Source organism: Planobispora longispora, assembly GCF_016863135.1.
Taxonomy (GTDB): Bacteria; Actinomycetota; Actinomycetes; order Streptosporangiales; family Streptosporangiaceae; genus Planobispora; species Planobispora longispora.
In genome coordinates, this window is the sequence record NZ_BOOH01000058.1 from 1 (window position 1) to 111,626 (window position 111,626).

A 111,626-nucleotide genomic window follows, 5' to 3' on the forward strand; every position below is an offset into this window, starting at 1 on the left:
TGACCTCCTCGGCGAAGGCGGACAGCTGGTCGACCATGGTGTTCACGGTGTTCTTCAGCTCGAACATCTCGCCGACCGCGTCGACGGTGACCTTGCGGCTCAGGTCGCCCTTCGCGACCGCGGTGGTGACCAGCGCGATGTCGCGGACCTGAGCCGAGACGCGGCTCGACATGGTGTTCACGGCCTCGGTGAGGTCGCGCCAGCTGCCGGACATGCCCCGTGTGTTCGCCCGGCCGCCGAGCCGTCCCTCGGTGCCGACCTCGCGGGCCACCCGGGTCACCTCGGAGGTGAACAGGGAGAGCTGGTCCACCATGCCGTTGACGGCCTTGCCCAGGCGGCGGACCTCGCCGCGGGAGCTCCGGTCGAGGTCGATGCGGCGGGAGAGGTCGCCCTTGGCCACGGCGTCGATCACGTCCGCCGCCCCGCTGACCGGTCCGACCAGCGCGTCGATCAGGGAGTTGACCGAATCGACGCTCTCGGCCCAGGAGCCCACGCCGGGGCCGGGGGTGAGGCGCTCGCCGAAGCGGCCCTCCCTGACGACCTCGCGGCGGACCCGGTGGAGCTCGTTGGCCAGATGCTCGCGACGGTCGGCGACCTCGTTGAGGAGCAGGCGGATCTCACTCAGGATGCCAGGAGGCGCGTGGGGAACCCGACGCCGGAAATCGCCGTCCCTCCAGGTGATCAAGGTCTGGAGGAGAGGCTGCAGATCGGACTCGGTGTAACGACGTTCCTCGATATCGGCGGGCATCGCGTCGGCCGTGGTCATTAGACCTCCTTGACTCCCGAGGGGGGCATCCGCGGGCTATACCAGTCTGTCACGGTGCGCGACCCACAGACCCTGCCATTGGTTTACCCCACGTCAGTAGGAAGTGTGGTAATCACGGAACAGTGACCAGTGTTCCCCGCGCCGTCCTGGCGGCGACCTTCGCGCCAGGAGACACCGCCGTCCCCGCCGCCAGGCGGTTCACCAGGGAGGTGATGACCGCCTGGGCCGCCGCGTCCGTGCGCGCCGACGCCGAGAGACTGGCCGGCGAACTCGCCGCGCAGGTGGTCGACGGGGCCTTCGAGGTCGTCTGGAACCACATGGGCGACGGCGTGCAGGTGGAGGTGCGGCAGAAGGGCGCCGCGGAGACGGGCCCCGTCGGCCCCGACACGCCGGTGGAGGAATGGGGCGTCAGCTTCTCGGGCCAGCACCGCACGCACTGGGCCCGCCTGCCGCTGCCCGGCGCCGCCGGGCAGGTGACCACCGAGTGGACCGAGGAGGAGCCGGGCCGGGGACCGATCGGCTGGCTCCGGTTCCTGGCCGACGCCAGCGACCTGCTCGCCGGGACGCTCAACCCGGACATGGTGCCCGCGATCATCGCGCAGATCGCGGTGCCCCGGCTGGCGGGCTGGTGCGCGGTCTACACCTGGACGGACGGCGGCGGGCCGCAGCGCCTGCCGTACCTGTGGCACACCGACGAGTCCCGCATCGACGGGCTGCGCGAGGAGCTCGCCACGATCCGCATCCCGGAGACGGGCGGCTCGATGCAGCTGGGCGACTCCCACGTGCTCGTCGTCCCGCTGCTGGCGCGCGGGCGCGGGCTCGGCGCGATGTGCCTGGGCCGCTCCGACCGCTTCGCCGAGGACGTGATCCAGTACGCCGGGGACATCGGCCGCCGGGCCGCGCTCGCCCTGGACAACGCCCTGCTCTACGCCCAGCAGGCGGAGGCCAACCGGGCGCTGCAGCGCAGCCTGCTCCCGCCCGACGAGCCCGGTGAGATCCCGGGGCTCGACTCCGCCGTGGTCTACGAGCCGGCGGGCGAGAACAACGAGGTCGGCGGCGACTTCTACGACCTGTTCGCGGCCGGGGACGGCAGCTGGCGGTTCGCGGTCGGAGACGTCTGCGGGACCGGCCCGGTCGCCGCGGCGGTCACCGGCCTGGCCCGCCACACGCTGCGCCTGCTCGCCCGGGAGGGGTACGGCGTGGCCGCGGTGCTGGGCCGCCTCAACCAGGCGATCCTGGAGGAGGGCGAACGGGCCCGGTTCCTCACCCTGCTCCACGGGGAGATCACACCCGTGCCCACGGGCCTGGAGCTGCGGCTGGTCTCGGCCGGGCACCCGGAGGCGCTGCGGCTGAAGCCCAACGGCCTGGTGGAGCCGGTGGTGACCTCCCAGTCGCTGCTGGGCGTCTTCCCCGAGGCGGCCTTCGAGGCGGATCTGGTCCACCTCGACCACGGCGACGTGCTCCTGGCGGTGACCGACGGGGTGACCGAGCGGCGCCGGGGCGGCAGGCTCCTCGACGACGACGGGGGGCTGGCGAAGCTGCTGGCCGAGTGCGTGGGCCTGTCGGCGGGGGCGGTCGCCGCGCGGATCCGCCGCGCCGTACAGGACTTCGCCCCCGAGCCGAGCGCGGACGACATGGCGATCGTGGTCCTGCGCGCCCGCTGACGCCGTCCGGGGAAGGCGGGCGGAGCGCACCGGCCGTCCGGGGAGGGCCGGTGCGGCACCGGCCGTCCCGGGAAGGCGGGAGCGGCTCCGGGCGTCCGCGGAAGGTCAGTCGAGCGGCTTCAGGTGCTTGCGGACGAAGTCCAGCTGGGCCGCCATCTGGGAGATGCGCTCGGAGACGACCAGCGAGCCGTGGCCCGCGTCGTAGCGGTAGATCTCGTACGTGTGCCCCCGCTCGGCGAGCCGGGACACGTAGACCTCGACCTGCCGCATCGGGCAGCGCGGGTCGTTCTCCCCGGCCATGATCAGCACCGGCGCCTCGACCCGGTCCACGTAGGAGATCGGCGAGCAGGCCGCGTAGCGCTCCGGATGATCGGCGGGCGAGCCGCCGAGCAGGGCGCGGTGGTAGGCGCGCAGCGACTCCGGCTCGTCCTCGTAGGTCGCCACGTGGTCGGCGATGGGGACCGTCGCCAGCCCCGCGGCCCACACCTCGGGCTGCGTGCCCAGGCCCAGCAGCGTGAGGTAGCCGCCCCAGGAGGCGCCGGCCAGGACCAGCCGGTCCGGGTCGGCCAGACCGCGCGCGACCATCGCCTCGCGGACGGCGGTCACGTCGGCCAGCTCGATGTGGCCGACCTCGCCGGCCAGGGCGTCCCGCCAGGCGGAGCCGTACCCGGTCGAGCCCCGGTAGTTGACCCGCACGACCGCGAAGCCGTAGTCCACCCAGGCGGCCACCTGCGGCACGAAGGAGTCGTCGTCCTGCGAGGCCGGTCCGCCGTGCAGGAGGAAGATCGTCGGGTACGGCCCGGCGCCGCGCTCGGGCCGCGAGACCAGGGCGTGGATGCGTCCGCCCGGCCCGTCGACGTCCACGTCCTCGACCGGGACGGAGGGCGGCGCGGACGGCCCGGCGTGGTTCACCACGACCTGGCCGCTGGTCGACCGGACGACCGGCGGATGGGCGCCGCTGGACCAGGAGTACTCCACGGAGCCGTCGGGGCGGGGCGCGGCGGCCTCGATCACGCCGTGCTTGGTCTCGATCGGGGTGAGCACGCCTCCGGCCAGGTCGTAGCGGTGGAGGTAGGTGCGTCCCCGGTGGGCGCGGACGATGAGCAGGGAGCGGCCGTCGTCGTACCAGTCCGCGGTGATCTCGCCGGGGTCGGGCAGCCAGATCTCCCGCTGGTCGCCGGTGACCGGGTCCCAGACCAGGGGCTCGCGGCGGCCCCGGCGCTCGTGCAGGGCGAGCAGCCTCCGGTCTCCCGGGGCGGGGGAGAAGCGCAGGCCGGCGATGCCCTTGCCGGGGCCGTCGTGCAGCTCGCCGACCGTCTCGCCGCACTGCCGCACCACCTTCAGGGAGGGGTGCCGGGCGTCGCCGTGCTCGCTGTGGTTGACGGCGATCAGCGAGCCGTCGGGGGAGACGGCGGCCACGGAGGCGGCCTCCATGTGCTCGTAGAGCACTTTCGCGGGCGCGCCGGGCCGTACGAGGTGGACGGTGAAGCCCTTGCCGGGCCGGGTCGTGCCGATCACCGCGTCGCCCGTCTCGGCCAGGGCGATCCCGACGGGGTGGCCGGGTTCGAGGTCGACGGGCTCGTCCGGGCCGCCGGTGAAGGGCTGGCGCATCCAGGTGCCCCACTCGTCGCCGTCGGTGTCGGCGAACCACCAGACCCACTGGCCGGTGGGGTCGATCGTGCCGTGCGAGGTGCCCTTGGGACGCGCGGTCACCTGGCGGGCGACGCCTTCCGAACGGTCCCAGGCGTACACCTCCCAGGCTCCGGAGGCGTTGCTGCGGTACACCGCACGAGCGGGGGCCTTCCGCGCCCAGACGGGCAGCGTCACGCGTGGCGCCCGGAACCTGGCCTGCCAGCGTTCCTCCGCCTTCATTCAGCGCGTCCCTCCGTCAAGGCCATCAGGGCGTTGGATGCGCACATGTGGGCGCTTCCTGCCAGATCGCCGTCCAGTATGTCGCTTCCCTCACCTGTTCGCTGTGGAATAACGGAATTTCGGCCTAAATACCACTTCAGTAACATGCGTCCCGAAGTTGCGTGTCAAGTCACCCTCTTGCTCGTTGGTTCGGTTTAAAGGTAGACATGCGAAAAGAAGCCAGCACTTCGCCTATTTCAGGGAGTTCGGCGATTCTTCGTCGCAGGGCCTCGGGATCGACATGCCAGGCGCTCGGCCCCATGCCCACCACGGCCTCGACCGCGGCGTGATCCAGGCTCATCGGGAACTCGAGCGCGCTCCACCCGGCTTCGGTGAAGTGACCGCTCAGGCTCTCGGCCACCCGGCGCTCCTTCGACTCGTCCACCGACAGCAGGCTCAGCCGTTCCACCAGTGGCTCCAGGTGCCGCGACGTCGGCGTCACGACGATGAGCGTGCCGTCGCGCCGCAGCACGCGCGCGAACTCTGCCCCGTTGCGCGGGGCGAAAACATTCAGCAGGACATCGGCCGAGCCGCCGCGCACCGGCAGCGGCCGCCACACGTCGGCCACCACCGCCCCCAGCCGGACGTGCGCCCGCGCGGCCCGCCGGATCGCGTGCTTGGAGACGTCCAGGGCGATCCCGGCGGCGTACGGCAGGCCGTCGAGCACCCGGGCCAGGTAGTGGCCGGTCCCGGCCCCGGCGTCCAGGATCACCTCCCCCGCCCGGATACCGGCCCCGTTCTCCGCCCTGGCCTCGGTCTCGCGCCCGCTTTCCGTCCGGGTCCCGCTTCCGTCTTCCGGTCGCAGGGCCGTACGGCAGGCGTCGGCCACCGCGTCCGCGAGCGGGCCGAAGTGCCCCGCCCCGAGGAAGGCGTCCCGGGCGGCCACCATGGCCGTGCTGTCGGCCGTCCCCGGCACCTGCGAGCCGGTCAGGAGGCTGACGTAACCCTGCTTGGCGATGTCGAACGCGTGCCCCCGGGGACAGCGGAGCGCCCGCTCGCCGAGGGCCAGGCCGTCTCCGCAGACCGGGCAGATGAGGTGTTCGACGACGTCAGCCAGCATGCTCCCATCATCCCGCCTCGCGGCGGCGTGACCGGACTGTCGCCCGGCGCCCCTACGATGCTCGCCGTACAACGAGTCGATCATGGTCTGTCCCGGAGAGAAGGAGCCCGCCATGCCCGGAGATTCCCCGGAGAGTCCCGCGGGGAAGGCGGCGCGGGACCGGTCCCGGGAGCGGTTCCGGCCCCGGAGGGCGGCGTGGTTCCACTGGGCCGCGGCCTTCGTCCTGGCGCTGGCCCCGCTCCTCTACTGGTGGTTCATCGGCCCGGACTCCTACAGCTACGGCTACGTCCTCTTCGGCGACCCGGAGAGGTGCGTGGGGAACGAGTTCATGGAGGACCACGGTTACGAGATCCTCGAAGTCGTCTCCGCCATCCCCCTCTTCTGGTTCGGGAGCCTGCCGTTCGTGCTGGTCTCCTTCGCGGCGTGGTTGATCGGGAACCTGCGAGGCCGGCCACGGATCGGTCGGATCGTCACGTGGACCGCCGTCGCCGTGGTCGGGCTGGTCACCTTCCCTCCACTCCTGCCGACCCTGGTGGACGCCGTGCTGGACGCCGCACGGAGCACCAACTGCCTGGAGATGTGGGGCGGTCCCGCCATCCTGTCCAGCACCTTCGGACAAGCTCTGGCCGTCTTCGCCTGCCTGATGCTCATGCTGTGCGCCGTACGGCGGCCGCGTGCCCGCCGCTCCGCCGTGGCCCGGGTGGCGCTGAGCCTCCTCATGGTGCCGTCGCTGCTCTTCCTTCCCGTCTCGGACACCGTCCCGGGCCTGATCTCCGGTTTTGAGATCTGCCACGACGCCGACGGCTCCCCGATCGAGGACCTGAAGGGAGAGGCGAGGTTCCTCTGCGAGATCAGGGGTGGTCCCATGGGGGAGTACGGCGGGCTCTCCGAGTTCGCGGACATGCCGGACGAGCAGGTGCTCGCCTACGGCCGTCACCTCTGCGCCGCGGTGGCGCGGGCCGGTCGGGACGCGTACGACTCCTCGGCGTACGAGGAGGCAGGACTGGAGTACAGCGTGAACCTGGCCCAGTCGCTGGAGGCGATCTGCCCGGAGGCGGTCGCGATCAGGGAGGTCAGGGAGGGGAAGGAGCGGCTGGCCGAGGAGCGGGAACGGGCGGCGCTGGAGGACATCTGCGCGGCCTATCCTCGGCACCGTCCGCTGATCAGGCCGGTGCGGCGGGCGACGGGCACCGTGGAGACCGACTACAACGCGCTCGTCGCCCTTGAGGAGGACGAGTTCGAACTGATCGAGTCCCCTCCGCTGTGGGTGGAGAGCCTTGTCGGAGCCGAACCGGGAGTCCTGCAGGTGACGGTCGCCGAGGAGTTCGCGACCGTGTGCGTCACGGCCGAGGTCTACGACCGCAGGCCTCCGCTGGAACGGCGAGGCTGGGACGAGGTGAAGGAGATCTCCTACCGGAGCACCCGCGGGCGCCTGACGTTCGTCGACTTCTACGGGGGCAGGCGGCTGATCGACCTCACCGTCGCGGGCAGGGGCGACTACCGGGTCCGCGTCCACTCGCGCGGCGGCGAGGATCTGCGGGAGGGCGGGCTGGAGCAGTTCCTTGTCATGATTTATCCATCTAAGAGGCGATAAGCGGGACGCAAGTCGCTTTCAAGTGGCTACCGGTACAAATGGTTTCCATGAGGAAGAGAACTGTCATCGGTGGTGGGTTGCTGGCGCTCGTGCTCGCCGGAGGGCTGACCGGGACGGCGCAGGCCGCCGCCGGAGACCGCGTGCACCACTGGGGCCCGGTCCAGTCCAAGAGCGGCCACGGGGGCTACGCCAAGGCCGACGTCTGGCTGAGCGACTTCAAGTCCGAGCGGTTCGTCGTCTCCGGCAAGCTGTACGACCGCGACCGCCACTCCGGCCACTGCGCCTACATCCGGGCGCGGTTCCACTACAAGAGCGGCGGCACCGGCTGGTCGCAGGTCCGCTACACCTGCTCCTCCAAGAACTTCAAGCTGTCGTCGGACGGCGAGGTCAGCCGGGTGGACGTCAGGGTCTGCCTGGTCAGCTACAAGACCAACGGGATCTTCAGCTGCTACACCGACCCCATCAAGGCCTCCACCGTCGCCAACTGGCCCCGGTGACCCGCCACCGCCTTCACCGGGCGGTGAGCGGCAGACGGGTCGATGACGGAGAGTAATGGTGCGTTTACCATAAGGTAAACGTCGGTGTACTGTGCTCTCCGTGACTGCACAATGTACGTACGCTGAGCCTGTGACCAAGGATGAGCGCATCAATTTGCGGGTGGACGCCAAGACGAAGCGGTTGCTTGAGGCCGCGAGCGAAGAGGCGGGCATGTCCGTGTCGGCGTTCATCCTTGACACCGCGACCCTCGCGGCCCGTCACACGCTGGCCGACCGTACGGTCTTCCGGCTGAACGCGGAGCAGTGGGCGGCCTTCGACACCATGGTGAACGAGCCGGCTCGGGATGTCCCCGGGCTCCGTGAGCTGCTCAACACGCCGACCATCCTCGATGAGCTCGAATGAAGCTCGCGGCCGTCGAGCGCCTCGACCGGGATCATCGGCTGGAGGAGTTCGACTGCGGTTCGCAGGCGCAGAATGACTGGTTGCGGCGCCAGGCGTTGCAGTCCCAGTTTGCGGAAACGGCGCGGGTCTATGCGGTCCGCGACGTGGACGCCGATGAGGTGATGGGCTACTACGCGCTGACGGCGGGGCAGGTCAGGCCGGATGAGGTCCCGGTGAGGTGGCTGAAGGGTGTCGGGCTGTACGCCCAGCCCGTGGTGCTCCTGGCCCGGCTGGGTGTCGATCTCCGTGCTCAGGGCAGAGGCCTCGGGCGGGCGCTGGTCACGGATGCGATGCGCCGAGTGATGTCGGTAGCGGATCGGATCGGCGTTCGTGCTCTGCTGATCCACTGTGAGGACGAGTCGGCCCGGGACTTCTGCCTGCGTCTGGCCCGGTTCGAGAATAGCCCGGCCGATCCCCTCCAGCTGATTCTCAGGATCAAGGATCTTCGGCGGGCCGTTGCGGCAAGTGTTGAGCCGGGTCAGGGCCCCGTCGGGACGTGATCGGATCGTCGTCCCACGTCCCTGGAGTTGCCCGCCGTGACGCGACGATCTCGATGGCTCTGGGCCGCCGCCGTGCTCTGGTCGGCGGCTCCTGCCGTCTTCCTGCGGATCCCGGATCTGCTGGTCTGGATCCAGGAACTGCTGGCACCGCCGGAGGAGTACGGCGATCCGGGTGACATCTACGGGATGGCCCAGCTCTTTTCCGGCGGCCGCAGGATGAAGATCACCGTGTGGTTGGACGAGTACATCCACGGCGCCCCGGCCTTCGCCCTCGGCGCCGCGCCGCACGTCCTGCTCGGCCTCGGGGCGTGCCTGCTGGCCGCCCGGCGGGGCAGGCCGGAGACGGGCCGGATGGTCGTCAGGCTTCTCGCCGTCGTCCTCGTCCCGGTGTACGGCGTCCGCCCCCTGCTCTTCCTGGCGGACGCCATAGAGGGGTCCACGGGTATGTGGGGGTCACGTGGATCATCGCTCTTGGTCGGAGACCTCTGCCAGCTCGTCGCGGTGCTCCTGATGATGCTCGCGCTCCGATCTGTCGGGGCGGGCAAGGAGACGGTCGTTCACCGGATGGACTGAGGGCGCCGGATCAGGTGGTCTGGCGGACCTGCTGGAGGAAGGCGGCGTTGGAGGGGGTCTCGCGGAGGCGTTCGGTGAGGAGTTCCAGGGCCTGCTGCCTGTCCAGGCCGCCGAGGGTGCGGCGGAGCCGCCAGGTGAGCAGCCGCTCGTCGGGGTCGAGGAGGATCTCCTCGCGGCGGGTGCCGGAGGCGTCCAGGTCCACGGCGGGGTAGAGACGCTTGTCGGCGAGGTCGCGGCGCAGGCGCAGCTCCATGTTGCCGGTGCCCTTGAACTCCTCGAAGAGGTTGTCGTCCATCCGGGATCCGGTCTCGACGAGGGCGGTGGCGAGGATGGTCAGCGAGCCGCCGTCGCGGAGGTTGCGGGCGGCTCCGAAGAACCGGCGCGGAGGCAGGAGCGCGGCGGCGTCCAGGCCTCCGGCGAGCGTACGGCCGCCGCCCGGGGCGAGATTGTTGTAGGCGCGGGCCAGGCGGGTCAGCGAGTCGAGCAGGACGACCACGTCCCGGCCGGACTCCGCCAGGCGCTTGGCGCGCTCGATCGCCAGCTCGGCGACCGCCGTGTGGTCGCGGTCGGCGCGGTCGAAGGTGGAGGCGGCGACCTCCCCGCTGATCGACTCGCGCATCTCGGTGACCTCCTCGGGCCGCTCGCCGACGAGCACGACCATGAGGTGGGCCTCCGGGTGGTTGCGGGAGACCGCGGCGGCCAGGTCCCGCAGGACGAGGGTCTTGCCCGCCTTGGGCGGGGCGACGATCAGGCCGCGCTGGCCCTTGCCGACCGGGGCGAACAGATCGACGACCCGGCCGGTCACCGACTCGGTCTCCAGGCGGAGCCGTTCGCTGGGGTGGACCGGCGTCATGTCCGCGAAGTGCGGGCGGGGGCCGCCGGGCGCGGCGCCGTTGACGGCGCGCACCTCGACCAGCCTGTCGTAGGGCCTGCGCGCGGCGGCGACGACGTGGTCGCCGGGGCGCAGGCCGTACTGCCTGACCTGGGCGAGCGGGACCTTCACATCGGCGCGGCCGGGGAGATATCCGTCGGTTCTGAGGTGCGCGACCTTGTCGCGCACGTCGAGGAGGCCCGAGACGATCTCGATGGGGACGGGATCGGGGGCCGGTCCGGGGGCGGGGACGCCGGCGACGACGGGGGCGGGGGACGGGGGCGAGGCATCGCTCCTGCGGCGACGCGGGGGCTTCTTGACGATGGTTTCCACGGTCATATGGGCGACCTTTCATGGGAACGGACACGGACGGCGTCCTGGGAATCCCGCGAGGGATACGCGGGGGAGAACGGGTGCCGCGCGGGATGCGCGGCAGCAGAAGCGCGTGCGGCGCAGGGCACGATGACGCATGCCGCGCGAGGCACGGAATGAGAGAGAAGGGCGGATCGGTCGCACGCGGCTCAGCCTGCGGTGCGTCACACCCGATATCACAGTAACATGCCCGATCACCGTCACAAGGAGATCGCATGTCCTATGAGCCCATAACGGTCGCCGGTGTCGAGGTGTTCCCGCTGCGCGACGCCGTGGGACCGATGGGGGGCACCATCCGGCGGCCGCTGCCGGAGATGTTCCCGGGCGGCTGCCACCACGACGGCGAGTGGATCCTGCATTTCCGCTGCTACCTGCTGCGTGACGCGGCGGGCCGGACCGTGCTGGTGGACACCGGGATCGGCGCGACGGACTCTCCGGCGGCGAGATGGGCCCCCGTTCCCGGGTCGCTGGCGGCCGAGCTGGCGCGGGTGGGGAGCGCGCCGGAGGACGTGGAGGCGGTGGTCATCACCCACTTGCACAGCGACCACGCGGGCGGGGCCGTGACGGGCGGCGTGCCCGCCTTCCCCAACGCCGAGTACGTCCTGCAGCGGACCGAGATCGACGCGGCCTCCGAGGCGATCCTCGGTCACATCGTCCGCCCGCTGGGCGAGCGGGTCCGGGTGGTCGACGGGGACGCGGGCCTGTTCTCCGGCATCCGGGTGATCCACGCCCCCGGTCACACCCCGGGTCACCAGATCGTCCGGGTGGGCGAGCTGGCGCTCACCGGCGACCTGCTGCTGCACCCCTCCCAGCTGGCCGATCCGGGGGTGCCCTACCTCTACGACGACGATTCGGAGCTGGCGGCCAGGACCCGCGCCGAGGTGCTGGAGCGGGTCAGGGCGGAGGGCGGCCTGATCGGCACCGCCCACCTGGACGAGCCGTTCATCAGGCTCGGCTGACCCCGCCGCCTCCTCGGCCCGGTCGGCGCGCCGGTCAGTCCAGCCGGACGGCCTCCTTGAGGAAGACGACGCCGTCGATCATGCCGAGCTGGGCCGGGTCCAGTGGGAAATAGGCGAAATCGTGGGAGACGCGCGGCGCTGACTCCGTGACGGCCTCGGCCAGGCGGCGGGTGTCGATGAGCGCGTGGTCCCACGGGAGTGCGGAGAGGACGCCCTCGACGGTGTCCGGGGGCGGGGTGTCGTCGCCGACCGTGCCGAAGGCGGAGAACAGGAAGGCGTACCGGTCGCCCAGGTGCGCTCCGGTGATCGCCCCCGCGCTCCACCACTCCACCGGCAGGTCGCCGAGCCGCATGGAGCTCCTGACCCGCTGCAGGTGGAGGTTGTGGCAGAAGACCAGGGCCGGCCCCCGCTCGGCGACGGCGCGCAGGTTGGCGGCCATCATCGCGTCCCGCAGGCCCGTCAGCCGCGCCATCCGCGCCGGGGACGCGTCGGCCAGCCAGTGGTGGTAGCGGAGCAGGCCGACGGCGGTGCGCCCGTACAGCGCCGCCCGCTCCCGGTCCTCCGCGCTCAGCCGCGGCAGCTGGGTGTCGAGCAGCGCCACCAGGTCGTCGGCGAGCAGCCGCAGCCGCCGGGCGTCGGCGGACTGGCCGATCGACTGGGACGGGTCCATGACCGTGGCCTCGTTCGTCCACCGGTCGTCCGGGCCGAGCAGCTCGTCGAGGGTCTCCATGGTGCAGGGGAGCGGGTCGTCGAGGAGGGCGTGGAGAGCGGTGAGCGCCTGGCGCGGGCTCTCCGCCCAATACTCCAGCGGGCCGTCGAAGCCGAAGAACCGGAGCTTCTCGTCGTGCTCCTCGTTGTAGGCGCGCATCCAGCGCACGAGCTCGCGGTTGGCCGGGATCGTGCCGAAGCGGTGGCTGAAGCCGCGCTCCATGACGTCGTCGAGCGTGCCCGCGCCCGTCGCGATGTAGTCGTCCACCACGAGGCCCCGGAGGCAGTCGCTCTCGATGGCGAACGACCGGTAGCCCTCGTGCTCGACCAGGTGCCGGAAGATCTCGTTGCGCAGCTCGCCCAGCTCCGCCACGAAGTGCCGGGCCTCGCCCAGGCCGAGCAGCAGGGGCTCGGCGGGAAGCGACCGGAGGAACGCAGAGACGCCCGCGCCGTCGAGCGGCCGGGCCGTGTCCTTGATGTCCATGCCTTCAACGGTATCGTTGAACAAACGGTGTAAACTTGTCCTGGAAGAAGCCCGCTTTCAGTGCGAGAAACCTTCAATCGGTGGTGCATCCATGAGGCCGGTGGACCTGGCGCGCGAGCACGGCCTGTCCACCCAGGCGATCAGGAATTACGAGGAGGCCGGAATCCTGCCCGCCGCCGGACGCACCGCCCACGGCTATCGCACCTACACGCCGCTGCACGCGCGAGCCCTGCGCGCGTTCCTCGCCCTCGTGCCCGGGCACGGTCACCAGACGGCCGCGTCGATCATGCAGGCGGTCAACCGGGACGCCGTCGAGGACGCGCTGCGGATCATCGATGAGAGCCACGGCCAGCTCCTCGACGACCGCCGCACCCTCCAGGCCGTCGAGGTCGCGCTCCGCGATCTGGCGCCCGTGCCGCAGGAGCGCCGCGGCACATCCGGCGGCGGCGCGTCCGGTGACGGCACGTCCGGCGGTGACACGTTCATCGGACCCCTGGCCAGGAGGCTCGGCATCCGTCCCGCCACCTTGCGCAAGTGGGAGAGCGCCGGGCTGGTCCGGCCGCGCCGCGATCCGCAGACGGGCTACCGGGTCTACAGCGCGGCCGATGTGCGGGACGCCCGGCTGGTGCATCAGCTCAGGCGGGGCGGCTACCTGCTGGAGCAGATCGCCCCGCTGATCGCCCAGGTCCGCTCCGCCGGGGGCGTCGCCCCACTGGAGTCGGCTCTGCGCGACTGGCACGCCCGGCTGTCGGCCCGGGGCCGCGCCATGCTCGCGGGCGCCGCCGACCTGGACGCCTACCTCCGCGCCCGGTGACGGCCGCGCTGACGGTGAGCCGATGACGGCCGCGCTGACGCGGGCCGGTTCCGCTGACGGCTGACGGCTGGCGGTTGGCGGCCGTACACGATCCGCCTGGTCGTACGGACGGTCCCGTCATGGAAATTTCATGGTCCATTGACAGTGGGAAAACGCTTTCCTTATGGTTTGCCTGCGCGCCGAACAAGCGTGCGTTCGCTCGTGTGAACAGCTCGTGTGAACAGTGAGTGCTCGCTGGGGGGAATCCAGACGCGGGTCCCAGGACCCGCTGGACCAGCAAGGAGCTCGGCTTGAAGAGCAGATTCGACAGAAGGGCGGCAGCGGCGGCCACCATCGCCGTCATCGGCGCGCTCGCCGCCTCCGGGTGGACGGCCGCCTCGGCCGCCGCGGCCCCGGCACCCGGCGCGTACACCCTCGTCAACGCGGGCAGCGGCCTGTGCCTGGAGGTTCCGGGCGCCGGCGCCTCCGACGGGGTGCAGCTCGCGCAGTCCGCCTGCGACGGGGACTCCTCCCAGACCTGGAACCTGACCGCCGTCGGCGGCGGCTTCCAGCTCAAGGCGGCCCACAGCGGCAGGTGCGCGGGCGTCAGGGACGCCAGCACCTCCGCGGGCAAGGCCGTGCAGCAGGAGGCCTGCTCGGGGGCCTCGTCCCAGACGTGGCAGCCGACCGCCGCCGGGGCGGACTACCGGGTCGTCAACGCCAACGGCGGCAAGTGCCTCAACATCAAGGACAACTCGACCGCCTCCGGCGCCCTGGTCCAGCAGAACTCCTGCGACTCGGCCACGAGCAAGCAGTGGAGGTTCGTCCCGGCGGGCTCCGCGACGCCGACGGCCACACCGACGGTCACCCCCACGGCGACGCCGACCGTGACACCTACGGCCACGCCCACGGTCACCCCCACGGTGACGCCGACCGGCTCCCCGGGCAACGCCGACGGCCTGGTCGGCTTCGCCACCCTGACCGGGTACGGCCGCACCGGAACGAGCGGCGGCGCCGGCGGCGAGACGGTGACCGTCAGCACCTACGCGCAGCTGGCGGCGGCCGTCGCCGACGACACGCCCCGCGTCGTCCGCGTGTCGGGCACGATCACCGGCACCGGCACCGGCGCCAAGATGCTGGACGTCGGCTCGAACAAGACCGTCATCGGCGTCGGGACGAACGCGACGATCAGCGGGTTCGGGTTCGACGTCAACGGCTGGGGCCCGGACGAGGTCGCCTGGGGCGGCGATCTCTGCAGCCCCGCCAACAGGGACAAGTTCACGCACACGCGGAATGTGATCATCCGGAACCTGACGTTCCGGAACTCCGCCGACGACTCGGTCAACGTGCAGTGCTACTCGCACCACGTGTGGGTCGACCACAACACCTTCCACACGTCCGCCGACGGCTCGGTGGACGTCAAGCGCGGGTCCGACCTGGTGACGGTCTCCTATAACCGGTTCATCGCCACGGACAAGTCGATGCTGCTGGGCCACAGCGACGGCAACGGCGCGCAGGACGAGGGCTACCTGCGCGTCACCTACCACCACAACTGGTTCGACGGGTCGAACACCCGCCACCCGAGGGTGCGCTTCGGCTACGCCCACGTGTTCGCCAACTACGTGGACGTCGAGGACTACTTCATCGGACTGGGCGTGGGCGGCCAGGTCTACGCCGAGAGCAACTACGTCAAGGGCGCGAAGACCATCACCGAGGACTTCGGCGACACCAAGCTGACCTGGACCGGCAGCAACTTCTACGACCCGGCCACGATCACCCGGGCGCAGGACAGCGGCAAGGTCCAGAGTGACTGGCTGCGCGCCGACGGAGGCGTCGCGGCGCCGCCGTACTCCTACTCGGCCGGCCCCGCCTCCCCGGCCCCGCCGGCCGCGGGCGCGGGCGTCACCGGAGCGGACCGGATCCCGTAGCGTTCCCCGTTCCCCGTTCCCCGTTCCCGGCACGGCTGCTCCCCCGCGCATCCTGACCGTTCGCGGGAGAGCGCCCGCCACGGGCCTCTCTCCCTCACCCTGACCGTGAGGGAGAGAGGCCCTGCTCATGAGCGCCCCGGGCCGCTTCCGCCGTGCGGGCCGAGGACGACGCCCGTCAGGGCGGTCACCGGCGTGGGGGGCGCGAGGTCACCGGCGTCGATGATGCCAGTCGCCGCGCCCTCCCTGAAACTTTCATCGCGGGGGAGATCGGCGGGCAGCGTCGTGATCACGGCGGTGAGCAGGGAAAACGCTGGCCGTCACGGGGATTTTCGGCGGGCGGGCGGTGACCGTAATCCCGGCTTTTTCGCGGCCTATACCTCACAAACTGGTAAAAATCGCTCCGGACCTCGCGGTGCGCGGGCGGAAGCGGCCCCGACCTCACCGGTCCGTGAAGTACAGAGCGCCCGAAGAGCCGTCCGCGGTCTCCCGCGACGGCTCACCTCGAACGCGAAAGGCCACTGTTGTGAAATCCCCTCTGCGCCCGCGCCGAGCCCGCGGTCTCCTGGCGATCGGCGCCACCACCGGGCTCGTCCTCGGGGCGCTGACGGCCATGCCGGCCGCCGGCGCCGCGACCGCCGCCGGCTGCGCGGTCACCTACACCACCAACAGCTGGCAGGGCGGATTCACCGCCAACATCAGCATCAAGAACCTCGGTGACCCCATCAAGGGCTGGACGCTCGGTTTCGCCTTCCCGAACTCCGGCCAGAAGGTCGGGTACGGATGGTCGGCGACCTACAGCCAGACCGGCGCCGCCGTCACCGCCAAGAATCTCGATTACAACGGGTCGCTGGCCACCGGGGCGTCGACGAACATCGGATTCAACGGCAGCTGGAACGGGAGCAACCCGGCGCCGACGTCGTTCACCCTCAACGGCGTCACGTGCACCGGCTCGGCCACCCCCAAGCCGACCGTGACGCCCACGGTCACCCCCAAGCCGACGGCGACCCCCACCGCGACTCCGAAGCCGACGGCGACCCCCACCGCGACTCCGAAGCCGACGGCGACCCCCACGGTCACCCCCAAGCCGACGGCGACCCCCACCGCGGCTCCGGGCACCGGCACCCCGCTCGCGATCAACGGTCCGCTGCACGTGTGCGGTGTCGACCTGTGCAACCAGTACAACCGCCCGATCCAGCTCCGCGGCATGAGCACCCACGGCATCCAGTGGTTCTCCAGGTGCTACAACGACAGCTCGCTGAACGCCCTCGCGAGCGACTGGAAGGCCGACCTGTTCCGGGTCTCGATGTACGTGCAGGAGCAGGGGTACGAGACCAACCCGGCCGCCTTCACCGACCTGGTGAACAAGTACGTCGACATGGCCGAGGCCCGCGGGCTGTACTCGATCATCGACTTCCACACGCTGACGCCGGGTGACCCCAACTACAACCTGGCCCGCGCCAAGACCTTCTTCGCCTCGGTCGCCGCGCGCAACGCCGGCAAGAAGGGCGTCATCTACGAGATCGCCAACGAGCCCAACGGGGTGAGCTGGGCGTCGATCAAGAGCTACGCCGAGCAGGTCATCCCGGTGATCCGGGCGGCGGACCCGGACGCCGTGATCATCGTCGGCACCCGCGGGTGGTCCTCGCTGGGCGTCTCGGACGGCTCCAACGAGTCCGAGATCGTCAACAACCCGGTCAACGCCAAGAACATCATGTACGCCTTCCACTTCTACGCCGCCTCGCACAAGGACAACTACCGGTCCACGCTGAGCCAGGCGGCCGCGAAGCTCCCGGTGTTCGTCAGCGAGTTCGGCACGGTGAGCGCCAGCGGGGACGGCGCGGTCGACGTCGCCAGCACCACCGCGTGGCTCGACCTGATGGACAGGCTGAAGATCAGCTACGCCAACTGGACGTACTCGGACGCGGGCGAGGGCAGCGCCGCCTTCAAGGCCGGCACCTGCTCGGGCGGCGTCTACACCGGCACCGGCGTGCTCACCCAGTCGGGCGCTCTCATCCGCGACCGCATCCGCACCGCGGACAACTTCCCCACCAGCTGATCCGGCCGCTTCCCCTCCCGGCCGATCCAGCCGACGGGCTCCTCCCGTAGCCCGTCCCCGGGTCCTCTCCGACCCGGCTTCCCCAAAAAGAAGAGGCCCGCCCCGCGATCCGGGGCGGGCCTCTTCGCCGTCTCGGCCGGAACCCGCCCGGGCCGCCGGGATTCAGGAGTTCTGGGCGGCGGGTTGCAGGCGGCGGACGACCGTCCGGTAGCGCAGGACCTGGACCGCCCCGAGCAGCCAGACCGGATACTGTACGGCGAACGCCCAGCGGAAGGACTCCAGGCCGGTCCCGCCGTTCAGGTCGAGGACGACGCCGATCAGGGCGATCACCGACATGGAGGCCACGAAGCCGCCGCCGTTGACGATGCCGGTCGCCGCGCCGATCCGGGCGGCGGGGTTGAAGGTCCTCGCGTAGTCGAAGCCGATCATCGAGCCGGGGCCGTTGGCCGCCAGGATGACCACGAGCACCGCGAGCAGCCAGAGCGGGGCCCGTCCCGGCCAGGCGAGCACGGCGGTCCACGCTGCGGCGGTGGTGCCGATCACGATGAGCACCAGCCGGGAGCGGTGGAACGGGAAGCGCCCGGCGAGGTAGCCGAGCAGCGGCCCGCAGACCATGCCGCACAGGGTCAGCGCGGACAGCAGCACACCCGCCGTGGACGGGGACAGCCCCTGCCCCTGGACCAGGAACGGATACCCCCACAGCAGGAGGAAGGCGGCGGCCGAGCACTGGGTTGCCGCGTGGGTCCACATGCCCAGGCGCGTGCCGGGCTCGGCCCAGGCGGCCTTCAGCCCGGGAGGGGCGTCGGCCGCGTGTTCCGGCCGGGAGTCGCGCAGGACCGTCAGGAGCAGGACCACGGCCACCGCGCCGAGGACGGCGGCGCCCAGGAAGGTGGGCGTCCAGCCGTACGAGCGCAGGGAGTGGATCAGCGGGACCGCCGAGGCGATCGCGCCGAGCTGTCCGATGATGCCGGTGAGCTGGACCAGCACCGGATTGCGGTGCGCGGGGAAGTGGAGGTTCACCAGCCGGATCACGCTGATGAACGTCATGGCGTCGCCGCACCCGATCAGCGCCCGGCCGGCGACTCCGCCCGCCAGCCCGCCCGCGAAGGCGAAGACCAGTTCGCCGCAGGCCATCACCGCGGCCCCGGTGACCAGCATGCGCTTGGAGCCGAACCGGTCGACCAGCACGCCGACGGGCACCTGCATGCCCGCGTAGACCAGGAGCTGGAGCATGGCCAGCAGGGAGAGTCCGGCCGCTCCCACGCCGAGCCGGGCGGCGGCCTCGATGCTCGCGACGCCGAGGGACTGGCGGTGGAAGACGGCGATGACGTAGGCCAGGACACCGGTGGTCCAGAAGATCATGGCTTTGGACCGTGGTGTCATGGGCTGAATATTACGTTTGCGAACTTCGTGCTCCTGTCGCGGGGTCGCTCGTGCCCCGGCGTGGAACCGGCTCGTGCTCGGACGTAGGACCGGCTCGTGCTCCGGCGCAGGACCGTTCGCGTTCCGGTCAAAGAACCGTTCGCGCTTCGATCGGGGGTCGAAAGTGTCGGCGCCGGAAGGTAGCTTTGAATCAGGCGTGGTTCCCGCGCCCGACCTCCTTCACCGGCGCTCACGCCACCGGCTCGCGGAGGTAAAGGGGGCCCTGGAGTTCTCGGGACGCCGGTTGCACATGCCCTTGATCCGGCCGGGCGGCGGGAGCGTGAGTCCCGGCGCGACGCCGTGTCCAGGAGCATGAGATGACCAGCAACAAGTCCTTCAAGAGCCGCGTCCGCGCCCGCATGGCCAAGACCGGCGAGAGCTACTCCGCCGCCCGCCGCCACCTCGTGCCCGAGGTCCCCGGCGACGAGCCCGCCGGACGGCTCGCGGACCCCTCCGCCCCCGAAGAGCAGACGGCCGCCGCCCTTGCCGGGGAGCCGGCCGCCGCCTCCGCCGGGGAGCCGGTCTCCGCCCCCGCCGCGGATCAGCCGGACGCCGTCCGTGACGCGACGGTCTCCGATGACGCGATGGTCGCGCGGACCGGCCGCTCCCACGACGAGTGGTTCGCGCTCCTCGACGCCTGGGGCGCCGCCGCCCGCCCGCACGGGGAGATCGCCCGCTGGCTGGTCGAGGAGCACGGCGTCCCGGGCTGGTGGGCACAGAGCGTCACCGTCGCCTACGAGCGGGCACGCGGTCTGCGCGCTCCCGGCCAGTCGCGCGCCGGCGACTTCTCGATCAGCGCGAGCAAGACCATCGACGTCCCGGCCGAACGGATCATCGAGGCGTTCACCGACGACGACCTGCGCGCCCGGTGGCTGCCGGACGCCCCCTTCGAGGTCCGTACCTCACGCCCCGGCAAGTCCGTCACCGCCAACTGGGAGGGCCGGGCCGCCATCACGGTCGGCGTGGTCGCCAAGGGCGAGGAGAAGACCCAGCTCGGCCTCCAGCACGGCAAGCTCTCCGACGCCGCGTCGGCCGCCGAGATGAAGACGTACTGGCGCGAGCGTGTCACCGCCCTGAAGAAGCTCCTGGAGGGCTGATCCCCGGAGACGGGGCGGCGGACCGCCACGACGAGGATGAGGATCCCCTCTCAGAGAGGTCCTCGTCCTCGTACGGCGCTCCGTGCAGTCCCTCGTGCGGTCGGAGATCCGGAGTCTGCCGGGCCGGCTCGCCCGGAGTCTCCCGGCGCTCGCTCCGCTTCCGGGGGTAGCGGATCAGGAGGCTGGCGTGGACGTCGTGCTCGCCGAGGGCGGCGTAGGTGTGCGGGACGTCGGAGCGCCAGGTGACGTACTCGCCGGGCCCGGCCGTCAGCGGGGCGTCGGCCGGGCCCGCGCGCAGGGTCCCGGCGAAGACGGTGAGGTGCTCGGTGACGCCCTCCGGGTGGGCGGGGGAGGTCTGGGCGGAGCCTGCGGGGAAGAACAGGCGGTAGAGCTCGTAGGCGGCGCCCTCCTCCTCGAAGGCGTGGAGCAGCACGCCCTGTACGGCGGTGCCGTGCACGACGGGACCGGTGTCGACCACGGCGGCCAGGCCCACGCCGAGCTGGGCGGTCACCGTCCAGAGGGTCTCCAGCGTCGGGTTGCGGGTGCCGTTCTCCAGACCGGAGAGCGTGGCCTTGCCGACGCCCGCCCGCCGGGCGAGCTCCGAGAGGGAGATGCCGCGCTCCTCCCTCAACCTGCGGATTCGCCGACCGATGTCTGAGGTGTCGGCGTCCGAGGTCGGACGAGGATTTTGTGGTCCGGGCTTCATAGGGCTATCGTGCAACACGACGGCCGTTCCGTTTACGGAACGATCGGTACGAGGGGGCGAATCGCCCCGACCCGCCGGAGGAGGACGACGATGAACCGCCTGCTGCAGCCGGCGCTGGCCGGGGTGGTGACCGCGCTGGTCGGGTTCGCCAGCTCCTTCACCGTCGTGCTGGCCGGGCTCCGGGCGGTGGGCGCCGACCAGGTCCAGGCCGCCTCCGGCCTGCTCGCGCTCTGCGTGGCCGTGGGCGGGACGGCGATCTGGCTGAGCGTGCGGCTGCGCACGCCGATCGCCGTCGCCTGGTCCACCCCCGGTGCGGCGCTGCTGGTCTCCACCGGGGCCGTCGAGGGGGGCTTCCCCGCCGCGGTCGGCGCGTTCGCCGTCTGCGGCCTGCTCATCGTCGTGGCCGGGCTCTTCCCCGTCCTGGGTCGCTGGATCGCGGCCATCCCGGCGCCGATCGCCGGGGCGATGCTCGCCGGAGTCCTGCTCGACCTGTGCGTCGCGCCGGTCAGGGCGCTGGTCGAGGTGCCGGAACTGGCCGTCCCGGTCGTGCTGGTCTGGGCGGCGCTCAGCCGGGTGGCCCGCACGTGGGCGGTGCCGGGCGCGCTGCTGGTCGCGGTCGCGGCGATCGCGCTCACCGGGCCGGGGCTGGACGCGGTGGACGTGCGGCCGGTGGTCGAGCTGACCGCGCCGTCCTGGAGCACCCCGGCGATGATCAGCATCGCGGTCCCGCTCTTCCTGGTCACGATGGCCGCGCAGAACGTGCCGGGCATGGCGGTCCTGGCCGGGTACGGCTACCGCCCGCCGCTGCGCGGCCTGCTCGTCGGCACGGGCCTGGCCAGTGCCGCCGCGGCCCCCCTGGGCGGGCACGCGGTGAACCTGGCCGCGATCACCGCCGCCCTGGCCGCCGGGCCGGACGCCGACCCCGATCCGGGGCGGAGGTGGATCGCCTCCACCACCGCGGGGATCTCGATGATCCTCCTGGGGGTCGGGGCCGGGCTCGCGACGGCCCTGGTCCTGCTCTCCCCTCCGGTGCTCATCGAGGCCGTCGCCGGACTCGCCCTCCTGGGCGCGCTCGCCTCGGCGGTCACCGCGGCCGTCGCCGACCCCGAGGGCCGGGAGGCCGCGGTGGTCACCTTCGCGGTCACCGCGTCGGGGGTGACCGTGCTCGGCGTGGGCGCGGCCTTCTGGGGGCTCGTCGCGGGCGGGCTGATGACGCTCCTGCACCGGGGGAGGAGGGCGCCGCAGGCCGTACCGGCCTCCGGTTCCGATTCGGCCCCTGACCCGGGTCCGGCCTCCGTCCCTGACCCGGCCTCCGTCCCCGGCCCGGCTCCCATCCCCGGTCCGGTTCCCGGCCGGAATTCCGGCTCCGGCCGTGATCCGGACCCCGGCCCCGATCCGAATCCCGAGCGGGACCGGGCGCGGGCCTGAACTCGGCCCCGGAGCGGGGCCATGGACCGGAGACCGGGGACCGGGCGGTGTCTGCCTCGCTTCCGCCGCAAACTGCCTATTCTGGGATGTGATCGACCCGGCCGGCCGCCCCCGCCACCCGCATCGATCCCGAGACCACGAGACGCCGGGAGGCAGACGTGTCGGAACCGTATCCCCTGCGGCCGGACGAACCATCCCGGATCGGGGGGTACCGCCTGCTCGGGCGGGTGGGGACGGGCGGGCAGGGGGTGGTGTACCTCGGCGAGTCCCCGGCGGGCGCGCGGGTCGCCGTCAAGGTCCTGCACAGTCACGTCGCCGGTGATCCGAGGAACCACAAGCGCTTCCTCCGCGAGGTGGAGGCGGCCCGCCGGGTGCCCCAGTTCTGCACGGCGCCCATCCTGGACGCCGGTACGGAGGAAGACCGGCCGTACGTGGTGAGCGAGTTCATCGAGGGGGAGTCGCTGGAGCAGCGGGTCGGCTCGCGCGGACCGCTCGGCGCACGCGACCTGGAACGGCTCGCGATCGGCACGGCCACCGCCCTGGCGGCGATCCACGGCGCCGGAATCGTCCACCGCGACTTCAAGCCCGCCAACGTGCTGCTCGGCCCGGACGGGCCCCGGGTGGTCGACTTCGGCATCGCGCGCAGCATGACCATGACCACCACCTCCGCCAGCGTGGTCGGCACCCCGCCGTACATGTCGCCCGAGCAGCTCTCCGGGGAGGAGGTGGGCCCGCCCTCCGACCTGTTCAGCTGGGCCGGGACCATCCTGTTCGCCGGGACGGGCAGGACCCCGTTCGGCCGCGACATCGCCATCGCGGCCCTGGTGTACCGGATCCTCCACCAGGAGAGCGACCTCACCGGCCTCCCGGACGGCCTGCGGGAGATCGTCGGCCGGTGCCTGGCCAAGGCGCCGGGGAACCGGCCCGCGGCCGAGCAGGTGCTGCTGGGCCTCATCACCGGCCACGGGACGGGCCGTTCCGACCTGCCGGTCTCCACCGGTGACCTGCTGGTCACGGCCATGGGCCGGATGGGGAGTCCCGCCGCGCCCCCCGCTCCTCGCGGGCCCTCCGCACCGGATCCGCTCCCGCGCCCGGTGCCCCCGGGGTCCCCGGCTCCGGATCCGGCCTCCTTCCCGGCGCCCTTCCCGGCGCCCTTCCCGGCGGGGCCGCATCCCACCGGTTCGTCGCCGGTGCCGCCGTACTCCACCGGTCCGTCGCCGGTGGGAGCGCATTCCACCGGTCCGTCCGGGTGGGGACCACCCCCCGCCGGTCCTTCTCCGATGGCGTCGTACTCCACCGACCCGTCCTCCATGGGGGCGCGTTCCACGGGCCCGTCCGGGTGGGGACCACCCCCCGGGAGCCCGCCCCAGGAGCGGCCCCCCGGCGGGCTCACCCGGCGGAACCTCCTGATCGGCGGGGGAGCGGCGCTGGCCACCGGCGCGGTGGCGGGAGCCGCGATCCTGCTCCCCCGCTACCTGCGGGAGGGCGACGGCACGATCGGGTCCCGGCCCGGAGGCGGCACGGGGGCGGCGAGCACCCCCGCGCCCCCGGCCACCCCGGGGACCTCGCCCACCGGCGGGTCGTCGGCTTCTCCCTCGCCCTCCCCGTCCGCCACCCCGAGCCCGTCCGGGCTGATTCAGCCGGGCGGCCAGCCTCTGGTGCTCCGCAACGGCCAGTCGGTGCAGGGCCTCGCGATCTCCGCCGACGGCCGCATGGTGGCCGCCGGATGCTGGGACGGCCGGATCCGGCTGTGGGAGGTGCCCTCGGGCGATTCGCTCGGGGAGCTCCGCGACCGCGAGTTCTACGTCGAGGGTGTGGCGCTGAGCCCGGACGGCCGCACGCTGATCAGCGTCGGCGGGGTGCGTGACACCGAGACGCACGTATGGGACGTCGCCTCCAGGCGCAGGAAGCGTGTGCCGAAGTCCGTGATCGGCTCCGTCTTCGCGGGGTTCAGCCCCGACGGCGCGCGGTTCGTCACCGGCAGCGGGTACGAATGGGTCCGGGTCTGGAAGACCTCCGGTTACTCGCAGGTCGGCGCGTCCATGCGGCACAAGGAGCTGGTCAAGAACGCGGCCTTCAGCCCGGACGGACGCCTGCTGGCCTCCGCGGGATGGGACAACACGGTACGGCTCTGGCGTGTCTCCGACGGCAGCGCGGTGGGCGGCCCGCTGACCGGGCACAAGGACCTGGTCAACGCGGTGGTGTTCCTCGACGGCGGGAAGACGCTGGCGAGCGCGGGATACGACAAGGTCGTGCGGGTCTGGGACGTGGCCTCCCGCAAACCCGCGGGGGAGACGTTCAAGGGGGCCGGGACGACGGTCAACACCATGGCCGCCAGCCCCGACGGGACCCTCCTCGCCGCCGGGACCAACGAGAACGGCGTCTTGTTGTGGGACGTCGCCACCCGGCGCCGGTTCCGCCAGCCACTGTCCGACGGCCAGATCCATGCCGTGGCCTTCAGCCGCGACGGGGCCGTCCTGGCCGTGGCCGCCGGCAACGACGTGTTCGTGTACGACGTCGGCAGCCTGCGCACCGCCTGACGGCACAAGAGCGTCCCGAGCCCCTGATACGCGGACGACTACCGGCGCCGAGGGACGGACGAGGCTCCGGGAGGCGATGCCGCCGCCTCCCGGAGCCTCGTCCGTTCTCGCGCCGGCGGGTCAGCCGGCAGTGATTCGTGCCGGTGGGTCAGCCGACGGCGACCGGCACCCGCTCGCCGGGGACGGCGTCCGGCTCGTCCGGGCCCTCGTCGTCATCGTCGCCGGCGCCGTGCTCCAGGACCGGCAGCCAGCCGAGCCAGCGGGGCAGGTACCAGTTGGCCTCGCCGAGCAGCTTCATCGTCGCGGGCAGCAGGACCGCCCGGACGATCGTGGCGTCGATCAGGATGGCCGCCGCCAGGCCGATGCCCATCTCCTTGAAGGAGAGCATCGACATCGTGCCGAAGATCGCGAACACGCCGACCATGATGAACGCCGCGCTGCTCACCACCCCGGCGGTCGTCCTGATGCCGTGGGTCACCGCCTGCTCGGTGGGCATGCCCCGGTCGTAGGCCTCGCGGATCCGGCTCAGGATGAACACGTGGTAGTCCATCGAGAGCCCGAAGAGGATCACGAACAGGAACAGCGGCAGCCAGCTCACGATCGAGCCGGTCGACTCGAAGTTCAGCAGGTTCTCGCCCCAGCCGTACTGGAAGACCATGACCAGCACGCCGTACGCCGCGGCCACCGAGAGCAGGTTCAGCACGATCGCCGTCACCGCCACCACCAGCGATCGGAACGACGCCAGCAGCAGCACGAAGGCCAGCAGCAGGACGAAGGTGAAGACCAGCGGCACGGACCTGCCGAGCTGGGCGTTGAAGTCCATCACCCCGGCCACGCTGCCGTAGACGTAGGTCTCGGCGACCAGCCCGACGGTCGGCGGGACCACCCGCTCCCGCAGGGTGCGCACGGCGTGCTCGGAGACCTCGTCGGAGGGGCCCGCGCCCTTCAGGCCGAGGCGGATGATCCCCACGGTCCTGTCCGGGTTCGCGCTGACGCCGAAGAAGGCGGGATCGACCTCGCCGGTGCCGATCGCCAGCTCCCGAAGGCGCCGGACCTCCTTGAGGACGTACGGCGCGGTCACGTCGTCGGCCTTCAGCACGATGGTGGCCGGGGCCTTGTTGCCGGGGAAGGCGTTCTTGATCCGGCGGGAGGTCTCCACGACCGGGTGGTCGCCCTGCACGTCGGAGGTGCCGGGCTCGCCGGTGCGCAGGTCGAAGGCGGGGATCGCCAGGCCGATCAGCAGGCCCGCGGCCAGCAGGACCGAGACGACCGGGCGGCGCAGCACCGCGGTGAGGACGGCGTTCCACGCGCGCCCGCCGCCTTCGCGCCCGCCGAGGATCCGTCGCCAGGTGCGCCCGGTGAGCCTGCGGACGGTGCCGTGCACGACCCGGGCGTCGATCTTGTCGCCGATCAGGGACAGGATCGCGGGCAGCACGGTCATCGAGCCGATCATCGCGACCAGCACCACCAGGATGGTGCCCTGGGCGAAGCCCATGAAGATGCCGTTGCCGGTCAGGAACATGCCCGCCATGGCGACGATCACGGTGACGCCGGAGATCAGCACCGCCCGGCCGGAGGTCGCCGCCGCGATCTCCAGGGCCCGCTCCCTGCCGCGGCCGCTGGCCCGCTCCTCGCGCTCACGGCGGATGTAGAACAGGGAGTAGTCGACGCCGACGGCCAGGCCGATCAGCAGCATGAGGTTGGTGGTGGCCGAGTCGACGTGCAGCAGGTGGCTGGTCAGCGCGAGCAGGCCGATCGAGCCGAGATAGGCGGTGAACGCCACCACCAGCGGGACCACGGCGGCCAGCAGCGCGCCGAAGGCGGCCAGCAGGATGCCGAACGTCAACGGGATGGACAACAACTCGGCCCGGATCAGGTCGTCGTCGAGCACCTCGCCGACCATCAGGCCGCTGCTCGCCCTGCCCGCCTGGCCGACCCACAGGGAGGGATGCGCCCGCTGGACGCCGGCCACGGCGTCGATCACGGGCTGGACCCGCTCCTTGGCGGTCTTCCCCTCGCCCTTCATGTCGAAGGTCACCAGGGCCGAACGCCTGTCCCGGCTGATCGGGGAGGGCTCCTGCGCGTCGTACGGCGTGCGCACCTTCTCCACCAGGCCGGTCGCGAGCACCGCCTCCTTGACGTCCTCCGTGACCGCCCGGAAATCGGCGGGAGCGGTGGGGCCCCCGGCCTGGACCAGCACCGTCTCCCCGGCGACGTCGGGGAACCCGGCCGCGTCCAGGACCATCGCGGCCTTGCGCGACTGCCCGTTGTCGTCCTCCCAGGGCTCCATCCCCCTGGTACCGACCGCGTTGCCCGCCAGGGTCGCCACCACGACGAACCCCACCCAGATCAGCAGCGCGGACCAGCGATGGCGCGCGCTCCAGCCGCCCACCGCGGCGGCGATATTCCTCCGGCGTGCCATTCCCTGCTCCCTGCTCATTTTTTACTCATGAAGGTAGAAGGCGAAAGGGCGGAGGACATCGTCCCCGGTGACCGGTCGCGGCTCCCTCCGTGAGGGTAGGGAAGGTCATCCTTGAGACGTAGGGGTTTTCCGGGGGGTGGACCGGACCCGGCGGTGGTGGACGGTCAGCGCCACGGCGGCGACCACGCACAGCACGGCCACCGCGACCATCACGGAGGTGTACCCGGCGGCCTGCTCCAGCCCCGCCCCGCCCAGCGGGCCGAGCGCGGTCATCAGCGCGATCGGCAGGGTGGCGGCGCCCGCGATCGCGCCGTAGCCGGCGGTGCCGAAGTGCTCGGCGAACAGCACCGGGCGGGCGATCGTGCCCACGCCGTACCCGATGCCGAAGAGCAGGACGCAGGCGATCGCGCCGGCCGCCGTACCGCCGAGGAAGGGGAGCAGGGCCGCGCCCGCGGCCTGCACGGTGAACATGACGGCCGCGACCGTCGCGGCCGGCCAGCGCCGCTGCAGGCCGGTGGTGGCCAGGCGGCCGGTCACGGAGAGCACGCCGACCAGGCCGGTCACCAGGGAGGCGAAGGGACCGGGATGACCGAGTGAGGTCAGGTAGGAGACCAGGTGCATGGCGAGGGTGTAGACCCCGCCGCTCTGCGCGACGAACGCCCCGGTCAGCAGCCAGAACGAGGGGTCGCGCAGGGCGTCGCCGACCACCCCGGCCTTCGGCGGGTGCGCGTTGTCCGGGCCGCGCCTGACGACGATCAGATGCAGCGGCACGGTGACCACCCCGAGGACGACGGCCAGCACGACCAGGGCCTGGCGCCAGCCGTACCAGGCGTCGAGCAGCCCGGACAGCGGCGAGAAGATCGTCGTGGCGAACCCGGCCACCAGGGTCACCGCGAGCAGCGCCGTGGCCCGGCTCCTGCCGTCGAACCAGCTCACCACCACGGCGAACGCCGGCTCATAGAGGGTCAGCGCCATCGCCACCCCCATGCACGCGAACACGGCGTACAGGGCGGGCAGGCTCTCCACCCGCGACCAGGCCAGGACGGTGAGGGTGGCGACCACCGATCCGGCCGTCATCAGCCAGCGTCCGCCGTACCGGTCGAGCAGCCTGCCGACGAGCGGCGCGGCGGCGGCGTTGACCACGATGGCCAGCGCGAGCGCGGCGGTGATCTGCGCGGAGCCCGCACGCAGGTCGCGGGCCATCGGGCCGAGGAAGACGGCGAAGGAGTAGAACAGCACGCCGTAGCCGACCGTCGAGGTGACGGCGAGGGCCGCGACGATCCCCCAGGGGTGAGATCCGGTACGGCGGAGCACGGCTATCGGCCGTTCGAATGGATCATGTCTCTGGAGTGTATAGAAGATGATTTTTAGGACTATTAGAGGGTCTGGCGAGTTTTAGGGAGATCATTACTCTCGCGGGAGAAAAACCTCCGCCGGTACGGATGAGATCCGTACCGGCGGAGGGCGAGGGGGTTTCGTCCGAGGACGGTTACCGGGTGTCGGCCGTGCGCTGGTGCCGTCCGGCCACCAGGCGGTCGTTGGACTGCCGGGGGACGTCGATCCGCGGGTGCGGGCCGGTGTCCTCATCCCGGTCGTCGACGCCGTCGCGATCGCGGTCCACCGCCGGAGCGGGGGCCGTGGGGGCGGCGTCGAGCTTGCGCTCCAGTTCGCGCTTCTCCTCCTCCAGGCGGGCGACGCGGTCACGCGCCTCCAGCCGTGAGTCGCGGACCTGCCTGCGGCGGACGAGGGAACGGCGCATGCCCGACATCAGCATCGCCAGGCCGAGCAGGAAGACCGCGCCGGTGGCGACACCGGCGAAGAAGAACTCCAGCTGGGTGAACTGGAAGGTGCGGTCGAAGACCGTGAACGATGCGGTGGCGGTGGATGCGGCGGTCTCGTCCCAGGAGACCGCGATCACGGCCGCGCCCGCGAGCACGATCAGGAGAAGCCCCAGCACAATCATCGTTACTCACCTCGGGTGTGTATGTCGTGAAACCTCCGCTGCCCCGAGGGAACCGGAATATTCATACGCGCCGGGAAACGATCGGCATGCGAACCGTTTCGAGACGGGATGGCGGGCATTTAGTCTGTCGTGATGGACCGCACCCGTCTTTACCGCAACGGCGTCCTGGTCAAGGAGAGTTTCCCGATCGACGACGTGTCGGAGTGCGTCGGCGAACCCGGGACGGTCGTGTGGTTCGACATCTGCGCGCCCACCGAGCAGGACCTGACGAAGATCGGTGAGGAACTCGGCCTGCACGAGCTGGCCGTCGAGGACGCCCTGCACGATCGCCAGCGCCCCAAGCTGGACAGCTACGACAGCCACCTGTTCATCACCGCCTACGCCGCCGAGCTCGTGGAACAGAAGATCGACCTCATCGAGCTCTCGATCTTCGTGACGAAGAACGCGCTGGTCACGGTGAGGGAGAACGCGGACTTCGACATCGACGCGGTGGTCCGGCGCTGGGACGCGAGCCCGGAGATGGCCAGGTACGGCGTGCCGTACCTGCTGCACGGCCTGCTCGACCACATCGTGGACGGCTACTTCGAGGTGCTGCAGCCGCTGGACGACCAGATCGAGGCCCTGGAGGACGAGCTCTTCAACGGCCTCCCGGACGACCTGCGTCCCCGCCACCGCCAGACCTTCGAGCTGCGCAAGAACCTGGTCCGGTTCCGGCGGCTGGCGATGCCGATGCGCGAGGTCGTCGGGAGCCTGCTCCGCCGGGGCGGAGAGGTGCTCGACCCGGCGATGATCCCGTACTACCAGGACGTCCACGACCACACCCTGCGCGCCGCCGAGTGGACCGACTCGCTGCGGGAACTGCTGGGCAACATCCGCGAGGCCCACGAGAACCAGCAGGGGTTCAAGCTCAACCAGATCATGAAGAAGGTCACCAGCTGGGCGGCGATCATCGCGCTCCCCACGCTGATCACCGGCTTCTACGGGCAGAACGTGCCCTACCCCGGCTCCGGCGAGCCGATCGGCTTCTGGTCCTCGACGGTGTTGATCGTCGCCGGGAGCCTCATGCTGTACCACATGTTCAAGAAGCGTGACTGGCTATAGCGCCTGCCCGGGGTCGGCCCGGTGGCCGATCACGGGAGGCCGGACCGGTGTCAACCAAGCGAAAGCCGGGAATCAGTCATGTCGAGGTCCGCGGACCTCTGTCCGGGTCTGTGGACCGCCTGTGGAGGCATAGGTGAGCGCACGCGGGGTGGGCGCTGCCCTGCTCGGAGCTCTGGTGCTGTTCTCCCTGGTGACCCGGGAGAGCACCGGCGCGGCGGTCCGGGGGGAGACCGGCAGGACCTCGGCGAGGGCGGCCCCCCTCGACAACCCCTCGGGGGTGCGGCCCGGACTGGCCCCCGTCACCTCCGCCGGGGACAGGGCCGAGGCGGTCAGACTGATCCGCAGGCTGAGGGTCGCCGCGATGGGGCCGAAGTCCGGCTACTCGCGGGCCCGGTTCGGCAGGAACTGGGCGGACACCGCCGGGGGCGTGCCGTACGCCCGCAACGGCTGCCGCACCCGCGACGACCTGCTCGCCAGGGACGGCGAGAGGGTGAGATACCGCAAAGGGTCGGACTGCGTCGTGGTCGCGATGGAGCTGCGGGACCCCTACACCGGGAAGACCATCCGCTGGAGCAAGAAGCGCGCCGACGAGGTGCAGGTCGACCACGTCATCCCGCTCTCCTACGAGTGGCGGATGGGCGCCCGGCACTGGACGGCGGCCAAGCGGGCGCGGATCGCCAACGACCCGCTCAACCTGATGCCGGTGGAGGGCGACGTCAACGAGGCCAAGGGCGGCCTGGGCCCGGCCCGGTGGCTCCCGCCGCGCAGGAAGATCCGCTGTGCCTACGCCGTACGGTTCGCGCAGGTCGCCCTGAAGTACAACCTTCCGGTGACCCGCGCCGACAAGGCCGTCATGACCGCTCAGTGTCGCTGACGTCCGCGCCCGGCCCCGCCGCCGTGCGCCCGGACCGGTGTCCGTCAGCCCGGGCGGGTCTTCTATCCTTCCAAGTCAACCCATGATCCGGCAGGCGAAGGAACTCCCGTGACCTCTTCGGACCCGTCCATCTCCCCGACCCTCGGCGCCGCCGAGCTGACCGCCCTGCGTGACCGCGCGCGAAGCGACTACGCCGAACTGGTCGAGCGCGGCCTCTCCCTCGACCTCACGCGCGGCAAGCCCTCGCCGGACCAGCTCGACCTCGCCGCCGGGATGCTGACGCTGCCCGCCGGGGGCCACCGCGCGGCCGACGGGACCGACACCCGCAACTACGGCGGCCTGCACGGGCTCACCGAGCTCCGCGAGATCTTCAGCGGCCTGCTCCAGGTCCCCACGGCGCAGCTGATCGCGGGCGGGAACTCCAGCCTCACGCTGATGCACGACTCCGTCGTCCACGCGATGCTCAGCCCCCTGCCGGGCGCCGGGCGCCGCTGGGCCGACGAGGAGCGGATCGCCTTCCTGTGCCCGGTCCCCGGCTACGACCGGCACTTCGCCCTGTGCGAGCGGTTCGGGATCGAGCTCATCCCGGTGCCGATGACCGCCGAGGGGCCCGACATGGACGTCGTGGAGCGCCTGGTCGCCGAGGACGCCCAGATCAAGGGCATCTGGTGCGTTCCGAAGTACAGCAACCCGGACGGCGTCTGCTACAGCGACGAGACCGTGCGCCGCCTGGCGGGCATGCGGACCGCCGCCCCGGACTTCCGGGTCTTCTGGGACAACGCGTACGCCGTCCACCACCTGACCGACACCCCGGTGGAGATCGCCGATCTGCTGGCGCTGTGCGCCGAGAGCGGCAACCCCGACCGGCCCTTCATCTACGGCTCCACCTCGAAGATCACCTTCGCCGGCGCCGGGGTCTCCTTCTTCGGCTCGTCCCCGGCCAACGTGTCCTGGCTCCTCGGCCACCTGGCCAAGAGCACGATCGGCCCCGACAAGATCAACCACCTCCGCCACGTGGAGTTCCTCCGCGACGAGGCCGGGGTCCTGGAGCACATGCGCCGCCACCGGGAGCTGCTCCGGCCGAAGTTCGACGCGGTGGAGACGATCCTCGCCAAGGAGCTGGGCGGCACCGGCCTGGCCTCCTGGTCCACCCCGCAGGGCGGCTACTTCGTCAGCCTCGACGTGCTGGAGGGGTGCGCCCGCGAGGTGGTGCGCCGGGCGGCCGAGGCCGGCATCGCGCTGACCCCCGCAGGGGCCACCCACCCCTACGGCGACGACCCCCGGGACAGCACCATCCGCATCGCGCCGAGCTACCCCGGCCTGGAGGAGCTCGAGGCGGCCATCACCGGCCTCACCGTCTGCGTGCGCCTGGTCGCCACCGAGAAGCTGCTGGAGGGCGCCGCGTAAGGGCGTCCCGGGAGGACGGTGGAGATCTCGGAAAAACCCGCGTCTCCATGTCACACGACGGGAGGCTGTCTCGTCCTTGTGACGTGAACGCCCATAGCGTGAGTGACGAGGAGCTGGCAGCGGAGTTCGCCGCGATCCGGCCCCGGCTGGTGGGGGTGGCCTACGGGCTGCTCGGCACCGTGGACGAGGCCGACGACGTGGTGCAGGACGCGTGGCTGCGTCTGATCCGGGCCGACCGGTCCCAGATCGACGACGTCACCGGGTGGCTGGTGGTCACGGTCTCCAGGCTGGCCCTGGACGTGCTCCGCTCGGCGCGCGTGCGCCGGGAGAAGTACGTGGGACCGTGGCTGCCCGAGCCCGTCGTGACGGACGGGGACCCGGCCGACCGGGTGACGCTGGCGGAGTCCATGAGCATGGCCATGCTGGTCGTGCTGGAGTCGCTCAGCCCGGCCGAGCGCACCGCGTTCGTCCTGCACGACGTGTTCGGCCTCCCGTTCGCCGAGGTGGGCCGGGCGGTGGGACGCACCGCCGCGGCCTGCCGCCAGCTCGCCGCCCGGGCCAGGAGGCACGTCTCGGCGCGCGCCCCCCGGTTCGACGTGGACACGGCCGAGCACCGCAGGGTCGTGGCCGCCTTCGCGGAGGCGTCGGAGGGGCGGAACCTGGAGGCCCTGCTGGAGCTGCTCGACCCCGACGTGGTGCTGCGCGGCGACGGCGGCGGCGTGGTGAGCTCCGCCCGGCGGCCGATCCTCGGCGCGGACAGGGTGGCCCGGTTCCTGCTCGGAGTGGCCGAGCGGTTCGGCGCGGCCGACGACCTGCGACGGTCGACGGTCAACGGCCGGCCGGGGCTGCTGCGCTTCCAGAGGGGCGAGCTGGTGGGCGTGATGGGGCTCACCGTGGCCGGTGGACGGATCACAGAGATCGGCATCGTGATGAACCCCGAGAAGCTGAGGAGAATCAGGTGAAGCAGCGGATCGACGTCGCGGCACTGGCCCCGAAGGCGTACGAGGCCATGCTGGGCCTGGAGCGGTTCCTGCGCGCGAGCGGGTTGCCGCACAGCACCGTGGAACTGGTGAAGCTGCGCGCCAGCCAGATCAACGGCTGCGGTTACTGCGTGGACATGCACTCCCACGACCTGAAGAAGTCCGGGGAGAGCGATGAGCGGATCTTCTCGGTCGCGGCCTGGCGGGAGGCGCCGTATTTCACCGACGCGGAGCGGGCCGCGCTCGCCCTGACCGAGGAGGCCACCCGCCTGGCCGACCGGGGCGGGGCCGTGCCCGACCCGGTGTGGGAGGAGGCGGCCCGGCACTACGACGAGGAGACGCTGGCGGCGCTGGTGGTGGCGATCGCCACGATCAACGCGTGGAACCGGATCGGCGTGACCACCCGCATGGTCGCGGGCTCGCACCGCCAGGCCTGACCCTTCCCGCGAGTCCTACCGGGGCTCTCGCAGGTGTTCGGCGATCCGGCCGCGGCCGCCGACGGCATCGGCCGTGACCTTCTTGTCCCGCTCCCCGACGTCGATGTCCTCACCCTCGTCGGGGTGCGGGATCGACCGCAGGATCTCGTCGAGGTTGTCGTAGGTGCCGAGCGGCAGGGCGGACAACACCCGCATGACCGCCGCCTCCGCGCCGGCGTTGGTCGCCTGCTGGATCACTTCCTGCTTGTCGGCCGGGTAGTCCAGGCTCATCAGTGCCTGCCGGACGAGACCGGGATCAGTGGCCCGCGTCATGTCACGCTCCTTCCTGTCCGCCCTGGGACGGCCGTTCGGACTTGGGGCCCTCGGCACGGGGACCGGCCTTCCTCGGGCGCTTGTCCGGATCGGACTGCATGCTCTTGTTGACGCGTTCCTTGAGCTCCTGTTCGCTCAGCCCTTGTTTCTCCAGCCGTTGGCGGAGCCTGGCGCGTTCCTTGTCATAAGAGTGACTACCGGGACGAGGCATGAAACCTCACTCCTTTCCCCCGTCCCTCCGTGCGCTACCCGCACCACCGGCGGCCACACCCTCACCGGGGTCAACAGAGCGCCAGCCTTACCCGGTCCGACCTGCGATCACGGCCGGGATCGCGGCGCCCGGCGCCGCCGCCGGGCGGTTCTAGGGGGAGATCTCCGGGCGGTGCCAGGGCAGGACGACCGGCTCGTCCGGCGGACCGGCGGCAAGCAACCGGCGGAGCAGGCCGGCGAGGCCGGGCGGGATGACGCGCTCGTCGAGGGCGTCGAGTTCGGCGGCCGTCCACCAGCGGAAGGTGTCGAGCAGGGACCGTTCGAGCGCCTCCATGCCGGAGACGTCCACGGTCAGCGCGGGCACCCGGAGCAGGAAGTAGGAGTCCTCGGCGCGGAACAGCGTGTCGTCGGCGGCGCGCCAGTAGCCGGAGCTGCGGGCCACGACGGGGCCGAAGGCGTCGGGGGAGACGTCGTGCCCGGTCTCCTCCCGCAGCTCGCGGGCGGCCGCCACGGGCAGGGACTCGCCCGGGTGGACGCCGCCGCCCGGGGTGAACCAGGCGTATTCGGGGTTCTTCGTCGGGCCCATGCCCCGGTACAGCATGACCCGTTCGGAGTCGTCGACGAGGAGGATCCTGGCGGTGGGACGGAAGATCGATTCAGGCACGACGGCGAGCATATGCGCGGGCGCGACGGTGCGGCGATCGCTTATCGGCGGCGGCCCGCCGCGATCGGCCGGCGCATAGGGTTCGGGCAGGAAACCCGCCTTCTGGTTTGGAGCCGCCGATGAGCGAGGGCGTGCGATCGCGCCGATCCCCGCAGACCTGGCGTGAGGTGCGCCGTCACCTCAACGGTCACCGGCACGACCTCGCGCGGGCCGCCGACCGGCTCTACCCGGACCTGCCCAGGGTCGGGTCGACGCACCTGCTCACCAGACCGGACTGGACGCCGGCCGAGCCCCTCGATCTCCGCCGGATCGCCCTGCGCTGGACCGGCCGATCTCCCGCGCCGGCGGTCACCGGCCGCGAGGAGGAGGCCGCATCCGCGCTCCCGCCGGGCGCCGGGTCCTACGCCGAGGCGATGGGGGCGCTCGACCGGCCGGGGATGTTCGAGAACCGCACGTGCTACCGGCTGCTCGACGTGGCGTGGCCGGAGCTGGGCTTCACCCGCGGTCACTACTTCGACGGGGTCGACGTCGGCGAGGCCGCCGCCCACGAGTTCGCGGCGGCCCGGCTGCTCGGTGAGGTCACCGGGGAGAGGCGGGGAGAGACCGCCGGAGAGGGCCGGGGGGCGGCGCTCGGGGAGTCTCCCGGGAAGGCGGAGCTCCCCTTCCGGAGTCTCGTCGCCGATCCCACCGACCTCCGCCTCCGTACGGTGCTCCCCGCGGTCTCCATGCTGACGCTGCGGCGCGACAGCCGTACCGGCGCGATGACCTTCGTGCTCCACTGGCGCGACCCCGCACGGGTCGCGCACGGCGGAGGGCTCTACCAGGTCATGCCGGTGGGGGTGTTCCAGCCCGCCGAGGAGACGCCCCACGCGGAGGCCGCCGACTTCGACCTGTGGAAGTGCGCGGTGCGCGAGTACGCCGAGGAGTTCCTCGGGCGGCCGGAGGCGTACGGCGACGCCTTCGACTACGAGACCTGGCCCCTCTACCGGGAGTTGACGGACGCCCGGGAGAGCGGCCGGCTGCGCTCCTTCGTCCTGGGGATGGGGGTGGACCCCCTCACCTTCGCCACGGACATCCTCGCGGTGACCGTGATCGAGGCGGACGCCTTCGACGCGGTCTTCGGCGACATCACCGCCACGAACGAGGAGGGGCGGGTCGTCGGCGCCCGGGGCATCCCGTTCGACGACGACTCCGTGAGCCGGTACGTCCACCACGAGCCCATGCAGGCGGCCGGCGCGGCGGTCCTCGAACTGGCCTGGAAGCACCGCCACGCCCTGTCGCCGGAATGATCGCAGAAGGAGACCGGCGGCTCGGCGTTCACGCCCGGCTCGTTCTCCTCCTCCACGCTCGACCCGGCGTGCGCTTCCCGCCTGTCGGCCGTTTCGACGCCCACGCGCCGGGGCCGTCCGTCCGGCAGGATGATCGAATGAATCGCAGCGAGGTGGAGACGTACTTCGACGGGCGGGCCGCCGGGTACGCGGACCTGGACTGGCACGTCACCCACGCCGAGCGGCTGGTGGAGCTGGCCGGGCTCGCCCCGGGCGGCCGGGTGCTGGACGTGGCGACGGGCACCGGGCTGGTGGCGCTGGCCGCGGCCCGGGCGGTCGGCCCGGCGGGCCGGGTGGTCGGCGCGGACGTCTCGGCCGGGATGTTGCGGGAGGCCGAGCGGCTCCTGGGCGAGGACGGACCGGACAACGTGACCTACACCAGGGCCGACGCGACCCGGCTGGACGGCTTCGAGCCCGGGTCGTTCGACGCCGTCCTGTGCTGCGCGGGGATCTTCTACATGCGGGCGGCTCCGGCGCTGGCGGCCTGGCACCGGGTGCTGGAGCCGGGCGGCCTGCTGGGCTTCTCGGCCATACGGGCCGGCTCTCCTCCCGCCGCCCGGCTGTTCCGCGAGTGCGCCGCGGAGTCCGGGCTGGCCCTCACCGACCCGATGGCCGAGATGGGCGGGGAGGAGCAGAGCCGCCGGGCGCTCGGGGCGGCGGGGTTCGTCCTCGACCGCGTGGTGTCCGACACGATCCGCCGTCCGGCCAAGAGCGCGGCGGAGTTCTGGCGCATGCACGCGGCGAGCCCGCACTATCCGGAGGTCGCCTCGCTCGACGCGGACGAGCGCGCCGCGTTCGAGGCGAGGTACATCCGCCGGGCCGAGGACCGCCTCACCGGGCCGGACGCCTTCGATCTGTCGGTCATCTACGTCTTCGCCCGCAAATCCTGATCCGGCCGCCGACATCCCCGGGTACCGTTTCCCCATGGGCCGCCGGGGCTGGTTCGTCACGCTGAGCGTCGTGCTCGCCCTGGCCGCGGGACTCCTCACGCCTCGGCTCCTCGCCGGGCCCGACAGCTTCCAGCCCCGCCGGATCGGCCCGCTCCCGGAGGCCGGGCTCGCCCCGCGCAGCCACCACTCGGCCGTCTGGACCGGGACCCAGATGATCATCTGGGGTGGCGACGACGGCCGTCGCACCTTCGGCGACGGCGCCGCCTACGACCCGGCCCGCAAAACCTGGACGCGCCTGCCCGCCGCCCCGCTTCAGCCGCGCAGCCACCACTCGGCCGTCTGGACCGGCCAGGAGATGATCATCTGGGGCGGTACGGCCACGCCTACCCGAATCCGCACCGCCCCCCGCTTCGACGGCGCCGCCTACAACCCCGCCACCGGCGTCTGGCGCGCCATCTCCCGGCCGCCGCACCGGCCCTCCTGGCTCGACGCCCGGGCGGCGGCCGTCCCCGGATATGTCGCGATCGCCTCCGGCGCCGCGGTCCTCCTCTACGACCTGGCCGCCGACCGGTGGCGCGCCGTCCCCACGAACGGGAACGTCTACGACGTGATCGCGGCGGACGAGAACATCGTCGCCACCAGTCTGGTAGGCGATCACTACGTCGAAGCCGCGATCATCTATCGCGACGAGGAGGGCGAGGTCGTCGACGGGATCCTGGACGAGGTCCGGACGCGCGGCCGGCTCGTCGGCCTGGGCGCGACCTTCGACGGCGCCGTCGTATGGACCCTGACGGAGGACCGGGACGGCAGCGCCTTCTCCAGGATCAACGTGGATTACCACCACCATCCCCAACTGGCCGAGGAGAGTCACGTGTGGAAGACCGTCCCGCCCGTCGACGGCATGTCCGGCCCGATCCGCCCCGCTGCGCCCGGACAGAACAGTGATCACTCGCTGTTCTGGACACCCGACGGACCGCTCGCGCTGACCTCGTCCGGCATCCACCGCTACGTGCTCGCGACCGAGACGGTGGAGGTGGGCCGGAACGACGTCGACCCCCGCTGCGGTACGGCGCCCGCCGTCTGGACGGGGACGTCCCTTCTCATCTGGGGCGGCACCCCCTGCGGCGGTCCCGCCCTCGGCTGGCAGGTCACCCCCTAGGAATCGGCCGGCGGGTCACCGAGGTGCCGCGGGTTCCGAGTCCGGCGGAGGGCTCACCTCACTGCGGGGTCAGCTCGAGGCGGTCCTTGCCGGTGGGGCGACCGAGGTCGGCGGTGGGGACGCGGTGGGTCTCCCGGGCGGTGGCGACGGCGACGGCGCTGATCGCGCACAGGATGGCGGTGAAGATCGCGACGCCGACCCAGCCCTGCAGGCCCAGCCAGCCCTGCGGGGTGACGATCCCGGCGGCGGTGGCCACCGCGAAGCCGGCGATGGCGAAGCCGATCTGGGTGCCGATCGCCATGCCGGACAGCCGGACCCGGGTGCTGAACATCTCGCCGTACAGCGACGGCCAGATGCCGTTGGAGGCGCTGTAGACGACGCCGAGGGTGAGGATCCCGACCAGGAAGATCAGGAGGTAGTTCTCGGAGTTGATGGCCGCCAGGTAGAAGAAGATCATGATCGGGCTGCCGACGGCGCCGATGAGGAAGACGGGTTTGCGGCCGATGCGGTCCGACAGGGTCGCCCAGAGCGGCAGCGCCAGGAGGGCGACGGCGTTGGCGGCGGTGCTGACCCAGAGCATGGTGGCCTTGTCCAGGCCGACGGCGTCGCCGGTGGCGTAGTTGAGCGCCCAGACGGTGAAGATGGTGCTGACCGTGGCGATCAGGGCGGCGCACACCACCCGGAGCACGCTGCGCCAGTGGTCGCGGAAGAGGTCGGCCAGCGGGAGCTTCGGTACGGTGCCCTGGGCGACCTCCTGCTCGAAGGCGGGGGTCTCGTCGAGCTTGCGCCGGATGACCCAGCCCGCCACGGCGACGGCGACGCTGAGCCAGAACGGCACCCGCCAGCCCCAGCTCAGCAGCTGCTCCTCGGGGAGGGCGGCGACGGGGATGAAGACCAGGGTGGCCAGGATCTGGCCGAACTGCGTGCCGTTGAGGGTGAAGCTGGTGTAGTAGCCGCGGCGGTTCTCCGGGGCGTGCTCCAGGGTCATGGAGTTGGCGCTGGCCTGCTCGCCGGCGGCCGACAGGCCCTGCATGACGCGCAGGATCACCAGCAGCACCGGGGCGAGGCCGCCGACCTGCTCGCGGGTGGGCAGGCAGCCGATGAGGAAGGTGGACACTCCCATCAGGATCAACGTGAACACCATGATCTTCTTGCGGCCGAACCGGTCGCCGACGTGGCCGAGGAAGAAGGCGCCGACCGGCCGGGCCGCGTAGGCGACCCCGAAGGTGGCCAGGGACTGGAGGGTCGCGGTGGCCGGGTCGGAGGCGTCGAAGAAGACCTTGGAGAAGATCAGGGCGGCGGCGCTTCCGTAGATGAAGAAGTCGTAGTACTCCAGCGCGCTGCCGATCCAGGCGGCGACGGCCGCCTTGCGCGGTGTGCCCCGGTGGGGGGCCTGTGGAGAGTCGGACACGATCGCTCCTTAGGTCTGTGGCCGCGTCGATGACCGGCAACCCCCCGGCCGGATTCATGTTACGAACTAGATAGTTAATTAACGTGGCTGCAATGGTGCGGTGGCCTGGGACGCCTGTCAAGAGCTCTTCACGCGCCGGACGGCATGGCCTATAACTAACTCACTGGTTCGTACATTAGGAGGGTGATGTCCCCCGCCCCGGTCCCCGACGGACCCCGTCCCGAGCCCCGTCCGGCTCACCCGCTGGAGGAGAACCGATGAAACCGGCGACGTCATACCTGATCGGGCTGATCGGTTCCGGCATAGCGACGTCACTCAGCCCGGCGCTGCACGAGAACGAGGCCGTCCACCACGGGCTGCCCTACGTGTACCGGCTGCTCGACACCGACGTGCTGGGCGAGGACATGGGCGAACTGGTCCGTACGGCACGCCGCATGGGCTACGACGGGCTGAACGTCACCCACCCGTGCAAGCAGACCGTCATCCCCCACCTGGACGAGCTCTCGGCCGACGCGGCCACGCTCGGCGCGGTCAACACCGTGGTCTTCGACGGCGACCGGGCCGTCGGCCACAACACCGACTGGACCGGCTTCGCGGAATCCTTCGCGCGCGGCCTGCCGGACGCGCCGACGCGCCGGGTCGTCCAGCTCGGCGCGGGAGGCGCGGGCGCGGCCGTGGCCCACGCGCTCCTCACCCTGGGGGCCGACCGGCTCACCGTGGTCGACGCCGACCCGGAGCGCGCGGCCCGGCTCGCGACCGGGCTGGGAGACCGGTTCGGGACCGGACGGGCCCGCCGCGCGGCCCGGGACGATCTGCCCCGGTTGCTCGCGGACGCCGACGGCCTGGTCCACGCCACACCCGTCGGGATGGAGCACCACCCGGGCCTGCCGTTCCCGGCCGGGCTGCTCCACCACCGCCTCTGGGTGGCCGACATCGTCTACCGGCCGCTGGAGACCGAGCTGCTCAGGCAGGCCCGCGCGCTCGGCTGCCGGACGCTGGACGGCGGCGGCATGGCCGTCTTCCAGGCCGCGCACGCCTTCCGCCTGTTCACCGGCCGCACGCCGGACGCGGAGCGGATGCTCGATCACCTGGTCGACCTGGTCGCCGCCTGAGCCGCTTGAGCTGCTTGAGCCCGTGAGCCGCTTGAGCCCGTGAGCCGCCCGGATTCCCAGCTCCCCAGAAGGAGGGTCCATGCGCAAGTCCATCGCCACCGTGTCGGTGAGCGGCACGCTGACCGAGAAGCTGGAGGCGATCGCCGCCGCCGGGTTCGACGGTGTGGAGATCTTCGAGAACGACCTGCTGACCTGTCCCCTGCCGCCGGAGGAGATACGGCTGCGCGCCGCGGACCTCGGCCTGTCCGTCGAGATGTACCAGCCGTTCCGCGACTTCGAGGCCATGCCGGAGCTGGACCTGCGCCGGGCGGAGCGCAAGTTCCAGATCATGGAGCGGCTCGGCGCCGGCCTGCTGCTGGTCTGCTCCAACGTCTCACCGCGGGCCGTCGACGACGACGATCTCGCCGCGGAGCAGCTGCGGCTGCTGGCCGAGCGGGCGGCCGGGCACGGCATCCGCATCGCCTACGAGGCGCTGGCCTGGGGCCGGCACGTGAACGAGTACCTGCACTCCTGGCGGATCGTGCGGATGGCCGACCACCCGGACCTCGGGGTCTGCCTGGACAGCTTCCACATCCTCTCGCGCGGCTCCGACCCGATCGGCATCGAGGCGATCCCGGGCGAGAAGATCTTCTTCCTCCAGCTGGCCGACGCGCCGCTGCTGGCCATGGACGTGCTGCAGTGGAGCCGCCACTACCGCTGCTTCCCGGGCCAGGGGAGCTTCGACGTGGCCGGGCTCCTCTCCCACGTGCGGAACGCCGGGTACGCCGGGCCGCTGTCGCTGGAGGTGTTCAACGACCACTTCCGGCAGGCCGACGCGTACCGGACCGCCATGGACGCGATGCGGTCGCTGGTCGCCCTGGAGGGCTCGGCCCACCCCGCCGAGGCGACCACCGGCTTCGCCTTCGCCGAGCTGGCCACCGAGAAGGACCCGGCCGGGCTGCGCGACCTGCTCGCCGCCCTGGGGTTCACCCGCTCCGGGACCCACGGCAGCAAACCCGTGGAGCTGTGGGAGCAGGGCCGGGCCCGGCTGCTCCTGAACCGCACGGGCGAGGAATCCGCACCGGCCGCTCCACCCGCACCGGCCGCTCCACCCGCACCGGCCGCTCCACCCGCACCGGCCGCGCCGGCCGCTTCGACCGCGCCGGCTACCCGGGTCGCGCCGACTGCTCCGGTCGCTCGGGTCGCGCCGGTCACTTCGACCGCTCTGACCGCGATCGGGCTGGAGAGCCCCAACCCCGCCGACGCCGTCAAGCGCGCCGAGTCGTTGCTCGCGCCGGTGCTGCCGCGTGAACGCGCGCCGCGGGAGGCGCCGCTGGACGCGATCGCCGCCCCCGACGGCACGCAGATCTTCTTCTGCCGTACGGCGCAGCCGTACAACTGGCGCGAGGACTTCTCCCCGGGCGAGCCGGCGGCGGGAGAGATCACCCACCTCGACCACATCGCGCTCGCCCAGCCCTGGCACTACTTCGACGAGGCCGAGCTGTTCTACCGCAGCGTCCTGGGCCTCACCCCGCAGGAGAGCCTCGAATTCGCCGACCCGTACGGCCTGCTGCGCAGCAAGGCGATGACCGGACCCGGCGGCGACCCGCGGATGGTGCTCAACGTCGCCCAGGTGGGCGCCGGGCAGATCCCCTCCCAGCACATCGCCCTGGCCTGCGACGACATCCTGGCGGTCGCCCGCAGGCTCCGCGCCGCGCGCCCGGACCTGCTGCTGCCGATCCCCGGCAACTACTACGACGACCTGGAGGCCCGCCACGGCGTCGATCCGGCCCTCCGCGAGCTCCGCGAGCTCCGCGAGCTGGGCGTGCTGTACGACAGGGACGAGGACGGCGAGTTCCTGCACCTCTACACGATCACCGTGGGGCGCGTCTTCTTCGAGATCGTCCAGCGGGTGGGCGGCTACCACGGCTACGGCGCCGTCAACGCCCCCGTCCGGCTCGCCGTCCAGCATGCACATGCTCACTAAGATGGACGAATGACCTCTCAGCCCGCCGCCGCGGAACGGCAGCGTGACGCCGACCGCACCCGGGCGGAGATCCTCGAGGTCGCCCAGCGGGAGTTCGCGCGGCGCGGGTACGCCGGGGCGCGCGTGGACGAGATCGCCGAGCTCATGCGCACCACCAAGCGCATGATCTACTACTACTTCGGCAGCAAGGAACAGCTCTACATCGCGGTCCTGGAGAAGGCCTACACCGAGGTCCGGAAGGCCGAGCGGCTGGTCGACGTGGAGCACCTGGCCCCGGTCGAGGCCATCCGCACGCTGGCCGAGCTCACCTTCGACCACCACGACGCGCACCGTGAGTTCATCAAGCTCGTCGCGATCGAGAACATCCACCGGGCCGAGCACATCCGCAAGTCCGAGGTGCTGGCCAACCTCGGCACGCCGGTGCTGGACCTCATCGGGCGCATCCTGGACGCCGGTACGGCGAGCGGCGACTTCGTCACGGAGGCCGACGCGATCGACGTGCACATGATGATCAGCTCGTTCTGCTTCTTCCGCGTGGCCAACCAGCACACCTTCGGCGCCCTGTTCGGCCGCGACATGACCGCGCCGGAGCACCGCGCCCGGCTGCGCCGGACGGTGGGCGAGATGGTGGTGGCCTACCTGCGCGGAGCGGGTTCTCCGGACCGGGACGCGCGGTAAGCCCGTAAACCAAGACATTCAGGGGCTTGTCGCGCCCATCGCATATACGTAGCCTTATACGTATACGTGATAAGGATGGCGATGCCCAATAAAACGATCTACGTCTCCGACGAGGACCTGCCGCTGTTCAACCGGGCGCAGGAGCTCGCCGGGGGCAAGTTGTCGGCGGCGATCAGCATGGCGCTGCGGCGCTACGTCGAGATGGAGGAGGGCCGTCAGGAGGGCTACGACGAGATCGTCGTGAAGGTCGGCCAGGGCGCCGCGGTCCGCAAGCAGCGCTTCCAGGGGGTGCTGCTCGGCGAGTGGGGACGCACGGTGGGCAGCCGGGTCGAGATGTTCCGGGTGTACCGCTCCCGCAAAGGCAAGTACGTCCTGCATGTGGACCGCTCGCCCGACTGGCCGGACAGCGTGACCGCGGGGCCGGGCAACTGGCTGGAGAACCTCTTCTCCCGCGACGCGCTGCGGACCTATCTCGGCCTGGCCGACTCCAGCTGGGGTTTCGTCCAGGGTGAGGCCGCGCTCGAGGTCGTGGAGACCTTCGAGGAGCTGCGCGGCAGGATCCCGGACGAGCTCTACGACCTGATCGCCCACCTCGCCGAGCGTCCCGCCGTGGAAGACCTCGACATCTAACTCCATCAGCTGAACACGCCCGGACGGTCGGCAGGCGACCGCCCGCCATCCCGTCATGCCCGAAAACATCCCATCACCCTCTGAAACCAACCGGGAGAAGGCTGCATGTCCCCCGCCATCACAGCCGAGGGGCTGGTCAAGAAGTACGGCGACGTGGTCGCCCTCGACGGGGTGGATCTCTCCGTCCCCGAGGGCACCGTGCTCGGCCTGCTCGGCCCCAACGGCGCAGGGAAGACCACGACCGTACGGATCCTGACCACCCTCCTGAAGCCGGACGCCGGCCGGGCCACGGTCGCCGGGTTCGACGTCGTCGCCGACGCGCCCCGGCTCCGCGCCCGCATCGGCGCCTCCGGCCAGTACGCCGCCGTCGACGACCATCTCACCGGCGCCGAGAACCTGGAGATGGTCGGCCGCCTCTACCACCTCGGCACCGGACGCAGCAGGCAGCGCGCCCGTGAACTGCTGGAGCGCTTCGACCTGACCGAGGCGGCCGACCGTCCCGTGCGGGGCTACTCCGGCGGCATGCGCCGCCGCCTCGACCTGGCCGGGGCGCTGGTCGCCGAGCCGCCGGTGCTCTTCCTCGACGAGCCCACCACCGGCCTCGACCCGCGAGCCCGCGCAGGCATGTGGGAGGTCGTCTCCGAGCTCGTCGCCGGCGGCACCACCGTGCTGCTCACCACCCAGTACCTGGAGGAGGCCGACCGCCTCGCCGACGCCGTCGCCGTCATCGACCACGGCCGCGTGATCGCGCTCGGCACCGCCGACGAGCTCAAGGACCGGATCGGCGGCGACTGCATCGAGCTGGCCGTGAACGGCGCCGCGGACCTGGACGCCGCACGACGCGCGCTGGCTCCCCTGGCGACGGGGGAGATGAAGGCCGACGGCGCCGCGCTGCGGCTGACGATCCCGGTCGGCGACGGCACGGCCGCGCTCGTCACGGCCCTGGGCCGCCTGGCCGCCGAGCGCGTCGCCGTACGCGACGCGGGACTGCGCCGGCCGACGCTGGACGAGGTGTTCCTGACCCTCACCGGACACCGGGCCGACGAGCTCGTCACCACCGAGGAGGACGGCCGGTGAACGCCCTGCGGATGACCCTCGCCGACGGAATGACGATCACCAGGCGCAACGTGCTCAAGATCAAGCGGGCGCCGGACCTGCTGGGCGGCGTGATCACGCTCCCGGTCGTGGTCGTGCTGCTGTTCGCCTACGTCTTCGGCAGCATGATCGAGCTGCCGGGCATGTCGTACGGGGAGTACCTGATCCCGGGGATCTTCGTCCAGGTGATCGTGATGAGCGGGCAGATCACCGGCTACACCCTCACCCAGGACCTGCAGAAGGGCATCTTCGACCGGTTCCGCACGCTGCCCATGGCCCCCTCGGCGGTGCTGGTCGGCCAGACCGCCGGCGACATCCTCATGAACGTGACCAGCATCGTCGCGATGAGCCTGGTCGGGCTGGTCGTCGGCTGGCGCGTCCACACGGCGCCGCAGGAGGCCGTGCTGGGCTTCCTCCTGCTGCTGCTGTTCGCCTACGCGTTCTCGTGGGTGACCGCGACGGTCGCGCTGGCTCTGCGCAGGCCCGAGGTCTTCAACAACCTCGCCACCACCCTGTCCATGCCGCTGATCTTCCTGTCCAACGCCTTCGTCGACACCACCCGCCTGCCGGCGCCGCTGCGGGCCGTCGCCGAATGGAACCCGGTCTCCGTGGTCGTCCAGGCCGCCCGCGAGCTCTTCGGCAACACCTCGGCGGCCATGCCCGCACCCGGAACCTGGCCCCTCCGGCACGCGGTCCCGGCGGCGCTGCTCTGGTCGGCACTACTCCTGATCGTCTTCGTGCCCCTGGCCATCCGCCTGTACAAGAGAGCCGTCAGCCGGTGACGGCGTGCGTCGGACCCCGGGCGCGTCCTCAGCCGGAGACCTGAGCCTGTCCGGCCCGTAGACCTCCTGGAACCACGCGGTGTGGATCACTTGGCCGACGACCTCCCTCCAGTGCGTGCGGATGACGGCGCGTACGGCGTCGTCGTGGTACAGGCGCTGGCACGCCTGGCAGTGATGGGCGTAGAGATCCTGCCAGGTGATGGCGGGGTCGTGGGAGGCCGCCCAGGCCAGCACCCGGAGCGGGCCCTCGTAGTGGATCCACAGTTTCAGGAAGTCCTGCTCGGACTCCTCGATCGCGTGCCGCAGCGGCGACGCCTCGCGGGCATGGCCGACGTTCAGCTCGGTGATGGTGCGCAGGCCGATCCCGCAGCACGCGCCGATCCGGCCGTCGGCCTGCACGGTGTACGTCTGCAGGACGCTGGTGCATCCGCCGTGTGTCGAGAGGTTTCCCTCGTTGGCGGTCACCCCCGCGTCGTAGTCGTGGAACCGGTACGGGCTCAGGGGCATCCACGGGCTGGTCTTCACCGACAGGGCCGCACGCTGCCGATCGGTGAGCCCGTCCAGCACCTCGTGCCGGAGCAGCCGGTCGCGGGTGACGGTGCTGCCCCGTTTCAGCTCGACCATGACGTGCACGGGGAGCTCCCGTTCGCAGGCGGCGACGACCGCGTACGCGACGCGTTCGATCGGGACGAAGCGCGTGTGCTCGTCTCCGGTGCTGTAATTGATCTCCGACAGCCCGGCGTCCATCAGGGCCGCGATCTTCCTCCGCGCGGCCTCGGGGGTTCTCGCCCAATGGGCGTTGGTGACCAGCCGCACCGGGAAGCCGAGCCGCCGCGCGTGGGAGATCCCGGCGAGCAGGTCCGGCCAGCGCAGCGTGGCTTCGCCGCCCGTGAACACGACGTTGACGAAGCCCAGCTCCTTCGCCTCGTCGATGGCCGCGATGATCTGCGCGCGTTCCAGGCTGGTGCGCTCCTGGGGGCTTGAGAACGTTCCACAGTCCGAGCAGGCGGCCGGGCACGTGAACGTCGGCATGATGGAGAGGGTGCGTTTGCCGCGATATATCCGGTTCTTCGCGGCCGTGGCGCTCATCCGGGGTCCTGTTCGGACGTTTCGAGCAGCCTGGACCTGCGGAGGAGGTGGGCCTGGCGGACCAGCCCGTCGATCGTGCCCCTGACCCACTCGGGCGAGACCACCGGCCGGTCCGCGGAGTCGGGGTCGCCGGGCCTGAGGACCTCCTGGGGCAGGGTCTCGAAGTTCTGGGTCGACAGGTGCGTGTGCAGGACCTGGGCGTCCTGCACCTGGTCCTGCGTCTGATGATGCTCCACTTTGTGGTCGGTGGTCACCGCGATCCCCGGCAGGAAGAACTCGCTGTGGTGGATGAACGGCGCCGACGCGAGCGCGGCCTGGAGCGTGTCGCCGTGGCGGACCGCCTCGCGGATCACATCCAGAGCCGGACTGCTGCCGCCCAGTTCGAGGATCGCGTCGCCGAAGTCCCGGGTGAATTCCTCCCGGGTCATCTCGGTGTCCCGCTTCTCCTCCGCGTACTCCATGAGCCAGTTCAGCAGGTCGGCGTTGGTCAAGACGGCGAAGATCATCCTGTTCGTCTCGCTGAGCGTCTGCGGGGGAAGGTCCGCGGTGCCGGCGTACTCGGCGATGACCCCGGAAGGGTCGGCGATGAACCGTTCCTGGAGCCGCGGGTCGTGACGCATCACTTCGAAAAGCGCCGGCACGTCGCGGGCCACTTGATCGACAGGCAGGATGAGGGGCTCACGCCTTTCGCTGCCACCGGTCTGTTTACTCATACATCCGCCCGGAACCGTAGGTGAACGAATTCGACGCGTGTGCCGCCCCGCCGGCCTCCCGCTAAGCGTCCGCCGTCCGGAACCGGTCGTCAACAAGCCCGGCGGACGCCTGCGCGCGGAGGCGGGCGCCCGGTGCCGACCAGCCCCGGCGGCGGGTGCGGCGGGCTACCGGCGCCGCCATCCTCCGAATGGAGGATGGCCGCCGTCGTCCGTCCGCGGATGACATCCGCCCTGTCGCGTGATTCGGCGACCGGGCCCCTCCTCGCACACTCGGTGGGAATCCATCGAACCGAGGAGGAAAGATGGTCACCACCCTGGGACTGCGGCCGGTCCGGCAAAGTGAACGGCAGCTCGCCCCCGACCTGGCCAGAGGGATCATGCTGGCGCTGATCGCCGTGGCCAACTCCGCGATCTATCTGTACGGACGCCCGTACGGCATCCGGCAGCACGTCATCGAGCACGACCTGCTGAACCGGGTGACGGCGACGCTGAGCATGACGCTCGTGGACGGACGGGCCTACCCGATGTTCGCCGCGCTGTTCGGATACGGCATGGTGCAGATCTGGAACCGGCGGCGGGACGACGCCGAGGGACGGCGGGTCCTGAGGCGGCGCAGCCGGTGGCTGCTCGCGTTCGGGGCGGTCCACGCCGTGCTGCTGTTCTCCGGGGACGTGCTCGGGGTCTACGGACTGCTCGGGCTCGCGATAGTCCGGCTGATGCGCGTGCGCGACCGGACCCTGCTGATCCTGGCCGGAGTCTGGCTCGTCCCCGTCGCCCTGCTGTCCGCGCTGGCCTACAACACGCCCCAGGGCACGGAGCAGCGGACGATCTTCTGGTCGCTGGCGATCGAGGACCCGCTGACGGCGATGGCGCTGCGACCGATCGAGTGGGTGATGACCCCGGTCGGGATGACGGGCGTGGTCACCGCCGGTCTCGTGGGCGTCTGGGCGGGGCGGCGGGAGCTGCTGGCCGTACCGGACAGGTTGGTGCGGCGGGCCGCGGTGTGGGGGCCGCTCGCCGGAACGCTCGGCGGGCTGCCCGTGGGCCTGACCGCGACCGGGTTCCTCACCGTGGACGACCCCGTGACGGTGATGGCGTTCAACGCCGTCCACACGGTGTCGGGCATCGCCGCGGGTCTGGGGTACGCGGCTCTGATCTCCCTGATCGCGCGGCGGATCGGGGCGCGGCGCGGCCGGCTGGTGACCGCGCTGTCGGCCTGCGGGCAGCGCTCGATGACGAGTTACCTTCTCCAGTCGGTGGTCTTCGTGACGCTCCTGCCCCCTTATACGATCGGGCTCGGCGGGTCGCTGGGCTCCGCCGCCACGGTCGCGCTGGCCCTCGGCACGTGGGCTGCGACGGTGGCCGCAGCCGAGTTCATGCGCAGGACCGGAGCGCGCGGGCCCGCCGAGACGCTGCTGCGGCGCCTGACCTATCCGCGCGGCTGAGAGTGAGGGCGGCATGCTGCGGGTCCACGACTGGGACAGGGTGTGGCGCACCCTGCCGCTGATCTTCCTGGGAGTCGCGACCCTGGTCGCGGTGTCCGACTCGCCGGCGCCGCCGCGGGACCGGGCCGTCACGGTCGCGCTGGCCGCCGCCGCGGCGGCGTGGCACTGGTGGATGGTGCTGGCGCATCCCCACTGGCCGGAACGGGCGCCGGCGCCGATGGCGATCTACTTCGCCGTGTTCGCCGTGCTGGCGTGGGTGCTGTTCTCGCGTCATCCGGTGTACGGGCTCCTGGTGCTCGCCTGCTTCCCCGCGGCCTTCGCGACGCTTCCCGGCTGGTACGCCTATCTGGGAGTGGCCGCCACGGCGCTCATCGGAGTAGGCGGTCCGTCCGCCCTCCTGGGCGTCGAGAATTCCTGGTCGGTCACGTCGGCGCTCATCGGAGGGGCGCTGGCGGCGTTCATCGGCTGGAGCATCAGGGCGCTGGAGGCCGAGGTCGAGCGCCGGCACGCCGCCAACCGGGCGTTGGAGAGCGCCAACCAGGCACTGGAGAACTCCAACCGGGCGCTGGAGAGCGCGAACCTCCGCCTCGCCCGGCTCGGTGAGGAGAACGCCGAACTGCAGGGCAGACTGCTGGCCGCGGCCCGCCAGACCGGCGTCGCCGGGGAGCGCGGCAGGCTGGCGAGGGAGATCCACGACACCGTCGCCCAGGGCCTGGCGGGCATCGTCACCCAGCTCGAGGCCGCCGAGGAGGCCGCGAACGACGCCGAGGCGGTACGGCGCCGCCTGGCCGTCGCGCGGAGCCTGGCCAGGGAGAGCCTGACCGAGGTCCGCCGCTCCCTGGACGACCTGCGCCCCGGGCCGCTGGCGGAGACGAGACTGCCCGAGGCGCTGTCGGAGCTGGTGTCCGGCTGGAGCGCCGCGAACGAGCTGCCCGCCACGCTCACCGTCACCGGCACCGCCCGGCTGCTGCACCCCGAGGTCGAGGTGGTCGTGTACCGGGCCGTCCAGGAGGCGCTGGCCAACGTGGCCAGGCACGCCGAGGCCGGCAAGACCGGTGTCACCCTGTCGTACATGGAGGATGTGGTGGTGACCGATATCCGGGACGACGGGGTGGGGTTCACCCCCTCCGAAACGGGCCGCTCCGAAACAGGCGACTCCGGAGCGGGCAGCGGGGGCTTCGGGCTCACCGCCATGCGGCAGCGGGTCGTCAGGCTCGCCGGGAACGTCGAGGTGGAGTCCGCGCCCGGTCAGGGAACCGCGATCAGCGTGACGATCCCCGCGATCCCCGCCGCGGCCGAGCGGGAGACGCCGTGAGCGTACGCCTGGTGATCGTGGATGACCATCCCGTCGTGCGGGACGGCCTGCGCGGCATGTTCGTCGAACAGGCCGACCTGGAGGTCGTGGGCGAGGCGGAGGACGGGGCGCGAGGGCTCGCCGTGGCCGTACGGGAACGTCCCGACGTCGTGCTGACCGACCTGCGCATGCCCGGCGGGGGAGCGGAGTTCATCCAGCTGCTGGCGGAGCGGGTGCCGTCGGCCCGCGTGCTGGTCCTGACCACCTACGACGGCGACGACGACGTGCTGCCCGCGCTGACCGCGGGCGCGATCGGCTACCTGCTCAAGGACTCCCCGCGCGAGGAGGTCTTCCGCGCCGTGCGCGCGGCGGCGGCGGGAGAGACGGTGTTGTCCCCGGCCGTGGCCGCCCGCGTGCTCAACCGGGTCCGCACGCCCGCCCCCGCCGAGCTGAGCGAGCGCGAACGGACCGTCCTCGGCCTGGTCGCGCGGGGCTGCACCAACAAGGAGGCGGCCGCGACGCTGTTCATCAGCGAGACGACGGTCAAGACCCACCTGGCGCACATCTACACGAAACTGGGCGTCTCCGACCGAGCCTCAGCCGTGGCGACCGCCTACACCCGCGGCCTGCTGCCGTGACGCCATCGGACGGCGATCGTGACGGTGAAATGGGTGATAAACGACCGAGGGCCTGATCGCTGTCTCCAGCGATCAGGCCCTTGATCTGCATCTATCGGGTCGGGGTGAGAGGATTTGAACCTCCGGCCTCTTCGTCCCGAACGAAGCGCGCTGCCAAACTGCGCTACACCCCGGTGCACGCCGTCTTGCTCGTGCTTGGGAAAGTCTAGCGGACTTCGTGGGTGCTTGTGTCACCCTGGCCGTCAGCTCCGGCGGCGGGGCACCAGGGTCAGCAGCGACGCCTCGGGGAAGCAGGCGAAGCGGACCGGGGAGTAAGGGCTGGTGCCGAGGCCCGCGGAGACGTGGAGGTAGGCCGAGTCGTGGCGGCTCAGGCCCTTGACCCGGGCCCGGTCGATGCCGCAGTTGGTGACCAGGGCGCCGTAGAACGGGATGCAGAGCTGGCCGCCGTGGGTGTGGCCGGCCAGCAGGAGCTGGTAGCCGTCGGCGGCGAACAGGGTCATGTTGCGGGGTTCCGGGGAGTGCATCACGCCGAGGCGGAGGTCGGCGTCGGCGGGGGCGGGACCGGCGATCAGGTCGTAGCGGTCGCGGTCGATGTGGGAGTCGTGGATGCCGCCCACGGCCACGTCGAGGTCGCCGACCTTGATGCGGGCGGTGGTGTTGTTCATGTCCAGCCAGCCCGCGGCGGCCATGCCGGCGCCGAGCTCCCGCCAGGGGAGGCTGGGGACGTGCTGGCGGGTGTCGCCCTTGGAGGTCCGCCACAGGTAGCGGGCGGGGTTCTTGGGCCGGGGGGCGTACAGGTCGTTGGAGCCGTACACGAACAGGCCCGGGCGGGACAGCAGGGGCTCCAGGGCGTGCAGGAGCGGCCCGACCGCGTCCGGGTGGGCGATGGAGTCGCCGGTGTTGACCACCAGGTCGGGCTTGAGATCGCCCAGGGAGCGGACCCAGTCGATGAGCATCCGCCTGCCGGGGGTGAGGTGCAGGTCGGAGAGGTGGAGGACGCGCACCGGACGCTGCCCGGGCTCCAGCACGGGCACGTCGAAGCGCCGCAGGCGGAACGCGTTGCGCTCGATGACCGAGGCGTAAGCGAGGCCGGCCAGGCCGGCGCCGAGCAGGGACAGGGGTACCGCGGCTGCTTTCCTCACCTTCCCATCATGCCTGAGGGATGCCCCGCTCCCGCCCCGCCACGGGAAACCCGGGATACAACCGGGCTGGTGAGGCGGCAAGATGGAGCGCATGAGCGCATTGAAGGACAAGCTGAAGGCCGATCTCACGGCCTCGATGAAGAGCAAGGACGAGGTCCGCACCCGGACGATCCGCATGGCCCTGGCGGCCGTGAACGTCGAGGAGGTCTCGGGGAAGACGGCCCGCGAGCTGAGCGACGACGAGGTCGTCAAGGTGCTGGCCAAGGAGGCCAAGAAGCGCCGGGAGGCGGCCGAGGCGTTCGGCAACGCCGGCCGCGCCGAGCAGGCGCAGGCGGAGCTGGACGAGCAGGCCGTGCTGGAGGCGTACCTCCCGGCCCAGCTCTCCGACGAGGAGCTCGGCGCGCTCGTGGACGAGGCCGTCGCCGAGAGCGGAGCCTCCGGGCCGCAGGCGATGGGGCAGGTCATGAAGGTCCTCAACCCCAAGGTCGCCGGGCGCGCCGAGGGCGGCCGGGTGGCGCAGGCGGTACGGGCTCGCCTGACGGCCTGAGCGCGCCGCTGAGGGCCCGGCCCCTGACAGCCGGGCGGGGGGGAACCCTGACCAGCCGGGCGGACAAGCGAGAGCCCTCCCTGACCATCCGCAGGGAGGGCTCTCGGCGTTCTCGGCTCGGGGTTCTCACGTCCCCGGGGGCCGCGGGGCTCTCATGTCCCCGGGGAACCTCGGGGAGTCCCGGGGGCCTAGGGAACGATGGGCACGCCGCCGTTGTTGTCCTCGCCCCAGCCCGGCGGGGACTCGAAGCCGAAGCCGTCGTCGTCTCCGCCGCCGCCGTCTCCGCCGTCTCCGCCGCCGTCGCCGCCGTCGTCTCCGGGGTCACCGCCGTTGTCGCCGTCCCCGCCCCGCTCCTTCTTGGGCGGCGGCGCGCACCGGCCGGCCGAGCAGCCGCCGAAGCGCTCCTGGTTCACCGGGGTGAACTCGGTCGCCGGGATGCCCTTCAGCGCGCCGAGCATGGAGTCCTTCCAGATCCGGCCGGAGATCGACGCGCCGTACACGTAGCCGTAGTAGCGCCCGCCGATGGTCACGCCGGTCAGGTCGTATTTAAAAGCGCCGCGCGGGTCGCCGAGACTGACCGCGGAGGCCAGGTCGGGGGTGAAGCCGGCGAACCAGGCCGCGGTGTAGTCGTCGGTGGTGCCGGTCTTGCCCGCCGCGGGACGGCCGATGCCGCCGACCTCGGTCATCGTGCCCTTGGTGAACACCCCGGACATGATGTGCGCGGCCGCGTCGGCGACCTCCTCGTCCAGGACCTCCTTGCACTTGGGCTTGTAGGAGGTGGTCTTGCCGTACCGGTCGACGATCTCCGTGATGGCCATCGGCTTGCAGTAGGTCCCGCGGGCGCCGATGGTCGCGTAGGCGGCGGCGACCGTCACCGGGTCCATCTCGTTGATGCCGAGGGTGAAGGTCTCGAACTCCTTCAGCGGCTTGCCGTCGGCCCGCTTGATGCCCAGGCTCTTGGCCATCTTGATGGTCTCGCAGAGCCCGACCTCTTCTTCGAGCTTCATGAAGAAGGTGTTCACCGAGCCGAGCGTGCCGGTGGTCAGGGTCTTGAAGCCGCCGCCGCCCTCGCTGGAGTTGTGCACCGGATGGGAGGGCTCGCCGACCCTTTCCCCCTTGCAGTTGCGGAAGGCGCCCTCGCTCGGGGCGTGGTAGACGGATCCGGTGCCGAAGCCGTCGCCCAGCTTCATCCCCTGGTCGAGCGCGGTGAGCAGGGTGAACGGCTTGAAGGTGGAGCCGGCCTGGAACCCCGCGCCGCCGCCGTGCTCCACGTCGGCCGCGAGGTTGTAGCTCATCTCGTTCTTCTTCTTGTTCTGCCCGAACTTCCGGCTGGCGGCCATCGCCTTGATGGCGCCGGTGCCGGGGACGATCATCGCCTGCGAGGCGACCGGCTTGTCGCTCGTCTTCACGTAGGTGGCGATGGCCTTCTCGGAGGCCTTCTGCGCCTGCGGGTCGAGCGTCGTCTTGATCGTCAGGCCACCCCGCTGCAGGAACTTCTTCCGGGCCTCGGGGGTCTTGCCGAAGTCCTCGTTGTTGAGGATCTCGTACTGGGCGTAGAGGCAGAAGTAGGGGTAGGGGCTCTCGTCGCAGCCGCCGGGGACCGGGGTGTTCTTGAACCCGAGCTTCTTGGCCTTGGCCTCCGCGGCCTCCTGCGCCGTGATCTTTCCGTACTTGAGCATCTGGTCCAGCACGAGGTTGCGCCGCGCCAGGAGGCGCTCGCGCCCGGCCTTGCCGGTGCTCGGGTCGGTCACGCTGGGGTTCTGCACGGCTCCCGCCAGCGTGGCGGCCTCCCACAGGTTCAGCTCGGAGGCCGGCTTGTTGAAGAACCGCTTGGCCGCGGCCTGGATGCCGTGCGCGCCCGCGCCGAAGTAGGAGATGTTGAGGTAGCGCTCAAGGATCTCGGACTTGGTGTACTTCTCCTCGAGGGCCAGCGCGTAGCGCAGCTCCTTGAGCTTGCGGGAGAAGGTGGGAGCCTGGGCGGCGGCCTGCTCCTCCTTGGTGTCGGCGCTGCTGACGAGCACCAGCTTGACGTACTGCTGGGTGATCGAGGAGCCGCCCTGGACGACGCCGCCGCCGGCGAGGTTCTTGGCGGCCGCGCGGATGGTGCCCTCCACGTCGAGCGCGCCGTGCTCGTAGAACCGGTTGTCCTCGATCGCGACGATCGCCGTCTTCATGAGGTCGGAGATCTTGTCGAGCGTCACCGACTCGCGGTTCTCGAAGTAGAACTGCGCGATCTTCTTGCCGTTCTTGTCGAGCAGCGTCGTCTTCTCGGGAAGGGGGGGCTCCTTGAGCTCCTCCGGCTGCAGATGCAGCTCCTCGGTCGCGGACTTCACGCTGAGTCCGGCGCCGCCCACCGCCGGGAGTGCGATGGCAGCGACCAGCACCCCCGCGGCTGCGCCCGCGGCGATGAGCCGTAGGGCGTTCCCCACTGCCGACTTCTGATCTTTGCCTTGAGCTTGCACGTGTCCAAGAGTACGTCGGGCGGATGGTTCAAACGGTAACGGAACACCGATTCCGTTGGGTCAACCCTTGCCCAAGGAAGGGGTAACTAGTCATTCCCGGCCACATAGCCCTCCGGAACCATGTAAGAAATTGGTCCCGCCGGGGTCTGTCGGCCCGAACGTCTGATTGCGTACGGTCTCTTCTGCAGCAACTGAATACGGAGGCCCGACGACCGCGCCCGTCGGCCCCCCCAAGTCACGACTGACCACCTAAGGGGAGTGGGGTCGAATGTGGATCACGGATTGGACCTCCAGTGCGGCTTGTAAGGGTGCGGATCCCGACGCGCTGTTCGTTCAGGGCGCTGCCCAGAACCGAGCGAAGCTGATCTGTCGAGGGTGCCCGGTCCGGACCGAGTGCCTCGCCGATGCGCTGGACAATCGCATCGAGTTCGGGGTGTGGGGCGGGATGACCGAGCGCGAACGCCGCGCACTGCTGCGACGGCGGCCGGACGTCGACTCCTGGCGGGAGCTCCTCGAGCTCGCCAAGGAAGAGTACGAACGGACCAACGAGCTGATCGCCGGGTGATCCCCGGCTGAGCCCCCGCCGGCCGGGGGCCGCTCACCGGGCCGCGCAGATCATCGCGATCACTGCGCGGCCAGAAGCGTGCCCACCTCTCGGAGCCCGTCGAGGTCGTGCACGTCCCCCGGCATGGCGGGAACGCGCGCCACCGGCACCGTGGGGTGCGCGGAGGTGAAGTGATCCTGCTCTCGCTGCTCGCGCGCGGCCAGCTGCATCCGGTCGGCGTGCAGCCGCAGGACCGCCGAGGTCAGCTCGTGCTCGCCGCGCGACTCCAGGTCCTCGGCCGCCGCGGTGCTCCGGGCGGCCGACAGCACCGCCGCGGGCGAGCGGTGGACCCGGTTGATCACCACTCCGGCGAGCGGCATGCGCTCCTCGGCCAGCCGTTCCACGAAGTACGACGCCTCGCGCATCGCGTCCCGTTCGGGCGCGGCGACGACCACGAACGCGGTCCCGGGGGCCTGCAGCAGCTTGTAGGTCTGCTCCGCGCGCGTCCGGAAGCCTCCGAAGACGGCGTCCAGCGCGGACACGAACGTCTGCAGGTCCTTGAGGACCTGCGCGCCCAGCAGCTTGGTCAGGGCCCCGGCGACGAGTCCGAAGCCCGCGTTGAGCAGCTTGAAGGCGCTGCGCCCGCCCGCCTTGGCGGGGGCGGTCAGCATCCGGATGAAGCGGCCGTCCAGGAAGCGGCCGAGCCGTTCCGGCGCGTCCAGGAAGTCCAGCGCGGAGCGGGACGGCGGGGTGTCCACGATGATCAGGTCCCACTCGCCCGACCGGCGGAGCTGGCCGAGCTTCTCCATCGCCATGTACTCCTGCGTGCCGGAGAAGCTGGACGACAACGACTGGTAGAAGGGGTTCGTCAGGATCTGCCGGGCGCGCTCGGGATCGGCGTGCGCTTCGATGATCTCGTCGAAGGTCCGCTTCATGTCGAGCATCATGGCGTACAGCTTGCCCGTGCCGGCGCCCTCGACCCCCTTGATGAGCCGGGGCGTGTTGTCGAGCTCGGACAGGCCCATCGACTGGGCCAGCCGCCGCGCGGGGTCCACGGTCAGGACGACGGCGCAGCGCCCGCGCTCGGCGGCGCGCAGGCCCAGGGCGGCCGCGGTGGTGGTCTTGCCGACGCCGCCCGAGCCGCAGCAGACGATGATCCGGGTACCCGGGTCGTCAATGATCGCGTCGAGGTCGAGAACCGGGACGTTCTTCACCATGCTCCCTGAGTCTGCGGTCCCTGCGGGTGGATCACGCCGCGCCCTGCTCGCGCATGGTCTCGGCCAGTTCGTACAGCCCGGCCAGGTCGACCCCGTCCGACAGCAGCGGCAGCTCGTAGCGGGGGCGGTCGGCGGCGTCGAGCGATGTGCGCTCCTGCCGCTCCAGCTCGGCACGGCGGGCGTGTTCGGTGACCTCCTGGGCCAGGGCCTCGGCCACGGCGGTGCCGGAGCCGCCCTCGGCCAGCCCGGCCGCCTTGAGGCCCAGCGCCAGCTCCGCCGGGTCGAACCGGCCCGCCGCGGCGGCGTCGAGGGCCGCCTCGGGCAGCAGCGAGCCCCTGACCATGTTGATGAAGACCCCGCCCGCCGGCAGGCCGGCCCGCCGGAGCTCGGTGATCCCGTCGAGGGTCTCCTGGACCGGCATCTCCTCCAGGAGCGTGACGAAGTGCACCGCGGTCTCCGGAGAGGCGACGACCCCGCTCACCAGGTCGGCGTGGTTCTTGATGGGGCCGACCCGGGCCAGTCCGGCCACCTCGTTGGTGACGTTCAGGAACCGTACGACCCGGCCGGTCGGCGGGGCGTCCAGCACCACCGCGTCGTAGATCCTCCGGCCGTTCTTGCCCTTGCGGCGGACGGCCTCGGTGGTCTTGCCCGTGACGAGGACGTCGCGGAAGCCCGGGGCGATGGTGGTGGCGAAGTCGACGATGCCCAGCTTGCTCAGGGCGCGGCCGGTCCGGCGCATGCCGTAGAACATCTCGAGGTATTCGAGCATGGCCTCCTCGGGATCGAGGGCCAGCGCGTAGACGTCCCCGCCGCCGGGCGCGACGGCGATCTTCCGTTCCTCGTACGGCAGCGGCGGCAGATCGAAGACCTGGGCGATCCCCTGACGCCCCTCGACCTCGATCAGCAGGACCTTGCGACCTTCCGCGGCGAGCGCGAGGGCGAGTGCGGCGGCCACCGTGGTCTTGCCGGTGCCGCCCTTGCCGGTGACGACGTGGAGCCGTACACCATCCCAGTCGGTATCGCGCGAACTCACGTTTCGAAGGCTACCCAACGGTTAATTGACGATTCGCGGTGGCCGCCGTTTGGGATGAGACTCACATTCCGGCGGAGTGAACGCCGCACCTCGCGGCCGGCGGGACGCGACTCGCACGCGCGCCCCTCACACCGCCACGGAACGGGCGGGGTCCGCTCGCTACGCTGTCTCGCATGACGAAATGGGAGTACTCGACGGTGCCGCTGCTGGTCCACGCGACCAAGCAGATTCTCGACAACTGGGGCCAGGACGGCTGGGAGCTCGTGCAGGTCGTGCCGGGGCCGAACCCCGAGCAGCTGGTGGCCTACCTGAAGCGTCCCAAGGAGTAGGCGAGATGTCTCCCGAGGAGAAGCTGGCCGAGCTCGGTCTGACCCTGCCGGAGGTCGTGACCCCGCTGGCGTCCTACGTCCCGGCCCTGCGCACGGGCGACTACGTCTACACGTCGGGTCAGATCCCGATGGTGGACGGCAAGCTCGCGGCGACCGGCAAGGTCGGCGCCGAGGTGAGCGCCGAGGACGCCCGTGACCTCGCCAGGACGTGCGCGCTCAACGCCCTCGCGGCGGTCGCGTCGGCGGCCGGCGGCCTGTCGAACGTGGTCAGGATCGTCAAGGTCGTCGGCTTCGTGGCCAGCGCGCCCGACTTCACCGGGCATCCGCAGGTCGTCAACGGCGCGAGCGAGCTGCTCGGCGAGGTGTTCGGCGAGGCCGGCAGGCACGCCCGCAGCGCGGTGGGGGTCGCGGTGCTCCCGCTGGACGCGCCGGTCGAGATCGAGCTGATCGCGGAAGTCCGCTGAGGGTGGTCCGGGGCGCGGGCCGTGCCGCGGTGACCGTCCGGGGGCGCTGATCCTCCGGACGCGAGCCGTAGGCGGTGATTGTCCCGGGGGTGAGCTGTGCCACATGATGAACCCTGGAAACCGAGTGACGTTCGGATGTTCGGCGGAAAGGTTCGGATATGGGTGGGATCCCGCTCCCCGGAGAGCTCGGCCTGCGCGCCCGGGACATCCTGGCCGGGCGGGTGGAGCCCGTCCCGGCCCGGGACGCCGCGACCGTGGTCGTCCTGCGTGAGGGCGTCGAGGTCTACCTCCTGCGGAGGAAGGCGAGCATGGCCTTCGCGGCGGGGGCCTACGTCTTCCCCGGCGGTTCGGTGGACCCGCGCGACACCGACCACGCGGTCGCCTGGGCCGGGCCCCCGCCCGCCGAGTGGGGTGAGATCTTCGGCGCCGACGAGAAGACCGGGCGGGGCCTGGTCTGCGCGGCCGTACGGGAGACCTTCGAGGAGTCGGGGGTGCTGCTCGCCGGGCCGTCCCCCGAGTCGGTCGTGGCCGACACCACCGGTGACGACTGGGAGGCCGACCGGCTCGCGCTGATCGACCGGAGCCTGTCCTTCGCCGACTTCCTCGGCAGGCGCGGCCTGGTCCTCCGCTCCGACCTGCTGCGCCCCTGGACGCACTGGATCACTCCCGAGGTCGAGCACAAGCGGTTCGACACGCGCTTCTTCGTCGCGGCGCTCCCGCCCGGCCAGCGCACCCGTGACGTCGGGGGCGAGGCCGACCAGGTGGCCTGGGTACGGCCCGCCGACGCGATCGAGCAGGCCCGGTCCGGTCAGATCTTCCTGATGCCGCCCACCTACCGGACCCTGAGCGAGCTGTCCGCCTACGCCAAGGTGGACGACGTGCTCGGCGCCGCGCGGGAGATCGTCACCTTCATGCCGAGGATCGCGGAGGTGGACGGCGAGATGCACATCGTCCTGGACGACGACTACCGGTACGGCGCGGCGTGAGCGGACTCCGCATCCCCCTGGAGGGGCCGGACGGCGCGGGCACGGCGCACGCGCTCAACCTGCTGGCCCCGAACCCGTCCCCGATGACCCTGGACGGCACCAACACCTGGGTGATCGGCCGGGGAGAGGAGGTGCTGGTCGTCGACCCCGGCCCGGACGACCCCCGGCATCTCGCCCGGGTCGCCGAGCACCTGCGCGACCGCAGGGTCGTCACGATCCTGCTCACCCACGGCCACCACGACCACAGCGGCGGCGCACGGGCGTTCGCCGAGCTGGCCGGGGCCCCGGTGCGGGCGCTGGACCCCCGGCACCGGCTGGGCGGGGAGGGGCTGGGCGACGGCGACGTGGTCGTCGTGGGCGGGCTCGAACTCCACGTGGTGGGCACGCCCGGCCACTCGTTCGACTCGCTCTGCTTCTGGCTGCCGGAGGACCGGGCGATGCTCACCGGGGACACCGTGCTCGGGCGGGGCACCACCGTCATCGCCCCGGACGGCGACCTGGGCGACTATCTGCGCTCCCTGGACCGGCTGCGCGCCGCGGCCGAGCGGGTCGGGGCCGAGGCGCTGCTGCCCGGTCACGGCCCGGTGCTGCCGGACCCGATCGGCGCGCTGGACGGGTATCTCGCGCACCGCAGGCGGCGCCTGGACCAGATCCGGCGGGCGCGCGAGCAGGGCGCCGTCACGCCGAGGGAGATCGTCGAGATCGTCTACGCGGGCGTGGACCGCTCGCTCTGGCCCGCGGCGGAGATGTCGGTCCGGGCCCAGCTGAGCTATCTCGACGGGGTGTGAGGGGGCCGCGGCCCGGAGGGAGGGCTCAGCGGGAGCGGTTGTGCAGGCGCTCGATGTCCATGATGACCACGGCCTTGGCCTCGATGCGCAGCCAGCCGCGCTGGGCGAAGTCGGCCAGGGCCTTGTTCACCGTCTCGCGTGAGGCGCCGACCAGCTGGGCCAGCTCCTCCTGGGTGAGGTCGTGGTGGACGCGGACGCCGTCGTCGATCTTCTGGCCGAAGCGGTCGGCCAGGTCGAGCAGGGCCTTGGCGACCCGGCCGGGGACGTCGGTGAAGACCAGGTCGGCCAGGACGTCGTTGGTGCGGCGCAGCCGCTGGGCCAGGGCGCGCAGCAGGTGGAGGGCGACCTCGGGGCGGCCGGTCAGCCAGGGGCGCAGGTCGTCGTGGCCGAGCCCGGCCAGCTGGACCTCGGTCAGCGCGATGGCGGAGGCCGTACGGGGGCGGGGGTCGAACAGCGACAGCTCGCCGAACATCTCACCGGGACCGAGCACGCTGAGCAGGTTCTCCCGGCCGTCGGGGGCGGTGCGGGAAAGCTTGATCTTGCCCTCGAGGACGACGTAGAGCCGGTCGCCCGTCTCGTTCTCGCTGAAGAGGGTCTGCCCCTTCGACAGCCGGACCTCCGAGACGCTCGTGCGCAGGGCGGCGGCGCTCTCGCGGTCGAGCGCCGCGAAGAGAGGGGCCTTGCCCAGCACGTCTTCGGTGTTCACGGTGCCTCCTTGGTTCACGGCTCGCGCATCGCCGGCCTGCTCGCTGCGCTCGTGGTGCTCCGCGGGCGCCGGATTTCCTCCGTCCCCGGCATCCGCAAGAGCCATTGTGACCCATCCCACCGGCAGACATCGAAGTGGCCCGTGAGAGAGGTCGGCGCGGGGCGGGACGCATAGGCTGTCGGGATGCCCCGTGAAGACAGCCCGGCTGGCGAGTCGAGGCTCGCGCTGGTCCGCCGCGCCCGGCGAATGGACCGGATTCTGGCGGCGACCTACCCCGACGCCCACTGTGAGCTCGACTTCCGCACTCCCCTCGAGTTGCTCGTCGCGACCATTTTGTCCGCCCAGTGCACCGACAAACGGGTCAACATGGTCACCCCCTCGCTTTTTGCGAAATATCAGACAGCGGAGGATTATGCCGGGGCAGACCGCGCCGAGCTCGAAGAGATCATCCGGTCCACCGGCTTCTTCCGCGCCAAGGCCGGCAGCATCATCGGGATGGCGCAGGCCCTGTGCGCGCGCTACGGCGGCGAGGTGCCCGGGAAGCTGAAGGACCTGGTCACGCTGCCCGGCGTCGGACGCAAGACCGCCAACGTCGTGCTGGGCAACGCGTACGGCGTCCCCGGGATCACCGTGGACACCCACTTCCAGCGGCTCGTCAACCGTTTCGGCTGGACCCGCGAGACCGACCCGGTCAAGATCGAGTACGTCGTCGCCGAGCTCATCCCGAGGCGCGACTGGACGATGACGTCCCACCGGCTGATCTGGCACGGCCGCCGCATCTGCCACGCGCGCAAGCCGGCGTGCGGCGCCTGCCCGCTGGCCGCCCTCTGCCCGGCGTACGGCGCCGGCCCCACGGACGCCGCGGAGGCCGCGAAACTGGTGCGCCCCGGCCCGTTCTCGTGACGGCCCGTTCCGGGAAGCACCGGCGGGGATGTCGTGTTGGAGAAGATCGGAGGTGGGACCGTGGAGGTGCCTGGATGGTTGGAGAGGCTGGCCGAGCGGGTCGTGACGGCCCCGGTGCCCCCGGTGATGCGCCCGCCCCGCTCCGGCGGGCGCCCGGCCGCGGTGCTCCTGCTGTTCGGTGAGGGGCCGCTCGGCCCGGACGTGCTGCTGATCCAGCGCAGCTCCCGGGGGCGGCGGCACGCGGGCCAGCCCGCCTTCCCCGGCGGAGGGGTCGATCCCGCCGACGGCGGCCCGGTCGCCGCCGCGCTGCGCGAGGCCGAGGAGGAGACGGGGCTCGACCCGGCGGGCGTTCACGTGATCTGCACCATGCCCGAGCTGTACGTCAGCCGCAGCGACAACCGGGTGACGCCGGTCATCGGCTGGTGGCACACGCCCTCGGCCGTCCACGCGGCCTCGCCCGACGAGGTGGAGGCGGTGGAGCGGGTCCCCATCGCCGAGCTGGTCGACCCGGCCAACCGGCTCCGGCTCCGCCACCCCGGCGGCTACTCGGGACCGGCCTTCCGGGTCCGGGGCCTGCTGGTCTGGGGGTTCACCGCCGGGGTCCTCGACGGAGTGCTCGCCGACGCGGGCTTCGAGCGTCCCTGGGACCGCTCGCGGGTCGAGGACCTCCCGCCCGACGTCGTGAACCTCGCCTCACGAGGGTAGGGAGCGGTCCGGCGTCGCCCTGCCCTCCGAGCCGCTCACCAGGGCCGTGCCCAGGCAGGCCCAGTCGGCCACGTCGTCGTCGGAGTCCCTGGCCAGGCGGCGCAGCGCGGCCATCCCCGCCGGGTCGGGCGGGTCGCCCACGATGTTGGGCAGCGCGTAGGCGGCGCCGTACCGGACGGCCGCGTCGGGATGTTCGGCGAGCACGATCACCGAGGGCAGCGCGCGGGGGTCGCGCAGGTGCCCGAAGGCGATCAGCACCGAGTAGAGCACCATCGGGTCCTCCTCGGCGGCGGCCATGTAGCGCAGCAGCGGCATGCTCCGGTCGGCGAAGCCGAGCCCGCCGAGGATGTCCACCCCGAGCATGCGCTCGGCGGCCGTCTCACCCCCGCACAGCCGCCGCGCCGCGGTGAAGGCCTCCAGACCTCCGTGTTCGTGCAGGCTGGCGATCACCTGCCAGCGGGTCGTTCCGTCATGATCCGGGTCGCGTAGCGCCTTCTCGATCAGCGAGGCGACGGACCCCGGCCCCCCGGTCGTTGCCATACGGTCACGATAACCGGGCGGAGCCCTGAGAACGGGTGCACGCGCGGCGCGGCGGATGGATACCTTTGAGGGGTGAGCGGTGATCTCCTCGACCTGATCCTGATCGGTTTGATGATTGCTTTCGCGGTGTCGGGATACCGTCAGGGATTCATCATCGGCGCCATGAGCTTCATCGGCTTCGTCGGCGGTGTGCTCCTGGGCGTCTTCATCGCGCCCCCGATCGCCGGTGCCGTGATCGACGGCGAGACCGAGCGGGCACTGCTCGCCATCGTGATCGTCTTCCTCACCGCCATCGTCGGGCAGTTCGCGTCCTCGACGATCGGCGCGGTGATCCGCAGCCACGTCACCTGGGAGCCGGCGAAGGTCGTCGACGCGGTCGGCGGCACGTTCGCCAGCGCGCTGGCGGTGCTGATCGTCGCGTGGTTCATCGGCTCGCTGGTCGCCTTCTCCCCGTTCACGTTCGTCAACGAGCACGTCAACAGGTCGGTCCTGCTGGGCGCCGTCGACCATGTGATCCCGCAGGCGGCCAAGGGCATCCAGCAGCCGTTCAAGCAGTTCATCGACACCTCGGGCTTCCCGCAGGTGTTCGAGGGCATCGGGGGCGCCCGTCTCGTCGACGTCCCGCCGCCCGACAAGAGCGTCGCCAAGTCCCCGCAGCTCGACCGGGCCCGCCGGGGCATCGTCAAGGTCCAGGGCGTCGCGACGGGCTGCCGCAGGCACATCGAGGGCACCGGCTTCGTCTACGCCCAGAACAAGATCATGACCAACGCCCACGTGGTCGCCGGGGTCAACCAGGATCTCCAGGTCATCGACTACCGCAACAACGTCCGCCCGGCGAAGGTCGTGCTCTACAACCCCGACCGCGACATCGCGATCCTGCACGTCCCCGGGCTGGGCCTGCCGATCCTCCGGTTCGACGGCACCGCCGAGAAGAACGACGACGCGGTCGTCGCGGGCTTCCCGCACGGGGAGGGCTTCACCCTCAACGAGGCCCGCATCCGGGTGCGACAGCGGGCCGAGGGCCCCGACATCTACGAGAGCAAGACCGTCATCCGCGACATCTACTCGATCCGCGGGCTGGTCCGCCCGGGCAACTCCGGCGGGCCGCTGCTCACCCCCGACGGCAGGGTCTTCGGCGTGGTCTTCGCCGCCGCCCCCGACCAGCGGGAGACCGGCTACGTGCTCACCGCCGCCGAGGTCGCGCCGGACGCCGAGGACGGCGCCCGGCTGTTCAACCGGGTCGACACCCAGGAGTGCGACCACTGACGTCCGCCCGCCCGTCAGGGGCGGAGAAGGTCCCTGATCCTGGCGATCGCCGCCGGCGCGTCCTCGACGTCCAGCTCGCGGGCGGCCAGGGCGAGGGCCTCGTACGGCACGCCGTACGCGCCGATCCTCTCCGCGCCCCGCGCGAGCAGCGCCGCGGCGCCGCGCCGGTTGCCCCGCTGCAGGTGGGTGAGGCCGACGCAGATCTGCGCCAGCCCCTGCCACAGGTCCCGTTCCCGCGCCGGACCGGTCTTCCAGCGGGCCTCCAGCACCTCGTGGGCGTGGAAGGGTCGTTCCTCGCCGAGCAGGCGGCGGGCCTCCGCCAGGGCCTCCTCCGCGTCCGGCGCATAATCGTCGGGGATGCGTTCCACGCCCTCGGCCCCGTGCGGGAGGGGACGCCCGAACGCGTCGCGGGGACGCTGGTTGCGGGCCCTGCCGTCGGGGTCGCGGTCCCGGGTGATCAACGGTCCGGTTCCGCGTCGGTGAGCCAGCTGACCAGCTCGGTGTCGAAGCTCTCGGGGCGCTCCTCGTGCGGGAAGTGCCCGGCGCCCTCGATCAGCCGCCAGCGGTAGGGAGCGGCCACGTAGCGGCCGGACCCCTGGGCGGTCCGCGGCAGGACGCGCCCGTCGAGCGCGCCGTGCAACTGCAGCGTGGGCGTCTCGATCTCGGCGCGCATGACCCTGGCGTACCGCAGCCCGTCCGGGCGGAGCTGGGAGCGGGTGAACCAGCGGTGGTACTCCAGCGCGCAGTGGGAGACGTTGGGGATGGCGAACGCCTCCCGGTAGGTCCGGGACACCTCCGCGTCCGGCCACCCCGGCCCCGACCACTTCTCCAGCAGCCGGCCCACCATGGCGGAGTCGTCGGCGGTCAGGCGGCGTTCGGGCAGGATCGGCAGCTGGAACTCCAGCGTGTGGCCGCTGGCCCGCAGCTGGCCGAACGGGTCGGACAGCAGGGCGGCGCGGAGCCGGAGGGGGTGCGGGGCCGAGACCGGGACCAGGCGCCGGACGACCTTGGGGTCCAGTACGGCCATCGTCCAGGCCACCAGACCGCCCCAGTCGTGGCCGACGACGGTGGCGCCGGTCTCGCCCAGCGCGCGGACCAGGCCGACCGCGTCGGCGGCCAGGGCGGGCAGGTCGTAGCCGCGCGGCGGCTTGTCGCTCGCGCCGTACCCGCGCAGGTCCACGGCGACGGCGCGGTAACCCGCCGCGGGCAGGGAGACGAGCTGGTGGCGCCAGGTCCACCAGAACTGGGGGAACCCGTGCAGCAGCAGCACGAGCGGGCCCTCACCCGCCTCCACGATGTGGAAGCGGGTGCCGCGGGCGTGCACGGAGCGGTGGGTCCACGGGCCCTCGACCCGGACCACGGACTCGTCGGGGCGGCTCACCGGTCCGATCTCACTGACTCTCGGTGCGAACCGAGCTGCCCGGCGGTGTTCGGCGCGGGGACGGCGGGGGTCTCGGCCTCACCGCTCTTGAGGTTCTTGAGCGAGCGGAGCGTCCGCTTCATCCCGGTCAGGCCCTTGAACCGGCGGACGCCGATGATGACCATGGCCACGGCCAGGACCACGTAGAAGAGGGTGACGGCCAGGAAGGCCCAGACCTCCGCCCAGTCGAAGATGGCCACCAGGGCGTAGGCGATGGTGAAGGAGGCGAGGATCAGGCACAGGTGCGCGACGAACGCGGCGGCGGCGAACAGCCCGACTCCCATGCCGACCCGCTTGGCGTCGAACCTGAACTCGGCCTTGGCCAGTTCGAGCTCGGCCCGGATGAGGGCGGAGACGTGGCTGCTGGCCTCGGCGACCAGTGCGCCCAGCGACTCCTGCTGCGGCTCCGCGGCCGGGTTCGTGGCCGGATTCTGCGTCATGAACGGTCTCCTATCGAGCGCGGGTGTCAACATCATCCTGCGCGTTGAGGTGTTTGCGCACGCGCACCCTGAGCAGGATCGCCGCCAGGACGGAGGCGGTGAGGCTGGCCGCGAGCACACCGGTGGTCACCGCGGACGCCCTCTCCGGATCATCGCCGAAGGCGAGGCCGCCGATGAGCAGTGACACGGTGAATCCGATCCCGGCCAGTATCGACACCGCGGCCATGTCCCGCCAGTGCAGATCCTCCGACAGCTTCGCCAGGCCGAGCCGCACGGCCAGCCAGGCCCCGCCGAAGACGCCGAGGAACTTGCCGACGACCAGGCCGGCGATCACGCCGAGGACGACCCGGTCGCCGGCCATCCCGCCCAGGGAACCGGCGTCGAGCACCACCCCGGCCGACAGGAAGGCGAACGCCGGGACGGCGAGGCCCGCGGAGACGGGCCGCAGGCGGTGGTCGGCCAGTTCGGCGGGGGAATTCTCCTCGCCGGGGGCGCTGTGCACGCGGGTCACGAGGCCGAGGGCTACCCCGGCGACGGTCGGGTGAACACCGCTGATCTCCACGAGGTACCAGGCGATGAGGGCCAGCGGCACGTAGATCCACGCTCCCCGGACGCGCCGGGCCTGGAGCAGGCCGTACAGGCCGATGACCGCCGCGCCGGCGGCGAGGGCCAGGACGTCGACGTGCTCGGTGAAGAACACGGCGATGATGGTGATCGCGCCGAGGTCGTCGACCACCGCGCTGGTCAGGAGGAAGGCCCGCAGCGCCGTCGGCATCGCGCTCGCCGTCACGGCCAGGACGGCCAGGGCGAAGGCGATGTCGGTCGCCGTGGGGATGGCCCAGCCCCGGGAGGCCTGCGGCGCCCCCCAGCTCACCGCGAGGTAGACGAGGGCGGGGACGATCATTCCGGCGACGGCGGCGAGGACGGGGAGGGCAGCCTTGCGGAGGTTGGCCAGTTCGCCGTGGATGAACTCTTCCTTGACCTCGATGCCGGCGATGAAGAAGAAGATCGCAAGCAGGCCGTTCTGTGCCCATTTGTAGAGTTCGAGGTCGAGGTGGAGGAACTCCGGGCCCGCGACGGCGGTGCGCAGCGCCTCATAGGAGTCGCCGGCGACGTTGGCCCATATGAGCGCGGCGACCGTGGCCAGCAGCATGACGACGCCGCCGACGGTCTCGGCTCGGAGGGCTTCGCCGAGCTGGCGGGCGTATCGGACGGTGATCGGGAAGGGCCACTTCTCTGCGGCGCGGCGCATGGAGCCTCCAGGAGTACAGAGAGGGCCAGTTCCCCCACTGGCCGACCAGACTTCCCGGCACACCTCCGCGTCAGTTTACCCAAACCGCCCAAAGTGACCTTAGCTGGCTATGTCTCTCCTCCTCCTCCTCCTCGCACTCCCTCCGGACCGCCGCGTTCCCCCTCCTCGTCGTCCCGGGTCCGATCCTCACGGCGCCGGCACGGCGGTGGCCCGGCGCCGCCGCACGGCGCCGGGCCACCGGACCTTCGAGTCAGACGAGGATCAGTCCTCGCTCTTGGCGCTGGGCAGCTTCTCGGAGATGAGGTTCATCACCGTGCTGTCGGCGAGCGTGGTGACGTCGCCGATGCTGCGGTTCTCCGCCACGTCGCGGAGGAGACGCCGCATGATCTTGCCGGAGCGCGTCTTCGGCAGCTCGGGCACCACCAGGATCTGGCGGGGCTTGGCGATCGGGCCGAGCGTCTTGGCCACGTGGGCGCGCAGCTCGGTGGCGATGTCCTCGCTCTCCTCGGCGCTGCCGCGCAGGATGACGAAGGACACGATGGCCTGGCCGGTCACCGGGTCGGTCGCGCCGACCACGGCGGCCTCGGCGACCTTCGGGTGGGAGACGAGGGCCGACTCGACCTCGGTGGTCGAGATGTTGTGGCCGGAGACGAGCATGACGTCGTCGACGCGGCCCAGCAGCCAGATGTCGCCGTCCTCGTCCCTCTTGGAGCCGTCGCCCGCGAAGTACATCCCCTCGAACCGGGACCAGTAGGTGTCGATGTAGCGCTGGTCGTCGCCCCAGATCGTACGGAGCATCGACGGCCACGGGTCGCGGATCGCCAGGAAGCCGCCGCCCCCGTTCGGGACGCTCTCACCCTGGTCGTCGACCACGTCGGCGGTGATGCCGGGCAGCGGGCGCATGGCCGCGCCGGGCTTGCCGCTGGTCACGCCGGGGAGCGGGCTGATCATGATGGCGCCGGTCTCGGTCTGCCACCAGGTGTCCACGACCGGGGTGCGGTTGCCGCCGATGTGCTCGCGGTACCAGACGTAGGCCTCGGGGTTGATCGGCTCGCCGACGCTGCCCAGGATCCGCAGGGACGACATGTCGTACTTGGCGGGGATGTCGTCTCCCCACTTCATGAACGTGCGGATCGCGGTCGGCGCGGTGTAGAGGATCGTGACCTTGTACTTCTGCACGATCTCCCAGAACCGGCCGCGGTGCGGGGTGTCGGGGGTGCCCTCGTAGATGACGCTCGTGGCGCCGTTGGCGAGCGGGCCGTACACGATGTAGGAGTGACCGGTCACCCAGCCGATGTCGGCGGTGCACCAGTAGATGTCGGTCTCCGGCTTGAGGTCGAAGACCGCGTGGTGGGTGTAGGCCGCCTGGGTCAGGTAGCCGCCGGTGGTGTGCAGGATGCCCTTCGGCTTACCGGTGGTGCCGCTGGTATAGAGGATGTAGAGCGGGTGCTCGGCGTCGTGCGGGACCGGGGCGTGCTCCGCGCTCTGGCGCTCCACCAGGTCGTGCCACCAGACGTCCTTGTCGGTCCACCCGACGTCCTGGCCGGTCCGGCGGACCACGAGCACGTGCTCGATGCCCGGGCACTCCTTGACCGCCTCGTCCACGGTCGGCTTGAGCGCGCTCGGCGCGCCGCGGCGGTAGCCGCCGTCGGCGGTGACCACGACCTTGGCGTCGGCGTCCTGGATCCGGCCGCTGAGCGCGCTGGCGGAGAACCCGCCGAAGACCACCGAGTGGATCGCGCCGATGCGGGCGCAGGCGAGCATGGTGACCGGCAGCTCGGGGATCATCGGCATGTAGATCGCGACCCGGTCGCCCTTGCCGACGCCCAGCTCGGTCAGCGCGTTCGCCGCCTTGGAGACCTCTCTCTGGAGGTCGGCGTAGGTGATCGTACGGCTGTCGCCCTCGGGCTCGCCCTCCCAGTGGTAGGCGACCTTGTCGCCGTTCCCGGCCTCGACGTGGCGGTCGACGCAGTTGTAGGCGATGTTCAGCTCTCCGCCGAGGAACCACTTGGCGAAGGGCGGGTTCCACTCCAGGACGGTGTGCCAGCGCCTGGACCAGCTCAGCCGGTCGGCCTGCTTCTCCCAGAAGGCCAGGCGGTCGGCCTCGGCCTCGGCGTAGGCCTGCTCGGTCACGTTCGCGGCGGCGGCGAGCTCGGCGGGAGGAGCGAACCGCCGGGTCTCGTGCAGCAGGTTCGACAGCGTCTCCTGGGTCTCACGCGGTTCGGAACCAGGGGTCTCCGGGGCCACTACGCACTCCTTCTCGTACTGCTCGTCGGCTTCGGCTGTGTCCCACTTCACCAGTCCACAGGTGTCCGCCACAAGAGGTCTAGACAGGTCTGTACCAATTGGTGACAAGCGAGGCGTAACTTCGCACCGCCCCTGACGCTGCGTAGCGGCATCGGGAGAAACGTTGCGATTCCGACACCGTAGAAAGGTAGAGGGCGTTATTCCAGACACGCCGGTACGGCGGTGCGCCGGATGGCCCGATGCGCTCGGTGAACGGTCCCGGGGCGGTTCTCCCGGAAGTGGTCGTGGCGGCGTCTGCGACTTGTTAACCGGCGGGTAAGGTCGGGGCCGTGAGCGACCCATTGGCTGTCATCGCCGAGATGCCCGGAGTGCCTGAAGCGGTCACCGAAGCCCGCAAGGCCGTGGACCGCCTCTACGGACACCGCGTGCTGCGGCGCAAGAGCCCCCAGGTGTCGGCGCAGTCGGCGCTGCACGGCGCCCGCGCGTCCGCCGCGCTCGACGGCGTGGACGTCCCGCTGGAGGTCATCCCGGAGGTCACCGACCCCGTGGTGCAGGGCGCGCTGCGCGTCTCGGCCGAGCTGGGGCGGCTCGGTCCCACCTGGCGTACGGCGCCGCGTCAGGTGCTGGCCAGGTTGCACACGCTGGCCGCCGTCGGCCTGGCAGGAGATCTCGGCCGCCCGCGGGATTCCGCCGACGCACCCGACCCCCTCGGCCTGGGCGCCGCGCCGGGGCCGGAGGAGGCGGTGGCCCGGATGGACGGCCTGGTCGGCCTGGTGACCGGCGGTTCCAAGGCGCCCGCGCTGGTCCTGGCCGCCATCGTGCACGCCGAGCTGGCGGCGGTGCGGCCGTTCGGTTCGGCGGACGGGGTCGTCGCGAGGGCGGCGGAGCGGTTGACGCTGACGGAGTTCGGCCTGGACCCGAAGTCCCTGTCGGCGGTGGAGCTGGGGCATCTGGAACTGGGGCCGGCCTACGGGGAGAGCCTGCGCGCCTATCTGACCGGGACCGCCGACGGGGTGGCGACGTGGGTGCGCCACTGCGCCGAGGCGGTCGTGCTGGGGATCCGGGAGGCCACGGCGATCTGCGAGGCCATGCAGCGGGGCTGAGTCATGCGGCGGGGCTGAGTCATGCGGCGGGGCTGAGTCATGCGGCGGGGCTGAGTCATGCAGCGGGGCTGAGTCATGCGGTGCGGGCGAGCGGTCATGCGGTGCGGGCGAGCGGTCATGCGGTGCGGGCGAGCGGCCATGTGACGCGGCTGGGAGCCGTGCGACGCGGCTGACCGTTGGGCCGCGGCCGTACGGAGTCGCCGTACGGAGTCACGGAGAGGCCGGCTGTCGGCGGCTGGAATTACGGACGACCTGAAGGCAAAGCAGACGGCGCCCCTGAGGTGGGGCGCCGTCGCCAGCACGCCACATCGGGTTACCAAGCGTGCACCTGTAATCGTCGGAGCGGGTCAAGCCCGTCTCGACGCGCCTCCCGCGGCTGGTCGCGCGTGGGTGCCCGATGGACGTGCCCGGACACATCGTCCGTGCAACCTTTGTACGACGAATCCGGGCTGATGGGAACCCCTGGAACCAAGACCTTTACGGATCGGGGGACATTCATCAATGAACCACCCCGAACCCTCCATGGCCGCCGGGGGCGGCCCAACCCGCTGATCAGCTGGTGATCCCAGGGGGTTCGATCAGGCGGAATCGATCACTATAAGTGATCGGTACGGGGCTGTTCCGGAGGTCCCGAATCGGGGGTCAGTGATCAGATTGTCACATGAAAAACGGTAGAAAACGGAGATTCCTCCTCGACGGGCCGCAAGTGGATGAGGCAGCATACGGATGTATCTCCATGAGGCGGGGGCGTCGCGCATGGCCGGTTTTTCCGGTCTCTTGCCACACCCTGTTCGATTGTTGAAAGCTTTTCTCTGAAACGGGCCCGGCTCTACCCCCCCGGAGCCGGACCGTTCGGCGGCCCCCGCTATCCCCCCCAGCGGGGGTCGCCCCTTTTCCCGGCCAGTTTCCGGCCGCCCGCGCTTCCTCGGACGACTGCCTCTCGGGACGCCCCTGTTCAGGCGCCGCCTTCCGGATCGCCGGATGCCTTCCCGAACGGACTTCCCTGCGCGGGCTTCCCAGGCAGGCTTCCTGTGCGAGTTCCTCAGGCGGGCGCCTTGTACGGGTTCCTCAGGCGGAATCGGGCGTTTTCCCGGACAGGACCGGGAGTCTTCCCCAGACGGAGCCGGGAGGCGCCGTTGTCCACAGAACGCGGCTCGGGGCCTCGGTCGAGGCGGTCCCCCCGGGAGGTTGGGGCTCCCCACGTCTCAGGGAGGCACCCTTGGACCGTCCCCTGGCCATCACCGATGACCACGACCTTCTCGACGATCTGCTCCGCGTCGCCGCCGCCGCCGGCGCGGAGCTCAATGTGGCCCACCTGCCCGCGCACGCCCGGCCGTACTGGTCCCACGCCCCGATGATCGTCGTCGGCAGCGACATGGCCGACGCTCTGGCGGCCACCGGGCCGCCGCCCCGTTCGCGCGTCATGCTCGTCACCCGCACCCCCGACGATCCCGACACCTGGCGCAAGTGCGTGGCGGTCGGAGCGCAGGCCGTGCTGGAACTGCCCGCCGCCGAGCGGCGGCTGGTCGACGAGTTCGCCGATGTCGTGGAACCCGCCGCCGGGGACGGGCTCGTCGTCTGCGTCGTGGGCGGGCGGGGCGGGGCCGGCGCGAGCGTGCTCGCCGCCTCGCTCGCGCTGACCGCCTCCCGGAGGGAACTGCGCACCCTGCTCGTCGACGCCGATCCACTCGGCGGCGGCATCGACCTCCTGCTCGGTCAGGAGGAGGCAGAGGGAGCCCGCTGGGCGGATCTGGTCGCGCGGGCGGGCAGGGTCAGCTTCACCGCGCTCCAGGCGGCGCTCCCCAGCTTCTCCGGGCTGACCCTGCTCTCCTTCCACCGGGGAGAGGCCGGGGCCATCCCGGCCGAGGCGATGCGCTCGGTGCTCGACGCCGGGCAGCGCGGCTTCGACCTGGTGGTCGCCGACCTGCCCCGCCGCCCCGATCCCGCCGCGGTGGAGGCCCTCGGCCGTGCCACGACCACCCTCGTGGTCGTCAGCGCCGACGTGCGCGGGGTCCTGGCCGCGGCCCAGGTGCTCACCGGGCTGAGAGAGCACACCGGTGACATCCGGGCGGCCGTCCGCGACGGTGTCCTGGCCGACGACGTGGTGAGCGCCTCCCTCGGGGTGCCCTGTGCCGGGAGCCTGCCCGACCAGCCGCGGCTCGCCTCCGTGCTGAACCGCGGAGACGTCCCCCCGCTGGGCTCCCGGACTCCTCTCGGCAGGTTCTGCGGAGCATTCCTGAGCTCCCTGACCGGAGCGGAACGATGAGCGCGACCGGCCCCGCCGGTGCGGCCCCTCCCGACCTCGTGGGGGCGGTCCGGGTGCGGCTCGCGCGGACCGGCGCCGAGCCCAGCGCCGCGAACGTCGCCGTCGCGCTCCGGGCGGAGCGGGCGGTCCTGGGAGACGCGGAGATCTTGGCGGTGGCCCGCGCCCTGTGCGCCGACCTCATCGGCGCGGGGCCGCTGGAGCCGTTGCTGGCGGAAGCGGAGATCACCGACGTCCTGGTGAACGGAGCCCGCGAGGTCTGGGTCGACGACGGCCGCGGCCTGCGCCGAACCCAGATCACCTTTCCCGACGAAGACGCGGTCAGGAGGCTCGCCCAACGGCTCGCCTCGGCCGCGGGCAGACGCCTCGACGACGCCTGCCCCTACGTCGACGCCCGGCTCGCCGGAGGCGTCCGGCTCCACGCCGTGCTGCCCCCGATCGCCCCCGAAGGCACATGCCTGTCCCTGAGACTCCCGCCGCGCCGCGCGTTCACCCTCTCCGACCTGGTCACGGCGGGGGCGCTCAGAGCCGACGCCGTCCCGCTCCTGACCGCGGTGGTCGAGTCGAGACTCGCCTTCCTCGTGTCGGGCGGCACCGGAACGGGCAAGACGACCCTCCTGTCCGCCATGCTCTCCCTGGCCGATCCGGGTGATCGTCTCCTCCTGGTGGAAGACTCCGCCGAGCTCCGGCCCCTGCACCCGCACGTCGTGCGGCTGGAGTCCCGCCCGGCCAACCTCGAGGGCGCGGGCGGCGTGGGCCTGCGCGACCTCGTCCGCCAGGCGCTGCGGATGCGCCCGGACCGCCTCGTCGTCGGAGAGGTCCGCGGGGCCGAGGTCGTCGACCTCCTGGCCGCGCTCAACACCGGTCACGAAGGCGGGTGCGGCACCCTGCACGCCAACACCGCGACCGATGTCCCGCCACGACTGGAGGCCCTCGGCTGCGCCGCGGGCCTCAGCCGGGAGGCGGTCCACAGCCAGCTCGCCGCGGCGCTGGACATCGTGATCCACCTCACCCGCGGCCACTCCGGCGGCCGGCGCCGGGTGGCGGAGATCTGCGTGATGTCCCGCCAGGCCTCCGGCCTGGTCGAAGCCGAGCCCGCCCTCACCTTCTCCCCGGACGGCAGGGCGACGCCGGGCCCGGGCCTTCCCGCCCTCCTCGCGCGCCTTCCCGCCGTCTCCGCCGAGTTGAAGAACTCCTCCGGCCAGGCCGTCCGCGTCTCCGAGCAGATTTCTCGCGTCTCCGAGCGGAAGGTCTCCACCGGCCCGCACGGCTCCACCCCCGGTGAGACCTTCGTCGGCCACCGAATCCCCGTTCCCGATGGGGCTCCCGTTCCCGGCCGGGCCTGTGTTGATCGCGTAGCCGCCGCTTCCGGCGAGGCGCCCTCCGAGGACCGGGGCCCCGTCCCGGCTCAGGTCCCTGTTCCCGGACGGGTCACCTCCGGTGCGCGGGTCCCCGGCGCCCTCATGTGGCGATGACGGCGGCGGCCATGGCTCTCGCCGTGCTGGCGGCGTGGTTGTGGGCGGGGCCCGGCGCCGGGGCCGTCCGGCTGGAGCGGCTCAGCCGGCCGGGGCGGCGGGCGGCGGAGGAGATGAACCGTCTCAGACAGTCGCTCGCCGGCTTCTCCCGGCCGTCACGCCGGGCGGAGGCCTGGAGGGTGGCGTCGATCGAACTCTGCCAGGGGCTCTCCGCCGAACTGGCCGCCGGGCGCACCGCCGGGGAAGCGCTGACCCGGGCCGTGTCGGCCGTGGCGTTCCCCGACCCGCAAGCGCTCCGTCCCGCGGTCGCCGCGGCGCGGGACGGGGGTGACGTTCCAGCGGCCCTGCTGGCCGCCGCCCCGGAACGGGGCGGCGAAGGCCTCCACCGGCTGGCTGCGTGCTGGCGGGCGGGCGTGACCGTCGGGGGCGGGCTCTCCGTCCTCATCGATCGTGTGGCGGTCTCCCTCAGGGAGGCCGAGCTCCACCGCAAAGACGTCGCCGCCCAGCTCGCCGGGGCACGCGCGACCGCCCGGCTGCTCGCCGGGCTTCCCGCACTGGGCCTGCTGATGGGGGCGGGGCTTGGCATGCGCCCGCTCGACTTCCTGTTCGGCGGTCCGGTGGGAATGGCGTGCCTGGCCGCGGGCGTCGCGCTCGACGGGTGCGGTCTGTGGTGGACTCGCCGCCTGATCATCCGAGCGGAGCGGGCATGATCACCTTTCTCCCCGCCCTCCTGGGCGGCCTCTCCCGATGTGAGCGGACGCGACCGCCCTCCCCTGTTTCGCGGATGACGGTCTTCTTCACGGCTCTCGCAGGTACGGACTCGCAGGTACGGAGCGGACGGGGTCGTCCTTTCCCCTCTCCCCGGCGGTGGCCTTTTCCAGGGCGCCTGCCGATACGACCTTCGTCGGTACGGCGGTTCCCGGCCGGAAGGGGACGGTGGACCTGCGTTCCTGCGGCGCCGAGACCCGGTGCCAGAGCCCGATGTCTCCACGTCTCCGCGCTGTAAGGGGTTCAGATGACGGATGTTCCGCTGGGCGTCGTGCCGGCCGCCGTGCTCGCCGGGCTGGCCGTCTGGTTGTGGGAGTCGCCCGACGACCCTGTTCGCAGGCTCCGTCAGGCGTGTTCCCGCCCTGCCGATCTCCCGGAGGCGCGCGTGCCGGCGCCGGGCGAACCCGGGCGGGAAGAAGCCGGGAGACGACGGCCGGGCAGGGGAGACGCGGCGATCGGGGTCGCCGTGGGGCTGGCGACCTTTCTCCTGCTGGGAGGTACGGCCGGAGCCGTCCTGGGAGTGGTCGGCTCCGTGGCCGTGCCGCTGATCCTCCGCAGGCGTGAGCCGCCGGGATCACGCGCGGAGCGCGACCGGATCACCGCCGACCTGCCGCTGGCGGCCGACCTCATGGTGGCCTGCCTGCGCGCGGGGCAGTCGGTCACCGGAGCGCTCGACGTCACCGTCCAGGCGATCGGCGGACCGCTCGGAGACCGGCTCGCGTGGGTGAACGGGCAACTGAGGCTGGGAGCCGCTCCGGAGAGCGCGTGGTCCACCCTCGCGGCCGAACCCGCGCTCGCCTCGCTGGCCCGCACCATGAACCGGGCGGCCCTCAGCGGTGCTCCTGTGGCGGACGTGCTGACGCGGGTGGCGGACGATTCCCGTCAGACGGTCCGCGCGATGTCGGCGGCGGCGGCCCGGCGGGTGGGAGTTCAGGCCGTGGCGCCGCTGGGCCTGTGCTTCCTGCCCGCTTTCGTTCTCCTCGGCATCGTTCCCGTCGTGGCGGGTCTCGCCGGCGAGGTCATGCTCCCGTGAGTTATCCACAGGGCTGGAGTGCGTGCGGAAAGTTATCCACAGGGTGATGTTCGTGTCCACAGGCCCATGCGCTCGTCGGAGAGTCTGGTTCGACCGGCGCCGGGCACAGGGCCCGGCGGCGATCTCCAGGAGGAAACGATGGCTGGATCAGGAGTCGACGGCATCTTGCGTGGCCTGTGGAGGCTTGGTCCCGGCGGCCGGGCCGGCGGCGGGCTCGGGACCCGCAGGGCCCTGCGCCGCCTGCGGAGCCGTTGCCGTGACCGCTGGGCCCTGCTGACCACGGGCACGGCCCGGGAGCGCGGCATGTCCACCGCCGAATACGCCGTCGGCACGATCGCCGCCTGCGCGTTCGCCGCCCTTCTCTTCAAGGTCGTGACCAGCCCGGAAGTCCAAGAGATGATCACCAGTCTCATCAATCGGGCTCTCAAGGTCGCCGGGTGATCTGATGCGTCCGCACGTCTCACGGCTTGTGTGCAAGGTGATGGATCGTTTCCCCGGTCCGGGGCCTGTGTCGCGCCCTTCCCGGGGCTCGGTGACCGCGGAGACCGCGGTGGCGCTTCCGGCTCTCATCGTGGTCCTGGCAGCCGGGCTGTGGGCGGTGGCGGTTGTCGAGGCGCAGCTGGAATGCGCGGACGCGGCACGATCGGGCGCGCGGGCCGCGTCGAGGGGGGAGCCGCTGGAGTGGGTGCGCGACGGCGTCCGCGCAACCGCTCCGGTGGGGGCCCGGGTGACGGTCACCCGCGACGCCGAGCGCGCCCGGGTGGAGATCTCCGCCGGCGTCAGGCCCCACTGGGGTCTTTCGCTGCCCGAGGTGGCCGTTCACGCCGTCGCCGTCTCCGCGGTCGAGCCCGGGGTCGGGCAGTGAGGCGGCCGGCCGGATGCGCGATGAGGCGGTTCCGGCTCCCGGAGGAACTGCGGTCACGAGAGCGGGGATCGGCGACGATCTGGATGATCGGGGTCGCGGCGGTGGTCTTCACGGCCGCGGTGGCGGTGACGATCGCCGGGAGCGCCAGGGCGGCACGTCACCGGGTGCAGGCCGCGGCCGATTTCGGAGCACTCGCCGCCGCCCGGCTGGCCTTGGCCGATCCCGCGCGGGGGTGTGCCGAGGCGGCTTTGCTCGCGGCGGAGAACGACGCACGACTCACCCGGTGCGACATCGGCGCGGACGGCGTCGCCGTCGTCCGGACGACCGTGCGACTCTCTCTGCCCGTCGTGGGCGACCGGGAGATCATGGCTCACGCGCGGGCGGGTCCCGTCCACATCGCGGGGCCGCCGACGACAGGGGAGCCGTCGGTCTGGCCGGGGGTTCTCATTCGGCCGGAGGCGGGAGATGCTGATCATGAAGGTGGCAAAGTTCCAATCGAATCACGACTTTTTGGACTCCGTGTCCAAGAGGCAGACATCTCTCATAAGGTTCCGCTTACCTTCCGTCCATGCCGCCCCCTTCCTCAGGTGGGGCGGCGGGTCGCGGGCAGCCGCGCCGGAGTGCCGCTCATGGCGGTCCGGTCATGCTCGCGGCCGAGGTCGGAGGTCTGGATCGGCGGGAGCCGGTCCGGGGGACTGGCAGGCTCGGCCGCTGCCCGATGGTCGTACGGGGTGCCCGGGTCGCTCGGCTCTCGACGAAGGGAAGCGTCGTGACGACGGTTCGCAGACTGGTCGCCCTGGCGGCGATCACGTCCATCGTGTCCATGTCCGTCGTGCTCGGCGCGGCAAGCCCGGCGCAGGCTCGGGCGCGACTGGACATGCCGTCCCGCGTCACCTCCGGTCAGCCGGTGACGATCTCCGGCAAGGTCGACTTCGCGTTCGACGCCTTCCTCTACGTCAACGGCCAGCAGGTCGCGAAGGGAGACCAGAATGTCTCCTACACCTGGAATCCGATGGTTCGTCCGAACGGGAGCTACAAGATCAAGCTGGTCCAGCGCGGCAAGCTGCTGGGCAGCAAATGGGATGAGACCTCCGAGACTCTGATCCAGGCCGTCCCTCCCGCGACCCCCCGCGGGGTCAGCGCCCGGTTGCAGGGGAACCGGGCCGTGGTGACCTGGGCGAAGGGCTCCGAGCCCGATCTGCGGGGCTACCAGATCTCCACGAGCAAGAACGGCAGGGTCGGCACGGTGCGGGCTGACAGCGCGTGTCGCGGCGGTTCGTGCAGGGCGACCCTGGCCGTGCCCGCCAAGGCGGGCGGGCAGCGGGTCGGGTTCACGGTGCGGGCCCTGCGCGGCGACGGCGGCGGCGGCACTCTGGCCTCGGGCCAGTCAGCGGCCGCGACGGTGAAGGTCCCCGCGCCCAAAGCACCGAAGACCTCGGATTCCGGCCAGGGGAGCGATACGCGGCAGGACGAGCAACGCGATCAGAAGAACGACAGCCGCCAGAGCGGCGTGCGGAACCTGCCGCAGCTGCCTCCGAAGAAGCCGACGGCGGCCCCGGTGCAATCGACGAAGCCCGCGGCCGTGCCGACGAAGGTTCCCAAGCTCCCCGAGGAGGTCCGGGGAACGGGCGCCGACGACTCCAAGAACGGTTCCAAGCGCGGTTCCAAGGACGGCGCCGAGACCGGTTCCGGGGACGGCAGCTCACCGATCCTCGGCTCCGAGCCGGCCGCGGCCGGGACGGATGTCATGCCGGCCACGGATACGAACATCACGGCCGGGTCGGCCGGCCCACCGGCCGGCGGGACGACCCGGTACGGCCTTTTGATCGCGGGCGGCCTGATCCTGCTGCTTCTCGGGGCGCACGGCGGCGCGTGGTTCCGCCGCAGACTTCTGGCCGAAGGCGCTGCGGGCGCGGCCACCGCCGATACCGGTGACGGGATCAGGCACACTCCGCACGGCGACAGCGAGTCCCAGCCCGGTACGGTCACGATCTCCCGCCGTCCAGCGGTCATCCTCGCGGTGACCAAGACCCGCTATCCCGAACCGTCCCGGCCGATGCCGCCGATGCCCTCGCCCGCTCCGGCGTCTCCGGCCCCGGCGCACCCCGGTGACGGCGACGGTCCCATCCTCGCCGGCAACGGTGGGGGAGGACCGGTTCCCACGCACGATGCAGATCGGCCGACGGCCGCCGGAAGCGGTGGGCGGCTGGTTCCTGCGCCCTCCGCGAGTCCGGCCGCCCCCACCGCAAACGGCAGCAACCCGGCTCCCGCGCAGCCCGTGGAGCAGGGGGCGCCTGCCGCGCCCGGCGGGGCGCGGCAGGTCATCTCGCGTCTCACGGGGCGGTCGGCCGAGGAGCCCGTCCGGCCGGTGGCCGGGCGGGCGGATCCCGGCACGCGACCGGTTCCCGCCACCCGTCCCGCGTCCACCCGGTTGGCCCTTCCCGCCGCGGCCCCGATCCCGGAGGTGAGCGTGGTCACCCCGGTCGTGGTCCGTGCCGGCGACCACCAGTGGGACGACTACCTTCCGCCCGCGCCGCGTTCCATGGAAGACAGCGGATTCTGGGAGCGGCCGCAGCCCGGCGCGGAGGACTTCTGGGCGGCCGACAAGGACGGCCCGACCCCTTAAGGCCCTGAGGACGTCCGAACGCGCGGTGGGGAGAAGCCCAGGGGCCGGCAGGGGAAGTCCAAGCACTCGGGGGTGAAGCCTCGGGCGTCACTGGAAAGACCGCCGGGCGTGCTTCAGAGGAACGGACACCCGCCAGGGAGATCGCCGAGCGTGTCCCGGGGTAGTTGGGTATCCCGAAGATCGTCAGGCTTCCTCCGGGGCCGGGGCCGGGGGCGTTTTCCCGGGAGATCGTCGGGTGTTCTCCAAGGTGGGCGGGTGTCTTCCTACGAGATCATCGGGCGTGTCCCGGGACCGGGGCATCTAGGAGATCGTCAGGTGTCCCCCAGGGAGAGCAGGGCGGCCAGCATGCGGAGGGCGCCGGTTTTGTCCAGGGGCTCGTTGCCGTTTCCGCACTTCGGGGACTGGATGCAGGAGGGGCAGCCGCGGTCGCACTCGCAGGAGGCGATGGCCTCCCGGGTCGCGGTGAGCCACTCGGCGGCGCGCGCGTAGCCGCGTTCGGCGAAGCCCGCGCCCCCCTCGTGACCGTCGTAGACGAAGACGGTGAGCAGGCCGGTGTCGGCGTGGAGTTCGGTGGAGACGCCGCCGATGTCCCAGCGGTCGCAGGTGGCGAACAGCGGGAGCAGGCCGATGGAGGCGTGCTCGGCCGCGTGGGCGGCGCCGCCGAGGTCCAGTCCCTCCTCGGCCAGGGCGGTGACCGCCGAGGCGGGCAGCGTCCACCAGACCGCGCGGGTGCGCAGGGTGCGCGGGGGCAGGTCGAGTTCCTCGTCGCCCAGCATCTCACCGCTCTGCAGGCGGCGCTTGATGTAGGAGACCACCTGGCGGGTGACCTCCACCGATCCGAAGTGGAGCTCTCCCGGGCCGAGCGGTCGCGAGCGCAGCGACTCCAGGACGGAGATCTCGGTGACGTCCCTGGCGAAGGTCGTGTAGTCGGGCGTGCCCGCCTCGACGAGCGCGACCCCCGCCTCCAGGTCGAGCTCCCCGACCAGGAAGGCCTCGCCCTGGTGGATGTAGACGGCCCCGGTGTGCACGGTCGTGTGGGCCGACGGCTCGTCCACGGTGCCCAGCAGCCGTCCGGTGGACGCCTCGACGACCTGGACGGGCGGGCCGCCGGCGCCGCGGATGTCGGCGAGGTCGGTGGCCCACTCCCTCCTGGTCCAGAACCACCCGGTGGGACGCTGCCGGAGCAGGCCCTGCGCGACCAGGCCGGTGAGCGCGTCCTTCGTCGCGGGACCGAAGATCTCCAGATCGTCCTCGGTGAGCGGGACCTCGGCGGCCGCCGCGCACAGGTGCGGACCCAGGACGTACGGATTGTCCGGGTCGAGAACGATCGCCTCGACCGGGCGGCCGAACAGGGCCTCCGGGTGGTGGACCAGGTAGGTGTCGAGCGGATCGTCCCGGGCGATCAGCACCGCCAGGGCGTCCTGCCCGGACCGGCCGGCCCGCCCGGCCTGCTGCCAGAGCGACGCCCGGGTTCCGGGCCATCCCGCGATGAGGACGGCGTCCAGCCCCGACACGTCGACGCCGAGCTCCAGAGCGCTGGTCGTGGCCAGCCCGAGGCACTCTCCGGATCGCAGGGCCTTCTCCAGCTTCCGGCGGTCCTCGGCGAGATATCCGGCCCGGTAGGCCGAGACCTTCTCCGGCAAGTCGGCCGGGAGCCCCGCGTCGGCGGCGAGATCGGAGAGCCGGGCGCGGGTGGTGAGCGACACGGACTCGGCGGCGCGGCGGGATCGCACGAAGGCGAGGGTGCGGACGTCGGCGAGCACGAGGTCGGCGAGGAGGTCGGCGGTCTCGGCGGTGGCCGGGCGGCGCACGGGTGCCCCTCTCTCGCCCCGTAGCTCGGTCAGGGGCGGCTCCCAGAGGGCGAAGGTGGTCGCACCCCGGGGGGAGGCGTCCGTGGTCACCTCGGCCATCTGGAGGCCCGTCAGGCGGGTGGCGAAGGCGCGGGGCTCGCTCGCGGTCGCCGAGGAGAGGAAGAAGACCGGGCGGGAGCCGTACCGCGCGCAGATCCGGCGCAGGCGGCGCAGGATCTGCGCCACGTGGGAGCCGAAGACGCCCCGGTAGCCGTGGCACTCGTCGATCACGACCATGCTCAGCCGCCGCCAGAAGGCCGACCAGCGGGGATGGCGCGGCAGCAGGCTGCGGTGCAGCATGTCCGGATTCGTCAGGATGTAGTTGGCGTGACGCCGGACCCAGTCGCGTTCGTCGTAGGACGTGTCGCCGTCGAAGGTCGCCGCGCGGAGTCCGGGGAGATCGAGCCCGTTCAGGACGCGGAGCTGGTCGGCGGCCAGGGCTTTGGTGGGGGTCAGGTAGAGGACCGTGCCGCCGTCGAGGACCGAGGTGATCGCGGGGACCTGGTAGGCCAGAGACTTCCCCGAGGCGGTGCCCGTGGCGATGATGACGTTCCGGCCGCCGTGGGCCAGCTCGGCGGCCTCGGCCTGATGGGGCCAAAGACCCGAAATACCCTGGTTCGCCCAGCGCGTAACCAGCGGCTCGGCGACCCAATCCGGCCATCGGGCTTGACCGGCTTGACGTGCTGGAACATGCTCCACATGAGTGACGCGTTCCCGACGTGCGGGAACGCCGAGCAGGCGGGACAGGAGAGGGCCTGGTCGGAACTGTGAGGAAGAGGACGGACTCACTGGTTTTCGGTCTCGTATCTCTGGGCAGAGTCGCCGGGAATCGTGATTTCGTATAGATACTGAGCGTACGCATGGTTGAATGCCGCGCGTCGGGGCTTGTCGTCACGGGACCTCCAGGTCTCAGAAGTCACGCCCGAATCGGTACTTTCGCAGGAAGGCGCTGGAGGATCTGTGGATCTGAAGTTGGACCACCATTCCGAGGACCGTCTCACCATCGTCGAGGTCGAAGGTGAGATCGACGTCTACACCGCGCCAAGGTTGCGTGAGCTCCTGATCGACCTCGTCAACAAGGGGAACTTCCACCTCCTCGTCAACATGGAGAAGGTCGACTTCCTCGACTCCACGGGCCTGGGCGTCCTGGTCGGCGGGCTCAAGCGGGTCCGGGCGCACGACGGGTCCCTGGAGCTCGTGTGCACCCAGGAGCGCATCCTCAAGATCTTCCGGATCACGGGGCTGACCAAGGTGTTCGGCATCTACGCCTCGGTCGAAGAGGCCAAGGAAGCGCACGGTCGAGACAAGTAGTCATGGCTACCGTCGAGCTGACGTTCAGCGCCCTCCCCGCCCACGTGCGTACGGCGCGCCTGCTCGCCACGGCGATCGCACGGCGCACGGGCGTGGAGGAGTCACTGCTGGACGAGGTACGGCTCGCCGTCGGTGAGGCCTGCTCCCGGGCGGTCGAGGCGCACCGCCTCCACTGCCCGGAGGAGCCGATCCGCATCGAGCTGTGCGATGATTCCGGGCGGTTCGAGGTGATCGTCACGGACGTGGCTCCGAGCGACGAGCTGGAGCACACGCCGGAGCGCGCCCCGTTCCGTCTCGACGACCCGCTCGGGCAGCTTCCCGACACGCTGGTGTCCGGGTTCGGCATCGCGGTCATCGCGGGCCTGGCCGACGACGTCGAGGTCTACCCGAGCCAGAAGGGCATGCGCATCCGCATGAGCTGGCCCGCGGCGGCCGGCGGCCTCTCGCCCGTCTGATCCCCGTCTGACGCGGCTCGTCCCAGAGCTTCCGGCAGCCGGGCATGTCCATGAGGGCATGCCCGGCTGTCTGCGTGCGGGCCCGGGGTTTACGGACGGGACATTTCGCAAAATAGCGGCACTCTGAAATGTCGGCGAAAAAAGAGCTGTTAGCCCGGCCTGCCGGTTCAAATGGTGTTTTAGGCAGGCCATTGACAAGCGGGTTAGCGGACACGTCATTAATTGGCCACCTGGAGAGACTTCATATCCGCGTCGTCGCTGCGTAGACTCCCGGCACCGGCCAAGGTTTGTCCTTCGGACCGGGCCGTAAACGTGCCCGGCGCCGCAAGGAAGTCTGCGGACGCAACCGGAAGCGGCACTGCCAACCACCCCGGACGTGCGCCGCCGGCCCGCCGATTCGTCAACCGCAGCGCACTCCGGGCAGGACGCGATCCCGTCTTGCCGAGGAGAGTCGGATGACTGTGCTCCACCTAGCCGCTGTGGACGACACAGCGGTAGCCCTCAGCGGATCCCACCTCACGATTGTGATCGTGGTGGCCGCCGTGGCCCTGCTCGCGCTCGCCGTCGCCGGCGGCCTCGTGCGCGAGGTGCTCAACGCCGATCAAGGCACCGAGCGCATGCAGAACATCGCCCGAGCCGTACAGGAAGGGGCGGCCGCGTATTTGACGCGGCAGTTCCGGACGCTCGCCCTATTTGTCGTTGTAATCCCGTTCGTGCTTTACCTGCTCCCGGCGGTTTCGACCGAAGTGAAGATCGGCCGGTCGATCTTCTTCGTGGTCGGCGCGCTGTTCTCCGCGCTGACCGGTTTCATGGGCATGTGGCTGGCGGTCCGCGGAAACGTCCGCGTCGCCGCCGCGGCCCGTTCGGCCGGCGAGAAGGTCGCCATGCGCATCGCCTTCCGCACCGGCGGCGTGGCGGGCATGTTCACCGTGGGCCTGGGCCTGCTCGGCGCCGCCGTCGTGGTCTTCGTCTACAAGGGCAACGCCCCCGCCGTGCTGGAGGGCTTCGGCTTCGGTGCGGCGCTGCTGGCGATGTTCATGCGGGTCGGCGGCGGCATCTTCACCAAGGCCGCCGACGTCGGCGCCGACCTGGTCGGCAAGGTCGAGCAGGGCATCCCCGAGGACGACCCGCGCAACGCCGCCACCATCGCCGACAACGTCGGCGACAACGTCGGCGACTGCGCCGGCATGGCCGCCGACCTGTTCGAGTCCTACGCGGTCATGCTCGTCGCCAGCCTGATCCTGGGCAAGGTGGCCTTCGGCACCGAGGGCCTGGTCTTCCCGCTGATCGTCCCGATGATCGGCGTGCTCACCGCGATCATCGGCATCTTCGTCACCTCCCCGCGCAGCGGCGACCGCAACGGCATGGCCGCCATCAACCGCGGGTTCTTCATCTCCGCGGCGATCTCGGCGATCCTGGTCGCCGGGGCCGCCTTCCTCTACCTGCCCGCCAGCTTCGCCGAGCTGTCCGGGGTGAGTCCCCAGATCGCCGCCGTCACCTCCGACCCCCGGCTCATCGCCATCGGGGCGGTGTTGATCGGCCTCATCCTGGCCAGCGCGATCCAGATCCTCACCGGCTACTTCACCGAGACCAACCGGCGCCCGGTGAAGGAGATCGGCGAGAGCTCCCTGACCGGTCCCGCCACGGTCATCCTGGCCGGCATCAGCGTCGGCCTGGAGTCTGCGGTCTACTCGGCGCTGATCATCGGCGGCGCCGTCTACGGTGCGTTCCTGCTCGGCTTCGGCAACGTCACCATCGCGCTGTTCGCGGTGGCCCTGGCGGGAACCGGCCTGCTGACCACGGTGGGCGTGATCGTGTCCATGGACACCTTCGGCCCGGTCTCCGACAACGCCCAGGGCATCGCCGAGATGTCCGGCGACGTCGAGGGCGCGGGCGCGGCGGCGCTCACCTCCCTGGACGCCGTCGGCAACACCACCAAGGCCATCACCAAGGGAATCGCGATCGCCACGGCGGTGCTCGCCGCGACGGCGCTGTTCGGAGCCTTCCGGACGGCGGTGGAGGGCGAGCTGACCGGGGCGGGTGCGGCGGTCAAGGAGGCACTCGGCTCGTTCAGCACCTTCAGCCTCGGGGTGGACTCGCCGAACGTCCTCGTCGGCCTGATGATCGGCGCCGCGGTCGTGTTCATGTTCTCCGGACTGGCGATCATGGCGGTCGGCCGGGCGGCCATGCGGGTCGTCATGGAGGTCCGCGAGCAGTTCCGCACCAGGCCCGGCATCATGGACGGCACCGAGCTGCCGGAGTACGGCCGGGTGGTGGACATCTGCACCCGCGACTCGCTGCGCGAGCTGGCCACTCCCGGGCTCCTGGCGGTCATGACGCCGATCGCGGTGGGCTTCGCCCTCGGGTACGCCCCGCTCGGCGCCTTCCTCGCCGGCGCGATCGCCTGCGGCACCCTGATGGCGGTGTTCCTGGCCAACTCCGGCGGCGCCTGGGACAACGCCAAGAAGCTGGTCGAGGACGGCCACCACGGCGGCAAGGGCTCCGACGCCCACTCCGCCACGATCATCGGCGACACCGTCGGCGACCCGTTCAAGGACACCGCGGGCCCGGCGATCAATCCGCTCATCAAGGTGATGAACCTGGTGGCGCTGCTGATCGCCCCGGCGGTGGTGGCCTACGCCGACAACGTGGGCCTGCGGGTCGGCGTCGCGGCGTTCGCGGTGATCGTGGTGGTCGCCGCGGTGGTCGTGTCCAAGCGGCGCTCGGCGGGGACCTCCCCGAGCGAGAGCAACAACCACGACCGGGAGCCGGAACCGGAGCCCGAGCCGATCGCGGGCTGAGTCCCGTCCGGGCCCGGTCCGGGTCCTCCGGCCCCGGGTCATCCAGGTCCGGCCCGGACCCTGCGGATTCGGACCCTCCGGTCCGAGTCGCGGTCCTCCGGACTCGGATCCTCCGGGTCCGGTCCGGGCTCACCGGGCCCCGTGCGGGAAGGGGTGCACACGATGTGTGCACCCCTTTCGCGTATGCGGAACACCCCAGTGGAAAACTGCTGGGCATGACCGTTCCCCTGAGGGGAACGTCTTCCCGCCCCCTCCACCGAGGCGGGCGGCCAGGCCCTGACCGTTCCGATCACACCGACCCTGACGAGAAGGCGGCTCCCCGCCGGGGTGAACCCGCGGGTGGACCGCTAGGAGAACGATGGAAGAGCAGCCCTCCGGAGGCAAGACGCTCGTCATGATCCTGCTGGCGATGGCCGTGGTGTTCGCGGTGATCGTCGCGCTGGCCATGTGGGCGGCGAGGTGACGATGCGCACGCTGATCGTGCTGCGGCACGCCAAGGCGGTCCACACCCCCGGGCTCGCCGACCCGGAACGTCCCCTCACCGAGTGCGGCGAGCGGGACGCCCGACGGGTCGGGGAGACCTTCGCCGCCCTGGGCCTCCGGCCCGACCTGGTTGTCTGCTCGCCGGCCGTACGGACCCGGCAGACCGCGGAGCTGGCCCTGCCCGGCGAGCCGATCGAGTTCGAGCGCGACATCTACGAGGCCTACGCCGACGAACTGCTCTCGCTGATCCGCGGGACCGACCCGCAGGTGCGCACGCTGCTCCTGGTCGGGCACAATCCCGGGGTCCACGAACTGATCATGGGTCTCACCACGCGCCTCGGCGACCCCGGTTTCCCGCCCGGCGCGTTCGCGGTCATCGAGAGCGACGAGGAGTGGGCCGAGCTGGACACGGGACGCGTGGTCACCCGGTGGAGCCCGAAGGACCACTGACCCGCCGGCGCGCCGACCCGTACCCCGGCGCGCGAGCCGGGTACGGGTCAGGTCCCCACGGGTCAAGTCTCCCCAGGGCAGATCTCCCCAGGGCAGCTCGCGGCGCGTCGGCTTCTCGCGAGGAGCTCCCGGGGACCGGCCTTTCCCGGGTCAGCTCTCCACGACGGTGACGCCGTCCTCGGCGTCGGCGGCCTCGACCTCGTCGCGCGGGATGCCGAGCAGGTACAGGATCGAGTCGAGGTAGGGCACGTTGACCGCGGTGTCGGCGGCCTGGCGGACCACCGGCTTGGCGTTGAACGCGATGCCCAGGCCGGCCGCGGCGATCATGTCCAGGTCGTTGGCGCCGTCGCCGATGGCCACGGTCTGGCTGATCGGGATGCCCGCCTCGCGGGCGAAGCGCTCCAGCGCGCGCGCCTTGCCGGGGCGGTCCACGATCTCGCCGGTGACCCGGCCGGTGAGCACGCCGTCCACGACCTCCAGGGTGTTGGCCGCGGAGTAGTCGATGCCGAGGTCTTCCACGAGGGCGTCGGTGAGCTGGGTGAACCCGCCGCTGACGATCGCGAACCGGTAGTCGAGCCGCTTGAGCGTCCGCACCAGTGTCCGCGCGCCGGGGGTGAGCACGACCTCCTTGCGGACCTTCTCGAAGACCTCCTCGGAGAGGCCCTCCAGCAGCGCCACCCGGCGGCGGAGCGACTCGGCGAAGTCGAGCTCGCCGCGCATCGCCTCCTCGGTGACCCTGGCGACCTCCTCCAGGCAGCCCGCGTGCGCGGCCAGCAGCTCGATCACCTCGGCCTGGATGAGCGTGGAGTCCACGTCCATCACGATCAGCCGCTTGGCCCTGCGGTACAGGCCGGCCCGCTGCACGGCCACGTCGACCTGCTGCGCGTGCGCCTCGGAGGCGAGCTCGGCGCGGAGGGCGTCCGGGTCGGCGCCGGAGACGGCCAGCTCGATGCAGGTCACCGGGTAGCTGGACAGACGCTCGATCCGGTCGATGTTGGCCCCGGCGGCGGCGATCCGGCCGGCGATGCCCGCCATCGCGGCGGGCTGCAGCGGCGCGCCGAGCACGGTGACGTGCAGGCGTCCGCGCCGCCGCTTCTCCTTGGCGGAGGAGCTGGTGGACAGCTCCACCTCCAGCCCGAGGTCCTCGGCGGTCCGTTCGACGGCGGTCCACAGGGCGCCGAGGGTGCCGCCGGTCCCGGTCGGAACGTCCCCGGCGTAGGCGACGAGGACGCCGAGGGTCAGCCGGCCGCGGATGACGACCTGCTCGACGTCGGCGACGACGACGGGGAAGCCGGCCAGGACGGCGAAGAGCCGCGAGGTGACGCCCGGCCGGTCGGGGCCGGTCAACGTGATCAGAAGCGTGCGCTGGTTCATCGGTTCCTACGCTACTTGGCCGCCGAAACGGCCGTGAACGTGGTTCATCATCCGGACGCCTGACGTTCGCGGTCCTCCCCGTCCCCGCGTTACCCGGGGGTGTCTTCATAGCCTCATGACGACGATCCCCGCAGAGCGGCGTGTCGCTCGCTACACCGTCGGGCTGGCCCGTACCGCCGCCGAGATGCGGCGGGCCCAGCGGTTGCGTCACCAGATCTTCGCCGAGGAGATGGGCGCCCGGCTGGACACCCCCGTCACCGGCCTGGACGTCGATCCGCTCGACGCCTACTGCGACCATCTGCTGGTACGGCAGGAGGACACGGGGGAGGTCGTGGGGACCTACCGGCTGCTGGCCCCCGGCCGGTCCGACCGGCTCTACGCCGACTCCGAGTTCCATCTGGGCGCGCTGGCCGGCATCCGGCGCGGCCTGGTCGAGGCGGGCCGCGCCTGCGTGCACCCCGATCACCGGGACGGGGCGGTGGTCGGGCTGATGTGGGCGGGCATCGCCCGCTACATGGTCACGGAGGGGTACGGCTGGCTGGCCGGGTGCTGCTCGGTGCCGACGTCCGAGGCTGCCGAGATCATGGGGCAGGTCCCGCTCGCGCCACCGGAGTATCGGGTGACCCCGCTCCTTCCCTGGCCGGTTCCGGGACACGCGCGGGCGGACCGCGACGCGGGGGACGGCGGGAAGGGGAACGGCGGGAAGGAGAAGGGCGGGAAAGGGAAGGGCGGGAAAGGGAAGGGCGGGGAGGGAGACGGCGGGGACGCGCGGGCCGGCACGTCTCCGTCCGGGGCCGGGCGATCGGGGTGGGCGGGGCTGCCGCCCCTGCTCCGGGGTTACCTCCGGCTGGGCGCCTGGGTCTGCGGCCCGCCCGCCCACGACCCGGAGTTCGGTGTCGCCGACTTCTTCGTCCTGCTCCCGATGTCCGCCGTGAACCCCCGCTACCTGCGCCACTTCCTCGGGGCGGCGACATGAACCCGTGGCTCCCGATAGCGCCCTGCATGCCCGTCACCTGCATTCTCCCGCCCACGGCCACCGTGTCCCGGCCGCGCCGGGCGCTGCGCCTGCTGACCGCCGCGTCGCTGGTGCTCGCCGGGGCGGTGCTCGGGCTCGTGGGCCGCGCGCTCGGCACGGAGGGGCGGATCCGGCTGGCGAACACCTGGTCCCGCCTGCTGCTGCGGGCGCTCGGCGTGCGCATTCAGGTGCGGCAGGGCTTCACCTTCGTGGCTCCCCGCCCCCGGGAGGGCGGCTTCTCGCCGGGACCGGCGGTGAACGTCGTGACGGGACCTCCCGCCGCCGCGGAGTCCTTCCCCGGTACGGCACCGCTGATCGTGGCCAACCACGTGTCCTGGCTGGATCCGGTGGTCCTGTCCGCCGCGCTGCCGTGCCGGCTGCTGGCCAAGCGCGAGATCCGGTCCTGGCCGGTGATCGGCGGGCTGGCGACCGGGGCGGGCGCGCTGTTCATCGACAGGGACCGGCTCTCGGCGCTGCCCGAGGCCGTCACCGATGTGGCGGGGGCGCTGGCGCGGGGGCACGCGGTGACGGCCTTCCCGGAGGGGACCACCTGGTGCGGCCGGGAGATGGGATCCTTCCGGCCCGCGGTGTTCCAGGCGGCGCTGGACGCCGGGGCGCCGGTCCGGCCGGTGGCGATCCGCTACCTGGACGCCTACGGAGCTCCCGCCACCGGGCCCGCCTTCGTCGGCGACGACACCCTGACGATCTCCATCCGCCGGGTGGCGTCGCTCCGGCGGCTGACCGTGGAGGTGACGTTGCTGCCGCCGGTGACGGCACGCGACCGCCGGACGCTCGCCTGGCTGGCGGAGTCCTCGGTCGCGTCGGTGGTCGTCACCCCGGCGGAGTACGCCGGGCACGGCGTCCGGAGCGCCGCCTGAGCTCGGCGGGCTCCGGACCGCGGGACACCACCGTCACCTGAGCTCGGCGGGTTCCGGACCGCCGGACACCGCCGTGGACGATCGTTCAGGACGTCTCCGGACGGCCGGAGTGCTCCTCCGCCAGGGCGGACAGCCGGCCGATCTGCTCCGCCGACAGCTCGACGGCCGCGGCGGCGAGGTTCTCCTCCAGGTGGGCGGCCGACGCCGTGCCCGGGATCGGGACGATCGTGGGCGAGCGGTGCAGCAACCAGGCGAGGGCGACCTGGGCCGGGGTCGCGCCCGCCTCCCGGGCGACGTCCGCCACGGCGCCGTCCGGGGCGGCGTGGGCGCCCATCGCGATCGGGAAGAACGGCAGGAATGCGATGCCGTGCGCGGCGGTGTAGTCGACCACGTCGTCGTGGTGACGGGTGGCGAGGTTGTACATGTTCTCCACGCTCGCGATCGGAGTGATCGCCTGCGCCGCCCGCAGTTGTCCCAGTGTCACCTCCGACAGGCCGATGTGCCGGACCTTCCCCTCCTCCTGGAGCCGCCTCAGGGCGCCGAGCTGCTCCTCCAGCGGCACCTGCGGGTCCAGGCGGTGCAGCTGGAGCAGGTCGACGCGCTCCACCCGGAGCCGTCGCAGGCTCAGCTCGGCCTGCTGGCGCAGATACTCCGGCCGTCCCAGCGGCACCCACTCGGCGGGAGAGGGCCGGACGACCCCGATCTTCGTGGTGATCACCAGGTGGTCCGGGTACGGGTGCAGGGCTTCGGCGATCAGCTCCTCGTTGGCGCCCAGGGCGTAGGAGTCGGCGGTGTCGATCAGGTCGACGCCCAGCTCGACGGCGCGGCGCAGGAGCGCGACCGCGCCCTGCCGGTCCGCCGGGGGCCACCAGACGGGCGCCTGGTCCGGAGTGGCCGGGGCGGGGCCGGGGCCGCCGGTCAGCCGCATGGCGCCGTACCCGATGCGGCGCACCGGCAGGTCGCCGCCGATGGTGAGAAAGGCGTGGGGACGGGCCGAGGGGCGGGCGGTGTGTTCGATCATTCCGTACGTCATGGAGCCACGGTAAAATTTGACATCCATGTGAGATTCAACCCTCTGTGAGGAAGGTCACATGAAGATCGGGGAGCTGGCCCGGGAGAGCGGGGCGAACCCGCGCCTGCTGCGTTACTACGAGGAGCAGGGGCTGCTGCGGTCCGAGCGCAGCGGCGGCGGGCACCGCCGCTATCCGGAGAACGCCGTCGCCGTCGTCAGGAACATCCGGACCCTCCTGGCGGCCGGTCTGCCCACCGCGGTCATCCGCGAGGTCCTGCCGTGCATCGAGGGGCCCGGTCCCGACATCCATCCCTGCGTGCTCTCCTACCTGCAGGAACAGCTCGGCGACCTCGACACCCGGATCTCGGCGCTCCAGGGCGCCCGCACCTCCCTCGCCTCCCTCATCGAGGCCACCCAGCGGACCCACGCCGCCTGACCGACGGGCTCTAGGCGGAGTTGAGATAGGCGATGACGGCGGCCACCCGGCGGTGGGTGTCGGGGCTGTTCTCCAGGGCCAGCTTCATGAAGATCGAGTTCACGTGCTTCTCGATCGCGGACACCGACAGGTGCAGGGCGCGGGCGATGCCGCCGTTGGACAGACCGTGGGCCATCTCGCGCAGGACGTCCAGCTCCCGGGGGGTCAGCTCGGCGGGCGGCGGGCTGTCGCGCACGCCGCGCTTGGCCAGCAGGCCCTCCACCACCTTCGGGTCGATCACCGACCCGCCCGCCGACACGGACCGGATCGCGCCGAGCAGCTCGTCGAGGTCGCCGACCCGGTCCTTGAGCAGGTAGGCCCGGCCCTCCGTGCCGTCCTTGAACAGGTCCAGCGCGAACATCGCGTCGGAGAACTGGGAGAGCACCACGATCCCGATGGCGTCGTCGGGGCCGTGGGAGGCGGCGCGGATCCGGTGCGCGGCGTCGATGCCCTCCATGCCCGGCCGGACGATCTCGGCGGAGCCGGGCATCCGGATGTCGGTCACCACCACGTCGGGCCGGAGCCGCCGGGCGGCGTCGAGCAACTCGTCGGCGGTGCCCACGGCGGCCACCACGCTGATCTCACCGGATGACTCCAGGAGCTGGCGGGTGCCCTCGCGCACCAGGTAATGGTCTTCAGCCAGGACGATCCTGAGCTCGGCCGGGGTGGTCATGGACTGATCCTGCCCGGTGCCGGGCGCCGGCGCATATGCGGTTGTCCGCACAGTACGGCCGCGCATGCGCCGCGACCAGGCCGCCCGGCCCCCTCCGGGTGGCGTGACCCCTGTGCGCGTACGGCCGCGCGGACGGCGAAGAGCCCTCGTCCCGGGGCGGGACGGGGGCTCTCGGCGGACGCGGCCGGCGGGCTGGCGGGAGCGCCGGCCGTACGGGCTAGCGAACGATCTTGGTCTTGATCTTCTTCACGAAGTACCAGGACTTGACGCCGATGCGCTCGAACTCGTCCCGGCTCAGGTTCTCCGCGCCGTTCGGCAGGTCGACGCTGTCGACGCCCCAGTAGCCGGTCGCGGTGCCCTTGGCCTTCTTGCTCAGCTTGACGACGACCTTGATGGCGGTGCGGTCGTCGACCTCGAGGGCCTCGGGCACGATGCACCAGTAGCCGTCCTCGTACCAGTCGCACTCCGTGCCCTCGGGGCCGTAGACCGCGCTGATCGTCGAGTTCTTCGGGGGGACGCCGCCGATCCAGTAGGAGTCCGCCAGGTGCGGGCCCAGGTTGGTGGCCGTGATCGTGTAAGAGATCTTGCCGCCGGCGCGCACCTTCTTCGGGGCCGACACCTGAACCTTGAAGGAGGAGTACGGCTCGTCGGCCGCCGTCACGGCGGCGCCGGCCTGCACGGGAGCGGCCGAGGCCGCCGGAGCGAACAGCAGGCTGCCCGCGAGCGGAACGGCGAGGGCAAGTGCGGTGATCTTGGAGATCGGGTGGCGCATTCAACGTCTCCCAGCTGATTGTTTTCCGGGACGACGAAACCGCCCCCGGTCAAGACGGGAGCGTTGTATCACGGTTCACTGTGAAAAGTAAATTTAAATGTTTCTATTGTGATTTATGGAGAAGCGCCCGGAGTGGCAGCCGTGGCGGGCGGGGTGCCGGCCCCGCGCCGGCCGGCGCGCGCGTGTGCCCCCTCCGGGCGTCTCGGCCTGTGCCGCTATCGGACGATCCGGGTCTTCACCTTCACGTACTTCAGGTCCACGCCCGTCTCGACGCCGTGGATGTTCAGGGTGTCGAGGCCGCCCGCGGGCACGTCGATCGAGGCGCTGGCGAACTCGGCGGTCGCGGTGCCCGAGGCGCCGCTCCTGAGCCACACCTTGACCTTGACGGTGGCGGACTTGCCCGGGTTGAGGGTGTCGAGCAGGCAGCCGACCTCGCGCCCGTCGACGTCGCAGTAGGAACCGGAGGGGCCGGTGATCTGGACCTTGCGGGCCTGCTTGGGGACGTAGCCCCCGACGTAGACGATGTCGGAGTACCAGTCGCCGACGTTCTTGGCCTTGAGCGTGTAGGTGATCGTCTTGCCCGCGTAGGCCCGGCGGGGGTAGGAGGCGGTCAGCTTGATCGGCGACAGCGGGGCGGACTGCTGGGCCGCGGTGCGGGCCGGGGCGGTGTGGGTCTGGGCGCTCGCGGCGTGCGGGACGAGCAGCATGCCTCCCGCCAAGGCGGTGGCGGCGAAGGCGGTCAGGTGCCGGCGCATGGTTACTCCAGTCGGGACTCGGTTCTTGTGATCAGAATGCGGGAACCGACTTGGAGATCCCTTGTGATCGGCTGGCTCGCCTTGCAGCCGACTGGCCGGAACCTTGATCGACCGAGTCCGGGCCGCGCTCCCGGAACCTCGCCCCCGGAGGGCTCGGCGATCTTCCGGGCGTCAGGCTACCTCAGGATCAGATGGAGATCGCCGAACTCGTGCCAGAGGTACCTCTCCCTCAGCGCCTCCTCGTAGGACCGGGCGAGCAGCTCCTCCCCGGTGATCGCCGACAGCATCAGCAGATGGCTGGAGCGCGGCTCGTGGAACCCGGTGATCAGGCCGTCCACCGCCCGCACCCCGGACGCCGGCGTGACGACGTGGGACGTCCAGCCGCGCGCGGCACGGACCGGCCCCCCGCCGGAGGCGGCCGTCTCCAGCGCCCGGACCACGGTCGTGCCCACCGCGATCACCCGCCCGCCCGTCTCGCGGGCGAGATCGACCTGCCGCGCCGTGCTCTCGGGCACCTCGAACCGCTCCGGATAGGGCGGTTCGTCCTTCTCCGGCGACGCCACGCCCGTGTGCAGCGTGAGGGGCGCGACCCCGATCCCGCGCGACACCAGCTCGGTGACCAGCCCGGCGGTGAACGGCCGGCCGGCGCTGGGCATCTCCGCGCTCCCCGGGACGTGGCCGAACACGGTCTGGTAGTCGGCCAGCGGCCAGTCGCGTTCCACGTAGGAGTACCGGATGGGCACGCCGTACCGGCTCAGGTAGGCGGGGACCGGCCGGTCCAGCCGGGCCCGCCACAGGCGCGGCGTCGTGCGCTCCAGCAGCCGCAGGGTGGCCCCGCCGGGCAGCGGGAGCCACTCGCCGCCGCTGCCGCCGGGGTAGGGCTCGGTGGCCGACGCCGTACGGCGGCGCAGCTCGACCAGCCAGGTGCCGTCCTCGTGCTCGGTCGAGAAGTGCACGGCGAGCCGGTCCAGGCGGATCGCGGCGGGGAGCGTGGCGGAGTTGTTGACCACGAGCAGATCGCCCGGACGGAGCAGATGGGGCAGATCGGTGAACGCGTGATGGCCGATCTCCGCGGCCTCGTCGCCCCCCTCCCCACCGGCCCCGCCCCCACCGGCCCCGCCGTTCCGGCGGCCGCTGCCGGCCGCGCCCCGCGAGACCAGGAGGCGGACCGCGTCGCGGGGCAGGCCCCGCGCCTCCGGCGGTTCGTGCGCCTCCAGTTCCGGAGGCAGGACGAAGTCCCTCTCCAGGACGTCTGTCACGGTCTTGCCCATGGCTCCCCCTCCGCTGCCGCGGTGTCCGTGCGCCGTCCGTGTCCGCCGGCGCTCATGCGTGACTCACCCGCCCGCTGGCCGGGCGCTCCCGGATCAGCCGGAGCAGCGTGGGCACGACCGTCTCGGGGCCGGGAGCCGCCGCGGCCTCCCCGGCGCCGACCGCGTCGGCGAGCATGACCGTGTTCATCTCGCCCGGGTCCACCCACCAGACCGCGACCCCGGGCTCCTCGACGGCCAGCACGTGGGAGATCTGGTCCAGCGCGGCCTTGGTCGCGCCGTAGCCGCCCCAGCCCTCGTAGGCCTCCACCGCCGCGTCGGAGGAGATGTTCACGACCGCGCCGCCCCGCTCCCGCAGGCTCGGGATGACCGCCTGGATCAGTGCCAGCGGGGCCAGCACGTTGGTGCCGAACAGGTCCGCCAGGACGTCCAGCGGGTAGGAGGCCAGCGGCGGCAGCGGCGTCGCACCCAGCCCGGAGGCGTTGTTGACCAGCAGGTCCAGCCCGCCGTGGTCCCGTACGGCCCGCGCCAGCCGCTCCCGGTGCGCCGGGTCCGCCACGTCCCCGGCGAGGGCGAGGGCGCCGACCTCGTCCGCCACGGGCTTGAGCGGGTCCGCGCCGCGCGCTGTGAGGATGAGCCGCCAGCCGTCCGCGGCCAGGCTGCGGGCCAGGGCCAGGCCCAGTCCGCGGGAGGCGCCGGTGATGAGTGCTGTCTTCGTCATGGTTGTGACGCTAGGAAACCGGCGCCCGCCGTACATCGGCCGCGGGACCGGTCGTGTCCGGGCCGATGGGCCTAGGACGGCCGCCCCTGGGCCTAGGACCGATGACGCGGTCCGGTGACCGGCCTGGTTGCCTAGAGTTTTGTTGTGAGTTCCGAAAGCCCGGCACATCCCGAAAGCCCGGCACGTCCCGAAAGCCCGGCACGCTCCCCGAGCTCCGCGGGGGCGGAGATCGAGGGCCTGGACGCCGTCCTGCAGGCCGTGAGTTCCGCCGTGCTCGCGGTGACCAGGCACCTGTCGGTGCGCGAGGTGCTCCAGGTGATCGTCCGCTCCGCGCAGTGTCTCCTGGACGCGCGGTACGCGGCCCTGGGAGTGCCCGACGAGGACGGGGCGTTCGCCGAGTTCGTCGCCGAGGGCATCTCCGACGAGGAGTGGGAGGCCATCGGCCCGACGCCCCGCCAGCACGGGATGCTGGGGGCGATGCTGCGCGAGGGCGCGCCGGTCCGGCTGCCCGACATCCGCCGCGACCCCCGGTTCGAGTACTGGCCGCGGGCCCATCCGGTGCTGAAGGACTTCCTCGGGGTGCCGATCCGCGACGGCGACCAGGTGCTCGGCATCATCTTCCTGTCCAACAAGCGGATCCCCGGCGGGTTCACCGAGGACGACCAGCGGCTGCTGACCATGTTCGCCGCGCACGCGGCGATCGCCCTCACCAACGCCCGCCTCTACGAGAACGGCCGGGAGCTCGCGCTGGTGGAAGAACGCACCCGGATGGCGCGGGAGCTGCACGACGCGGTGACCCAGAAGCTGTTCTCCCTGCGCCTGACCGCCCAGGCGGCGGCCTCACTGGTCACCCGCGACCCGGAACGGGCGCTGGGGGAGCTGGAGCGGGTCGAGCGGCTCGCCGGTGAGGCCCTCGCCGAGCTCCGGGCGGTGATCGTGGAACTGCGCCCGGCGGAACTCGACCGCCACGGCCTGCCCGAGACGCTCCGCAAGCATGTCCGCCTGCTGGACCGGCTCCACCCGGCGTCGTTCACGTTCGAGGAGCGGCCGGTCTGCGTGCCCGATCCGGCGACCGAGGTGGCGGTGCTGCGGGTGGCGCAGGAGGCCCTGCACAACGCCTCCCGGCACGCGGCGGCGGAGACGGTGGCGGTACGGCTCGGCTGCGAGGACGGCCTGGTCGTCCTGGAGGTGCGGGACGACGGGACCGGCTTCGACGTGGCCGCGGCCGCCGGGCGCGGGCTGGGCATCGCGTCGATGGGCGACCGGGCTCAGGCGCTGGGCGGGAGCCTGCGGGTGACGTCGGAGCCGGGCCGCGGCACGCTGGTGCGGATGGAGGTGCCGGTGTGATCCGGGTGCTGATCGCCGACGACCATCCGGTCGTCAGACAGGGGCTGCGCACCTTCCTGGACCTGCAGGACGACCTCGACGTGGTGGGAGAGGCGGGTGACGGGGCCGAGGCGGTGGACCTGGTGGAGTCGCTCTCCCCGGACGTGCTCCTGCTCGATCTGAAGATGCCGGTCCTCGACGGTCTCGGCACGCTGGTACGGCTCGCCGAGCGGGGCCTGACGCCGCGCGTGCTGGTGCTGACCTCGGTCAGCGACCGCGGTGACGTGGCCCCGGCGATGCGGGCCGGGGCGGCGGGGTTCCTCTACAAGGACGTCGAGCCCACGGCGCTCGTCCAGGCCGTCCGCGCGGTCCACGGCGGGCAGGTGCTGCTGGCCCCCGAGGCCGCCGAGGCCATGCTGGCCGGCGCGGGCCGGGACCGTCCCGAGCGGGCCGATCCCGCGCCGTCCCGGGCCGAGCCGGTCGCGCCGCTGACCGACCGCGAACGCGAGGTGCTCGTCCTGATCGCCTCCGGCCGTTCCAACCGGGAGATCGCCCGGGATCTGGCGGTGGCGGAGAAGACGGTGAAGACGCACGTCTCCAACGTCCTGATGAAACTGGGCGTGCAGGACAGGACCCAGGCCGCGCTGTACGCCGTACGGCACGGCCTGGCCTGAGAGCGCCGGGCGGCCCCGCGCCCGCCGGCCTGGCGGGCGCGGGGTCCACGGCGAGGGCCGGGATCCCCGGGGCTCAGGTGTCCTTCTTCTCCTCGCGCCGGTCCGGCGGCGGCGGGGGCTGGGGCGGCGGCGGGGGCGTGTAGGTGCGGTCGCCGCCACTGCTGCGGCGCGGGGGCGCCGGGTGAACGATCTTGGTCTTCACCGTCTTGGTGATGTACCAGTGAGGGAAGTTCATGCGCTTCCACTCGTCGCGGCTGAGGTCGTCACCGCCGGTGGGGACGTTCCAGGTGTCCACGCCCAGCCTGGCGACGGCGGTGCCCTTGGTCTTCTTCTTGAGCTTGACCCAGATCCTCAGCGACTCCGACTCGCCCTTTTCGAGGATCCACGGCGTCCAGCACCAGAAGCCGTCGTCGTAGAAGTCGCACTCGGTCCCCTTGGGACCCTTGTAGTAGACGGTGTCGTTGATCCCCCGGGGCAGGAGGGTCCCGCCGATGTAGTAGTAGTCGGCGGCCTCGGGTCCGGTGTTGCTGACCTTGACCTCGTACATGAACTCCTGGCCGTTGCGGACCCGCTTCGGAGCCTTGATCGAAATCTTGAAGTTGGACCAGGGCTTGTCGAGCGCGGCCCGCGCCGGGGCCGAGGAGGACGCCGCGGGGGTGGCGGGGCCGGCGGTGGCGGCCGACGCGGTGGGCGCGACCGCCATGGGTGTGAGGAGGCCGAGGCCTAGGAGCATGCCGAATGTTCGGCGCATGGGCGTCTCCGCGCGGATGAGGGGCTGAGAAATCATCACTCGCCATGACAACTATCACTTTGGTGAACTATCTCAAAGCTAGGATGATCTACCTGAGTTTGCCTGATTGTCGCGTATTAGGTGTTCCGGAAGACGCCGCCGGCTCCAGGCCAGTGACGGGAGGTTCACGTGCCGGACACGCAGCCGCTGCGTCGCGGCGATCCGGAGACGCTGGGCTCCTACCGGCTCGTCGGGCGACTGGGCGAGGGAGCGCAGGGCGTCGTCTACGCGGGACGGGCTCCCGACGGGGGCATGGTCGCGATCAAGTTGCTCCACTCCCGCCTGGGGACCACCGGACTCGACGGGGACCGCTTCCTCCGCGAGGTCGCCGCCACCCGCCGGGTGGCGCAGTTCTGCACCGCCCAGGTCCTGGGCGTCCACCTGGACGGCGACAGCCCCTACATCGTGAGCGAGCTCATCGAGGGCGTCTCGCTGCAGCGGGTCGTGCAGACCGAGGGGCCGCGCGCCGGCAACGCGCTCTACCGGCTCGCGGTCGGCACGGTGACCGCGCTGGCCGCGATCCACCGGGCCGGGATCGTGCACCGCGACTTCAAACCGAGCAACGTGCTCCTCGGCCCGGACGGTCCCCGCGTCATCGACTTCGGCATCGCCCGCGCGCTGGACTCGGCGATGACCGTGACGAGCGGCGTGGTGGGCACCCCCGCGTACATGTCGCCGGAGCAGATCGGCGGGCAGCGCGCCGAGCCCTCCTCCGACCTGTTCAGCTGGGGCCTGACCATGGTGTTCGCCGCGACCGGGCGGCCCGCCTTCGGCCAGGACAACATCCCCGCCGTCATCTACCGGGTGATGCACGAGGACCCCGACCTGTCGGAGCTCCCGGACAACCTGCGGCCCGTCGTGGCCTCCTGCCTCAGCAAGCGGGCCGAGGAGCGGCCCAGCGCGTCCGAGGCGCTGTTCGCGCTCCTGGACAGCCGGGCCGAGGCGGCGGCGGCCGGGAGCGGGGAGGCCGATCTCGACCGCTCGCTGGACGCCGGCTCCAAGGCCGCGGCCGGGGCGTCGCCCGCTCCACCGTCTGGTCCGGCTCCCGGCTCAGATCCCGGCCGAGCGCCCGGCCTGTCGCCCGTTCCGGCGTCCGGCCCGGAGCCCGGGGCGCGTTCCGCTCCCGGTCCGGACTTCGCCCCGCCGTCCGGTGACCGGCCCGCTCCGCCGCCCGTCGAGGAGACCCGCTGGGTACGGCCCTCCGGGGTGGACCCGGTGAGCGCCTTCAACGCCGCGAGCGGTCCGGCCCTCCCGCCGCCCGGCGGCGCCCCGCCCGGGGCGGCCGGAAGGCCGCGGCGGAGGAAGGCGTTCCTGGTGGCCGGGGCGCTGACGGGGGCGCTGGCTCTGGCCGCCGCGGTCCTGGTGATCGTGCCGGGCGCGATGAACCGCTCCCCGGACGATCCGTCCCGGGAGCACGCCCGGGCCGACCGCACCTCGTGGCCGCCGGCTCCGTCCTCCCCGGTGACCACCTCGGCTCCCACCTCGGCCCCCACGTCGGCTCCCACCGGGGTCTCCGCCTCCGGCACGCCGGCCCCGGCCTCCGAGCAGCCGGTCACGCCGTCCCAGCCCTCCACCGTGACGGTCTTCGACGGTCAGGACGGCAAGGCGCTCAAGGGCCACGGCAAGGCCGTGCAGTCGCTCGCCTCGACCAGGATCGGGGACCGGCAGGTCGTGGTCTCCGGGAGCCAGGACGGGACCCTGCGGATCTGGGACCCGGCCGGGCACAAGAGCCTGCACCGGCTGCGCGGGCACAGCGGCGAGATCTACGCGGTCGCCACGATCACGATCAAGGGCACGCCGTACGCGGTGACCGGCGGGTACGACCACAGCGTCCGCCTCTGGAACCTGAAGACCCGCAAGTCCAGGAGCCTGGGCCACCACCCCATCGGGGTCTTCGCCGTCGCGGCCGGGAACGTCGACGGCTCGCCGCTGGCCGTCACCGGCGACGGCGACGGGATGCTGTACTTCTGGAACCTCAAGAGCCGGCGGCAGATCAAGGCCGTCCGGGCGCACCGCGACGACGTCAACTGGCTGGCCTTCGGCCGGTTCGGCGACCGCGACGTGGTCGTGTCGGCCAGCGCCGACGAGTCGCTGAAGGTCTGGGACCTGACCCGCAGGAAGCAGTACGGCAAGACCTACAAGGGCCACGACAAGGCGGTCTTCTCGGTCGCCGCGGGCACCCTGGACGGTCGCCCGGTGGTCGCCTCCGGCGGTAAGGACAAGCGGATCAGGCTCTGGGACCCGAAGACGGCCAAGTCCGTCGGCAAGCCGCTCAAGGGGCACACGGGCAACGTCTACTCCCTGGCGTTCGGCACGGTGGGGGAGCGCACGCTGCTGGTCTCGGGCGGCACGGACGGGAGCGTCCGGCTCTGGGACCCGGTCGTCGGCGAGCAGCTCGGCAAGGCCGTCAAGGCGCACAAGGGCGGTGTCTACGCGGTCGGCTTCACGACCGTCGACGGCCGCCCGGTCGTCGTCTCGGCGGGCAAGGACCGGTCCGTCAGGATCTGGAAGCTGGCGTCCGGCTAGACGAGCTCGGTGATGGCGTGGTGGGCGGCCACGCGCGCGCGCCGTACCGCGCGGTCGAGCTCGCGCAGGGCCTGGCCCCGGACGGCGACCTGGGCCGAGGTGAGGCCGCGGTCGTCGGCCAGGCGGAGCACGGCGGACAGGCGGGCGGCCAGGGCGGCGACCCGGTGGGCGCGGGCGGGGTAGCCGGGGGCGAGACCGTCGTGGTCGAGGCGCGTCCGCCGGTGGCCCTGGGCCGGTCCCTCCACACCGAGCAGGGCGTCGGTGGCCGCCTGCATCGCCCGGGTCAGGGCGTGCTCGGCCTCGGCCAGGGACGGCACGTCGGGGGTGGCGGCGGAGGCCTCGAACGTGCTCCAGCGCACCCCCTCGTAGGACGACCCGCGGCGGTCCCGTTCCGGGACCAGGCCGACGCGCCTGGCGGGGAGGACGGCGATCGTCGCCTGCCCGGCCTCGATGGCCGCGCTGTTGAAGGCGGGCGGGCCGCTGAGGCCGAGGGGGTCGCCCGCGACGGGGAGGGCCAGGCGCAGCGAGGACATGCCCTCGATCCGCAGGTCGGCGAGGAAGGCGCGGAGCGGGACGTCGCCGTCGCCGGTGTCGACGAGCTGCGGGCCCGCCTGCCGTTCCACCCGGTCGGCGGCCTCGTCGAGACCGGCCTGTCCGGTGAGCCAGGCGTTGCCCCAGCAGACCAGCGTGGCCGCGATAGGTGAATCAGGGTGCACCGGTCCACGATATGTCCTCATCCTGCAATAGGTTTTGATCGAGCGATTCTCAAGGAGGGCGTGGGGAATGGGCGGTCAGGTGCTTCGGCTACAGGACGTCACCGTCCGCAGAGACGGGGCGGCCCTGCTCCGGGACATCGACTGGACCGTTCACGAGGACGAACGGTGGGTCGTCATCGGTCCCAACGGTGCGGGGAAGACGACGTTGCTGCAGGTCGTGGGGACCATGTTGTTCCCCACGGAGGGTGTGGTGGAGGTCCTGGGCGAGCGGATCGGCCAGACCGACGTGTTCGACCTGCGGCCCCGGATCGGGCTCGCGAGCGCCGCGCTGGCGGAGCGGGTGCCGCCGGAGGAGAAGGTCATCGACCTCGTGCTCACCGCCTCCTACGCGATCCTCGGCCGCTGGACGGAGGAGTACGACTCCCACGACGTCACCCGGGCCGTCGAGCTGATCGACCAGTTCGGCTGCGCCCATCTGATCCGGCGCCGGTTCAACACGTTGTCGGAGGGCGAGCGCAAGCGGGTGCAGATCGCCAGGGCGCTCATGCCGGACCCCGAGCTGCTCCTGCTGGACGAGCCCGCGGCCGGGCTGGACCTGGGCGGCCGGGAAGACCTGGTGCGCCGCCTGGCGACCTTCGCCAACGATCCGAAGGCCCCCACGATGGTGCTGGTCACCCACCACGTGGAGGAGGTGCCGGTGGGGTTCACCCACGCCCTGCTGCTCCGGCACGGCTCCGTGGTCGCCCAGGGCCCGATCGAGCACGTGATGACCGCCGACAACCTCGCGCGGACGTTCGGCATCCCGCTCAGCCTGGAGCGCGGTTCCGACGGGCGCTGGTACGCCCGCGCGCATCAGTTCTGAGTTCGTTATGGCGGGCCCAACGTAAATAAAAGTAAAACGAAATATCATTCCGGGACAAGGAACCATTTGACTCGACCACCCGGAGTGGCCATATGGGACCGTCGCTCATCGCCGCGCTGATCGTGGTGGCCATCGCGGGGTTCGCGCTGGTCCGCACGGTTCGCATCGTGCCGCAGGCCACCGCCGGGATCGTGGAGCGGCTCGGGCGTTATCACCGCACGCTCCTGCCCGGACTGAACCTGGTCGTGCCCTTCATCGACCGGATCAAGGGCACGATCGACCTGCGGGAGCAGGTGGTCTCGTTCCCGCCGCAGCCGGTCATCACCTCCGACAACCTCGTGGTCTCCATCGACACGGTGATCTACTTCCAGGTCGTCGACCCCAGGGCCGCCACCTACGAGATCGCCAACTTCCTGATCGGCGTCGAGCAGCTCACCGTGACCACGCTGCGCAACGTGGTCGGCGGCATGGACCTGGAGCGCACGCTGACCTCCCGGGAAGAGATCAACACCGAGCTGCGCGGGGTCCTCGACGACGCCACCGGCAAATGGGGCATCCGAGTCAACCGGGTCGAGCTCAAGGCGATCGACCCGCCCGCCTCCATTCAGGACTCCATGGAGAAGCAGATGCGCGCCGACCGCGACAAGCGGGCGGCCGTGCTCGCCGCCGAGGGGCAGAAGCAGGCGGCCATCCTCACCGCCGAGGGCCAGAAGCAGGCGGTGGTCCTCAAGGCGCGCGGCGAGGCCGAGGCCGCGGTGCTGCGGGCCCAGGCCGAGGCGGAGGCGAAGGCGATGCGCGCCAAGGGCGAGGCCGACGCCATCGCGATGGTGTTCCGGGCCATCCACGAGGGCAAGCCCGACCAGGAGCTCCTCGCCTACCAGTACCTGAGGACGCTCCCCGAGATCGCCAAGGGCGACTCCAACAAGGTGTGGATCGTGCCCTCCGAGATGGGCAAGGCCCTGGAAGGGCTGGGCGGTCTCTTCACGAACATCACCGGCGCGGGCGAGCCCGGCGCCAACGGCGCCGGACCGGCCGAGGGCCCGCCGGGCGCCCCCGGCGAGCTGGACGCCGCCGGGCAGGGCGGCGGGCGCGGCGGGGCCGGACGGGACAGCGTCGGACGGGACATGAGCGGAAAGGACACCCCCGCCGCCGGCTAGTCCGGGCACCCTCCTAAGGTGCGGTGAAGTGCCGTGCACCGCTTCCGGGCGCGAGCCGTACGAGCGAGGAGGGCGCAATGACGCCGTGGGAGGCGGTCGCGGTGTTCGCGGCCGGAATCGGGGCCGGGGGCATCAACGCCGTCGTCGGCTCGGGGTCGCTGATCACGTTCCCCACGATGGTGGCGGTGGGACTGCCGCCGATCGTGGCCAACGTCTCCAACAACATCGGGCTGGTGCCCGGCTCCCTGACCGGGGCGCTGGGCTACCGCGCCGAGCTGAAGGGGCAGCGCGACCGGCTGATCCGGCTGGGCCTCGGGTCGCTTCTCGGCTCCCTCATCGGCGGCGTGCTCCTGCTCTCCCTGCCCGAGCGCACCTTCACCGTGGTCGTGTCGGTCCTGATCGGCCTGGCGTGCGTGCTGGTCGTCCTCCAGCCGAGACTCAGCGCGTGGGTGAGCGCCTGGCGCGAGCACGAGCACCCGCACGGCGGCCCCTGGCTCTGGCTCGGCGTCTTCGCGGGCGGGATCTACGGCGGTTACTTCGGCGCGGCCCAGGGCGTGCTGCTCATCGGGCTGCTCGGCATCTTCCTCGACGACGACCTGCAGCGGGTGAACGCCGCCAAGAACGTGCTCGCGCTGGTGGTCAACGCCACCGCGGCGGTGCTGTTCATCCTCGCCGACGCGCTGGATCTGTTCGCCGGGGCCGTGGTGGACTGGACGGCGGTGCTGCTGGTGGCGGCGGGGGCGACGATCGGCGGTTTCCTGGGCGCGAAGGTGGGCCGGAAGCTGCCCGCTCCGGTGCTGCGCGGGTTCATCGTGTGTGTCGGAATCGCCGCGATTATCAAACTGGTGTACGGATAAAACCTACACCTTATGGGTATAAAACCGGCATGAAAGGCGACAAGGTAGAGATCGTCATCGATGCGGGAGACACCTCGCGCACCTATGAGATCGCAGCGACCAAGGCGGGCCGCCGGGTGGAGGTCGCCAACCAGCGCGGCGGCGTGATCGAGGTGAGCGAGGTCACCCGGAGCGGCACGCCGGTGCGTACCGCCCGGTTCATGTCCAACCGGGTTCTCGCCCTGGTGGAGCACCCGGCCGACGGCGATTCCGACGGCTCCGACGACTGACGGCACGGCCGCCGGGCGGCCGTGCCGTCAGTTCCGGGCCGGTCGGCTCCGGGCCGTCAGGCCTGGGCCGGGCGGACCTGGATGATGCCGTCGCGGCGGATGCGGGTCTCGAAGGACGGCTGCGGCGCGGTCGCGGGACCGTGGGCGACGGACCCGTCCGACAGGCGGAAGGTGCTCCCGTGCCACGGGCACACCACGCAGGTCTCCCCGTCCTCGGAGACCAGCCGTCCCTGGTGCAGCGGTCCCGCCAGGTGCGCGCAGCGATCGGCGAGCACCGACACCGTCTCGCCGACCCGCAGCACGAACAGGTCGATGTAGCCCAGCCGGCGGGCCACCGGGCGGCCGTCCGGCAGGTCCTTCAGGGCGCACAGGTCATGCCAGCCGAGCGGCACCAGATGGGTGACCGACTCGGCGTGGTTGGCGCCGGCGGCCTGCCGGTAGGCCAGGTGGCCGCCCAGGTAGCCGCCCATGCTCGCCGCGCCCAGGCCCGCGAACGCCAGCATCCGCCCGGACCGTTCGCGGCCGGTCAGCCGCATCGCCAGCGACCCGGCGTAGAGGCCGACCGCGGTCAGATTGGCGATCGCGTGCACGAAGCCGACCCGCTGCTGCTCCCGGTGGAGGGAGGACCAGTCGGTGATCCCGGCCGCCGCCGTGGGCAGCACGCTGGCGAGCCCGGTGGTCAGCAGCGCCCGCGTCGCGCGGGGATCGGCCTTGACCACGTCGAGCACCGCGGTGGCCAGCAGGCAGCCCAGGCTGAAGGTGGCCAGCGGCGGATGGAGGGGTTTGCCCAGGGGCACCCCGTGCAGCACGTCGCGCAGCCGTCCCGGGCCGATCCGCTGGCGCACCGCCTTGGCCAGCCCGCGGATCGGCTGATCGGCTCTCGACGACCTCTCGATCCGGCCGGGAAGGTCGATCGGGGGCACCAATTGTCTGAGGCTCCGGCGCCCCGTTTTCACTGTTTCCTCCACCATCGCCCCCTCTCACGCTATAGGGACCTACCCGGGAACCGCGTTATGCACGCTCCAGATGTCCCCGGCTGATGGAGAGTTCGACGATCTCGGTGGCGTAGGCGCCGAGCGTCGGTGACCCCTCTTCGATGATCTTCACTTTCTCCAGCACCTGATCCGCCGTCACCTTGTAGAGCGACCAGGTGCCGCCCTCGTTGTGATGGTTGGCCAGGATCGGCGCGATCCGGTCGAGGGCCTTGGCGAAGCGGGCCTCGGGGGTCGCGCGCTCCTCGAACTCGTCCCAGAGCGCGCGCAGCCGCTCCGCCTGGTCCTCGGGGAGCAGCCCGAAGATGCGGTCGGCGGCCTTGCGCTCGATGCCGAGCTGGGCCTCGACGGCCGAGGCGTCGTAGATGAACGTGTCGCCCGCGTCGATCTCGACGATGTCGTGGACGAGCAGCATCGCGACGACCCGGTCCAGGTCGATCCCCGGCGGAGCGTGCTCGGCCAGCACCATCGCCAGCATGGCCACGTACCACGAGTGCTCGGCGTCGTTCTCCCGGCGGGACCCGTCCAACAGGGTGTTGCGGCGGACGATTCGTCTGAGCTTGTCGATTTCCATCGCGAAGGAGAGCTGAGCGTGCAGACGGTCCTGTTCTGGAGGGGTGGTCACCTGCGCAAGCCTAGTCCGAGCCGCGACATGTTTCCCGATCGGCCATGCCCTCACGCGGGGGCGAGCGTGACCGGAACCCCGTTGAACACCGCGTTCCCCGAGGGAAGGTCGATCCTGGATTCGTCCGTCAGCGCGTTCACGCTGACCCCGGCGTGCTCGGCCGCGACCCGCTGGGTGGTCCCGGCGTGCCCCCAGCCGTGCGGGAGGCTGACCACCCCGGGCATGATCGAGTCGGTGGGCTCCAGCGGCACGGTCAGCTCCCCGGCGGCGCTGCGCACCACGGCGTGGCCGTCGAGCCCGAGCCGGGCCACGTCCCGCGGATTGATCTGCAGCGTGCACCGGTTGCTCCCGCCGACCAGCGGCCCCACGTTGTGCAGCCAGCTGTTGTTGGAGCGCAGGTGCCGCCGTCCGATCAGCACGATTTCCGGGGGCGGCGCGGCCAGCCGCTCGCGCAGCCGTACGACGTCCTCGACCAGCTGCGGCGGGGCCAGCTCCACCCGTCCCGAGGCGGTGCGCACCATCTCCGGCAGGCGGGGCTGCAGCGGGCCGAGGTCGATGCCGTGCGGGTGCTCCCGGAGCGCGGCCAGCGACAGTCCGTACGGGCCCAGCTTGAGCATGGCGTCCAGCCGCCGCTCCGCCCCGGTGTCCCCGTCCAGCCCCGCGCGGAGCTCGGCGGCGTCCTGGCCCTCGACGGGCGAGCCGGGCGTCTGGACGGCCCGGCGCAGCATCTGGTCGAGGATCACCTCGTCCAGCAGGGCCGGGTCGGCGTCCGCGCCCTGCCCGGAGGCGATCATCGCCAGCCGGGCGAGGATCTCCGACTCCGAGGGGCGCCCCGGCTCCGGGGGCAGCACCGGCGGGGAGAACCTGGCGTAGTTGCGCACGGCCACGAACAGCAGGGACAGGTCGTAGTGCGGCGAGCGCAGCACCGGCGGCGGCGGGAGGATGACGTTCGCGTGCCGGGTCGTCTCGTTGAGGTAGGGGTCGACGGAGACCATGAACTCCAGGCCGGCGAAGGCCCGGTCCAGGCGGGTGCCGTTCGGCGCCGACAGCACCGGGTTGCCCGCCACCGTGACCAGCGCCCTGACCTGGCCCTCTCCCGGCGTCTCGATCTCGTCGGCGAGGGTGGCCACCGGCAGCTCGCCGTTGGCCTCCGGCAGCTCGCGCACGCGGCTGTGCCAGCGCCCGGTGGCGTACGGCTTGCTCCTGCGGCCGATCTCGACGGCGGTCTTGGCGAACATGACGCCGCCGGGGCGGTCGAGGTTGCCGGTCAGGACGTTGATCACGTCCACCAGCCACTGGGAGACGGTGCCGAACTCGGCGGTGCAGGTGCCGATGCGGGCGTAGACGGCGGCGGTGGGGGCGGCGGCCAGCTCGCGCGCCAGCCGCGTGATGACGTCGGCGGGCACCCCGCACGCCTCGGCCACCGCCTTGGGGGAGAACTCCTCGGCCAGCTCGCGGACGCGGTCCAGGCCCTCGACCTCGACGCCGACCGCGGTGAGGCCCTCGGCGAAGAGGGTGTGGACGATGCCGAACAGCAGGTAGGCGTCGGCGCCGGGCCGGACGAACACGTGCTCGTCGGCGAGGGAGGCGGTGCGCGTGCGGCGGGGGTCGACGACCACGAACCTGCCGCCGCGCCGGCGCAGCGCCTTCAGCCGGCCGGGGAAGTCGGGGGCGGTGCAGAGCGAGCCGTTGGATTCCAGCGGGTTGGCGCCGAGCATCAGCAGGTAGTCCGTGCGGTCCAGGTCGGGGACCGGGATGGCGAGCGGGTCGCCGAACATCAGGCCGCAGGAGACGTGCTTGGGCATCTGGTCGGCGGTGCTGGCGGAGAAGACGTTCCGGGTGCCGAGGGCCTTGATCAGCGGCGGGTTGTACAGGGCTCCGGCCACGGTGTGCGCGTTCGGGTTGCCGAGGTAGATCGCCAGTGACTGGCGGCCGTGGGCTCCGATCACGCCGGACAGGCCGCGTTCGACGGCGCGGAAGGCCTCCTCCCAGGTGACCTCGCGCCACCGGCCGTCGTCGTCGCGGACCATCGGGGCGTCCAGCCGGTCGGGATCCTCGTCGAGGGCTCCGAGGCTGGCGCCCTTGGGGCAGATGAAGCCCTTGGAGAAGGGGTCGTCGGGGTCGCCCTTGACCGAGACGACGTGCTCGGCGTCGTCGAGCGTGAGCCGCAGGCCGCACACGGCCTCGCAGAGGGGACAGGTCCGGTGCGCGGTTCTCATGGACACTCCTGAGTTCGGTCAACGAACTCATCATTACCCGGCACCGGAGGCGAAAGGAAGCCCCGGAGACGGTCTCCGGGGCTTCCTCCGAGCGGTTACGCGGTCCGTGGGAGGCCGTGCCCTCGCGGTTCCTCCCCGGTCTCGCGCGACCGCTTCCGGGGGGTGGTCCAGCCGGTCTCGCCGTAGAGCCGTTCGAACTCGGGGGAGAGTCCCACGGGGGTGCTCGCGCCCCTGCGGACGATCTCCACGATGATCATGTTCGCCCGGCGGGGGTGCCGGGAGACGGTGACCCGCTGGGCGAGGCACGCCGCGGCGATCTCCTCGGCGTGCGCCCGGAAATCGGAGGCGCAGATCCCGGCCCTGGTCATGATCACAACCCGTTCGCCGGCGGCGGTGGGGGTGATGCGCATGATCAGCGGAATTCTGCCCGTCCGGGTGTGCAGTGAGGGGATCTCCATGCACACCCGCTGGATCCGGTGCCGGGAGACCACGCAGTACAGGTGCGCGCGTATCCGGCCGCGCCCCGAGGAAGTGACGGCGGGGGCCATGACGGTGCTGGTGAGCGCGAGGAACGGCCACCAGTCGCCCTCCCGCAGAGCGGCGATCACCAGGACCGCGACGGCGCCGGTCGCGGCGGCGAGGGCGGTCTCCGTCCGCCAGCGCCAGATCCGCACGAGAAACGACGGCCGCCGGAGCGGGCCGGAGCCGTCCGGCGGCCGATGACGGGCTGCGTTGCGGAAATCACGCGGCGGCATTTCCACTCACGCTCTCCGCGCAGGCCTCCGAATAGATGCGCTCGGCCTTCTGCAGGTCGAATAGGGGATTGTGGTAGGACCGGGCCCCGAAACCGTTCTCCTTCACGGTCCAGCCGAGCCGATAGGCCCATTCATCCTGGTCCATGCAGAGTTCCCGGTCGGCTCGATCGATCTGGTGGAGGATCCAGATTTTGACCCGGGAGACCCCATTGATACCGTGAAAGTGCATGGGAGGCTCCTTTCGTGGCGTCGATGCGGAGCTCTTGTGGCAACCGGGCTGGTGGCCGCCGGCCCGGTGCGTTATTCGCCCGTTCAGGGCTCTGTGCGATCGTGCGTGAGATCGGATGTGTGCGACTGTGAGCCGTCGCGCGCTGCTGCCGCTCTTCCCCCGTCGGCCTCCCGAAGTCGGCGGCGAGTCTGAGGCGTCGGCACAGTCCCGGTCGTCGCAGTCCCGCCTGGTGGAACCCCTAAGCAGATACTCCTCCCGGATGTCAAATGCTGCAATACCTTCTGCGGAACTATCGGAGAAGTTGGAGTGCAATCCTGCGTGCAACTTGCACGACAGGTGTACCGACCGTCCTGTGAGGCGGGTGACTGGAGCTGCTCCGGAGGCGCGGCGAATCTCTGGGGTGAGTGGTGCCGCGATACGTGAAAAATCTTCGTATGGGCCCGTAGCCTGCGCGAAAGCTCTCTAGACAACCCTCTTCGCGGTGAAGCTCAGAGTGAGGGAGCCCGGAGAATTGCCGGGAAAATGGCCGCAGCATTCCGTGCAACTTGCAGTGTACGATGAGGCGCGGGATCCTCTGAAGAGGCTCTTGAGCAGCCCTGCGGCGATACAGCTTCATATCGGTGAGGGGGGAGGACGTTGCTCGAGCGTGGCAGTCCGACCGTTCGCCGGCTCAGGCTCGGTCAGGAGTTGCGTCGGCTGCGTGAGCGCCGCGCCCTTAGCGGTGAAGACGTCGCGACGAGATTGAAATGGTCGGCGTCCAAGGTCAGCCGGATCGAGAACGCCAAAACCATGCCTCGCAGGAGCGATGTCGAGGCTCTCGCCGGATTGTACGAGGTGGACGAGGTCCGGCAGCAGGAGTTACTTGATCTTCACCAGGATGCGACCCGGAGAGGGTGGTGGGAGGACTATTCTGACTCTCTGTCCCCGGAAGTCATCACCTTGCTGGGGTTGGAGGCGGAGGCGACATCGGCACTGAACTGGGAACCCCAGATCGTGCCAGGTCTGCTCCAGACCGAGGACTACGCCCGCGAGGTCATCCGTGCCACGCAGGCCGTTATGCGGATTCCGCCAGGTGAGCTCCGTGATCTGGTCAAGACGCGTATGGCTCGTCAGGATCATCTTCTCAGAAGCGCGGATCCGCTCAGACTCTGGGTGGTTCTGGACGAGTCGGTGCTGCTGCGTCGCTTCGGCGGCGCGAGCGTGATGCGCGAACAGCTTGAACGTCTGATCGAATGGTCCAG

At 71.6% G+C, this 111,626-nt stretch carries 104 protein-coding genes, 1 tRNA gene and 1 pseudogene (1 of these 106 running past the window's edge); 63 read left to right on the forward strand and 43 right to left on the reverse strand.

Annotated elements, in window-relative coordinates; translation table 11 throughout:
- Positions 1-766: HAMP domain-containing protein (locus Plo01_RS33400; protein ID WP_203894753.1), on the reverse strand; the 766-nt coding region annotated here is incomplete at its 3' end.
- A 122-nt stretch (positions 767-888) separates the two neighbouring features.
- Between Plo01_RS33400 and Plo01_RS33405 the strand changes: the two genes are divergently transcribed.
- Complete coding sequence (locus Plo01_RS33405) at positions 889-2,430, forward strand: PP2C family protein-serine/threonine phosphatase (RefSeq protein WP_239317568.1); 1,542 nt, start codon at positions 889-891, stop codon at positions 2,428-2,430.
- Positions 2,431-2,535: 105 nt separating this feature from the next.
- Here Plo01_RS33405 and Plo01_RS33410 read toward each other — a convergent pair whose 3' ends face one another.
- Both Plo01_RS33410 and Plo01_RS33415 read right to left on the reverse strand, forming a co-directional pair.
- Entirely contained in the window at positions 2,536-4,302 is a 1,767-nt protein-coding gene (locus Plo01_RS33410) for a S9 family peptidase (RefSeq protein WP_203894754.1), read from the reverse strand.
- Between the two features lie 169 nt (positions 4,303-4,471).
- Positions 4,472-5,401, reverse strand: coding sequence for a putative RNA methyltransferase (locus Plo01_RS33415; RefSeq protein ID WP_203894755.1), 930 nt, complete (start codon positions 5,399-5,401; stop codon positions 4,472-4,474).
- A gap of 112 nt (positions 5,402-5,513) precedes the next feature.
- Between Plo01_RS33415 and Plo01_RS33420 the strand changes: the two genes are divergently transcribed.
- The 5 genes from Plo01_RS33420 (at position 5,514) to Plo01_RS33440 (ending at position 9,007) form a co-directional block, all read left to right on the forward strand.
- Positions 5,514-6,995, forward strand: coding sequence for a hypothetical protein (locus Plo01_RS33420; RefSeq protein ID WP_203894756.1), 1,482 nt, complete (start codon positions 5,514-5,516; stop codon positions 6,993-6,995).
- A gap of 47 nt (positions 6,996-7,042) precedes the next feature.
- Entirely contained in the window at positions 7,043-7,492 is a 450-nt protein-coding gene (locus Plo01_RS33425) for a hypothetical protein (RefSeq protein ID WP_203894757.1), read from the forward strand.
- A 130-nt stretch (positions 7,493-7,622) separates the two neighbouring features.
- Positions 7,623-7,895: a type II toxin-antitoxin system TacA family antitoxin gene (locus Plo01_RS33430; RefSeq protein ID WP_203894758.1), complete on the forward strand. Its 273-nt coding sequence runs from the start codon at positions 7,623-7,625 to the stop codon at positions 7,893-7,895.
- Positions 7,892-8,434: a GNAT family N-acetyltransferase gene (locus Plo01_RS33435; protein WP_203894759.1), complete on the forward strand. Its 543-nt coding sequence runs from the start codon at positions 7,892-7,894 to the stop codon at positions 8,432-8,434. Before Plo01_RS33430 ends, Plo01_RS33435 begins: the two co-directional genes overlap by 4 nt.
- Positions 8,435-8,470: 36 nt before the next feature.
- Positions 8,471-9,007, forward strand: coding sequence for a hypothetical protein (locus tag Plo01_RS33440; RefSeq protein WP_203894760.1), 537 nt, complete (start codon positions 8,471-8,473; stop codon positions 9,005-9,007).
- Between the two features lie 10 nt (positions 9,008-9,017).
- Here Plo01_RS33440 and rho read toward each other — a convergent pair whose 3' ends face one another.
- Positions 9,018-10,217 carry a transcription termination factor Rho gene (rho, locus tag Plo01_RS33445; protein WP_203894761.1) on the reverse strand — a complete coding sequence of 400 codons (1,200 nt, stop codon included), beginning with the start codon at positions 10,215-10,217 and terminating at the stop codon, positions 9,018-9,020.
- Positions 10,218-10,465: 248 nt separating this feature from the next.
- Here rho and Plo01_RS33450 point away from each other — a divergent pair, with 248 nt between their 5' ends.
- Complete coding sequence (locus Plo01_RS33450; RefSeq protein WP_203894762.1) at positions 10,466-11,209, forward strand: MBL fold metallo-hydrolase; 744 nt, start codon at positions 10,466-10,468, stop codon at positions 11,207-11,209.
- Positions 11,210-11,243: 34 nt separating this feature from the next.
- On the opposite strand, the gene Plo01_RS33455 is transcribed toward Plo01_RS33450, so the two are convergent.
- Complete coding sequence (locus Plo01_RS33455; protein ID WP_203894763.1) at positions 11,244-12,401, reverse strand: erythromycin esterase family protein; 1,158 nt, start codon at positions 12,399-12,401, stop codon at positions 11,244-11,246.
- 91 nt (positions 12,402-12,492) lie between these two features.
- Between Plo01_RS33455 and Plo01_RS33460 the strand changes: the two genes are divergently transcribed.
- The 3 genes from Plo01_RS33460 (at position 12,493) to Plo01_RS33470 (ending at position 17,178) form a co-directional block, all read left to right on the forward strand.
- Positions 12,493-13,215, forward strand: coding sequence for a TioE family transcriptional regulator (locus Plo01_RS33460; protein WP_203894764.1), 723 nt, complete (start codon positions 12,493-12,495; stop codon positions 13,213-13,215).
- A gap of 290 nt (positions 13,216-13,505) precedes the next feature.
- On the forward strand, positions 13,506-15,122 hold the full coding sequence (locus Plo01_RS33465; RefSeq protein ID WP_203894765.1) for an RICIN domain-containing protein: 1,617 nt from the start codon (positions 13,506-13,508) through the stop codon (positions 15,120-15,122).
- A 523-nt stretch (positions 15,123-15,645) separates the two neighbouring features.
- Complete coding sequence (locus Plo01_RS33470; RefSeq protein WP_239317570.1) at positions 15,646-17,178, forward strand: cellulase family glycosylhydrolase; 1,533 nt, start codon at positions 15,646-15,648, stop codon at positions 17,176-17,178.
- Between the two features lie 162 nt (positions 17,179-17,340).
- Here Plo01_RS33470 and Plo01_RS33475 read toward each other — a convergent pair whose 3' ends face one another.
- A complete protein-coding gene (locus Plo01_RS33475) occupies positions 17,341-18,561 on the reverse strand; it encodes an MFS transporter (protein ID WP_239317572.1) in 1,221 nt (406 codons plus the stop codon).
- A 356-nt stretch (positions 18,562-18,917) separates the two neighbouring features.
- On the opposite strand from Plo01_RS33475, the gene Plo01_RS33480 reads away from it, so the two are divergent.
- On the forward strand, positions 18,918-19,697 hold the full coding sequence (locus tag Plo01_RS33480; protein ID WP_203894766.1) for a DUF4287 domain-containing protein: 780 nt from the start codon (positions 18,918-18,920) through the stop codon (positions 19,695-19,697).
- On the opposite strand, the gene Plo01_RS33485 is transcribed toward Plo01_RS33480, so the two are convergent.
- Positions 19,666-20,403: a helix-turn-helix domain-containing protein gene (locus Plo01_RS33485; RefSeq protein WP_275415447.1), complete on the reverse strand. Its 738-nt coding sequence runs from the start codon at positions 20,401-20,403 to the stop codon at positions 19,666-19,668. The genes Plo01_RS33480 and Plo01_RS33485 overlap by 32 nt on opposite strands.
- Before the next feature lie 90 nt (positions 20,404-20,493).
- Between Plo01_RS33485 and Plo01_RS33490 the strand changes: the two genes are divergently transcribed.
- The gene (locus tag Plo01_RS33490) at positions 20,494-21,831 is read left to right on the forward strand and encodes a benzoate/H(+) symporter BenE family transporter (RefSeq protein ID WP_203894768.1); all 1,338 of its coding nucleotides are present in this window, start codon (positions 20,494-20,496) and stop codon (positions 21,829-21,831) included.
- Positions 21,832-21,989: 158 nt separating this feature from the next.
- Complete coding sequence (locus tag Plo01_RS33495) at positions 21,990-24,371, forward strand: WD40 repeat domain-containing serine/threonine protein kinase (RefSeq protein WP_203894769.1); 2,382 nt, start codon at positions 21,990-21,992, stop codon at positions 24,369-24,371.
- A 148-nt stretch (positions 24,372-24,519) separates the two neighbouring features.
- Here the strand turns inward: Plo01_RS33495 and Plo01_RS33500 are convergent, their stop codons facing one another.
- From Plo01_RS33500 to Plo01_RS33510, 3 genes are all read right to left on the reverse strand, one after another.
- Positions 24,520-26,793, reverse strand: a complete 2,274-nt coding sequence (locus tag Plo01_RS33500; protein ID WP_203894770.1) for an MMPL family transporter — start codon at positions 26,791-26,793, stop codon at positions 24,520-24,522.
- A 105-nt stretch (positions 26,794-26,898) separates the two neighbouring features.
- A complete protein-coding gene (locus tag Plo01_RS33505) occupies positions 26,899-28,107 on the reverse strand; it encodes an MFS transporter (RefSeq protein WP_239317576.1) in 1,209 nt (402 codons plus the stop codon).
- Positions 28,108-28,282: 175 nt separating this feature from the next.
- On the reverse strand, positions 28,283-28,756 hold the full coding sequence (locus tag Plo01_RS33510) for a hypothetical protein (RefSeq protein WP_203894771.1): 474 nt from the start codon (positions 28,754-28,756) through the stop codon (positions 28,283-28,285).
- Between the two features lie 132 nt (positions 28,757-28,888).
- Here Plo01_RS33510 and Plo01_RS33515 point away from each other — a divergent pair, with 132 nt between their 5' ends.
- The 5 genes from Plo01_RS33515 (at position 28,889) to Plo01_RS33535 (ending at position 33,555) form a co-directional block, all read left to right on the forward strand.
- The gene (locus Plo01_RS33515) at positions 28,889-29,857 is read left to right on the forward strand and encodes a magnesium transporter CorA family protein (protein WP_203894772.1); all 969 of its coding nucleotides are present in this window, start codon (positions 28,889-28,891) and stop codon (positions 29,855-29,857) included.
- 133 nt (positions 29,858-29,990) lie between these two features.
- Entirely contained in the window at positions 29,991-30,731 is a 741-nt protein-coding gene (locus Plo01_RS33520; RefSeq protein ID WP_203894773.1) for an HNH endonuclease family protein, read from the forward strand.
- Positions 30,732-30,839: 108 nt separating this feature from the next.
- Positions 30,840-32,138, forward strand: coding sequence for an aspartate aminotransferase type Ic (locus Plo01_RS33525; protein WP_444980776.1), 1,299 nt, complete (start codon positions 30,840-30,842; stop codon positions 32,136-32,138).
- 98 nt (positions 32,139-32,236) lie between these two features.
- Entirely contained in the window at positions 32,237-33,100 is an 864-nt protein-coding gene (gene sigJ, locus Plo01_RS33530; RefSeq protein WP_239317578.1) for an RNA polymerase sigma factor SigJ, read from the forward strand.
- Positions 33,097-33,555 carry a carboxymuconolactone decarboxylase family protein gene (locus tag Plo01_RS33535; RefSeq protein WP_203894775.1) on the forward strand — a complete coding sequence of 153 codons (459 nt, stop codon included), beginning with the start codon at positions 33,097-33,099 and terminating at the stop codon, positions 33,553-33,555. Before sigJ ends, Plo01_RS33535 begins: the two co-directional genes overlap by 4 nt.
- 15 nt (positions 33,556-33,570) lie before the next feature.
- Here Plo01_RS33535 and Plo01_RS33540 read toward each other — a convergent pair whose 3' ends face one another.
- The 3 genes from Plo01_RS33540 to Plo01_RS33550 all read right to left on the reverse strand — a co-directional run bounded on the left by Plo01_RS33540 (position 33,571) and on the right by Plo01_RS33550 (position 34,741).
- The gene (locus Plo01_RS33540) at positions 33,571-33,867 is read right to left on the reverse strand and encodes a DUF2795 domain-containing protein (protein WP_203894776.1); all 297 of its coding nucleotides are present in this window, start codon (positions 33,865-33,867) and stop codon (positions 33,571-33,573) included.
- Between the two features lies 1 nt (position 33,868).
- Positions 33,869-34,078 carry a hypothetical protein gene (locus Plo01_RS33545; protein WP_203894777.1) on the reverse strand — a complete coding sequence of 70 codons (210 nt, stop codon included), beginning with the start codon at positions 34,076-34,078 and terminating at the stop codon, positions 33,869-33,871.
- 150 nt (positions 34,079-34,228) lie between these two features.
- The gene (locus Plo01_RS33550; protein ID WP_203894778.1) at positions 34,229-34,741 is read right to left on the reverse strand and encodes an NUDIX hydrolase; all 513 of its coding nucleotides are present in this window, start codon (positions 34,739-34,741) and stop codon (positions 34,229-34,231) included.
- 131 nt (positions 34,742-34,872) lie between these two features.
- On the opposite strand from Plo01_RS33550, the gene Plo01_RS33555 reads away from it, so the two are divergent.
- The 3 genes from Plo01_RS33555 to Plo01_RS33565 all read left to right on the forward strand — a co-directional run bounded on the left by Plo01_RS33555 (position 34,873) and on the right by Plo01_RS33565 (position 38,118).
- Positions 34,873-36,030, forward strand: a complete 1,158-nt coding sequence (locus Plo01_RS33555; protein ID WP_203894779.1) for a hypothetical protein — start codon at positions 34,873-34,875, stop codon at positions 36,028-36,030.
- Positions 36,031-36,167: 137 nt separating this feature from the next.
- Entirely contained in the window at positions 36,168-36,959 is a 792-nt protein-coding gene (locus Plo01_RS33560) for a class I SAM-dependent methyltransferase (protein ID WP_203894780.1), read from the forward strand.
- 34 nt (positions 36,960-36,993) lie between these two features.
- A complete protein-coding gene (locus tag Plo01_RS33565; RefSeq protein ID WP_203894781.1) occupies positions 36,994-38,118 on the forward strand; it encodes a Kelch repeat-containing protein in 1,125 nt (374 codons plus the stop codon).
- Positions 38,119-38,176: 58 nt separating this feature from the next.
- On the opposite strand, the gene Plo01_RS33570 is transcribed toward Plo01_RS33565, so the two are convergent.
- Positions 38,177-39,529, reverse strand: coding sequence for an MFS transporter (locus tag Plo01_RS33570; RefSeq protein WP_239317580.1), 1,353 nt, complete (start codon positions 39,527-39,529; stop codon positions 38,177-38,179).
- Positions 39,530-39,786: 257 nt separating this feature from the next.
- On the opposite strand from Plo01_RS33570, the gene Plo01_RS33575 reads away from it, so the two are divergent.
- The 6 genes from Plo01_RS33575 (at position 39,787) to Plo01_RS33600 (ending at position 45,792) form a co-directional block, all read left to right on the forward strand.
- Positions 39,787-40,641, forward strand: a complete 855-nt coding sequence (locus tag Plo01_RS33575) for a shikimate dehydrogenase (RefSeq protein ID WP_203894782.1) — start codon at positions 39,787-39,789, stop codon at positions 40,639-40,641.
- Between the two features lie 79 nt (positions 40,642-40,720).
- Positions 40,721-42,607, forward strand: a complete 1,887-nt coding sequence (locus Plo01_RS33580; RefSeq protein ID WP_203894783.1) for a sugar phosphate isomerase/epimerase and 4-hydroxyphenylpyruvate domain-containing protein — start codon at positions 40,721-40,723, stop codon at positions 42,605-42,607.
- Between the two features lie 9 nt (positions 42,608-42,616).
- Positions 42,617-43,285 (forward strand): TetR/AcrR family transcriptional regulator, encoded by a 669-nt coding sequence (locus Plo01_RS33585; protein ID WP_203894784.1) that lies wholly within the window; start codon positions 42,617-42,619, stop codon positions 43,283-43,285.
- An 81-nt stretch (positions 43,286-43,366) separates the two neighbouring features.
- On the forward strand, positions 43,367-43,915 hold the full coding sequence (locus Plo01_RS33590) for an EXLDI protein (protein WP_203894785.1): 549 nt from the start codon (positions 43,367-43,369) through the stop codon (positions 43,913-43,915).
- A 105-nt stretch (positions 43,916-44,020) separates the two neighbouring features.
- Entirely contained in the window at positions 44,021-44,992 is a 972-nt protein-coding gene (locus tag Plo01_RS33595) for an ATP-binding cassette domain-containing protein (RefSeq protein WP_203894786.1), read from the forward strand.
- Positions 44,989-45,792: an ABC transporter permease gene (locus Plo01_RS33600; protein WP_203894787.1), complete on the forward strand. Its 804-nt coding sequence runs from the start codon at positions 44,989-44,991 to the stop codon at positions 45,790-45,792. The genes Plo01_RS33595 and Plo01_RS33600 overlap by 4 nt, the downstream gene beginning before the upstream one ends.
- Here Plo01_RS33600 and Plo01_RS33605 read toward each other — a convergent pair.
- Together Plo01_RS33605 and Plo01_RS33610 are read right to left on the reverse strand one after the other, a co-directional pair.
- Positions 45,730-46,824, reverse strand: a complete 1,095-nt coding sequence (locus tag Plo01_RS33605; RefSeq protein WP_203894788.1) for a radical SAM protein — start codon at positions 46,822-46,824, stop codon at positions 45,730-45,732. The two genes, Plo01_RS33600 and Plo01_RS33605, sit on opposite strands and share 63 nt — an antisense overlap.
- Before the next feature lie 53 nt (positions 46,825-46,877).
- Complete coding sequence (locus Plo01_RS33610; RefSeq protein ID WP_203894789.1) at positions 46,878-47,501, reverse strand: hypothetical protein; 624 nt, start codon at positions 47,499-47,501, stop codon at positions 46,878-46,880.
- Positions 47,502-47,896: 395 nt separating this feature from the next.
- On the opposite strand from Plo01_RS33610, the gene Plo01_RS33615 reads away from it, so the two are divergent.
- Genes Plo01_RS33615 through Plo01_RS33625 form a run of 3 tightly spaced genes read left to right on the forward strand, consistent with a single transcriptional unit; the run spans position 47,897 to position 50,971 of the window.
- Positions 47,897-49,039, forward strand: a complete 1,143-nt coding sequence (locus tag Plo01_RS33615; protein ID WP_203894790.1) for a DUF418 domain-containing protein — start codon at positions 47,897-47,899, stop codon at positions 49,037-49,039.
- Positions 49,040-49,052: 13 nt separating this feature from the next.
- Complete coding sequence (locus Plo01_RS33620) at positions 49,053-50,354, forward strand: sensor histidine kinase (RefSeq protein WP_203894791.1); 1,302 nt, start codon at positions 49,053-49,055, stop codon at positions 50,352-50,354.
- Positions 50,351-50,971 (forward strand): response regulator, encoded by a 621-nt coding sequence (locus tag Plo01_RS33625; protein ID WP_203894792.1) that lies wholly within the window; start codon positions 50,351-50,353, stop codon positions 50,969-50,971. The genes Plo01_RS33620 and Plo01_RS33625 overlap by 4 nt, the downstream gene beginning before the upstream one ends.
- Before the next feature lie 99 nt (positions 50,972-51,070).
- Here the strand turns inward: Plo01_RS33625 and Plo01_RS33630 are convergent.
- Together Plo01_RS33630 and Plo01_RS33635 are read right to left on the reverse strand one after the other, a co-directional pair.
- Positions 51,071-51,144, reverse strand: a tRNA-Pro gene (locus Plo01_RS33630).
- 69 nt (positions 51,145-51,213) lie between these two features.
- Complete coding sequence (locus Plo01_RS33635) at positions 51,214-52,113, reverse strand: metallophosphoesterase (RefSeq protein ID WP_203894793.1); 900 nt, start codon at positions 52,111-52,113, stop codon at positions 51,214-51,216.
- Positions 52,114-52,204: 91 nt separating this feature from the next.
- Here Plo01_RS33635 and Plo01_RS33640 point away from each other — a divergent pair, with 91 nt between their 5' ends.
- Positions 52,205-52,660, forward strand: coding sequence for a GatB/YqeY domain-containing protein (locus Plo01_RS33640; protein ID WP_203894794.1), 456 nt, complete (start codon positions 52,205-52,207; stop codon positions 52,658-52,660).
- Positions 52,661-52,848: 188 nt separating this feature from the next.
- Here the strand turns inward: Plo01_RS33640 and Plo01_RS33645 are convergent, their stop codons facing one another.
- Complete coding sequence (locus Plo01_RS33645; RefSeq protein WP_239317582.1) at positions 52,849-55,089, reverse strand: transglycosylase domain-containing protein; 2,241 nt, start codon at positions 55,087-55,089, stop codon at positions 52,849-52,851.
- Positions 55,090-55,390: 301 nt separating this feature from the next.
- Between Plo01_RS33645 and Plo01_RS33650 the strand changes: the two genes are divergently transcribed.
- Positions 55,391-55,687 carry a WhiB family transcriptional regulator gene (locus Plo01_RS33650; protein ID WP_203894796.1) on the forward strand — a complete coding sequence of 99 codons (297 nt, stop codon included), beginning with the start codon at positions 55,391-55,393 and terminating at the stop codon, positions 55,685-55,687.
- A gap of 59 nt (positions 55,688-55,746) precedes the next feature.
- Here Plo01_RS33650 and bagB read toward each other — a convergent pair whose 3' ends face one another.
- Complete coding sequence (gene bagB / locus Plo01_RS33655; protein WP_203894797.1) at positions 55,747-56,883, reverse strand: ATPase BagB; 1,137 nt, start codon at positions 56,881-56,883, stop codon at positions 55,747-55,749.
- 31 nt (positions 56,884-56,914) lie between these two features.
- Positions 56,915-57,916, reverse strand: coding sequence for an ATPase BagA (bagA, locus tag Plo01_RS33660; protein ID WP_203894798.1), 1,002 nt, complete (start codon positions 57,914-57,916; stop codon positions 56,915-56,917).
- Positions 57,917-58,089: 173 nt separating this feature from the next.
- Between bagA and sp36 the strand changes: the two genes are divergently transcribed.
- The 4 genes from sp36 to Plo01_RS33680 all read left to right on the forward strand — a co-directional run bounded on the left by sp36 (position 58,090) and on the right by Plo01_RS33680 (position 60,483).
- Complete coding sequence (gene sp36, locus Plo01_RS33665; protein WP_141703503.1) at positions 58,090-58,245, forward strand: Sp36 family protein; 156 nt, start codon at positions 58,090-58,092, stop codon at positions 58,243-58,245.
- 5 nt (positions 58,246-58,250) lie between these two features.
- Positions 58,251-58,709: a RidA family protein gene (locus Plo01_RS33670; protein WP_203894799.1), complete on the forward strand. Its 459-nt coding sequence runs from the start codon at positions 58,251-58,253 to the stop codon at positions 58,707-58,709.
- A 158-nt stretch (positions 58,710-58,867) separates the two neighbouring features.
- On the forward strand, positions 58,868-59,695 hold the full coding sequence (locus tag Plo01_RS33675) for an NUDIX hydrolase (RefSeq protein WP_203894800.1): 828 nt from the start codon (positions 58,868-58,870) through the stop codon (positions 59,693-59,695).
- Positions 59,692-60,483, forward strand: coding sequence for an MBL fold metallo-hydrolase (locus Plo01_RS33680; RefSeq protein ID WP_239317584.1), 792 nt, complete (start codon positions 59,692-59,694; stop codon positions 60,481-60,483). The genes Plo01_RS33675 and Plo01_RS33680 overlap by 4 nt, the downstream gene beginning before the upstream one ends.
- Before the next feature lie 25 nt (positions 60,484-60,508).
- Here the strand turns inward: Plo01_RS33680 and Plo01_RS33685 are convergent, their stop codons facing one another.
- On the reverse strand, positions 60,509-61,189 hold the full coding sequence (locus Plo01_RS33685; protein ID WP_203894801.1) for a Crp/Fnr family transcriptional regulator: 681 nt from the start codon (positions 61,187-61,189) through the stop codon (positions 60,509-60,511).
- Positions 61,190-61,372: 183 nt separating this feature from the next.
- Between Plo01_RS33685 and nth the strand changes: the two genes are divergently transcribed.
- Together nth and Plo01_RS33695 are read left to right on the forward strand one after the other, a co-directional pair.
- Positions 61,373-62,092: an endonuclease III gene (gene nth / locus Plo01_RS33690; RefSeq protein ID WP_203894802.1), complete on the forward strand. Its 720-nt coding sequence runs from the start codon at positions 61,373-61,375 to the stop codon at positions 62,090-62,092.
- Between the two features lie 60 nt (positions 62,093-62,152).
- On the forward strand, positions 62,153-62,797 hold the full coding sequence (locus Plo01_RS33695) for an NUDIX hydrolase (protein WP_239317586.1): 645 nt from the start codon (positions 62,153-62,155) through the stop codon (positions 62,795-62,797).
- Here Plo01_RS33695 and Plo01_RS33700 read toward each other — a convergent pair.
- On the reverse strand, positions 62,786-63,337 hold the full coding sequence (locus Plo01_RS33700; protein ID WP_203894803.1) for a HEAT repeat domain-containing protein: 552 nt from the start codon (positions 63,335-63,337) through the stop codon (positions 62,786-62,788). The genes Plo01_RS33695 and Plo01_RS33700 overlap by 12 nt on opposite strands.
- Before the next feature lie 72 nt (positions 63,338-63,409).
- Between Plo01_RS33700 and Plo01_RS33705 the strand changes: the two genes are divergently transcribed.
- Entirely contained in the window at positions 63,410-64,603 is a 1,194-nt protein-coding gene (locus Plo01_RS33705; RefSeq protein WP_203894804.1) for a MarP family serine protease, read from the forward strand.
- A gap of 14 nt (positions 64,604-64,617) precedes the next feature.
- Here Plo01_RS33705 and Plo01_RS33710 read toward each other — a convergent pair whose 3' ends face one another.
- From Plo01_RS33710 to acs, 5 genes are all read right to left on the reverse strand, one after another.
- Complete coding sequence (locus tag Plo01_RS33710) at positions 64,618-65,064, reverse strand: DUF309 domain-containing protein (RefSeq protein WP_203894805.1); 447 nt, start codon at positions 65,062-65,064, stop codon at positions 64,618-64,620.
- Complete coding sequence (locus Plo01_RS33715; protein ID WP_203894806.1) at positions 65,061-65,984, reverse strand: alpha/beta fold hydrolase; 924 nt, start codon at positions 65,982-65,984, stop codon at positions 65,061-65,063. Before Plo01_RS33715 ends, Plo01_RS33710 begins: the two co-directional genes overlap by 4 nt.
- Positions 65,981-66,463: a phage holin family protein gene (locus Plo01_RS33720; protein WP_203894807.1), complete on the reverse strand. Its 483-nt coding sequence runs from the start codon at positions 66,461-66,463 to the stop codon at positions 65,981-65,983. The genes Plo01_RS33715 and Plo01_RS33720 overlap by 4 nt, the downstream gene beginning before the upstream one ends.
- A gap of 10 nt (positions 66,464-66,473) precedes the next feature.
- A complete protein-coding gene (gene nhaA, locus Plo01_RS33725; RefSeq protein WP_203894808.1) occupies positions 66,474-67,715 on the reverse strand; it encodes a Na+/H+ antiporter NhaA in 1,242 nt (413 codons plus the stop codon).
- 261 nt (positions 67,716-67,976) lie between these two features.
- Entirely contained in the window at positions 67,977-69,962 is a 1,986-nt protein-coding gene (gene acs / locus Plo01_RS33730) for an acetate--CoA ligase (RefSeq protein ID WP_203894864.1), read from the reverse strand.
- 329 nt (positions 69,963-70,291) lie between these two features.
- Between acs and Plo01_RS33735 the strand changes: the two genes are divergently transcribed.
- The 9 genes and pseudogenes from Plo01_RS33735 (at position 70,292) to Plo01_RS33775 (ending at position 80,095) form a co-directional block, all read left to right on the forward strand.
- Entirely contained in the window at positions 70,292-71,065 is a 774-nt protein-coding gene (locus tag Plo01_RS33735; RefSeq protein ID WP_239317589.1) for a Fic family protein, read from the forward strand.
- Between the two features lie 1,219 nt (positions 71,066-72,284).
- Positions 72,285-73,331: a septum site-determining protein Ssd gene (gene ssd / locus Plo01_RS33740; protein ID WP_203894809.1), complete on the forward strand. Its 1,047-nt coding sequence runs from the start codon at positions 72,285-72,287 to the stop codon at positions 73,329-73,331.
- Positions 73,328-74,494: pseudogene (locus Plo01_RS33745) on the forward strand (TadA family conjugal transfer-associated ATPase); the annotation flags it as partial. The gene ssd and the pseudogene Plo01_RS33745, both read left to right, overlap by 4 nt.
- A gap of 305 nt (positions 74,495-74,799) precedes the next feature.
- Positions 74,800-75,513, forward strand: a complete 714-nt coding sequence (locus tag Plo01_RS33750; RefSeq protein ID WP_203894810.1) for a type II secretion system F family protein — start codon at positions 74,800-74,802, stop codon at positions 75,511-75,513.
- A 305-nt stretch (positions 75,514-75,818) separates the two neighbouring features.
- Complete coding sequence (locus Plo01_RS33755) at positions 75,819-76,604, forward strand: type II secretion system F family protein (protein WP_203894811.1); 786 nt, start codon at positions 75,819-75,821, stop codon at positions 76,602-76,604.
- A gap of 138 nt (positions 76,605-76,742) precedes the next feature.
- Positions 76,743-77,045, forward strand: a complete 303-nt coding sequence (locus Plo01_RS40665) for a DUF4244 domain-containing protein (protein ID WP_203894812.1) — start codon at positions 76,743-76,745, stop codon at positions 77,043-77,045.
- A gap of 40 nt (positions 77,046-77,085) precedes the next feature.
- Positions 77,086-77,469, forward strand: coding sequence for a TadE family type IV pilus minor pilin (locus tag Plo01_RS33765; RefSeq protein WP_203894813.1), 384 nt, complete (start codon positions 77,086-77,088; stop codon positions 77,467-77,469).
- A gap of 20 nt (positions 77,470-77,489) precedes the next feature.
- Positions 77,490-78,242, forward strand: a complete 753-nt coding sequence (locus Plo01_RS41460; protein WP_203894814.1) for an Rv3654c family TadE-like protein — start codon at positions 77,490-77,492, stop codon at positions 78,240-78,242.
- Complete coding sequence (locus Plo01_RS33775) at positions 78,239-80,095, forward strand: hypothetical protein (RefSeq protein ID WP_203894815.1); 1,857 nt, start codon at positions 78,239-78,241, stop codon at positions 80,093-80,095. The genes Plo01_RS41460 and Plo01_RS33775 overlap by 4 nt, the downstream gene beginning before the upstream one ends.
- Positions 80,096-80,406: 311 nt before the next feature.
- Here Plo01_RS33775 and sftH read toward each other — a convergent pair whose 3' ends face one another.
- The gene (gene sftH / locus Plo01_RS33780; protein ID WP_373871749.1) at positions 80,407-82,692 is read right to left on the reverse strand and encodes a DEAD/DEAH box helicase; all 2,286 of its coding nucleotides are present in this window, start codon (positions 82,690-82,692) and stop codon (positions 80,407-80,409) included.
- A gap of 213 nt (positions 82,693-82,905) precedes the next feature.
- On the opposite strand from sftH, the gene Plo01_RS33785 reads away from it, so the two are divergent.
- From Plo01_RS33785 to Plo01_RS33800, 4 genes are all read left to right on the forward strand, one after another.
- On the forward strand, positions 82,906-83,256 hold the full coding sequence (locus Plo01_RS33785; protein ID WP_012887265.1) for an STAS domain-containing protein: 351 nt from the start codon (positions 82,906-82,908) through the stop codon (positions 83,254-83,256).
- Between the two features lie 2 nt (positions 83,257-83,258).
- Complete coding sequence (locus Plo01_RS33790; RefSeq protein WP_203894817.1) at positions 83,259-83,711, forward strand: ATP-binding protein; 453 nt, start codon at positions 83,259-83,261, stop codon at positions 83,709-83,711.
- Positions 83,712-84,166: 455 nt separating this feature from the next.
- Positions 84,167-86,512 carry a sodium-translocating pyrophosphatase gene (locus tag Plo01_RS33795; RefSeq protein WP_203894818.1) on the forward strand — a complete coding sequence of 782 codons (2,346 nt, stop codon included), beginning with the start codon at positions 84,167-84,169 and terminating at the stop codon, positions 86,510-86,512.
- A 465-nt stretch (positions 86,513-86,977) separates the two neighbouring features.
- Positions 86,978-87,445 (forward strand): SixA phosphatase family protein, encoded by a 468-nt coding sequence (locus Plo01_RS33800; protein ID WP_239317594.1) that lies wholly within the window; start codon positions 86,978-86,980, stop codon positions 87,443-87,445.
- A 150-nt stretch (positions 87,446-87,595) separates the two neighbouring features.
- On the opposite strand, the gene serB is transcribed toward Plo01_RS33800, so the two are convergent.
- A complete protein-coding gene (gene serB, locus Plo01_RS33805) occupies positions 87,596-88,819 on the reverse strand; it encodes a phosphoserine phosphatase SerB (protein ID WP_203894820.1) in 1,224 nt (407 codons plus the stop codon).
- Between the two features lie 115 nt (positions 88,820-88,934).
- Here serB and Plo01_RS40670 point away from each other — a divergent pair, with 115 nt between their 5' ends.
- Both Plo01_RS40670 and Plo01_RS33820 read left to right on the forward strand, forming a co-directional pair.
- Positions 88,935-89,795, forward strand: a complete 861-nt coding sequence (locus Plo01_RS40670) for a GNAT family N-acetyltransferase (RefSeq protein ID WP_239317596.1) — start codon at positions 88,935-88,937, stop codon at positions 89,793-89,795.
- Between the two features lie 26 nt (positions 89,796-89,821).
- Positions 89,822-90,712, forward strand: a complete 891-nt coding sequence (locus tag Plo01_RS33820) for a lysophospholipid acyltransferase family protein (RefSeq protein WP_203894821.1) — start codon at positions 89,822-89,824, stop codon at positions 90,710-90,712.
- An 85-nt stretch (positions 90,713-90,797) separates the two neighbouring features.
- On the opposite strand, the gene Plo01_RS33825 is transcribed toward Plo01_RS33820, so the two are convergent.
- Entirely contained in the window at positions 90,798-91,745 is a 948-nt protein-coding gene (locus Plo01_RS33825; protein ID WP_373871748.1) for an aldo/keto reductase, read from the reverse strand.
- Between the two features lie 58 nt (positions 91,746-91,803).
- On the opposite strand from Plo01_RS33825, the gene Plo01_RS33830 reads away from it, so the two are divergent.
- A complete protein-coding gene (locus Plo01_RS33830) occupies positions 91,804-92,160 on the forward strand; it encodes a MerR family transcriptional regulator (protein ID WP_203894822.1) in 357 nt (118 codons plus the stop codon).
- A 10-nt stretch (positions 92,161-92,170) separates the two neighbouring features.
- Here Plo01_RS33830 and Plo01_RS33835 read toward each other — a convergent pair whose 3' ends face one another.
- The 5 genes from Plo01_RS33835 to Plo01_RS33855 all read right to left on the reverse strand — a co-directional run bounded on the left by Plo01_RS33835 (position 92,171) and on the right by Plo01_RS33855 (position 96,388).
- The gene (locus Plo01_RS33835) at positions 92,171-92,872 is read right to left on the reverse strand and encodes a response regulator transcription factor (protein ID WP_203894823.1); all 702 of its coding nucleotides are present in this window, start codon (positions 92,870-92,872) and stop codon (positions 92,171-92,173) included.
- 217 nt (positions 92,873-93,089) lie between these two features.
- A complete protein-coding gene (locus tag Plo01_RS33840) occupies positions 93,090-93,644 on the reverse strand; it encodes a DUF11 domain-containing protein (RefSeq protein ID WP_203894824.1) in 555 nt (184 codons plus the stop codon).
- Positions 93,645-93,859: 215 nt separating this feature from the next.
- Positions 93,860-94,399, reverse strand: coding sequence for a DUF11 domain-containing protein (locus Plo01_RS33845; RefSeq protein WP_203894825.1), 540 nt, complete (start codon positions 94,397-94,399; stop codon positions 93,860-93,862).
- A 176-nt stretch (positions 94,400-94,575) separates the two neighbouring features.
- On the reverse strand, positions 94,576-95,670 hold the full coding sequence (locus Plo01_RS33850) for an S-adenosylmethionine:tRNA ribosyltransferase-isomerase (RefSeq protein WP_203894826.1): 1,095 nt from the start codon (positions 95,668-95,670) through the stop codon (positions 94,576-94,578).
- Positions 95,671-95,722: 52 nt separating this feature from the next.
- Complete coding sequence (locus Plo01_RS33855; protein ID WP_203894827.1) at positions 95,723-96,388, reverse strand: SDR family NAD(P)-dependent oxidoreductase; 666 nt, start codon at positions 96,386-96,388, stop codon at positions 95,723-95,725.
- A 144-nt stretch (positions 96,389-96,532) separates the two neighbouring features.
- Here Plo01_RS33855 and Plo01_RS33860 point away from each other — a divergent pair, with 144 nt between their 5' ends.
- Together Plo01_RS33860 and Plo01_RS33865 are read left to right on the forward strand one after the other, a co-directional pair.
- Entirely contained in the window at positions 96,533-97,735 is a 1,203-nt protein-coding gene (locus Plo01_RS33860) for a GAF domain-containing sensor histidine kinase (RefSeq protein WP_239317598.1), read from the forward strand.
- The gene (locus tag Plo01_RS33865) at positions 97,732-98,388 is read left to right on the forward strand and encodes a response regulator (protein WP_203894828.1); all 657 of its coding nucleotides are present in this window, start codon (positions 97,732-97,734) and stop codon (positions 98,386-98,388) included. Before Plo01_RS33860 ends, Plo01_RS33865 begins: the two co-directional genes overlap by 4 nt.
- A 73-nt stretch (positions 98,389-98,461) precedes the next feature.
- Here Plo01_RS33865 and Plo01_RS33870 read toward each other — a convergent pair whose 3' ends face one another.
- Positions 98,462-99,091: a DUF11 domain-containing protein gene (locus Plo01_RS33870; protein WP_203894829.1), complete on the reverse strand. Its 630-nt coding sequence runs from the start codon at positions 99,089-99,091 to the stop codon at positions 98,462-98,464.
- Between the two features lie 216 nt (positions 99,092-99,307).
- Between Plo01_RS33870 and Plo01_RS33875 the strand changes: the two genes are divergently transcribed.
- Positions 99,308-101,704, forward strand: a complete 2,397-nt coding sequence (locus tag Plo01_RS33875) for a serine/threonine-protein kinase (RefSeq protein ID WP_203894830.1) — start codon at positions 99,308-99,310, stop codon at positions 101,702-101,704.
- Here Plo01_RS33875 and Plo01_RS33880 read toward each other — a convergent pair.
- Positions 101,701-102,420 (reverse strand): Rv1486c family protein, encoded by a 720-nt coding sequence (locus Plo01_RS33880; protein ID WP_239317600.1) that lies wholly within the window; start codon positions 102,418-102,420, stop codon positions 101,701-101,703. The genes Plo01_RS33875 and Plo01_RS33880 overlap by 4 nt on opposite strands.
- Positions 102,421-102,487: 67 nt before the next feature.
- Here Plo01_RS33880 and Plo01_RS33885 point away from each other — a divergent pair, with 67 nt between their 5' ends.
- From Plo01_RS33885 to Plo01_RS33900, 4 genes are all read left to right on the forward strand, one after another.
- Complete coding sequence (locus Plo01_RS33885) at positions 102,488-103,282, forward strand: ABC transporter ATP-binding protein (protein ID WP_203894832.1); 795 nt, start codon at positions 102,488-102,490, stop codon at positions 103,280-103,282.
- A 92-nt stretch (positions 103,283-103,374) separates the two neighbouring features.
- Complete coding sequence (locus Plo01_RS33890; protein WP_203894833.1) at positions 103,375-104,439, forward strand: SPFH domain-containing protein; 1,065 nt, start codon at positions 103,375-103,377, stop codon at positions 104,437-104,439.
- Positions 104,440-104,516: 77 nt separating this feature from the next.
- Positions 104,517-105,296: a sulfite exporter TauE/SafE family protein gene (locus tag Plo01_RS33895; protein WP_203894834.1), complete on the forward strand. Its 780-nt coding sequence runs from the start codon at positions 104,517-104,519 to the stop codon at positions 105,294-105,296.
- 29 nt (positions 105,297-105,325) lie between these two features.
- Positions 105,326-105,565, forward strand: a complete 240-nt coding sequence (locus tag Plo01_RS33900) for a DUF8836 family protein (protein WP_203894835.1) — start codon at positions 105,326-105,328, stop codon at positions 105,563-105,565.
- 56 nt (positions 105,566-105,621) lie between these two features.
- Here Plo01_RS33900 and Plo01_RS33905 read toward each other — a convergent pair whose 3' ends face one another.
- The 5 genes from Plo01_RS33905 to Plo01_RS33925 form a co-directional block, all read right to left on the reverse strand.
- The gene (locus Plo01_RS33905) at positions 105,622-106,488 is read right to left on the reverse strand and encodes a Rieske (2Fe-2S) protein (RefSeq protein WP_307837422.1); all 867 of its coding nucleotides are present in this window, start codon (positions 106,486-106,488) and stop codon (positions 105,622-105,624) included.
- An 88-nt stretch (positions 106,489-106,576) separates the two neighbouring features.
- Complete coding sequence (locus tag Plo01_RS33910) at positions 106,577-107,131, reverse strand: HD domain-containing protein (protein WP_239317610.1); 555 nt, start codon at positions 107,129-107,131, stop codon at positions 106,577-106,579.
- Between the two features lie 101 nt (positions 107,132-107,232).
- Positions 107,233-109,401 carry a molybdopterin-dependent oxidoreductase gene (locus tag Plo01_RS33915; RefSeq protein WP_203894838.1) on the reverse strand — a complete coding sequence of 723 codons (2,169 nt, stop codon included), beginning with the start codon at positions 109,399-109,401 and terminating at the stop codon, positions 107,233-107,235.
- A 95-nt stretch (positions 109,402-109,496) separates the two neighbouring features.
- Complete coding sequence (locus Plo01_RS33920; protein WP_203894839.1) at positions 109,497-110,075, reverse strand: hypothetical protein; 579 nt, start codon at positions 110,073-110,075, stop codon at positions 109,497-109,499.
- 67 nt (positions 110,076-110,142) lie between these two features.
- Positions 110,143-110,385 carry a hypothetical protein gene (locus tag Plo01_RS33925; RefSeq protein WP_203894840.1) on the reverse strand — a complete coding sequence of 81 codons (243 nt, stop codon included), beginning with the start codon at positions 110,383-110,385 and terminating at the stop codon, positions 110,143-110,145.
- Positions 110,386-111,021: 636 nt separating this feature from the next.
- Here Plo01_RS33925 and Plo01_RS33930 point away from each other — a divergent pair.
- Positions 111,022-111,626 carry the 5' portion of a helix-turn-helix domain-containing protein gene (locus tag Plo01_RS33930; RefSeq protein WP_203894841.1) on the forward strand. Its footprint extends 256 nt past the window's final position, so the window shows 605 of its 861 coding nt (coding positions 1-605); its start codon is at positions 111,022-111,024; its stop codon lies off the right edge, out of view.

What these genes read in the sequence shown, in the direction of transcription:
- Plo01_RS33410 (WP_203894754.1), bottom strand. Translation starts at nt 4,302, where the DNA reads ATGAAGGCGGAGGAACGCTGGCAGGCCAGGTTCCGGGCGCCACGCGTG.
- Plo01_RS33415 (WP_203894755.1), bottom strand. Translation starts at nt 5,401, where the DNA reads ATGCTGGCTGACGTCGTCGAACACCTCATCTGCCCGGTCTGCGGAGAC.
- Plo01_RS33420 (WP_203894756.1), top strand. Translation starts at nt 5,514, where the DNA reads ATGCCCGGAGATTCCCCGGAGAGTCCCGCGGGGAAGGCGGCGCGGGAC.
- Plo01_RS33425 (WP_203894757.1), top strand. Translation starts at nt 7,043, where the DNA reads ATGAGGAAGAGAACTGTCATCGGTGGTGGGTTGCTGGCGCTCGTGCTC.
- Plo01_RS33435 (WP_203894759.1), top strand. Translation starts at nt 7,892, where the DNA reads ATGAAGCTCGCGGCCGTCGAGCGCCTCGACCGGGATCATCGGCTGGAG.
- rho (WP_203894761.1), bottom strand. Translation starts at nt 10,217, where the DNA reads ATGACCGTGGAAACCATCGTCAAGAAGCCCCCGCGTCGCCGCAGGAGC.
- Plo01_RS33450 (WP_203894762.1), top strand. Translation starts at nt 10,466, where the DNA reads ATGTCCTATGAGCCCATAACGGTCGCCGGTGTCGAGGTGTTCCCGCTG.
- Plo01_RS33455 (WP_203894763.1), bottom strand. Translation starts at nt 12,401, where the DNA reads ATGGACATCAAGGACACGGCCCGGCCGCTCGACGGCGCGGGCGTCTCT.
- Plo01_RS33460 (WP_203894764.1), top strand. Translation starts at nt 12,493, where the DNA reads ATGAGGCCGGTGGACCTGGCGCGCGAGCACGGCCTGTCCACCCAGGCG.
- Plo01_RS33475 (WP_239317572.1), bottom strand. Translation starts at nt 18,561, where the DNA reads ATGACACCACGGTCCAAAGCCATGATCTTCTGGACCACCGGTGTCCTG.
- Plo01_RS33480 (WP_203894766.1), top strand. Translation starts at nt 18,918, where the DNA reads ATGACCAGCAACAAGTCCTTCAAGAGCCGCGTCCGCGCCCGCATGGCC.
- Plo01_RS33485 (WP_275415447.1), bottom strand. Translation starts at nt 20,403, where the DNA reads ATGAAGCCCGGACCACAAAATCCTCGTCCGACCTCGGACGCCGACACC.
- Plo01_RS33490 (WP_203894768.1), top strand. Translation starts at nt 20,494, where the DNA reads ATGAACCGCCTGCTGCAGCCGGCGCTGGCCGGGGTGGTGACCGCGCTG.
- Plo01_RS33500 (WP_203894770.1), bottom strand. Translation starts at nt 26,793, where the DNA reads ATGGCACGCCGGAGGAATATCGCCGCCGCGGTGGGCGGCTGGAGCGCG.
- Plo01_RS33510 (WP_203894771.1), bottom strand. Translation starts at nt 28,756, where the DNA reads ATGATTGTGCTGGGGCTTCTCCTGATCGTGCTCGCGGGCGCGGCCGTG.
- Plo01_RS33515 (WP_203894772.1), top strand. Translation starts at nt 28,889, where the DNA reads ATGGACCGCACCCGTCTTTACCGCAACGGCGTCCTGGTCAAGGAGAGT.
- Plo01_RS33540 (WP_203894776.1), bottom strand. Translation starts at nt 33,867, where the DNA reads ATGACGCGGGCCACTGATCCCGGTCTCGTCCGGCAGGCACTGATGAGC.
- Plo01_RS33545 (WP_203894777.1), bottom strand. Translation starts at nt 34,078, where the DNA reads ATGCCTCGTCCCGGTAGTCACTCTTATGACAAGGAACGCGCCAGGCTC.
- Plo01_RS33560 (WP_203894780.1), top strand. Translation starts at nt 36,168, where the DNA reads ATGAATCGCAGCGAGGTGGAGACGTACTTCGACGGGCGGGCCGCCGGG.
- Plo01_RS33565 (WP_203894781.1), top strand. Translation starts at nt 36,994, where the DNA reads ATGGGCCGCCGGGGCTGGTTCGTCACGCTGAGCGTCGTGCTCGCCCTG.
- Plo01_RS33575 (WP_203894782.1), top strand. Translation starts at nt 39,787, where the DNA reads ATGAAACCGGCGACGTCATACCTGATCGGGCTGATCGGTTCCGGCATA.
- Plo01_RS33580 (WP_203894783.1), top strand. Translation starts at nt 40,721, where the DNA reads ATGCGCAAGTCCATCGCCACCGTGTCGGTGAGCGGCACGCTGACCGAG.
- Plo01_RS33585 (WP_203894784.1), top strand. Translation starts at nt 42,617, where the DNA reads ATGACCTCTCAGCCCGCCGCCGCGGAACGGCAGCGTGACGCCGACCGC.
- Plo01_RS33590 (WP_203894785.1), top strand. Translation starts at nt 43,367, where the DNA reads ATGCCCAATAAAACGATCTACGTCTCCGACGAGGACCTGCCGCTGTTC.
- Plo01_RS33595 (WP_203894786.1), top strand. Translation starts at nt 44,021, where the DNA reads ATGTCCCCCGCCATCACAGCCGAGGGGCTGGTCAAGAAGTACGGCGAC.
- Plo01_RS33605 (WP_203894788.1), bottom strand. Translation starts at nt 46,824, where the DNA reads ATGCCGACGTTCACGTGCCCGGCCGCCTGCTCGGACTGTGGAACGTTC.
- Plo01_RS33610 (WP_203894789.1), bottom strand. Translation starts at nt 47,501, where the DNA reads ATGCGTCACGACCCGCGGCTCCAGGAACGGTTCATCGCCGACCCTTCC.
- Plo01_RS33615 (WP_203894790.1), top strand. Translation starts at nt 47,897, where the DNA reads ATGGTCACCACCCTGGGACTGCGGCCGGTCCGGCAAAGTGAACGGCAG.
- Plo01_RS33620 (WP_203894791.1), top strand. Translation starts at nt 49,053, where the DNA reads ATGCTGCGGGTCCACGACTGGGACAGGGTGTGGCGCACCCTGCCGCTG.
- Plo01_RS33640 (WP_203894794.1), top strand. Translation starts at nt 52,205, where the DNA reads ATGAGCGCATTGAAGGACAAGCTGAAGGCCGATCTCACGGCCTCGATG.
- Plo01_RS33650 (WP_203894796.1), top strand. Translation starts at nt 55,391, where the DNA reads ATGTGGATCACGGATTGGACCTCCAGTGCGGCTTGTAAGGGTGCGGAT.
- bagB (WP_203894797.1), bottom strand. Translation starts at nt 56,883, where the DNA reads ATGGTGAAGAACGTCCCGGTTCTCGACCTCGACGCGATCATTGACGAC.
- sp36 (WP_141703503.1), top strand. Translation starts at nt 58,090, where the DNA reads ATGACGAAATGGGAGTACTCGACGGTGCCGCTGCTGGTCCACGCGACC.
- Plo01_RS33670 (WP_203894799.1), top strand. Translation starts at nt 58,251, where the DNA reads ATGTCTCCCGAGGAGAAGCTGGCCGAGCTCGGTCTGACCCTGCCGGAG.
- Plo01_RS33675 (WP_203894800.1), top strand. Translation starts at nt 58,868, where the DNA reads ATGGGTGGGATCCCGCTCCCCGGAGAGCTCGGCCTGCGCGCCCGGGAC.
- nth (WP_203894802.1), top strand. Translation starts at nt 61,373, where the DNA reads ATGCCCCGTGAAGACAGCCCGGCTGGCGAGTCGAGGCTCGCGCTGGTC.
- Plo01_RS33700 (WP_203894803.1), bottom strand. Translation starts at nt 63,337, where the DNA reads ATGGCAACGACCGGGGGGCCGGGGTCCGTCGCCTCGCTGATCGAGAAG.
- Plo01_RS33720 (WP_203894807.1), bottom strand. Translation starts at nt 66,463, where the DNA reads ATGACGCAGAATCCGGCCACGAACCCGGCCGCGGAGCCGCAGCAGGAG.
- nhaA (WP_203894808.1), bottom strand. Translation starts at nt 67,715, where the DNA reads ATGCGCCGCGCCGCAGAGAAGTGGCCCTTCCCGATCACCGTCCGATAC.
- Plo01_RS33750 (WP_203894810.1), top strand. Translation starts at nt 74,800, where the DNA reads ATGACGGCGGCGGCCATGGCTCTCGCCGTGCTGGCGGCGTGGTTGTGG.
- Plo01_RS33755 (WP_203894811.1), top strand. Translation starts at nt 75,819, where the DNA reads ATGACGGATGTTCCGCTGGGCGTCGTGCCGGCCGCCGTGCTCGCCGGG.
- Plo01_RS40665 (WP_203894812.1), top strand. Translation starts at nt 76,743, where the DNA reads ATGGCTGGATCAGGAGTCGACGGCATCTTGCGTGGCCTGTGGAGGCTT.
- Plo01_RS33765 (WP_203894813.1), top strand. Translation starts at nt 77,086, where the DNA reads ATGGATCGTTTCCCCGGTCCGGGGCCTGTGTCGCGCCCTTCCCGGGGC.
- Plo01_RS41460 (WP_203894814.1), top strand. Translation starts at nt 77,490, where the DNA reads ATGAGGCGGTTCCGGCTCCCGGAGGAACTGCGGTCACGAGAGCGGGGA.
- Plo01_RS33790 (WP_203894817.1), top strand. Translation starts at nt 83,259, where the DNA reads ATGGCTACCGTCGAGCTGACGTTCAGCGCCCTCCCCGCCCACGTGCGT.
- Plo01_RS33795 (WP_203894818.1), top strand. Translation starts at nt 84,167, where the DNA reads ATGACTGTGCTCCACCTAGCCGCTGTGGACGACACAGCGGTAGCCCTC.
- Plo01_RS33800 (WP_239317594.1), top strand. Translation starts at nt 86,978, where the DNA reads ATGCGCACGCTGATCGTGCTGCGGCACGCCAAGGCGGTCCACACCCCC.
- serB (WP_203894820.1), bottom strand. Translation starts at nt 88,819, where the DNA reads ATGAACCAGCGCACGCTTCTGATCACGTTGACCGGCCCCGACCGGCCG.
- Plo01_RS40670 (WP_239317596.1), top strand. Translation starts at nt 88,935, where the DNA reads ATGACGACGATCCCCGCAGAGCGGCGTGTCGCTCGCTACACCGTCGGG.
- Plo01_RS33820 (WP_203894821.1), top strand. Translation starts at nt 89,822, where the DNA reads ATGCCCGTCACCTGCATTCTCCCGCCCACGGCCACCGTGTCCCGGCCG.
- Plo01_RS33825 (WP_373871748.1), bottom strand. Translation starts at nt 91,745, where the DNA reads ATGACGTACGGAATGATCGAACACACCGCCCGCCCCTCGGCCCGTCCC.
- Plo01_RS33830 (WP_203894822.1), top strand. Translation starts at nt 91,804, where the DNA reads ATGAAGATCGGGGAGCTGGCCCGGGAGAGCGGGGCGAACCCGCGCCTG.
- Plo01_RS33835 (WP_203894823.1), bottom strand. Translation starts at nt 92,872, where the DNA reads ATGACCACCCCGGCCGAGCTCAGGATCGTCCTGGCTGAAGACCATTAC.
- Plo01_RS33840 (WP_203894824.1), bottom strand. Translation starts at nt 93,644, where the DNA reads ATGCGCCACCCGATCTCCAAGATCACCGCACTTGCCCTCGCCGTTCCG.
- Plo01_RS33845 (WP_203894825.1), bottom strand. Translation starts at nt 94,399, where the DNA reads ATGCGCCGGCACCTGACCGCCTTCGCCGCCACCGCCTTGGCGGGAGGC.
- Plo01_RS33850 (WP_203894826.1), bottom strand. Translation starts at nt 95,670, where the DNA reads ATGGGCAAGACCGTGACAGACGTCCTGGAGAGGGACTTCGTCCTGCCT.
- Plo01_RS33855 (WP_203894827.1), bottom strand. Translation starts at nt 96,388, where the DNA reads ATGACGAAGACAGCACTCATCACCGGCGCCTCCCGCGGACTGGGCCTG.
- Plo01_RS33870 (WP_203894829.1), bottom strand. Translation starts at nt 99,091, where the DNA reads ATGGCGGTCGCGCCCACCGCGTCGGCCGCCACCGCCGGCCCCGCCACC.
- Plo01_RS33885 (WP_203894832.1), top strand. Translation starts at nt 102,488, where the DNA reads ATGGGCGGTCAGGTGCTTCGGCTACAGGACGTCACCGTCCGCAGAGAC.
- Plo01_RS33890 (WP_203894833.1), top strand. Translation starts at nt 103,375, where the DNA reads ATGGGACCGTCGCTCATCGCCGCGCTGATCGTGGTGGCCATCGCGGGG.
- Plo01_RS33895 (WP_203894834.1), top strand. Translation starts at nt 104,517, where the DNA reads ATGACGCCGTGGGAGGCGGTCGCGGTGTTCGCGGCCGGAATCGGGGCC.
- Plo01_RS33900 (WP_203894835.1), top strand. Translation starts at nt 105,326, where the DNA reads ATGAAAGGCGACAAGGTAGAGATCGTCATCGATGCGGGAGACACCTCG.
- Plo01_RS33910 (WP_239317610.1), bottom strand. Translation starts at nt 107,131, where the DNA reads ATGGAAATCGACAAGCTCAGACGAATCGTCCGCCGCAACACCCTGTTG.
- Plo01_RS33915 (WP_203894838.1), bottom strand. Translation starts at nt 109,401, where the DNA reads ATGAGAACCGCGCACCGGACCTGTCCCCTCTGCGAGGCCGTGTGCGGC.
- Plo01_RS33925 (WP_203894840.1), bottom strand. Translation starts at nt 110,385, where the DNA reads ATGCACTTTCACGGTATCAATGGGGTCTCCCGGGTCAAAATCTGGATC.